Below are 115,343 nucleotides of genomic sequence, written 5' to 3'. Positions count from 1 at the left end.
GCGCATTCTTTTCGCATTCGGGGGAGTGCACGTTCAGCTTGGACTTTAGAGCGGAGTCGGACACGCGCGGACCTCGCGATGGATTTTGCGCAACGGGCGCCACGGCGCGCTTACGCTGCGGCCGAGCGCTCAGTATAAGGGGTAACGCCGCTTTGTGCGAGGCCGCGCCGGGCCCTGCGGCCGCGCAAGGGGAGAGGCCCTTTTTGTCGCGAAGGCGGTAGATATGGGGGCCGGTCCGGAGAAGGGAATGGCCTCGCTTGTTCTCCGTGCGGATTGCTGCTGGTGTTGTGGGATCTCGTATTTCGATCTATCGTTGTTTGCCGGCGCTATTTGCCGCCAAGTACCTCGCGCATTTTCGCCACGTCCAGTTCGCCCTCCCACCGGCTGACCACAATCGTGGCCACGCCGTTGCCGACGACGTTCGTCAAGGCCCGGCATTCGCTCATGAATTTGTCGACTCCCAGCAGAAGCGCCAGCGCTTGCACGGGTATTTCGGGGAAGACGCTGAGCACCGCCGCCACCTTCACGAAAGCTCCGCCGGGCACGCCCGCGCCTCCCGTCGACGCAATCATGGCGAAGAGCAGCACGCGCACCTCCTGCCCCAGCGTGAAATGCACGTTGGTGGCCTGCGCCAGGAAGAGCACCGCCAGGGTGATATAGATATTCGCTCCGTCGGTATTGAAGCTGTAGCCCATCGGAAACACCAGCCCCACAATCGAGCGCGGCGCGCCCAGGCGCTCCAGCTTCTGGAGCATGTCCGGAATCACGGTTTCCGACGAGCTGGTGCCCAGCACGATCAGGAGCTCGTCCTTGATGTAGGCGAGAAAACGGAAGAGCGAAAAGCCCGCCAGGTACGCGATGCTCCCGAGAATGAGCACGACGAAGATCACACTGGTGAGATAAAAAGTTCCAATCAGCTTGGCGAGATTGGAGAGCGCGGCGAGGTCGTAACGGCCGACGGTGAAGGCCATGGCTCCAAATGCGCCAATGGGCGCCAGTTGCACGATCATGCGGATGATGCCGAAACACACTTTGCTGGCCACGCTGACCGCGCGCGTCACCCGGGCGCTGCCCTCTCCCAGGCGCGAAATGGCGAAGCCGCAGAGGATGGCGATCAGCACCACCTGTAGAACATTGTCGTGAACGAAGGCATCCAGAAACGTTGCGGGAATGATTTCCAGCAGCCGGGCGAGGAGTCCGGCATCCTTGGCGCGGCTGGCGTGGCTGACGTACGCGGCCACTGATTTGGCGTCGAGCGATGCCGGATTGATGTTCAATCCCCGGCCCGGCTGCCCCGCTTGCGCCACCAGCATGCCGATGAGCAGCGCCGACACGGACACCACTTCGAAATAAACCAGCGTCTTCAAGCCCACGCGCCCGACCTTCTTCATGTCGGTCATGGACCCGATGCCCTGCACCAGCACGCAGAAGATCACCGGCCCGATCATCATTTTGATGAGCGCGATGAAACCGTCGCCCAGCGGTTTGAGGGCTATGCCTGCTTGGGGGAAGAAGTGCCCGGCGAAGATGCCCAGGGCGATCGCCACCAGGACCTGCACGTAAAGGTCTCTGTACCAGGGGCGGCGGGTCACGGCTATGCTTTTTCGTTTCTCTTTTGCGCGAGAAATGCGGAAAGTTCACCGGCTTGGGTCTGCAGCGTGCGCAGCCAGCGTTGCCCGCCGAAGATGAATCCTGTCCAGTACCCGATCTCCACGATCTGCGGCTCGCTGAATTCGGCGTGCAGCCGCTGCCACAGGGCATCGTCCGCTCTCTCCGGAGCCCACATGATGGCGTCGGCATAGCTCAAGGCGAGTTTTTCGCGCGCCGTAAACCGCTCGGACTCTTCGTACTTATGCACTTCCGACATCCGGTCTTCTTTGTTCCGCGCACCCTGCGCGGATCCCTGGTTCATTCAATAATTGCAGGACATGCTGATGGCGATGTAGGCCCGCAGCAGTTCCTTGAGCTCCCACTCCACGGTGCCCTTGTCTTTCTTGAACAGCATGTCAAAGGTCGTGGTGAATGAACGCATCACGTCCGGCTGATGCGCGCGAATGGCCTGATTCTCCGGCCCGGGTCGTCCGGCCTTGATCGAGGCCTCGAGCCACTGGCGTATTTGCGGGTCGGCAATCGTCTCTGGAGCCACATAGCTGATGCGGGCCATTGAAGTCTCCTTATCCAAGCGCAAGCAAGGCGCAGTGATCATACCATAATACGGTATGCCGGGGGCTCTCCACTCCCGTTTGTTCCGCGGTCAGAAAGCCGCCCTGCTTTCCGAAATCACGCCAAAAGAGAGGTCCTCTTTTCCGCGCGTGCTTGTGCTGGGAAGGAGCCGCCGCATACGAGTGCGGCTTACGCCTGTTGCCCGTGGCGCTTGTGGATGAAGGCCACGATGTCCTGCGTGGAGGTGCCGGGGAGGAAAATCTCTGCGATGCCTGCCTTCTTGAGCGCGGCAATGTCCGCTTCCGGGATAATCCCGCCGACCAGCACGGTCACATCCGGCATGCCCTTTTCGCGCAGCAGGTTCAGCAGTTGCGGGCAGATCGTATTGTGCGCCCCGGACAGAATCGACAGGCCGATGACGTCCACGTCCTCCTGCACCGCCGCCGAAGCGATCATCTCCGGCGTCTGCCGCAAGCCGGTGTAGATTACTTCCATGCCCGCATCGCGCAACGCCCGCGCGATCACTTTGGCGCCGCGGTCATGCCCATCCAGCCCCGGCTTGGCAATCAACACTCGAATCTTCTTCTCAGGCATAAGGGTTGTGTTCCCGGAACGTCCTTGGATTTGTCAGACTTAGGTGATTGCGACTTCCTCGTAGGTGCCGAAGACGGCGCGCATGGCGTCGCAGATCTCCCCAAGCGTCGCATACGCCTTCACCGCGTCGTAGAGGAAGGGCATCAGGTTGTCTTTGCCCTCGGCGGCCTTGCGCAGCGCGCCCAGCCGCCGGGCCACTTCGTCGTTGGACCGCTCCGCGCGCAGCTTGCTCAGGCGTTCCGCCTGGCGGTGCGCCACGGTCTCGTCAATCTGCAGAATCTCCAGCGGCTTTTCGTCGGCCACGTAGTCGTTGACCCCGACCATGATCTTTTCCTTGTGGTCCACGGCCATCTGGTAGCGGTAGGAAGCCTCGGCTATCTCGCGCTGCGGATAGCTGCGCTCGATCGCCGCCACCATCCCGCCCATGGCGTCGATCTTGTGGATGTAGTCCCACGCGGCGCGCTCGATCTCGTTGGTCAGCGTCTCCACGAAATACGAGCCGCCCAGCGGATCCACCGTATTGGTCACCCCGGTCTCGTGGGCGATGATCTGCTGCGTGCGCAGCGCGATCGTGGCCGCGAACTCCGTGGGCAACGCCCAGGCTTCGTCCAGCGAGTTGGTATGCAGCGACTGCGTTCCGCCCAGCACCGCGGCCAGCGCCTGGATCGCCGTGCGCACCACGTTGTTGTACGGCTGCTGCGCCGTCAGCGAGCATCCCGCCGTCTGCGTGTGGAAGCGCAGCGCCCACGACCGCGCGCCCTTCGCGCCGTAGCGCTCGACCATGGCCTTGTGCCAGATGCGCCGCGCCGCGCGGTACTTGGCGATCTCTTCGAAGAAATCGCTGTGCGCGTTGAAGAAAAATGACAGCTGCGGCCCGAACTCGTCCACGTTCAGCCCGCGGCGCAGCGCGTATTCCACGTACTCCATGCCGTCGCGCAGCGTGAACGCCAGCTCCTGGATGGCCGTCGATCCCGCCTCGCGGATGTGATACCCGCTGATGGAGATGGTGTTGAACTTCGGCGTGTTCTTCACCCCGAATTCGAACGTGTCGATCACCAGCCGCATCGAGGGTTCCGGCGGGTAGATGTACTCCTTCTGCGCGATGTATTCCTTCAGAATGTCGTTCTGGATCGTTCCGGAGATCTTCTTCCAGTCCGCACCCTGCTTTTCCGCCACCGCCAGGTACATGGCCCAGATAATCGCCGCGGGCGAATTGATGGTCATCGACGTGGTTACATCGGCCAGCGGAATCTTGTCGAAGAGCACTTCCATGTCCGCCAGGGAAGAGATGGCCACGCCGCACTTGCCGACTTCGCCCTCCGCAAGAGCATGATCGGAGTCGTATCCCATCAGGGTCGGCAGGTCGAACGCCGTGGACAGGCCCGTCTGTCCCTGCGCGAGCAGGTAGCGGAAGCGCTGGTTGGTGTCCTCGGCGGTGCCGAACCCTGCAAACTGCCGCATGGTCCACAGCCGCCCGCGGTGCATTGTCGAATGAATGCCCCGCGTGTACGGCGGTTCGCCGGGCAAGCCCAGGTCGCGGTCGGCGTCGAAGCCGGGAAGATCGGCCGGAGTGTACAGGCGGCGGATCGGATAGCCTGAGATGGTCGTGAATTCCGGCAGCCGCTCCGGGCTCTTCTCCAGGGTGGGCCGCAGCGTGTTTTCTTCCCATGCGCGCTCTTTGGCCGAGGGTTCGCGGTGCGCGGAGGAAGCCTCGGAGGCGGCTACAGTCTGCGTGAGTCCCTTGTCCTGTTCAGCCATGGTGCGGCACTCCCGGGGCGCAAAAATTCAAACAACCGGTTGAATTATGCGGACCTACTGTATGGTAGTCGAAAGCGCTGCCGAGGACAAGCGCAGGTGCTGCAAATATCGGCGACAGACGGCGCGCTTGCCGCGGACGTTGACCGCTTTGCGGTCACCCGTGACGTCGACCGCTTTGCGGTCCCCCGTGACGTCGACCGCTTCGCGGTCCCCCGGAAAGGGAAATGGCCGCGCGGCGCTCTGCCGCGCAGAAAAAAGCCGGTCCCTGCACCGCCGCGGGACCGGCCGGGCAAGCACACGGATGCCGCGGCGCTAATTGCCCTTCGAAGTGCCCACTACCTCGCCGTGCAGCGTTCCCGGGATCAGCGTTTCCCGCTCCACCTCGCCGCTCTTGGCGTCGGCCAGCGTCACGCGGTTCACGTCCAGCGTCCGTCCCAGAGCCCGCTCGTAATCCGCCTTGGCCTTGACCAGGTCCACCAGCGCGCGCAGTTCGTTGCCCTGCGCCGTGGTCAGGTCGCGCTGCGTCTGAATCACCAGAAATACCGTCGATGCCCCCAGCTGGTACTTCTTCTGCTCGGCGTCAAACGTCTGTTCCTGCAGCACCCGCGCCTTCACCGCCGCCTCCACCCGCGCCCGGTCCTGTTCCAGCGCGATGTACGCGTTGCGCACGTCCAGCAGCGCCGCATTCTTGAGCTGCTGCACTTGTGCCTCGAGCTGTCTCTGCGCCAGCAGCGCGCGCTGATTGTCCGCTTGCGCCTGCCGGTTGCGCAGGGGAATGGTCAGGCTGAACTGCACCGCGTAGTCCGGAAACTGATTGTGGAACACCTGGCTCATCGCCCCGCCCAGCCCGTCTTTCGCCAGGCCCGTGACATTCGGCACGCTCTGCGGCAGATAAATCGGAATGGGCGCATTGCTGGCGTCGAGCACGGTGACCGGCAATCCGCTGGCGTCCACCACCGGCGTGCCCGCCACTACCGACGGCGTCCCCAGAAGGGCGGAATTGCCCGCCAGCCCCACCGTGCCGTACTGCGCGCTGACGGACGCCACGGGTAACAGCGCATTGCGCGTCGCCCGCACGCTGATGTCCGCGTTCTTCAGGTTGTAGTCCTGCTGCCGCAGGTCCGGCCGGTTGGCAAACGCCTCTCTCAGTGCTTCCGCAAACGTCGGCGCCTCGATCTGCTCCGGCTTGGCCGGCAGATCCGTGGGGATGATTTCCACGTCTATCAGTTTCGCATCCAGCGGATTCTTGGAAATGGCGTTTTTCAGCGCCTGCTGCTGTTGCAGCAGCACCGTCTGGGCCACGATCAGGTTTTGCCGGTTGGTCGCCACCTCGGATTCCGCGCGCACCACGTCGATCGGCGCCATCGTGCCGATCTCCACCTGCTTCTTGTTGTCGGAATAGAGCTTCTCCGCGACCCCCACCGCGCGCTCCTGCACCTTCACGTTCTCCCGCGCGTACACCAGCTCCCAGTAGGTGTTGATCGTCCCCGTGATCGTGGTGATGGCCTGCTGCTCGAACTGCAGGTCCGCGATCTTGCGGTTGTTCTTGGCGATGCGGATGTTGCGCGTGTTCGGCAGCAGCCCGAAGCCGTTCAGCAGTTCCTGCTGAATGGAAACAAACAGCGAACTCTGCACCGACGGATTGAACAGCGCCGCCGGAGAGCTGGTCGAGCTTCGCGTATTGTTCCAGGAAACCCCCAGGCCCGTGCCCGTCCAGAAGCCCTGCGAATATTGCATGTTGTACTGCGCCGTGTGCGTCTTCAGGCTGGTCAGCGCCGCTGTGCCGGTCCCCGCCGTGAAGGGGTTGTTCACGGGCGTGGTGCGGTCGTCATACGCGATTGTCGACGTCAGGGTCGGATCGAAATTCAGCGGGGGAATCGAGCCCAGCGACGTCGCCGTTCCCGTGCCCGAAAGTCCCCGGCCCGTACCGCCTCCCAGCGTGCGCAGGATGTCCGTGTCCGCGATCCACGGGTTGTAGCGCTGCACCACGATGTCCAGGTTGTTTTCCAGCGCCAATTCGATCGTCTCCCGCAGGCTGATCTCGAGCTTCCCGTCGTGGATCAACTGCTCCAGCCGCAGCGAATTCTCCAGGTTCGGCGGCTCCAGCTTGATTGGCCGATAGGGATTGATGAGGTTGGGGAACGCCCGCGGCGCGCGCGAAAAATTGTGCGTGGAGAGCTGCAGCGAGAGCGGCGTCGCGCCGGGCGTGGTCTTTGCCGCCGGCGTGCCGGGCTGCTGCGCCGCGCCGGGCGCGGTCTTTACCGCCGGCGTGCCGGGCTGCTGCGCCGCTTCCTGTGCAAATAGCGGAGTGCCCGGGCCGGCGCCCAGCACCAGTGCCAGCCAAGCCGCGAATAGCGAACGAGCGAACGACATTCTCATTGTGATCCTCACCCCTCGGTATCCCGTACCCGCAGTTAGACGCAAGACTCTCAAATCAGTGGAACGTTGGCGAAAGGGAATTTGTTTCATCAAATCGCCACATCGCAGCATTCTTTCGAGGCGCGCCGCACCCCGCGGCACCCGCTGAGTCTAGCAGGGGGCCTCTTTCTTGACAACGCGCCGGACCACGACTAGGCTGCTGAGGCTTCGTGATTTACTGCACTTTTCCGGGTGATGGACGGCATGGACTCTGGCGAGCAATTCCTCAAGCTTTTCGAATCCGCAGGGGCCATCCGCCGCGGCCATTTCGAGCTTTCCAGCGGTCTGCACAGCGCCATGTACGTGCAGTGCGCCCTGGTGCTGCAGTATCCCCGTTACGCGGAGCGCCTGGGCGCGGCCCTGGCGACCTGCTTCGCGCAGGACCGCGTCGAAGCTGTCGTCTCCCCGGCCATGGGCGGCGTCATCATCGGCCAAGAGGTGGCCCGTGCTCTTCCCGCCCCTCCGGGCGACTCCGGTGGCGGCACTCCCGCGCTGTTCGTCGAGCGCGATGCCGGCGGCTCCATGTCCCTGCGCCGCGGCTTTAGCCTCAACCCCGGCCAGCGCGTCCTGGTCGTCGAAGACGTCTGGACCACCGGCGGCTCCACCCTCGAAACCATCCGTGTGGTGCAAGAGGCCGGCGGCGTGGTCGTGGCCGTGGGCGCGCTCATCGACCGCAGCGGCGGCAAGATCGCCTTTCCCGTTCCAGCGCGCGCCCTGCTCGGCCTGACCATTGACAGCTACCAGCCCGCCGCCTGCCCCCTCTGCCGCGAGGGCCGCCCCGCCGTCAAACCCGGCAGCCGCTTCGTCCGCGCCGGGCGCTGAGGCCCCGCGCCGTGCTCACCGCATGCGCTACTTCAAGCTGACCATCGCCTACGACGGCACCGGCTTTCACGGCTGGCAAAACCAGCCCCACAAGCCCACCCTTCAGGGCGCCATCACCGAGGTTCTCAACCGTCTCACCCTGGAGCGCATCGCCCTCCACGGCGCGGGGCGCACCGATGCCGGCGTCCACGCTCTCGGACAGGTGGCGCACTTCGAGACCCGCTCCAGCCTGGGCGCCGCCGAGTTCCAGCGCGCCTGCAACGCCCTCCTCCCCCCAGTCATTCGCATCGTCGCTGCCGAAGAAGTCGGCCCGGCTTTCCACGCCCGCTATGACGCCATCGGCAAGACCTACCGCTACCGCATTTACCGCGGCCGCGTCGTCCCGCCTACCCACTGGCGCTACGTCCTGCACTATCCCTTTCCGCTCGACGAAGCGCGCATGGCCGAGGCCGCTGTCCGCTACGTCGGCATCCACGATTTCGCGTCCTTCGCCGCCTCCACCGGTTCCGAGGAGGACGACCGCGAGCGCGAGACCTTGCGCGAAATCTTTTCCGCCGAACTGAAGCGTGCCGCTGACCCCGAAGAGCTGCACTTCACCGTGCGCGGGAAATCCTTCCTCCGCTACATGGTTCGCAAGATGGCCGGAACCCTGCTCGATATTGGCCGCGGCAAACTCCAGCTCGCGGACATCGACCGCCTCTACGAGTTGCGCGACCGCTCCAAGTCCGGGCCCACCGTTCCCCCGCAGGGCCTGTGGATGGTCGAAGTCGCCTATCCCGAGCCCTGGCGTATTACGGGCCCCGCATCTGTGTCTTGAGCCCCGTTTTCGGTTAGAATCCCGCCCATGGCTGCCCCTGCGATTCCGGCGGAGCTTTTGGACTCCTTAAACCCCGCCACCGGCGAAGTTGCCGGGCAGTTTGTGAAGACCCCGGCCGCGCTCCTGCCCGGCCTCTTCGGACACGCCCGCGCAGCGCAGTCCGTCTGGGCCCAGCGCCCCATTGCCGAGCGCTGCGCGTTCCTCAAGGAATTCGCCGCGCAACTCTTCGCCCAGCGCGCCGCGCTCGCCGCTCTCGTCGTCCGCGAAACCGGCAAGCCCCGCGTCGAAGCCCTGTTCGCCGACCTCTTCGTCTCCCTCGATACCGCGAACTACTACGCCGCCAACGCCCCCGCCATGCTGCGCTCCGAATCCGTCGCCCACCACAGCCTCGCCGCCAAGGCCAAATCCGGCCGCCTCGAGTTCGAGCCCTACGGCGTTCTCGGCATTGTCAGCTCCTGGAATTACCCCCTGGCCATTCCCATCGGGCAGATCATTCCCGCCGTCGCCGCCGGCAACGCCGTCGTCTGCAAGACCAGCGAGTTCACTCCCGCCTGTGGCCAGGCCATCGCCGGCCTCTTCCGCGACTCCGGTTTTCCCGACGGCGTCGTCAGCATCGTCCAGGGCGGCGGGGAAGTGGGCCAGGCGCTCATCGCCGCCGGCCCGGACAAAGTCATCTTCACCGGCAGCGTGGCCACTGGCCGCCGCGTGGCTGAGGCCTGCGCCACGCGTCTCATTCCCTCCGTGTTGGAGCTGGGCGGCAAGGATGCCATGCTCGTCCTCGCCGATGCCGATTTGGACATCGCCGCCAGCGGTGCCGTCTGGGGCGGCTTCACCAATTGCGGTCAGGTCTGCCTCTCCGTCGAGCGCATTTTCGTGGAACAGTCCGTCAGCGAAGAGTTCGCCCGCCTCTGCGCCGAAAAAGCCCGCCGCCTGCGCCTCGGCCCGGGGAGCGACCCGGACACCGATGTCGGCCCGCTCATCCGCGCGCAGCACGTCCAGCGCGTCCACGACCTGGTCCAGGACGCCGTAGACCGCGGCGCACGCCTCCTCGCCGGCGGCCGCCCCCGCCCCGATCTCGGCCCCTGCTTCTACGAGCCCACCGTCCTCCTGGATGCCGACGCCACGATGCGCGTCTTTCAGGAAGAGACCTTCGGCCCCATCCTGGCCATTCAGGCCGTGCGCGACGCCGGCGAAGCCGTGGCCCGCGCCAACGACTCGCCCTTCGCCCTTGCCGCCAGTGTCTGGACCGCCGATGCCCGCCGTGGCCGCGAGATCGCCCGCCGCCTCCGCGCCGGCGCGGTCATGGTCAACGACGTCATCAGCGGCTTCGCCATTGCTGAGGCCCCGCACGGCGGCTGCGGCGCCAGCGGCTGGGGCCGCACGCACTCCCGCTACGGCCTGCTCGAAATGGTGCGCCTGAAATATGTGGACACGGACCTGCTCCCCGGCCGCGCCAAGCCCTGGTGGTATCGTTATGGCGCGGATCTGGAGCGCGCCGCCGACGCTTTCTTGCAATTTCAGTTTGGCCGCGGTGTTGCCGTGCGCCTGCGTCACGCTCGTGCTGCGCTCAAAACCATGTTCCGCAACCACGGCATGTAGCTGGTAGCGAGCGCTGGTTTTGCGTTTGTCATTCTGAGTCCCGGTTGTTTTTACCGGGACGATCGAAGATTCCGACTCCTGTCGGAAAGAATCTCAATCGGCAGAGTTTGCAAAGCTTTAAATATCGGTGCATTGTTCAGGGAGGCACGCACATGGCGGAAGAACCCAAGGGAGAAGCAGGCGCTCCGGAAACTGCGGGCGCCTCGGGCGGCGCAGCGGTCGCCAGCGCCCCCAAGCTCAAAACCCGCAAACCCAAGCAGCGTGCCTGCGACGAAAAGGACGCCAAGGGCAAGCTCTGCAACGGGCACCTCAAGCGCTGGTACGATTACCCCCAGGAGATCGCCGCACTGATCGGCCCGGCGGCCGAAATTTATCGCTGCGAATTCTGTAAGACGCTCTACCGTCCCGATCCTGCGCAGCAGCCCCATAGTTACACTCTGCGCTATTGAGAGTTTCTAAGAGCTCCTATTCCCGTCGTTCCGAGCGCAGCGATCGAAGATTCCGACCCGGTCGGAAGGAATCTCTCTTGGGAAAGGGCAGGCAAAAGCAGGGCACTGGAGGATCCAGCAATGCCGCAAAATGATCTGTCCCGGGAAGACCTGATCTACGATTGGAATACCGTCGTCCCGCCGGCCATCCCGCCCGGCACGCGCGTCCTCCTCAACGATGAAACCCTGCGCGACGGCCTGCAGAACCCCTCCGTCCACGACCCCAGCATCGCGGAAAAAATCGAAATCCTGCACCTCATGGAAGCCCTCGGCCTCGACGCCGTGAACATCGGCCTCCCCGGCGCCGGGCCCCGCGCCGTCGAGCACACCGAAGCCCTGGCCCGCGAGATCGCCACCAACCGCATGCGCATCCGCCCCAACTGCGCCGCGCGCACCCTCGAAAATGACATCCGCCCCATCGCCGAAATCTCCCAGCGCGTGGGCATCGCCCTCGAAGCCGCCACCTTCCTCGGTTCCAGCCCCATCCGCCGCCTGGTTGAAGACTGGACCGTCGATCACCTCCAGCGCACCACCGAAAAAGCCGTGCGCTTCGCCGTAGCCGAAGGCTTGCCCTCCATGTACGTCACCGAAGACACCATGCGCACCGATCCCGGCACGGTCAAGCGCCTCTACGGGACCGCTATTTCCTGCGGCGCGCGCGCCATCGTTCTTTGCGACACCGTCGGCCACGCTACTCCCCAGGGCGCCTACAATCTCGTCAAGTTCGCCGTCGAGGAAATCGTCAAGCCTTCCGGCGAAGCGATCCGCGTGGACTGGCACGGCCATTGCGACCGTGGCCTGGCCATCGCCAATTCGCTCGCCGCCGTTGCAGCCGGCGCGCAGCAGGTCCACGCCGCCGCCAACTCCCTCGGCGAGCGCGTCGGCAATACCCCCATGGAGCTGATGCTTGTCAATCTCCGCCTCATGGGCCTCATCGACCGCGACCTCTCCCGCCTCAAGGAGTACTGCGAGAAAGTCGCCCGCGCCACGCATACCACCATCCCCCCGAACTATCCCGTCGTCGGCCGCGACGCTTTCCGCACCGCCACCGGCGTTCACGCTGCGGCCATCGTCAAGGCCTACCGCAAGAACGATCCAATGCTCGCCGACTCCATCTACAGCGGCGTTCCCGCGCATCTCTTCGGCCTCGACCAGGTTGTCGAAATCGGCCCTATGAGCGGCAAGTCCAACGTCCTGTTCTGGCTCGAGAAGCACCACATCCCGGCCGGCGACGACCTGGTCAACCGCATCTTCGACGCCGCCAAGCAGTCGCCGCGGGTCTTGACCGACGGCGAGATCCTGGCTCTGTGCTCCGAAACGGCCCGCAATTGAAACCTCCGGCACGCAGAACCGGTTCCGCGTTGGCCACCCGCCCCGCAACTGCGGTCGTGAAACGCACCATTCTTTGGGTTATTCTCTTCGCTATGCCGGCTCGCACCGCTCCTCTCAACCGGGGTGCCGCCTCCGCTTCGGCGGAGTCGCTCGCCCTGCAATCGCACATCCGCGCGGCCCTCGACTGGTTTGTCCCCAATCTCTCCTGGATCAATGAGGAGCAGGCGCGCATCACCGCCGTTGCCGCGCCGCCCTTCCAGGAGGCCGGGCGTGCTGCCGCAATGAAGGCCGCGCTTTCCGCTGCCGGATTGCAGGTGCACATCGATCCCGCCGGTAACGTCATCGGCGAGCTGCGCGGCTCGAGCGAGCGCGAGCTGGTCATGCTCTCCGCGCATCTCGACACGGTCTTTCCTCCCGGCACCGACGTCCGCGTGCGCCGTGAGAAATCCCGCCTGCTGGCTCCTGGCATCTCCGACAACGGCACGGGGCTCGCCGCGCTGGTGGCCCTCGCCCGCGCCCTGCATGGCGCCCACGTGCGCCCGCAGCGCACCATTCTCTTTGTCGCCAACGTTGGGGAAGAAGGCGAAGGCAATCTCCGCGGCATGCGCGCCCTCGTGGACGCCTACCCCGGGCGCCTCAAAGCCGTCCTCGTCCTGGATGGCGCCGGCACCGAGCACGTCAGCACCAAGGCCCTGGCTTCCCGTCGCATCGAAGTCGCCGTCACCGGCCCGGGCGGCCACAGTTGGTCGGATTTCGGCCTCCCCAATCCCATCAACGCTCTCATCCGCGGCTCCGTGCGCTTCATCAACACTCGCGTCCCCGGGAGCCCCCGCACCACCTTCAACCTCGGTGAAATCCAGGGCGGCACCTCCGTCAACTCCATTCCCCACGAGGCCCGGCTGAAAGTGGACATCCGCTCCGAGAGCGAGGAAGAAATCGTGCGTCTGGAAGTGGCCCTGCGCGAGTGCATTGCCGCCGGCATTCGCGACGAACTGCAGGCCGCCACACGCCCCGGCAAGCTCGACTGGAAACTGAACGTGCTCGGCAGCCGCCCGGGCGGCGAAGCCCGCCCGGATTCGCCCCTGCTCGCCGCTCTGCGCTCCGCCGACGAGTTCCTCGGCAATGAATCGCGCATCGAGCGCTCCTCCACCGACGCCAACATTCCGCTCTCCGAAGGCATTGACGCCATTTCCATCGGCGCCGGCGGCTCCGGCGGCGGCGCGCATTCCCTGCAGGAATGGTACGACCCGGACGCGCGCGAACTCGGCCTCAAGCGCGCCCTCCTGACGCTCCTCGGCGTTTCCGGCGTGGCCCCGGAGAAAACGAAGTGAAGCCTGCCGCCCTCTCGCTGTGTCTCGGCGCCGCGCTCCTCGCGCCGGTTGCGTGGGCGCAGAGCGCGCCGCAAGTCACCACGAAATCCGCCCCAAGCGCTCCCCAGACTGTCGTCTATCGCAACGCACGCATCTACACCAACAATCCCGGGCATCCTTGGGCCGAAGCCCTCGTCGTCCGCGGCGAATTCATCCTCGGCGTCATCGGCGAAAGCGGCGTCGCGCAGTGGACGGAGCAGGGAACTCCCGTCATTGATCTCCACGGCGCTTTCGTCCTCCCCGGCTTCAACGACGCGCACGTCCATCTCGGCGGCGCCGGCGCCGATCTCCTCCACGTCCAGCTCAACGGCGTAGCCTCCGTTCCGGAGTTGCAGCGCCGCATCCGCGAAGCCGCCGCCGCGCGCAAACCCGGCGAATGGATCGTCGGCAGCGGCTGGGACCACACCCTCTGGCCAGAAAAGCGTTTTCCCACGCGCCAGCAGCTCGATGCCGCCGCTCCCGGCAATCCCGTCCTGCTGACTCACGTCTCCGGCCATGTCGCCGCCGCCAATTCTCTGGCCCTGCAACTCGCCGGCGTCAGCAAAGCCACGCCGAATCCGGCAGGGGGCGAAGTCGAGCGTGACGCCGCAGGCGACCTCACCGGCATGCTCAAGGAAGACACGGCGATGGCCCTCGTCGAAAAGAAAATCCCGCCGCCCACGCCCGCGCAGCGCCGTAAGGGCATCGAACTGGCCCTTGCCGATGCCGCCAAAAATGGCGTCACTTCCGTCCAGGACAATTCCGCCTGGGAAGATTTTCTCGTCTACCGCGACCTGCAGAAAGATGGCCGTCTCACCGCGCGCATCACCGAGTGGCTGCCGTTCCAGGCGCCGCTCGAGCGCCTCGAAGCCATGCGCCGCGAAGGAGGCACCACCGACTCCTGGCTGCGCACCGGCGCCCTCAAGATGGTCACGGACGGCGCGCTTGGCTCGCGCACCGCCGCTATGCTCGCTCCCTACTCCGACGAACCCGGCAGCCGCGGCATCTTCATCCTGGAACCGGATGAATTGCGCAAACTGGCCATCGAGCGCGACCGCGCCGGCTTCCAGCTCGCCTTCCACGCCATTGGTGACTGTGCCAACCGCATCGCTCTGGATGTCTTCGAGGCCGTCGCCAAAGCTAACGGCCCGCGCGACCGCCGCGACCGCATCGAGCACGCCCAGGTCGTCGCCCTCGAGGACATTCCCCGCTTCGGCCAGCTCTCCGTCATCGCCTCCATGCAGCCCTCGCACGAAACCACCGACATGCGCTGGGCCGAACAGCGCGTCGGCCCCGGCCGTGCCAAAGGCGCCTACGCCTGGGCCAGCCTGCAGAAGTCCGGCGCGCGCCTAGCCTTCGGCACCGATTATGACGTCGAGCCCCTCAGCCCTCTGCGCGGTCTCTACGCCTGCGTCACCCGCGAACTCCCCGGTGGCGGCCCCGCAGGTGGTTGGCAGCCGCAGGAGAAAATTTCGCTCGCCGATTGCATCCGTGCTTACACCACTGGGTCCTCCTACGCGGAATTTGCGGAAGGGAAGAAGGGCGAACTCAAAGAGGGCGAAGACGCCGATTTCGTCGTTCTTTCCGGCGACCTGACCAGGATCCCGCCCTCTGAATACACAAAAGTCCGTGTACTGCGCACCGTGGTCGGCGGCCGCACGGTCTACCAGGCGCAGTAGCTGCGCGGTTTCCCGGTCAATCCGCGAACGTTTCGGCATGCAGGTCATCTCCCGGCCTGCTTTCCTGCAGCGCAGAGTTGCCTTGGCTTTCCGCAGCTTCTACACTTGCTTGCCGTCATCTTCGTGTTTGGAATGGTTGCGTTTCCGTGGCCCTCACTCAGCGTCTCAAAGCCGATCTCTCTCTCGCACTGACCACCTTTCTCTGGGGCGTGACCTTCGTCGTCGTCAAAGATTCGGTTTCCCACGCCTCCGTTTTTCTTTTTCTTACTCTGCGCTTCGGCCTGGCGGCGCTCATCTTGGCGCTGCTGCAACGCAAGGCGCTGCGCAAACTCCGCCGCGAAGAACTCCTCGCCGGCGTGTGGCTCGGCCTGTTCATGTTCGGCGGATATGCCTTTCAGACCTTCGGCCTGGTCTTCACCACGCCCACCAAGTCGAGCTTCGTCACCGGCTCCAGCGTGGTCCTTGTGCCCCTGCTTCTGGCGCTCTTCTGGCGCGGCCGCCTGCACTTCTGGGAGTACGCCGGAGCGCTGGCCGCGATCGGCGGTCTCTACTTTCTGACTGTGCCTGGGGGCCACGTCTCCCGGCTGAATCTCGGCGATCTGCTGACACTTGTTGGCGCCATGCTCTACGCTTTCCACATCATCCTGGTGGGGCGGTACGCGCGCACCCACCCGCATGCCTCTCTCTGCTTCCTGCAGGTCGCGGCGACGGCGCTGCTGTCCACGGGAGCGTGCGTGTTCGCCGCCGCCACCAGCTGGCAGCGCCCGCGCTTCGACGCCAGCTGGCAACTCTATGCCGGAATCGGGGTCACCGCCGTGTTCGCTACGGCCGTGGCCTTCACGATCCAGCTGTGGGCGCAGCGCTACACTTCACCGAGCCACGCGGCGGTGCTCTTCACGCTGGAACCGGTGTTTGCGGCGGGCACCTCGTATCTGCTTCTGGGCGAACGGCTCGGCGGGCGGGCGCTGCTGGGCGCGGGGCTGGTGATGGCGGGAATTTTAGTGGCCGAACTGAAAGGCCCGGCGCCGGCGGCGGCGGAGTCTGCCGAGCCGGCTGCGGGTGCGGCTTGAACGGGGCCGGGAATTAACGGCCGTTGGAGGAGTACTTCACGTCCACGGGCTCGAACATGGTGGCGGTGGCGGCGTGCGATTTTTCGTAGGCGGTAATGCTGGTTTCGTGCTGCAGCGTGGTGCCGATGTCGTCGAGGCCCTTCAGCAGGACTTCCTTGCGTGACGCCGGGATCTCGAACTTGCAGCACAAGCCGTGTTTGTCGGTGATGGTCTGCTTGGGCAGGTCCACAGTGAGCGTGTAGCCCTCTTCTTTTTCCGTGCGTTTGAAGATCTCCTCGACCTGCTCTTCGGAGAGAATCGCCGGGAGGATGCCGTTCTTGAAGCAGTTGTTGTAGAAAATGTCGGCGAAGCTCGGCGCGAGGATCACGCGGAAGCCGTAGTCCTTCACGCCCCAGGGAGCGTGCTCGCGGCTGGAGCCGCAACCGAAGTTGGCGCGGGCCAGCAGGATGGAGGCGCCCTTATAGCGCGGGAAGTTCAGCACGAATTGCGGATTGGGCTTTTCGCCGGGGAGATAGCGCCAGTCGTAGAAAAGGATGCGGCCAAAGCCCTCGCGGGTGAGGGCCTTCAGGAATTGCTTGGGCACCATCTGGTCGGTGTCCACGTTGACGCGGTCGAGCGGGGCGACCAGGCCGGCGTGTGTGGTGAAGGGTTGCATGGGTTCGCTAGCTCCTCAGATTCTTTCTCCTCGAGCGGGAGAAGAAGAGAGATTCCTTCCGACCGGGTCGGAATCTTCCATCGCTTCGCTCGGAATGACGGAAAAAAGCAAAAGCAAAACCAAAACCAAAAGCCAAGAATGCCGGGCTAAAGCCCGGCGTCTACATGCGTGACCGCGAAGCGGTCAACAAAATGCTCACTCCACGTGGGCGACGTCGAATTCGCGGACGTCGACGAAGTGGCCGGCGATGGCCGCGGCGGCGGCCATGACCGGGCTGACCAGGTGCGTGCGCCCATCCTTGCCCTGGCGGCCTTCGAAGTTGCGGTTGGAGGTGCTGGCCGAGCGCTCGTGCGGCGGGAGCACGTCGGCGTTCATGCCGATGCACATGCTGCATCCTGCGTCGCGCCACTCGAAGCCGGCCTCGCGGAAAACCTTGTCCAGGCCTTCCTTCTCGGCGGCAGCCTTGATACCCCGCGAGCCGGGCACGATCAGCGCCTGCTTGATGGTCCTGGCCACGTGCTTGCCGGCGACAAGATGGGCCGCGGCGCGCAGATCGTCCAGGCGGGCGTTGGTGCACGAGCCGATGAAGACGCGATCCACCGGGATATCCACGATGGGCGTGCCGGGTTTCAGACCCATGTACTTCAGCGCGCTCTCCGTAGCTTTCTGGTCGTTGGGATCGGCGAAGGATCCGGGATCGGGCACGCGGCCGTTCACCGCGGTGACCATGCCGGGATTGGTGCCCCAGGTGACCTGCGGAGCGAGAGAACCGGCCTGCAGTTCGAGGGTGGCGTCGAATTTTGCGCCGTCGTCGGTATTGAGCAGTTTCCAGCGCTCGACCGCTTCCTGAAAGGCTTTGCCGCGGGGAACGAAGGGCCGGCCTTCCATGTACGCGAAGGTGGTGTCGTCCGGGGCGACCATGCCGGCGCGCGCGCCGCCTTCGATGGTCATATTGCAGACGGTCATGCGCCCGTCCATGGAGAGGCCGCGGATGGCTTCGCCGCCGTATTCGGCGACGTGGCCGTTGCCGCCGCTGATGCCCATCCTGCCGATGATGGCCAGGATGATGTCCTTGGCGGTGACGCCCTTGGGGCGCTTGCCGTGCACCAGGATGCGCATGGTCCTGGAACGGCCCTGCACCAGGCACTGGGTGGCGAGGACGTGTTCGACCTCGCTGGTGCCGATGCCGAAGGCCAGCGTGCCGAAGGCGCCATGCGTCGAGGTGTGGCTGTCGCCGCAGACGATGGTCTGCCCCGGCTGGGTGATGCCCAACTCGGGGCCGATGATGTGCACGATGCCCTGATTGCGGCTATTCATGTCGAACAGGCGTACGCCGGATTCCCGGCAGTTCTTTTCGAGGGCGTCGAACTGTTTGATGGCGTCCTGGTCGAGGATCGGCAGGGTGCGGTCGGTCGTCGGCACCGAGTGATCCATCACCGCGAAAGTGAGGTCGGGGCGGCGGACTTTGCGGCCCTCGGCGCGAAGCCCGGCGAAGGCCTGCGGGGAAGTGCCTTCGTGGATCAGGTGGCGGTCAATGTAGAGGAGCGCGGGCTGGCCGGGCTCTTCGTAGACAACGTGGTTATCCCAGATTTTCTCGTAGAGTGTTTTTGGTGGCATGGCTGTCATTTCGATTTTAGCACCGGCGAAATGGAAGTCCAAATCGCGGCGCAGCGGCGGGAAATCGCCGCTAGTTCGTTCTCTTGGCGGCCTCCAGCATGGCTTTGCGGCGGCCGGCGACGAACTTGGAAACCTGCGCGAAGCGCTCGCGGCTGGCCTTGGTGCTCATGATCACTTTTTCGATGTTGGCGAACATGGTGGGGTTCTGGGATTTCTCGCGCAGCTCCTTCAGGAAAGGCTGGACCTTGGCGAAGAGGAAGAACATCTCGCCGGAGAAGGAGGGATCGAAGAAGAGGGTTTCGTTGAGCGCGCCATTGAGCACAAGAGAAGAGGCCAGGCTCCAGTAGCCGCCTACCTGGCGCAGCCAGTTGTTCTCCTGGGTGCCGAGGGTGTTGCCGTGCTTCATGTAGTCCTCGGCGGTTTCCGGCCAGAATTCGACCAGCCACCAATTGCGGGCCTTGCGCAATTCGGATTCGCGGCGCAGATCGTAGAGCTGAAGAATCAGTTGGGCGTCGGCGGCTGTGGGCTTCTTGGGCATGGAGCTCTCCTCGGAACGATTTTGGGTAATGCGTTGGTGTCGTGCGGGGGGCATTGTACACCGAGGAGGGGGGAGAGTCGAAAGGGGCAAGGAAGGTGAGTGGGGAGTCGTGGCTGGTGCAAGGGAGACCCTGCGGGTCGCAATGCGCGCTCCGGGTTCGGAACCGATCGGATGCGAAGAGAGGTCCTTCGGCTCCCTGCGGTCGCTCAGGACTGGCATCCTCATCGGATGCCAGGTTAACAATAAGACCCCCACCCCCCGTGGTTTTGTGTAAGTGCGGATTCCAAAGGAGTTTAAGTCCTGAAAATTGGAACTGCAGATTCTGCGGGGGTTACAGGCGGGAATCTTGGAACTGCGGATTCTACAAGAGTTGCGTTGCGGAAAGGGGAGCGAAAAAGGCCGCGGGTAATTTCCGGGGAAGTTTCGAATGGCGGGCTGACGTAACACGAAAAAGGATAGCAGAACATTAACTCGATTTCAATGAATTACTGAATAGTATTCGAATGGCTGTGGAAAGTTGGTCGAATCAGCCCTGCCCCCCCGATCGGGATAGCACGCGAATTTTCGGGAGAACCCGCTAGGGGCGGAACTGGGCCATGGTGGTGTTGTAGGCGCGGGTCACCAGCTCGTCGAGGGGGCGGGAGCGCAGCTCTTTGTTGAGGACCTCGACGCCGATGGGGCCGCGGTAGCCGGCCTTCGAGACAGCATCGAGGAAGCCGGGGATGTCGAATTCGCCTTCGCCGCAGAGTCTGCGGTGATTGACGGTGTCTTCGACGAGGTCCCAGGGAGCGGTGAAGGTGCCGTCATTGAGTTCGACGGCGAAAAAATATTCCATGGGAAAACTGGAGATTTTTTCGTAGGGAATGCCGAGTTTTGCGACGTGCCACATGTCGAAGATGATACCGCCGTTTTTTGCGCCGGCGCCCTTGAGCATGGTCAAGGCGTCCTCGAGGGTATCGATCATGGCGAAGGGCATGAGTTCGTAGACGATCCGGGCGCCGTGCTCGGCGGCGTCCTTGCAGAGAGCGGCGAAAGATTCGATCACCTGGGGCATGGGAGTTGTCTTGTGCTCGAAGTCGCCGACTTTAATGTGGCGCGCGCCGAGAACCTCGGACACGGTCAGCAGCTTTCTCTTGCGGATGTCGGACAGCCGCTTCATTTCGCCCTTGAGGAACCAGTCGGCGAGAAATTCGACCTCGATGTGCTTCATGCCGTTGTCGTCGAGGATGCGCTTCATATCCTGGAGGGTGTATTTCTGGAGGACATGATCGAGGTCGGAATGCCAGAGGCCGAAACCCTTAAAGCCGACTTTGGCGGCGGCTTCGACGCGGTCCTTGAAGTCGAAGTCGCTGTATTCGTGATCGGTATGCGGCTGAGCGCCGCCGGCCAGCGTCCAATAGGTAACGATCAACTCGACATTTTTCGCCATCGTGTGTACCCCATTCGTATGCGAGGAAGCGAAATGCAGCACGAAACAGATTTATTCTACGCCGATGCGGCGGGCACGTCCTTGAGCTCGACGGTGAGCAGGCGGACCTCGGAATTCCCGATGTTTTCGACGGAGTGAGGCGGCAGCGGCCCCAGGAACTCGACGAAGGGTGTTTGCTTCGGAGGGCCGGCCTGGCGGGAATCGAAGAGCACCTTGCCGTCGGCGTCGCGACGAATGAAATCGCTGGTGCTCTGCACATAGATCACGCTTGTCCATTTGTGCGTGTGCACGGGCACGAAATCACCCGGCTTGATGAGCACTTCGAGATAGCGCACATGGTCGTTCTCGAACAGGCGGCGGTGGAAGGCGGGAGCGGCGACCAGGGCATCGAGGTCATCGGGCCACGGCCAGGTCTGCGATTGCATACGCTTTGTCTCCCTAGTCAGAACTTCCTCCAGAAACCAGAAGGGCAGCTTACCGGAGGCCGACCTTTATACCAAGTTTGGGGAATGGATGGGCAGGAATTGTCTGGCTGGCGTGCGATATCCGTTCAGCGGGGCCGCGAGCGCGAACGAAAAGTATTGCGGCGGGCACCGAGGCGGTAGAGAAGGAGGGCGAAGAGGTTGGCGCCGAGGAGGACCGCCACAGTTTTGGTGGTGTAGGCGGATTGGTTGGCCACGGGGATGATGGGAAAGGCGGAGAGGAGCACGAAGAGGAGAGTGAGGAGGAGGCCGGAAACGGAGGCGATGCGGAGCCAGAAGGCGGGGCGGATGCCCGTGGATTTGGGAGCGAAGAGGGGAATGGCGAAAAGGGCGAGGTAGGCGATGCCGTAGAAGGCGAAGCCCCAGATCTGGAGAAGCTCGAAGGCTTCCTGTTCGCCAACGCCGGTGAGGACAGCGATGCTGGCGGCGAGGGTGACGGCGCCGAGAAGGAGGATGCAGTTGACGGGGGTGCGGTACCTGGCGTGGAGGCGGGTGAACCATGGGGGCAGGAGATGGTCCCATCCGGCGACCATGGGGAGGCGGGCGTTGGCGGCGAAATTGAGGCTGAAGCTGGAAAGGTAGTTGGTGAGGAGAAGGAGGATGGCGACCGGGACGATGATGCGTGCGAAGCCGAGGCCCTGGAAGGCACGGCTGAGGGCCTGCGGGATGGGGCCGATGACGTTGATGGCGTCCGGGGAAACGAAGGCGAGGATGGCGCTGGTGCCGAAGATATAGAGAAGGGCGATAAGCGGGGCAGTGAAGAAAATGGCGCGGGTGAGGTGGCGGACCGGGTTGCGGGATTCGCCGGCAAAGATGGCGGCGTATTCGAAGCCGCAGAGAGCGCCGAAGGTCATCTTGCTGAAGACGCTGAGGCTGAAGAGAGTGAGGGGCGGAGCGGCGAGGCGCAGGGGATGGTAGGCGGAGAGCGTGCCGCGCCAGACGTGAAGAAACGGGAGCAGGGCCAGCAAGGTAATCGTGAGGACGGTGAGGAAACTGCCGGCGTTGGTGACCCATTTGCCGATGCGCAGGCCGAGAAGGGCGACGAACATGAGCGCAGCGATGATGGTGACGGAGGCGGCGAGGACGAGCCATTTGTTGGCGGCCACGGCGGCGGCATCGGCGCCGAGGGCATAGGCGGCGTAGGTAACGGAGACGAGGCCGATGGAGGCGACGTAGAGGACGACGTAAAACCAGAGATTGCAGGCGACGAGGAAGCCGATGGCGTCGTTGAAGGCGAGGCGGGCCCATTCGTAAAGGCCGCCTTCAAGGGGCATGAGTTGATTGAGATGAGTGACGACGAGGGCCTGGGGAATGAAAAAGAGGGCGATGGCGAGGATCCAGAGAACGACGTGAGAAGGGCCGGCTTTGACGGCGGTGCCGAAGAAGTCCGGAATGACGACGAGGAGGATGGAGGCGAGGATGAGGTCGGCGAAGCCGAGCTCTTTGCGCAGGACGGCGCTGCGGGATTGGGCTTGTGCTTCGGCGGCGGCAAGTGGCGTGGGCAATGGCGTGTGCGCGTCGTAGCCGGAAAAAGCGGGGGTAGTTTGCGATGGGGAGCGGGGAGGGTCAATGGTTTTCTGGGGCGGGAGAAAGAAGGGAATCAACGCAGAGACACAGAGGGCGCAGAGAAGAGGGGGGAGTTGCCGAGCGGAAGAGGTGGGCGGACGTGGAGCGGCGGGAGGGGCAAGCCCCGCCCCTACACGGGAAGCTGGGGTTAGCCGCCGGCGATGGAGGGCACGAGCATGAGGCGATCGCCGTCTTTTGCGGGGCAGGATTCGCCGCCGAGGAAGCGGATATCTTCTTCGTTGAGGTAGACGTTGAGGAACTGGCGAATCTGGCCTTTTTCGTCGCGAATGTGGCGGGCGAGGGCGGGATAGCGGGCGGTGAGCTGATCGAGGACGCCGGCGACGGTCGCGGGGGTACATTCGACCTTGGCGGTGTCGCCGGTGAAGCGGCGGAAGGCGGTGGGGATTTCGATGGTAACGGGCATTGGTTCAGGCTCCTTGGTCAATTCCAGAAAGGCATTTCAAAGTTGAATGTCGAAAAAGAGCGAAGAGAAGAGAGATTCCTCGACTCCGGGCCGACAAAAACCATCGGCCCTCCGCCCGGAATGACAGTTTTTGCATGACGGCCCATGTATGACGCCATCTATTTGGTTGCGGCGGAGGCGAGGCGGCCTTCGAGGTAGGCTTCGAAGGCGTCCAGGCGCGGGGCGATGGCTTCGGTTACGGGAAATTCTCCGGTGAGGGCGTCGGTGGTCTTGAGGCCGTTGCCGGTGATGCACAGAACGGTGGTGCCGCCCTTGGGGATGCGGCCCTGGCGGACAAGTTTTTCGGCGGCGGCGACGGTGACGCCGCCGGCGGTCTCGGTGAAGATGCCTTCGGTTTCGCCGAGTTTGCGGATGCCGGCGACGATTTCAGGATCACTGGCGTCTTCGGCCCAGCCGCCGCTTTCGCGCATGCACTTCATGGCGTAAGGGCCGTCGGCGGGATTGCCGATGGCGAGGGAGCGGGCGATGGTGTTGGGCTTCTGGGGCTCGAAGCGCTCGAGCTGGCGCTTGACGGCGGTGGAGATGGGCGAGCAGCCGGTGGCCTGCGCGCCGAAAAAGCGCACGGGCCGGGCTTCGACCCAGCCGAGCTCGATGAGCTCGCGGAAAGCCTTGGCGATTTTAGTGATGAGCGAGCCGCCGGCCATGGGGACGACGACGTTGTCGGGGAGACGCCAGCCGAGCTGCTCGGCGATTTCGTAGCCGACGGTCTTGGAACCTTCGGCGTAGTAGGGGCGGAGGTTGACGTTGACCAGGCCCCAGCGGAACTTTTCGGCGATCTGGGAGCAGAGGCGGCTGACGTGGTCGTAGTTGCCGGCGATGCGGGCAACCTTGGCGCCGTAGATGGAAGTGCCGAGGACTTTGGCGGCTTCGAGGTCGGAGGGGATGAAGATCCAGGCGTCCAGGCCTTCGCGGACGGCTTGCGCGGCGACGGAGTTGGCGAGGTTGCCGGTGGAGGAGCAGCCAACGACCTGGAAGCCGAAGCGCTTGGCGGCGGAAAGAGCGACGGCGACGACGCGATCCTTGAAGGAGAGGGTGGGGAAACAGACGGCGTCGTTCTTGATGTACAGGCCGGCGCCGAGGCCCCAGTCCCTGGCGAGGCGGGGCGCGGGCAGCAGCGGGGTGCCACCGACGGGGAGCGCGGGGATCCGGCCTTCGGGCAGCGGGAGCAGTTCGGCATAACGCCAGATGTTGCCGGGGCGCGCGGCGAGCTGGTCGCGGCGCAGGGAGCTGCGAATGGCGTTGTAGTCGTAGGTCACTTCGAGCGGAGAGAAGCACTCTTCGCAGAACGAACGGGGGGCGTTGCCCCACAGCTTGCCGCATTCGCGGCAGCGCAATTCATAGAGCTCGGGCATGCTGCACTCCAGGAGCGACACGGGCGCAAGAAGCGGCGCGGGTGGCGCGGTCAAGTCACGTGAATAAGGTTCAGGGCAGCGCAGAGGGGGAAATGAAAAACCCTCCGTGCCAAAGAGTGCTCGGAGGGCTCACAGAAAATCTTCTGGGAAACTCTACCAGCTCTTTAGCAGTTTTTTACGTGGAGCAAGTTGCCCTAAATCGCCACGTGTGGCTGATGTTGCAGCCGGAATAAGTTTGCCGAAGGAGCGGAAAGCTGTCAAGGAGAATCAAGAGGAGGGAAGATAAGAGTCAACAAGCTAAAGAGGATATAAAGAAAAATGGGCCGGGAGTAAAATTGTTTGACAACATAAATGGGGTAAGGTGCGTCAAAGAAAGAAGGCAGAGGCAATTGCCTCCGGTGCACCCTGGCAAACAGGCCAGTTTCTTCCTGCGCACGCGGAATGTGTACGGCGCGGGGAAGAGGGAGCACGGTGCTATAATTTTAAACGCGGATAAAGAGGAGCTCGAGACATGGGTTACCAGGTGCGGGAATTGATGGATTGGGCGCGGCGGCGGAAGCCGCTGGCGGCATTTTTTCTGAGCATGACGCTGGCGATCGGGATCATGATCGGGACGCTGGTGTCGGGGCGCGTGTCGGCCATGCGCAGCTTCGGCCTGATGAACGCGGCGCCTCTGGCGGTGCCGGATCCGGTGCAGATGTCCAATTCGTTTTCGGGGATTGTGAACAGGGTCGAGCCTGCAGTGGTGAATATCTCAACGACGCAGGTGCTGGAGCGCCGGCGCGGGCAGGGGCAGCGCCGCCAGCCGGCGCCGGACGGGCAGCAAGATCCGTTCCAGGACTTTTTCGACCGCTTCTTTGACGGGCGACCGGACGGTCCGCCGGCGGCGGAGCGCAGCCTGGGCTCCGGGGTGATCGTGGACAAACGCGGGTTCATCCTGACGAACAATCACGTGATCGAGCAGGCCACCAAGATCCAGGTGCAGCTCAACGGGGAGACGACGAAATACACGGCCAAGGTCATCGGCACGGATGAAGAGACGGACCTGGCGGTGATCAAGATTGAGGCGGGCAAGGACTTGCCGGTGGCGCAACTGGGCAATTCGGACGGGGTGCAGGTGGGCGACTGGGCGCTGGCGATCGGCAGCCCGTTCGGGCTGCAGGCGACAGTGACCGCGGGAATCATCAGCGCGAAGGACCGCGCGGGAGTGGGGCGGCAGTTCCAGCGTTTTCTGCAGACGGACGCGGCGATCAACCCGGGAAACTCGGGCGGGCCGCTGGTGGACCTGGCGGGACAGATTATCGGGATCAATACGGCGATCATGACGGGGAGCCGGGGATATGAAGGAGTGGGCTTCGCGCTGCCGTCGAATACGGCGCGAACAGTGTACAACCAGATCGTGGCGCAGGGCCGCGTGACGCGGGGATCGATCGGGGTGAGCTTCCAGGAAGACCTGGGGACGAATGCGATAACGCTGAAGGAACTGGGCGCGCCGTATGGCGTGGTGATCATGGGCGTGGAGCCGGGCAGCCCGGCGGAGAAGGCGGGGCTGAAGGGCGGCGACGTGATTACGAGCATTGACGGGAAACCGGTGAAGAATGGGAACGACCTGGTGAACCCCATCGCGCTGGCGACGATTGGGAGCAAGGTGAAGGTGACGTACGTCCGCGACCGGGCGCAGAAGGAGACCAGCGTGGTGGTCGAAGACCGCACGAAGGTGTTTCCCGATCGCGCGGGGCGCGCCGGAGACCAGCCGGGAGAGAGCGTTCCGGCGGAATTCGGGCTGCGGGTGGAGGAATTCACGCCGGCGCGCGCCAGCCGCGCGGGGATCGAGTTCACCAAGGGCGTGCTGGTGACCGGGGTGGAACCGGCGAGCTTCGGGGAGGACCTGGGGTTCGCGGCCGGGGATCTCATCACGGAGATCAACCACGAAGCGGTGAGCAGCGTGACGGATTACCGCACGGTGGTGGGGAAGCTGAAGCCCGGGCAAAGCGTGGTGTTCCGAGTGCTGCGGCGGCAGGATGCCGACCGGATGCTGACGGTGTTTCTGCCGGGAGTTGTTCCGGCGGACAATCAGCAATAAGCGGACGGCAATAAACGGGTCGAGGGAAGAATCAGATGCCGAGCAGAACCCTAAGGCGAGTGGTGCTGGCGTTACTGGCAGCAGCTGCGTTGTTGGTTCCGGCCGCGGAGGGCACCCCGGCGCAAAAGGCGCGCAAGACGGGCGCGTCCGCGAGGCGCGTCAAGGCCGTGGCGGGGAAGGCCAAGGTCCGCAAGCGGCATGGCCGGCGTGAGCGCGGGCAGAAAGCGCCGGCGCCGGAGCGGATCAGGGAGATCCAGGAGGCGCTGGCAAAAGACGGCTCGTACAGCGGGGCGCCGACTGGAAAGTGGGATGCGGCGACCAGTGAAGCGATGCGGCGGTTCCAAGCGGCGCACGGCCTGACCCCCACAGGGAAGCTAGAGGCGCTTAGCCTGCAGAAGCTGGGGCTGGGCTCGGAAGTGGCCGGGGTGGCGGCACCCATGCCGCCGGCGACGGGCGTTTCCTCTACTTCGACCGCGCTTCCAGAGGGAAACGATCCGCAGCGCTGATGGTGCGCACTTGGCGATAGATCTTCTTCCTTCTCTGAAGTAAGAGCGCGGCAGCGAATATTCTTCAGGCCAATCCCGGCAGATTTGTCCTAATAATCCGGAAAAAATATTCTACAGAGCATCGGGCCGTCGGGTTACTCGGGGCGCGCCCATCCAGGAAGTCCGCCAGAGCGGCGCAGATCGTCCTCCAGGTCGGAAAGGTCCTGCTTCAAGCGCAAGATATCCTTCTTTTTCTCCTCGATCAGAGTGGCGCGTTCATTGATTTCCTTGCGGGTGTATTGCTCGCGGAGGGCCTTATTGGGATCGTCGTAGTACTGCTTCTGCAGGCGAGCCCATTCGCGCTGAAGGACGTCGAGTTCCTTTTCGGCGGTGCGGAGTTTGGCGTAGGCTTGCGCGAAGCGGGAGCGCCAATATTTTTCGGGATTCTCCTGCTGGGCTTTGCGCTGCTCGGCAGCGGCTTTCTCCAGGGCTTCGGGCGTTTGCGCGGCTGCGGAAGGGGCAGCGGGCGGCGGGGCAGTTTCCAGCTCGCGGAGAGCGGCGCGGATCTCTCCGGAGGAAACGCCTTGGCGACGCGCCTCTTCCTCGAGATCATCGATCTGGCGCTGGGTTTTGAGCCGGCGTGCTTCCAGAATTTCGATGGTGGCTTCGGGAGTTATTCCCACATTCTCCGTCTCGAGGGCGATACCTCCGCCGGTCCCTTTTGCCGTCTTCCTGGATTCGCGGGCGGAGCGCAGCTGGCTTTCGATATCGACGAGGCTGAGAGCGAGGGGAAGTTCCTGCTGCGCATACCAGCGCGGGTCCTGCTCCTTGGGCGGGGCCTCTTGCGCGGATGGCGCTGGCTGGTCCTGCGGATGCGTCGAGAGCAGCAGCGGGGAATATGGAAACAGGAGTACAGCTACGAGCAGGGCATGGATGTACATCACGCCCTCCTTTTTTAACGAGACGAGTGTACACGGAAAAAGGGCGGGGCGTCATGAGGAATGAAGGGGCAGAAAGAAAAGCAGGCGTGCGAAGCCCAAGCTTCGCACGCCTGCTGGGATTGCGTTTCACGGCTTGCGCTTGGCGCCGAAAAAGTGCGGCGGGGGGCGCAAGGAAAAGAGATAAGAGGTTAATTCTCCATCTGGATTTGCAGGACTTCGCCGGGGAGCCGGACCATGGTGGAGCGATTGGGCCGGGGAGCGGAGTCGCTGACATGGGTGACCGCGGAGCGGTCAGCATTATGTGTGACCGCAGAGCGGTCAACGGCGAGCGGCGCGCGATCCTGGCTGAAAGAGCGGGAGCTGTCCGAGTGTTCCGCCTGGAGGCGCTCCATTTTGATGCCGAGAGTGCGCTCGAGCTGGAAGATTTCGGAGCGTTGTTCGCGGGCGAAGAGGGTGGAAGCGACGCCGTGGCCGCCGTTACGGCCGGTGCGGCCGACGCGGTGGATGAAGTCCTCGGCGATGGCGGGCAGGTCGTAATTGATGACGTGCACGATGTCCTGGACGTGAATGCCGCGAGAAGCCAAGTCGGTGGCGACGAGGACGCGGAAGCGGCCCTTCTGGAATCCGGCCAGGGCGGCGGTGCGCTGGGACTGCGAGCGGTCGCCGTGAATCATGGTGGCGGTGAAGCCATCGCTGTTGAGGCGCCTGGCGATGCGGTCCGCGCCGCGCTTGGTGCGGGCGAAGACCAGGCAGCGGCCGGTTTCCTTGGCCAGCAGGCGCTGCAGGAGCTCGGGCTTGCGGTCCACGGAAACTTCAAAGGCCTGGATGCGCACGTTTTCCGAGGGCTTGAGGGTGGAACCGAAGGCCAGGCGCACCGGGCTCTTCATGTAGTCCTTGACGAGATGGACGACGGAGGCTTCCAGGGTCGCGGAGAAGCACATGGTCTGGCGTTCCGTGGGCAGGATGGAGGCGATGCGGCGAATCGCCGGGATAAAGCCCATGTCCAGCATGCGGTCGGCTTCGTCGAGGACGAGAATCTTGAGGCCGCGGAAATGGATGAGGCCGCGGTCGATGTAATCTTCCAGACGGCCGGGGGTGGCCACGACCAGGCGCGCGCCGTTGCGCAATGTGCGGAGCTGGTCTCCTTCGGAAAGGCCGCCGACGACCAGAGCTGCGGGGGAAAGCTGCTTGCCGCGCAGGGCGTTGAACTGCTCGACAACCTGCATGGCCAGCTCGCGCGTGGGCACGAGGACCAGAGCGGCGATGCCCGGGGTGTTGTGTTTCAGGAGGTTTTCCATCACCGGAATCAGAAAGGCCAGCGTTTTGCCGGTGCCGGTCTGAGCGGTGGCGAGAACGTCTTTGCCGGCCAGAGCCTGCGGGATGGTGGCATCCTGCACGGGCGTGGGAGTGACAAAGCGAGCCGCGGTGAGGCGCTCCTTGGTGTAATCGGAAATCTGTAGATCTGTAAAACTTAGCATTCGAGTTTTGCTTTCTTGCTGGTGAGAGCGGCCGCGGCGCGCACACAACATTCGTGCGGCTCAACGGTCTGCAAGGCCAGTCTTCGTTTAAATTACGCTGAAAACGAACGGAGGGAACTGAAGGCGGGTATTCTCAGATCAGCGAGACAACCAGAGGGACCGCACAACACAACCGAGCTATTAAGCGCAAAAGGAGTATACCACGCAATTTGACGCTTGTGGCAAGCGATTGTAGAATTTTGTTTCCACGCGGTAGCTGCCCGCGTTCGAGCCCGCAAAGGACCAGCAAGCAAGACCGAGGAAAAATTTCAGGAGGAAGTATGGCTACGGCAGGTGCGCCCAGGGTTCATAAAAATTTCATCGACGGGGAGTGGGTGGATGCGCGGGGCGGGAAAGCGTACGAAAACCGCAACCCGGCCAACACGGATGAACTGGTGGGGATGTTTCCATCCTCGACGGAAGAGGATGTGAACGCGGCGGTGGACGCGGCGAAGGAAGCGTACAAGAAGTGGCGGCTGGTGCCGGCGCCGAAGCGCGCGGAAATGCTGTTCCGCGCGGCGGAACTGCTGGTGCAGCGCAAGGAACAGTATTCGAAGGATATGACGCGGGAGATGGGCAAGGTCCTGGCGGAGACGCGCGGCGACGTCCAGGAAGCGATCGATATGACGTATTACATGGCGGGGGAGGGGAGGCGGCTGTTCGGGCAGACGACGCCATCGGAGCTGCCGAATAAATTTGCGATGAGCCTGCGGCAGCCGATCGGGGTGTGCGGGTTGATCACGCCGTGGAATTTTCCGATGGCCATCCCGTCGTGGAAGATGATGCCGGCGCTGATCTGCGGGAACACCGTGGTGCTGAAGCCGGGAGAGGATACGCCGCTGTCGTCATATCACCTGCTGGAGACGCTGACGGAAGCGGGGGTGCCGCGGGGGGTGGTGAACCTGGTGAGCGGAGACGGGCCGAATGCCGGGGCGCCGCTGACGAAACACGCCGACGTGCCGGTGATCAGCTTTACGGGGTCGTGCGCGACGGGGCGGCGGATCGCGGAAGCGTGCGCGCCGGAGTTCAAGCACTACAGCCTGGAGATGGGCGGGAAGAACATCATCATCGTGATGGACGACGCCAACCTGGACCTGGCAGTGGACGGAGCGATCTGGGGCGGGTTCGGGACGACGGGGCAGCGCTGCACGGCGGCGAGCCGCGTGGCGGTGCACAAGGCGGTGTACCCGGAGTTCATGGAGCGGTTTGTGGAGCGGGCCAAGGCCTTGAAGGCGGGCAACGGGCTGGAAAGCGGCACGGACATGGGGCCGTGCATCAACGAGCGGCAACTGAAGAAGGTGATGGAGTATGTGGAGATCGGGAAGAACGAAGGAGCCAAGCTGCTGACCGGCGGGAAGCGGCTGGAAGGCGGAGCGTATGCCAAGGGCTGGTTCCACGAAGCGACGATCTTCGGGGACTGCCACCCGCAGATGCGCATCGCGCAGGAAGAGATCTTCGGGCCGGTGGTGTCGGTGATGCCGATCGGGAGCCTGGACGAGGCGCTGGAGGTGGCCAATGGCGTGATCTATGGGCTGTCGGCGTCGATCTACACGCGCAACGTCAACCGGGCGTTTACCGCGACGCGGGATCTCTACACCGGAATCGTGTATATCAACGCACCGACGATCGGTGCGGAGACGCACCTGCCGTTCGGGGGCACGAAGCAGACCGGCAACGGGCACCGCGAGGCAGCGATTGCGGCGATCGACTTCTTTACGGAGTGGAAGACGGTGTACGTGGATTACTCGGACCGGCTGCAGCGGGCGCAGATCGATAACGCCTGAGCGCGGGGGCGAAAGGCGCGTTGACTGGGCTGGAACGGCTCTCTAGAATGAAATTAGCAGCCGGGACGGCTGCTGCTATGCGCAATCCAGCTCTCCACGAACGACGTAACCGGCAGATTCTGGCGGATATCGTCCGGACGTACATCGAAACGGGCGAGCCGGTATCGTCGCGCGCCATTTCCAAGCGCTTCGAAGAGGCGCTGAGCACCGCCACGATTCGCAACATTATGGCCGATCTGGAAGACGCGGGGCTGCTCTACCAGCCGCACACGTCGGCGGGGCGGGTGCCGACGGCGTCGGCGTACCGGTTTTTTGCGCAGGAGATCGCGCTGCAGGCCACGCTGACCGTAGCGGACCGCGACTGGATCCACCGCGAGCTGGCCGGGGCGGGCACAGCGGCGGAGATCACGGAACGTGCGGGGCACGTGCTGGCGGAAGTGTCCAACGGGCTGGGGATCATCATCTCGCCGCCGCTGGGGAAGACCGTTCTGGAGCACGCGCGGATGTGGCTGCTGCCGGACGGGCGCGTGGTGGTGGTACTGATCTCGCCGGGGGGAATTACGCGGGACAAAATCCTGCGGACGCAGCGCCCCTTCACGCAGGCGGAGCTGGATGCGACCTCGGAGTTTCTGAACCGGCACTATTCGGGGTGGACGCTGGAGGCGATCCGCGGGGACCTGCTGCAGAAGGTGGCGGGGGACCGCGAACAGTACGACAGCATCTTCCGCAGCGCGCTGACGCTGTGCGACCCGGTGATGCTGGGGGACGAACCTTCGCGGCAGGTGCACGTGGAGGGAGCGGCGCAGATCGTGTCCTCGACGGAATTTACCGACCAGGCGCAACTGCGCGAGCTACTGGCGGCGATCGAGGAGAAGCACCGGCTGATCAGCGTGCTGAACGCCTGCATCGACACGCCCGAGCCGGTGCACGTGCAGATCGGGGTGAAGGAGATTTCGCAGTCCGGCGAGAACCTGGCGCTGATCAGCGCGCCGTATCTGCGCAACGACGAAGTACAGGGCTCGCTGGGAGTGATCGGGCCGACGCGGATGCACTACGAGCGGGCGGTGACGGCGGTGGCCTACGTGGCGCAGCTGTTTAGCGAAGCCCTGGACAAGATCTGAAGCCATTCCCGAAGAGAATCAGGAGATGTTCGACCGTGTCTGAAAAGGGCGGTAAGAGAAATGTGGACAAGAGCGGGGCCGAGGAGCTGGAACAGTCCTCGGAAGCCCGGGCAGTGGCCGCGGATTCGGCGCGCATCGATGCCGACGTGAGCAAGCTGGCTGCTGACCTGGACGAGCTGCGGCAAATGCTGCAGCGGCGGCAGGCGGATTTCGACAACTACCGCAAGCGGATCGAGAAGGAGCGCAGCGAGGACGCGCGGCGCACCACGGCGCGGGTCATTGAAGGGATCATCCCCATCCTGGACGGCTTCGAGCAGGCGCTGGCGGCGCACAAGGAGCCGGCGTATGAGGGCTACCGCAAGGGCTTTGAGCTGATCTACAAGCAGCTTCTGGAGAACCTGGGCAAACTGGGAGTGGAGCGCGTCGATCCGGCCGGCACGCCGTTCGATCCGCACGCGCACCAGGCGATGGACCGCACCGAGACTTCGGAGCACGCAGAGGGAACGATCCTGCAGGTGTTTCAGCCGGGCTACGTGTTTCATGGGCGGGTGCTGCGGCCGGCGCTGGTGCGTGTAGCGGTGCACGCGGATCCGGCATCCAAAGACCAGGTCAACTAGGGAGCGAACAGGAACTTATTATGCCCAAGGGAGTGCAACGGGATCTGTACGAGGTGCTGGGCGTGGGGCGCACCGCGGCGGTGGACGAGATCAAGTCGGCGTACCGCAAAGCGGCGCTGAAGTGGCACCCGGACCGCAACCCGGACAAGAAACAGGAAGCCGAAGAACGCTTCCGCGAGGCGACCGAGGCCTACAGCGTGTTGAGCGACGCGCACAAGCGCGATCTCTACGACCGCTACGGTCACGCGGGGCTTGCCGGGGTGAGCGGGGAGACGGACTTCAGCAACACGATCTATCAGGATTTCCACGACATCTTCGGGGACTTTTTCGGGTTCGAGGATTTTTTCTCGACGGGGCGGCGCGGGCGGGGACGGGTGCAGCGCGGAGCGGATCTGCGCTACGACATGTCGCTGACGTTTGAAGAAGCGGCTGCCGGGGTGAACACCAAGATCAAAGTGCCGCGGCTGGAGTTCTGCGAGGTGTGCAACGGCACGGGCGCGAAGGCGGGCACGGGCGTGGTGGCGTGCCAGACGTGCGGCGGGCGCGGGCAGGTGGTGCACCAGCAGGGCATGTTCATGATTTCGCGGACGTGCCCGGCGTGCCACGGAGCGGGGCAGATCGTGCGCGAGCGCTGCCCGGACTGCCGGGGGCAGGGGCGCATCGAGCGCGAGCGGACGATCGAACTGCGCGTGCCGCCCGGGGTGGACAGCGGGACGCGGCTGCGGGTGACCGGAGAAGGCGAGCCGGGGCCGAGCGGGGGTCCGGCAGGCGACCTGTACGTGGTGCTGGAAGTGAAGGAGCACAAGTTCTTTGAACGGCGCGGGGCGGATCTCTACTGCACGATTCCGGTGAGCATCGCGCAGGCGGCGATGGGCACGGAGTTGGTCGTGCCGGGGCTCAGCGGAAACGAAAAGCTGAAAATTCCGGAGGGCACGCAGAGCGGGACAGTGTTTCGTCTGAAAGGGAAGGGCCTGCCGGACCCCCACGGCGGGGGCAAGGGCGACCTCTACTATCACGTGCGCGTGATTACGCCGACGAAGCTGACGCGGGAACAGCGGAAGCTGCTGGAGCAGCTGGGGGCGACGCTGAATCTGGAGAACCAGCCGGCGGAACGCAACTCCTCGATGTTCGAGAAGATGAAGGATATTTTCGGGTAGGGCTGCGGCGTGAAGACCGGGCCCTCGGTCCGCTGGAAACGGCCTCTCGTTTATTGTGGAACCCCCGTGTTCTGAAGAGGGCGGCTACAGGAAGTTTCCCTACCTGCGGTAGAATCCACGCGTGCGCAGACGATTCTTTGTGGAGCAATTTGGAGCCGGGAAGTGCGTGCTCGAGGGCGAGACGGCGCATCATCTCGGGCGGGTGTTGCGCGCGCAGCCGGGGCAGTTGTACGAGCTGAGCGACGGCGAGCGGGTGTGGCTGGGCCGGATCGAGAGCGCGGGGAAGGAGCGCATCGAGTTCGCGCTGGTGGAAGAGTTGCCGGCGGAGCAGCCGGAAGTGCGGCTGACGCTGCTGCTGGCGGTGGTGAAATTTGACGCGTTCGAGTGGGCGCTGGAGAAGGCTACGGAGCTGGGGGTTGGCACGATTGTGGCGCTAAGCGCCGCGCGGAGCGAGAAGGCGCTGCTGGCGGCGGCGCCAAAGCGCGCCGAGCGGTGGCAGCGAATAGTTGTGGAGGCCGCGCAGCAGTCGCGAAGACTGCGGTCGCCTCGTCTGAAAGAGCTGGCGCGGCCGCAAAGCGCGTTTGCGGCATACGGCGAGGGCGTGCGGGTGCTGCTCTCCGAACGGCGGGAAGCGCCGCCGCTGCGGCGAGTGCTGGAGCCGGCGGTGAGCCGGGAAGCGACATTTGCGGTGGGCCCGGAGGGGGGCTGGACCGCGGAAGAGTTTGCCGCGGCGGAAAAATGCGGGTTCACGCAGGTCTCGCTGGGGCGGCAGATATTGCGGACGGAGACGGCGGTGGTGGCGGGGCTGGCGGCGCTCAATTATGCGCTTGGCGAACGGTAGGCTCTGTTCTAGGATGACGGCCATGCACCGCGTGTTCTTCTTTTTACTGGCAGTTAGTTTGCTTGCTGGAAGCGCAGGGGCGCAGGACCGTCCGTTGCGCACGGTGGATACCGAGACGGTGGCACCGGGAACGCTGCGCGCCGAGGTGGGCTTCGACTTTCTGCAGGACGCGGATTTTCCGCTGTCCGGACTTTCCGGCGATCTGACGTCGGTGGGCGTGATCAATTTCCGCATGGGCGTGGGGAAGATCGCGGAAGTGCAGCTTGAGGGCGCGATCCAAAACTTTCTCGATGTGAAGTCGCAGGGGGCCTCGTTCGTGCCGGCGCTCACGCTTACCGGGCCGAACTCCACGCACGACTCCGGCGATTACGTGCTGTCGACGAAGGTGCGCATTCTGCCGGAACGCGGGAAGCGGCCCTCGCTGGCCGTTAAGTTCGGCTTCATCCTTCCGAATTCCAACCAGGCGCGGGGCATCGGAACGAATACGACCAACGTATTCGCGCTGGTGGCGCTGGAGAAGCACATTTACAAGCTCAAGCTGTTCGGAAACGCCGGGCTGGAGATCCTGCAGGCGCCGACGGCGCTCTTCTCGCAGAACGATGTACTGATGTACGGCGGGGCGTTCAGCTATCCGGTGCACCGGAAGGTGAACGTGGTGGGGGAAGTGAACGGGCTGTACTCCTCGCGGAAGATCAATGCCGCGCTCGTGGGAACGAACAGCACGGGGCAGGCGCGCTTGGGGCTGCAGATTCTGGCCGGGGGCTTTACGTGGGACTTCGCGGGGGTCGCCGGGCTGCAGGCGCACGATCCGAAAACCGGGTTCACGTTCGGGGTGAGCCGGGAGATTCGTCTTTTCGACTACGAGCGCATCCACTGACAACCAGACCAGCCCCGGCGCACTGCGCGGGTACGCGCAAGTGAGTGGCGCGATGCGCGGCGGCCGTGTTATAAATATATGATACACACCACACATGCAAAACGGAGACGAGAGAGAACTGAACACGCCACCGGCGGGTGAACGGCCGGCTACGGCAAGTGTTCCCCCGGGATCGTTCCGGCAAGAGGTGCGCGCGTGGACGCGTGACCTGCTCCTGGCCATCGGATTGGCCCTGGTCATCATCGTATTTCTCTACCAGCCGGTGAAGGTGGAAGGCACGAGCATGGCCCCGCTGCTTTCCGATCAAGAGCGGATCTTCATCAACAAGTTTGTGTACCGGTTTGAAGCCATCGAGCGCGGCGACGTGGTGGTCTTCTGGTATCCGCTAGACCGGTCGAAGTCGTTCATCAAGCGGATCATCGCCCTGCCGGGGGAAACGGTGGAAATCCGCCAGGGGCGGGTCTTCGTGAACGGCCGGCTGATCGACGAACCGTACGTGCCGCCACAGTTTGAGGATTTCAGCGACTTCGGGCCGATGCGCGTTCCGAGCGACCAGTATTTCGTAATGGGCGATCATCGCATCAGCTCGAACGATTCACGCATTTTCGGCCCGGTGGCCCACCGCTACATTTACGGGCGGGCGGTTTTCGCATACTGGCCGTTCGAGCACTTTGGGACACTGTCGCAGGCGAATGCGCAGGACAAATGACCACCGAGGGAGGCAGATCTGACCGAGATTCAGCACCGGCCCGCCATTCTGGTCCTGGAAGACGGGCGCGTCTTTAACGGCCGCGCGGCAGGCGCGCTAACGCGCCGCGGCGGCGAAGTCGTTTTCAATACCAGCCTCACCGGATACCAGGAAGTATTCACCGACCCCAGCTACACGGGGCAGATCGTGTGTTTCACCTATCCGCACATCGGCAACGTAGGCGCGAACCTGGACGACGAGGAGGCGCCGCGGCCGTATATCGAAGCGCTGATCGTGCGAGAGTTTTCCGCGGTTACTTCCAACTGGCGCAGTGTGGAGAGCGCGCAGCTGTACCTGAACCGCCACAAGATTCCCGTGATCTGGGACCTGGATACGCGCGCGCTGGTGCGGCATCTGCGCACGGTCGGGGCGCTGCGGGGCATGGTGGCCACCGACGGCACGCCGGCCGAACAGTGCATCGCCGAGGCGCGGCAGCTCCCCAGCATGGCCGGGCAGGAACTGGCCGGGCGGGTGACCTGCGGGGAAGCCTACGCCTGGGATAAGGGTTCGATCGATCTAGCCACCTCGCCCTGGAGCGAGCAGATGGGGGAGGCTGGCGCGCAGGGGGAGATGCGGCGTTTCCGCGTGGTGGCCTACGATTACGGCATCAAGCAGAACATTCTGCGGCTGCTGGTGGATCATCAGTGCGAAGTGCGCGTGGTTCCCGCGAAGACGTCCGCGGAGGACGTGCTGGCACTCAAGCCGGACGGGGTCTTTCTTTCGAACGGACCGGGTGATCCCGAGCCGGTAACCTACGCGGTGGACAATATCCGCAAGCTGGCGGGGCGCGTGCCGATGTTCGGGATTTGCCTGGGGCACCAGCTGTGCGGGCTGGCGCTGGGCGGGAAAACGTTCAAGCTGAAGTTCGGGCACCACGGGTCGAACCATCCGGTGAAGAATCTGCTTACGCAAAAAGTGGAGATCACGGCGCAGAACCACGGGTTCGCGGTGGATCCGGAGTCGCTGCCGGCGAAAGACGTGCAGATCACGCACGTCAACCTGAACGACCAGACCAACGAGGGGATGCGGCACCGCAAACTGCCGCTCTTCAGCGTGCAGTACCACCCCGAGGCGTCGCCGGGGCCGCACGATTCGCGCTATCTCTTCACGCAATTCACGGAGATGATGAAGGAGTTCCGGCCGGCGGGCCGCTAGCGCCCCCGCGGAAAACGCTCACAACGCCTCTATGCCCAAACGGACGGACATCAAGAAGATACTGATCATCGGCTCGGGGCCGATCATCATCGGCCAGGCCTGCGAATTCGACTATTCCGGGGTGCAGGCGTGCAAGGCGCTGCGCGCGGAAGGGTACGAGGTGGTGCTGGTCAACTCGAATCCGGCGACGATCATGACCGATCCGGAATTCGCGTCGCGCACGTACATCGAGCCGCTGACCAAGGAATATCTCGAGGAGATCATCATCCGGGAGAAGCCGGACGCGATTCTGCCGACGGTCGGGGGACAGACGGGGCTGAATCTGGCCGTGGAACTGGCGGAGAGCGGGATTCTCGAAAAGCACAAAGTGGAGATGATCGGCGCGACGCTGCGCGCGATCAAGGTGGCGGAAGACCGGCTGTGGTTCAAGGACGCCTGCCGGAAGCTGGGTCTGGACGTGCCGGCTTCGGCGCTGGTGAATAACGCGCAGGATGCGCTGCGGCTGTGCGACCAGCTGGGCTTTCCGCTGGTGATCCGGCCGTCGTTTACGCTGGGCGGGTCGGGCGGATCCATCGCCTACAACAAGGAAGAGTTCGGGGACGCCATCGCGCACGCGCTGGACATGAGCCCGGTGCACGAGGCGCTGGTCGAGGAGTCCGTGCTGGGCTGGAAGGAGTACGAGCTCGAAGTGATGCGCGATTTCCGCGACAACTTCGTGGTCATCTGCGGCATCGAGAATTTCGATCCCATGGGCGTGCACACGGGCGACTCCATCACCGTGGCGCCGGCGCAGACGCTGACGGACAAGGAATACCAGCGGATGCGGGACGCCGCGGCGGCGATTATCCGCGAGGTGGGAGTGGAGACGGGCGGGTCGAACATCCAGTTCGCCGTCAACCCGGAAAACGGGCGGATGATCGTGATCGAAATGAACCCGCGGGTTTCGCGCAGCTCGGCGCTGGCCAGCAAGGCCACGGGGTTCCCGATCGCCAAGATCGCGGCGCGGCTGGCGGTGGGGATGACGCTGGACGAAATATCCAACGACATCACCAAGAAGACGCCGGCGTGCTTCGAGCCGACGATTGACTATGTGGTGGTGAAGATACCGAAGTGGCAGTTCGAAAAGTTTGCCGGGGCGGATTCGACGCTGGGCACGCAGATGAAATCGGTGGGCGAGGTGATGGCCATCGGGCGCACGTTCAAGGAGGCGCTGCAGAAGGGCATCCGCTCGCTCGAGCCGAGCACGCCGTGGCGGGCGCCGGCGGAGACTCCGGAGTCGCTGCTGCGGGAGAAGCTGGCTACGCCGCGGCCGGACCGCATCCACTGGCTGCTGGTGGCGCTGGAGCGCGGGCTTCCGGCGAGCGAAATCTGCGACCTGACGAAGATCGATCCCTGGTTCATCCACCAACTGGAAGAGATCGTGGCCATGAGCCGGCGCGCGGCGTCGGTGACGGTGGAAACGGCGTCGCGGGAGCTGCTGCGCGAAGTGAAGCGCTACGGGATGAGCGACGAGCAGCTGGCGCAGATCTGGAAGACGACGCCGGCGGCGGTGCGGCTGCAGCGGGCGCGGTGGAACGTCACGCCGGTGTTCAAGCGCGTGGACACCTGCGCGGCGGAGTTCGAATCGTACACGCCGTACCTGTATTCGACGTACGAGGACGAGGACGAATCCGATCCGCAGAACCGCGCGAAGATCATGATTCTGGGCAGCGGACCGAACCGTATCGGGCAGGGCATCGAGTTCGATTACTGCTGCTGCCACGCCTCGTTTGCGCTGCATGAAGACGGCTACGAATCGATCATGGTCAACTGCAACCCGGAGACGGTGTCGACGGATTACGACAGTTCGGACCGGTTGTACTTCGAGCCGCTGACGCTCGAGGATGTGCTGGCGATTGTGGAGCGGGAGAAGCCGCAGGGCGTGATCGTGCAGTTCGGCGGGCAAACGCCGCTGAACCTGGCGCTGGAACTGAAGCGCAACGGCGTGCCCATCGTGGGCACCGCGCCGGAATCCATCGATTTGGCGGAAGACCGGCGGCGGTTCGGGCGGCTGCTGGACGAGCTGAAGATACCGCAGCCGCGCAACGGCACGGCGCTGATACCGGAGGAAGCGGCGCGGGTGGCGGGAGAGATCGGACTGCCGGTGCTGGTGCGGCCGAGCTACGTGCTGGGCGGGCGGGCGATGGTCATCGCCTACGACGTTAACACGGTGCAGGAATACGTGGCGCAGGCGGCGCTGATGGGGCCGGCCAAGCCGGTGCTGATCGACCAGTTTCTGGAGGAAGCGACGGAAGTGGACGTGGACGCGCTGGCGGATGGAACGGACGTGGTCATTGGCGGGATCATGGAGCACATCGAGGAGGCCGGGGTACACTCCGGGGATTCCTCGTGCGTGCTGCCGCCGGTCAGCCTCACGCCGGCGGTGCTGGACACCATCCGCGATTACACGCGGCGGCTGGCCATGGCCCTGAAGGTGGTGGGGCTGATGAACGTGCAGTACGCGATCCAGCGCGACACGGTGTACGTGCTGGAAGTGAACCCGCGGGCGTCGCGCACCGTGCCGTACGTGAGCAAGGCCACCGGCGTGCCGCTGGCGAAGGTAGCGGCGCGGCTGATGGTGGGCAAGAAACTGGCGGACATGAAACTGCCAATGGTGACCACGAACGGAGTGGCGGAAATTGCCGTGCACGACTTCTACTCCGTGAAATCGCCGGTGTTTCCGTTCAACAAGTTCCGCGGGGTGGACACGATTCTGGGGCCCGAGATGCGCTCGACGGGCGAGGTGATGGGAATTTCGAGCACGTTCGGACAGGCCTTCGCCAAGGCGCAGCTTGCCGCGGGGCAGCGGCTGCCGCGCAAGGGCACGGTGTTCCTCAGCGTGAATGACCGGGACAAGCGGCACGTCGGCGCGCTAGGCAAGGAACTGGCCTCGCTGGGCTTCCGGCTGCTGGCCACGCGAGGCACGGCCACGGCGCTGCAGGCCGCGGGCGTCGCCGCGGAGGCCATCTTCAAGGTCAACGAAGGGCGGCCGAACATCGTGGACCTGATCAAGACCAGCAAGGTCGACCTGGTCATCAACACGCCGCTGGGCCGGGAATCGTTCTACGACGAGAAATCGATTCGCCGGGCCGCGATTCGCTACAACATTCCGTGCATCACGACGCTGGCCGCGGCGCACGCCGCCGCGCGGGGCATCCGCGCGCTGCTCGAACAAGGCAGCGAGGTAGCCGCGCTGCAGGAGCTGCATCGCCGGGAAGTTCGCGCGCCGGGCGGCACGACGGCGGGGGCGTGAGCATGGCCATCGATTTTTCCGGAATCTTTCCGCCATTGACGACGCCTTTTGCCGCCGACGGCTCGGTGGCAGTCGCCGACCTGAAGCACAACGTCGGGCTGTACAACAAGACCGCTCTCGCCGGCTACGTCGTTCTCGGCTCGACCGGAGAGGCGGTGCTGCTCTCGCGCGCGGAGGCGGACGCCGTGCTGGCCGCGGTGAAGGAAGCGGCCGCGCCGGGCAAGCTGCTCATCGCCGGCACCGGAGCAGAATCCACCGCGGAGACGATTGCGCGCACGCGCCGGGCCGCGGAACTCGGCTATCAAGCCGCGCTGGTCAAGACGCCCTACTATTACAAGCCGCAATACAAGCCGGAGGTCCTGATCGCGCACTTCCGGCGGGTGGCGGACGCTTCGCCCATTCCCGTGCTGCTCTATTCCGTGCCGCAGTTTACCGGGGTGGCGCTAGAGGCGGCGGAGGTGGCGGCGCTGGCGGCGCATGCGAATATTGCGGGGCTCAAGGAAAGCTCCGGGAACGTGCAGCGGGTCGGGGAGATCCTGGCCATGGCGCCAAAGGAGTTTCAGACGCTGACAGGCTCGGCCTCCACGCTCTATCCCGCGCTAATGCTCGGAGCGCGGGGCGGAATCCTGGCGCTGGCCGACGTGGTACCGGAGCTGTGCCTGGAGATTTTTGAGGCAGCGCGCAGCGGGAAGCACGAGCGGGCGCGACAGTTGCAGGAGTCGGTGCTGCCGGCATCGAAGCTGGTGGTGGCGCAGTATGGCCCGGCCGGAGTGAAGTGCGCGATGGACGCCCGCGGCTACCGCGGCGGAGCCCCGCGCGAGCCGCTGGCGCCGCTCGCGGCCGAGCAGCGCGCGCAGATCGAGGCCGTTGTGCGGGGTTTGTAAGCGCCTGCGCGAACCGTAGATTCCGGCGGCACGAAGTGATTTGCCGGGACCGAATGCGCCGGGTATCATCGATGGGTGTGACCGCGAAGCGGTCAACGAATAGCCGATGCGCTGTCATGCCATCCCTTTCCGCCGGTTGCCGCACGCGTCTAAGCTGTTCCTCGCCTATCTCGAGAAATTTTCCCGCGTCGCTCCATTTTATGCCCATCCCCCGAAGCTGCCGGCCGTTCTGCGCGTAGCGCGCAAGCTGAAATTTCCCGCGGAACGTCGGCGCGAGGTCGCGGGCGTGCTGCGCGAACAGAATGCGGTGTTTGGCTGCGGCGCGGCGACGCAGCGGCAGCTCGAGCAACTGGAGAAGGGCGCGGTGGCCGTGGTTACGGGGCAGCAGGTGGGGCTCTTCTCCGGTCCGGCGTACGCCGTGTACAAGGCGTTGACGGCGGTGGCGGTGGCCGAGGAGCTGACCCGCGCGGGCGTGCGCGCCGTTCCGGTCTTCTGGCTGGCCACCGAGGATCACGACCTGGACGAAGTGCGCTCCACGCATTTTTACCGGCAGGGGCATCTCGCGTCGTTCGAGCTTCCTGGGACATCAGAAGCGCCACGCCCCGTGGGGCGCATCGCGCTGGGCGCGGAGGTGGAGGCGCTGGTGCGCCAGGCCGCGGAGCAACTCGAAGGTCCGGAAGCGCCGCGCCTGGCGGAGATCCTGCGCGCCTGCTACCAGCGCGGAGAAACTTACGGTGGCGCGTTCGGCAGGCTCTTCGCGCGGCTGTTCGAAGAGCAGGGGCTGATCCTGCTGGATCCGCTGGATGGGCGGCTGCACCGCATCGCGGCGCCGATCTACCGGAGAGCGGTAGCGGAGAGCGCGGCGCTGCGCGAGAAGCTTCTGGAGCGGGGGCGCGAACTGGACCGCGCGGGCTATGCCGCGCAGGTCAAGGTTACGGCGCGCAGTACGCTGCTCTTCAGCCTGGCCGGCGGCGCACGGCGGGCTCTCACGGAGAACGGCGGGAAGTTTCTGGCGGGGGAAACGCCAGTTTCGCGGGAGGAACTGCTGCAGGCGGCCGACGACGGGGCGGAATCGCTCAGCGCGAATGCGCTGCTGCGGCCGGTGGTGCAGGATTTCCTGCTGCCGACGGCGGCCTACATCGGGGGGCCTGGCGAGATTGCTTACTACGCGCAAGCGGACGTGGTTTACGAGCATCTCCTGGGGCGCATGCCGGTGATTCTGCCACGGGCGGACTTCACGCTGGTGGATGCCAAGGCGGGGAAACTCCTGAAGCGCTACGGATTCACCGTGGAGGATCTCTGGAAAGGGAAACAAGAGGTACGGCGGCGCATGGAACTGCGCGCGGTTCCGCCCTCGCTGGCGAAGGATTTTACGCGCAGCGCCAAAGAGGTGGAGCAGGCGCTGGAGCGGTTGCGGCGGCCGCTCGGGAAGCTCGATCCGACGCTGGACGGAGCGCTGGAACGCGCCCGCCAGGCGGCCACGTTTCACCTCGAAAAACTCCAGCGCAAGGCCGGAAGGGCCCGCGACGCCCGCGAAGGCGTTCTTTCCGCGCATGCCGAGTACCTGCACGCGCTGCTGTTTCCGCACAAGGCCCCGGCGGCGCGTACGCTTTCTTTCCTGCCGTTTCTGGCGAAATGGGGGCCGGAAGCGCTGGACGAACTGAAGCGGCTCTCAAGCAGCAAGAAGCTGGGCGCGCACCAGATCCTTTTTCTCGACTGAGGTTGCGAGGAAGGAGCCCCGATGATCACCCTGCGCGTGAAGACCACGCGGCGAATGCAGCTTGTGGACATCACCGCCGAGGTGCAGAAGGCGGTGAAGGAGTCCGGGGTAGGCGCGGGAGTCTGCTACCTGTACGTGCCGCATACCACGGCGGGAATCGCGATCAACGAGCATGCCGATCCGGACGTGGCCAGCGACGTGGAAGCGGCGCTCGCGCGCCTGGTCCCGCATCAGGGGCCGTACCGGCACAGCGAAGGGAATTCCGATGCGCACATCAGAGCGGTACTGACGGGCACGAGCCAGGTGGTGTTCCTGGAAGGGGGCAGGCTGGCGCTCGGGCGCTGGCAGGGGATCTTCTTCTGCGAGTTTGACGGGCCGCGCGAGCGCAGTCTGTGGATCAAGATCGTGGCGGATGCGCGCTGAAGCGGGGCGGGAGCGCCGGCGCTCCGGGAACGAACACCTCGCCGGTTTGTGTTACAGTTTTTCCAGCATATGCAGCTCGGCGTTTACATCCAGGTGCCGTTCTGCCAGACGAAGTGCACGTACTGCAACTTCCATACGGGAGTGGTGTCCCCGGCGCGCTTCCAGCCGTATATAGACGCCGTTGCACGCGAAATACGCGGGCACCGGATGCTGTACGAGGAGGCCGGACTGGTCCGGCCGGAAGCCTTGACGGATGCCGTGGTGGACACACTGTATATCGGCGGGGGAACGCCTAGCCTGCTGGATCCCGGCGAGCTGCAGCGCCTGGTGGAGGCTGTTGGAGAAACGTTTGCCCCGGAACTGCGCGAGGTCACGCTGGAAGCCGACCCGGAAACGATCGAGGAGGCCAAGGCGCGGGCCTGGGTGCGGATGGGAATCAACCGCATCAGCTTCGGGCTGCAATCGTTTTCCGACCGGGAACTGACCGCCGTGGGACGCATGCATCGCCGCGCCGACGTCTTCCGCGCGGTGCCCATCCTGCGCGAGGCTGGAATCGGGAATATCAGCTTCGATTTGATCGCCGGACTGCCGCACCAAACCGGGGAGAGTTGGGGCGCCAGCATCGCGGAGTTGCTCGCGCTGTCCCCCGAGCACGTCTCCATCTACATGTTGGAGATTGACGAAGGCAGCCGGCTGGGCAAAGAAATTCTCAGCGACGGGACGCGCTACAGCGCCGCAGCGGTGCCCGGCGACGATGCCGTCGTGGAGTTTTACGAGTATGCCTGCGGCGCGCTGGCGGCGGCCGGCTATCACCACTACGAAATCTCCAATTGGGCCAAGCCCGGCTTGGAGTCGCTGCACAACCTCAAGTACTGGCGGCGCGAGGCGTATCTTGGCTTCGGGGCCGGAGCGCATTCGTTTTCCGGGGCGGAGCGCTGGGGCAATGAGCCCGATGCCGCGGCCTATGTGCGCGCCATGGATGCCGGGCGGCTGCAGGTCGCGGAGCGCGAAACGCTGACAAGCGAGCGGGCCCTCGAGGAAGAGCTGTTTCTCGGCCTGCGGCAGCTTGACGGAATTGATTTGGAACAGATCGAAGCCCGCTACGGGGTGCAACTGGCGAAACGCTTCGAGGGGCTGGCCGCGGGCGGATTCGTTGAGCAAGACGGGCCGCGGGTGCGGCTGGCGCCTGCGCGCCTGAGCGTTTCGAACGAAGTATTCGTCGAGCTGCTGCGCTGACATGCGAAATTTTCCAAGAAAGGTTCATTCCAAGTGACTGCACACGATTCCCGTACGGATCTGAAGGCTGCTTCCGCGCCCGGCGGCGTGGTGGACCTGCGCAGCGACACGGTAACGCGGCCGACCGCGGAGATGCGCCGGGCCATGGCAGAGGCGGAGGTCGGGGACGATGTCTACGGGGAAGACCCAACGGTCAACCGGCTGGAGCAGCGCGCCGCCGCGATTTTCGGAAAGGATGCGGCGGTGTTTGTGCCTACGGGGTGCATGGGCAACCTGATTGCGATCAAGGTCTGGACGCACCACGGCAACGAAGTGGTGTGCGACGAGCGGAGTCACGTGAACCTGTATGAGCTGGCGTCGATGTCGGCGATCGCCGGCTGTATGCCGCGGATTGCGCGAGGCGAGGACGGCATCCTCTCGTGGAAGGCCATCGAGGCGGTGATCCGGCCGAAGATTTATTACGATTCGCAGACGGCGCTGGTGTGCCTGGAAAATACGCACAACATGGCCGGGGGGACGCTGTACCCGACAAAGGCAGTGGAAGAGATCTGCGGGCAGGCGCATGCGGCCGGGCTGAAAGTGCATCTGGACGGGGCGCGAGTGTTCAACGCGGCGGTGGCGCTGGGGGAGAGCGTGGCGCAGATGACGCGCGCGGCGGACTCCGTGATGTTCTGTCTGTCGAAGGGGCTGGGCGCGCCGGTGGGGTCGATGCTCGTGGGCTCGCGGGGGTTCATCGAGAAAGCGCGGATCTACCGCAAGATGCTGGGCGGGGGAATGCGCCAGGCGGGCGTGCTGGCGGCCGCGGGGCTGATTGCGCTGGAAAAATCGCCCTTGCGCCTGCACGAAGACCACGCCAACGCGCGGCTGCTCGCGGAGGGCATCGCCGCCATTCCGAGCCTGAGCCTGGACCCGGGCAAGGTACGGACGAATATCTTAATTTTCGGCTGCGAGAAGACCGGGAAGACGGCGGTGGAGCTGTGCGAAGCCCTGCAGCAGCAGGGAATCTGGGCGCAGGATACGGCGCTGCATTCGGTGCGCTTCGTGACGCACTGCGACGTGAACCGCGCCGGCTGCGAGCGGGCGCTCGCCGTGCTGCGCAGCCTCCTGAAAACCCAATAGCTATTCCGGCGCATGCGGCATCGCCAGAGGTGTGAAATGTGGTATAAATAAAACTTTGGGTGGGTATATTAAAAACAGATAGGACCAAAGACGCCATGGACTTCACGTTTACCGAGGAACAGCAGCAGCTCCGCCGCAGCGTGCGCGAATTTGCCGAAGGGGAGATCGCGCCGCACGTCATGGAGTGGGACGAGGCCTCGCGCTTTCCGCACGAGATCATTCCCAAGCTGGCGGAGATGGGGCTGCTGGGGATCATCTTCCCGGAACAGTATGGCGGGGCGGGGTTGGGCTACGTGGAATATGCCACGGCCATCGAGGAGCTTTCCCGGGTGGACGGGTCGGTCGGGTTGACGGTGGCGGCGCACAATTCGCTGTGCAGCAACCATATCTACAGGTTTGCCAGCGAGGGGCAGAAACAAAAGTATCTGGTACCGCTGGCGCAGGGGAAAAAGATCGGGGCGTGGTCGCTGACCGAGCCGGAAGCAGGGTCGGACGCCGGAGGCACGCGCACGACGGCGGTGCGCAGCGGGACGGAGTGGGTGCTGAACGGCGCTAAGACGTTCACCACCAACGGGCACTACGGGGACGTGTGCGTGGCCATGGCGGTGACGGACAAGTCCAGGGAGTCGCACGGGATATCGGCGTTCATCCTGGAAAAGGGCATGCCCGGGTTCAAGCCGGGAAAGAAGGAAAACAAACTGGGAATGCGCGCCAGCGATACCTCCGAGGTGATCTTCAGCGACTGCCGGGTGCCGCAGGAGAATCTGCTGGGGCAGGAGGGGCAAGGGTTCGTGAACAGCCTGCAGATCCTGGACGGCGGGCGGATCTCCATCGCGGCGCTGGCGCTGGGCATGGCGCAAGGGGCGCTGGAGGCGGCTACGCGTTACGCGAAACAGAGGAAGCAGTTCGGCAAGGCGATCAGCGAGTTTCAGGCCATCCAGTTCAAGCTGGCGGACATGGCCACGGAGGTCGAGGCGGCGCGCCTGCTGGTGTATCAGGCGGCGTGGCTGGCGGACCAGAAGAGCGCGCGTTTTACGAAGGAATCGAGCATGGCCAAGCTGTTCGCCAGCGAGGTGGCGGTGCGTGTGGCCAACGAGTGCGTGCAGATCCATGGGGGTTACGGCTTCATCAAGGACTACCCCGCGGAGAAGTACTACCGCGACGTGAAGCTGTGCACCATCGGCGAAGGCACCAGCGAAATTCAAAAACTAGTCATTGCCCGGCAGCTACTCGGCAAGAAATAATAGGGGTATGCACGTTTGCACCCGAAGTCTGCAGCAGGAGCGGCATGCCTCTGACCGTTGACGCGGTAGAAAAGTGGGCCGAAGAGGTCCGCGGCGGCAGCGTGCGCGCTGTTTCGCGCGCGATTTCCGCAATTGAAAACCACGAGCCCGACGCCGAGGAGCTGCTTCGCCGGCTGTTTCCCGCGACCGGCGGGGCCTATCTTACCGGGGTGACCGGAGCGCCGGGCACCGGCAAGAGCACACTGGTGGACCGGCTGGCGGCGTACTACCGCAAGCGGCAGGAGCAGGTGGGCGTTATCGCGGTGGATCCCACCAGCCCCTTCACCGGCGGGGCGATTCTCGGCGACCGCATCCGCATGCAGGGGCACGCCGGCGATTCCGGCATGTTCATCCGCTCCATGGCCACGCGCGGGTTTCTGGGCGGGCTGGCGCGTACGACGGCGGAAGTGGCGCTGCTGCTGGACGCCGCGGGCAAGAAGCAGATCCTGATCGAGACCGTAGGGGTGGGCCAGGACGAAGTGGACATTGTGCGGCTGGCCGATTGCGTGCTGGTGGTGATGGTGCCGGGTCTCGGCGACGACATTCAGAACATGAAGGCCGGGCTGATGGAGATCGGGGACATTTTCGTCTTGAACAAGGCCGACCGGGAAGGCGCGGAGCGGCTGGAGCAACAGCTGCTGGCGATGCTTGCGCTGGTAATGCCGCGCGACAGCTGGCACCCGCCGGTGGTGCGCACGGTGGCCACCGAAAATAAAGGCGTGGACGAGCTGGCCGAAACCATCGTGCGCTTCCGCGCGCATTTCGATTCCAGCCAGGAGCGCCTCCGCAAGCGCGCCGAACACTGGAAGCAGCGGCTGATCGAGATGCTGGGGTCGCGGCTGCTGGAACGCGCGCTGCGCGGAGCGGGAGGCGAAGCGCGCCTGACCGAACTGGCCCGGGAAGTGGCCGAGCGCAAGATCGATCCCTTCGCCGCGGTCAGCGAAATCCTCTCGCGAAGCGGGCTGGGGTCCTGACTACCACGCACATGCGCATTGGCGACATCGAAGTAAGCATCCTGAATGCAGGCACGTTCTACCTCGACGGTGGAGCGATGTTCGGCGTGGTCCCGAAGACGTTATGGGAGCGCAAGGCGCCTGCGGACAGCCGCAACCGCATCCGCCTGGGAATGAACGCTCTGCTGCTGCGCGTCGCGGGGAAGACCGTGGTGGTGGAAACCGGCGCGGGGGGCAATTGGGACGCCAAGAACCGCGACATCTACGGCCTCGCGGAGGCCGATCCGCTGCCGGAAGAGCTGGCCCGCGCGGGGGTGCGCGCTGGCGAGGTGGATCTCGTCATCAATACGCATCTGCATTTCGACCACGCGGGCGGGAACACGCGGCTCGAAAACGGGCGGATCGTTGCGGCGTTTCCCAACGCGCGCTACGTCGTGCAGCGCTCCGAACTGGAGCATGCGCAGCACCCCACGGAGCGCGACCGCGCCAGCTATTTCCCGGAGAACTTCGCAGCGATTACGGAAGCGAGGCAGTGGTGGCTGGTGGACGGCGAGGCGGAGATTCTTCCCGGCGTGTCGGTGCACCTCATTCCCGGGCACAACCTGCAGATTCAGGGCGTGCTGATTTCCGGCGGGGGAAAGAGCGCGTTCTTCGTTGCCGACCTCATTCCGACGCGGCACCATGTTCCGCTGCCGTGGATCATGGCCTACGACCTCTATCCCATGATCACGCTGGAAACCAAGCGAAAGTGGATTGCGCGGATGGTGCGTGAGGACGCGGTAATCCTGTTCGGGCACGATCCGGACATGCCCGCGGCGCAGCTTCGGGAACGCGACGGAAAAATCGTAGTCGAGCCGGTGGACGCGAACCAGTAGAATCCAGGAGACGGAAACATGGCCAAGAAGGGCGCCAAGAGGAAAGCCGGCAGCAGGCCGCGCGCGGAGATCGGCATCATCGGCGGGAGCGGACTTTATGCCATGGGCGGGCTGGGCGAAGCGCGCGAGGTGCGCGTGAAGACGCCGTTCGGCGATCCCTCGGACGCCATCATCGCCGGGACGCTGGAAGGGAAGCGGGTGGCGTTTCTGGCGCGGCACGCGCGCGGGCACCGCATCCTGCCGGGGGAGATCAACTACCGCGCGAACATTTACGCCCTGAAGCTGCTGGGAGTACAGCGCATCCTCTCCGTGAGCGCGGTGGGCTCGCTGCAGGAAGAGCTCCGCCCGCTGGACTTCGTGATTCCTGACCAGTTCGTGGACCGCACCAAGGGGCGGATTTCCACGTTTTTCGGCAGCGGCCTGGTGGGGCACGTCAGCTTCGACAAGCCGGTCTGCGCGCAGCTTTCCGGGATTCTTGGCGAGGCCTGCGGCCGCGCCGGGGTAAAGTCGCACCGCGGCGGCACGTACATCTGCATGGAAGGGCCGCAGTTTTCGACGACCGCGGAATCGCACATGCACCGCAAGCTGGGCTTCCAGGTGATCGGGATGACCAACGTCACCGAAGCGAAGCTCGCGCGGGAGGCCGAGATCTGCTACGCGACGGTGGCCATGATCACCGATTACGACTGCTGGCACCCGGAGCACGAGACGGTGACGCTGGCGCAGATCCTCGAGAACCTGAACAAGAACGCGGAAAACGCGCAGCGGGTGATTCGCGAAGCGGTCCGCGCGGTTCCCGAGGAGCGGAGCTGCAAGTGCGGGTCGGCGCTGAAGCATGCTCTGGTGACCGATCCGAAGGTTGTGCCGGCCGCAACGAAGAAACGGCTCGCGGCTATTGTCGGAAAGTATCTTTCTTAGGAGACGCTTGTGTCGCTACTGGTTGTAGGTTCCGTGGCCTTTGATGCGCTGGAAAGCCCGTACGGGAAGGTGGACCGCGCGCTGGGCGGGGCGGCCACGTATTTCGCCGTGGCTGCCAGCTTTTTCACCCCGGTGAATCTTGTCGGCATTGTGGGCGACGATTTCACGGAGAAGGATGCGCAGGTGTTCCGCGGGCGGCGCATCGACCTGGAAGGGCTGGAGCGCGCCTCCGGGAAGACGTTTTTCTGGGCGGGGCGCTATTCGGAGAATCTGAACGAGCGCGTCACGCTCACCACCGACCTGAATGTTTTCGCCGAGTTCAAGCCGCGGCTGCCGGAGAAGTACCGGGCCGCGCGCCACGTCTTCCTGGCCAACATCGCGCCGGAGCTGCAGCGCTCGGTGCTGCAGCAGGTGAAGAAGCGGCCGAAACTCGCGGCGCTGGACACCATGAACTACTGGATCGCGGGGAGCAACGCGGAGCTGCGGGAAACGCTGCGGCACGTGGACATTCTGATGATCAACGACTCGGAGACGCGCGAGCTTTCGAACGAGCACAACCTGCTGCGCGCCGCGAAGCACATCTTCAAGATGGGCCCTTCGACGCTGATCGTGAAGCGCGGGGAATACGGGGCCATGATGGTGGACAAGACGGGGGTATTCTGCGTGCCGGCGTTTCCGCTGGAAGAGCCGCACGATCCCACCGGAGCGGGAGACAGCTTTGCCGGCGGCTTTATGGGCTATCTGGCCGGTGCGGACAAGCATGGCGATGCGGAATTGCGCCGGGCCATGGTGTACGGCTCGGTGCTGGGGAGCTTCGCGGTCGAACGCTTCGGGCTGGAGCGGCTGCGTACGCTCAAGCGCGCGGAGATTAACGCTCGCGCACGGCACTTTGCGAAATTGACGCACTTCAAGCTCTAAGGGGGTTAAAATCCCGTTCGATCCAGTCCGCGAGCGGAACGCGGTGGTGGGGGCGGATAGATCTCTGGGAACATGCTGACGACCAGCACGATTCTGCTGCGTTTAACCTTCGCCGCGCTGCTCGGCGCGGCCATCGGCGTGGAGCGCGACCTGCGCAAGCGCCCCGCGGGGATCCGCACGAGCGCGTTCGTCTGCCTGGCTTCGGCGCTTTTCACGATTCTTTCTGTGGTGATCGCGCAGCGCTTTGGCGACCCTTCCCCGACGCGGATCGTTTCGAACCTGGTGCAGGGCATCGGTTTTCTGGGCGCGGGCGCCATCCTGCGGGAGCGCGGCGGGGTCACCGGGCTGACCACCGCGGCTACCATTTTCGTCGAGGCGGCCATCGGTATGGCGGCGGGCGCGGGGTTCTATGCCGTGGCGGGTTTTTCCGCGGGCCTGGTTCTCTTCGGTCTCGTGGTTATGGCCTGGGCGGCGGAGCGCCTGAATTTGAAGGTGCGCGTCATGGTCTTCCGCTTCACCACCAGCCATGCGGAAAGCGTAGCCGCCGAGCTACAGCAATTCCTAGCCGAGATCAGGGTGCCGATGCAGCGCTTCCGGGTTTCCATGGCGGGCGCGACTTCGGTGGTGGAGTTCGAAGCGGACGTTACCTATCGCCAGCAGCAAGCAATTCTGACGCGGCTGGACCGCCCCGGCATTATCAGCGAGGTGGTGCCCATCGAGAGCCATCACGAATGAGTGCGCACCAGCCCCATGGTTTTTCGAGCCTGTCCTCCGTAATTCCCCGCAAACCACATGGTCTGCGCCCGGGAGCGCGTGTGGCTGTTGTCGCTCCGGCTTCTCCCGCCGACCCCCGGAAAATAGAGGCTGGCACCGCAGAACTGCAGCGCCTCGGATTTTCTGTGCTGCCCGGGGCGGCGCGCGCATCCGAGGGCTACTTTGCCGCCCCTGCTGCGGAGCGCCGGAAGGAGTTCCTCGGGGCGCTGGCCGATCCTGCCGCGGATGCGCTGATCGCCCTGCGTGGCGGCTACGGCTCGAACTATCTGCTGGGCAGCCGCGATGCGGACACGTTGCCCCCGGCAAAGGCACTGGTCGGCTACAGCGATCTCACCACGCTGCAGATTTTTCTCTGGCAGCGCCTGGGCTGGGTCTCGTTTTACGGGCCGATGCTGGCTGCGGGATTCGATGCCGGAGCGGGGAAACCGGGCGGGTACGACGAAGCGTCGTTCCTGCGGGCCACCGGGGAGACGCGTTCCGGCTGGCCACTCGAATTGCAGGGCGAATGCCTGGAGGCCGGCGAAGCGCAGGGCCGTCTGCTGGGGGGCTGCCTGACGCTGCTGGAAGCCACCATTGGCACGCCGTGGCAGTTCAACGCCAGCGGGGCGATCCTGGTGCTGGAAGACCGGGCGATGAAGCCGTATCAGGTGGACCGCGTGCTCATGCACCTGGTGCAAGCCGGCGTCCTGGCGGGGATCCAGGGGATTGTGCTGGGCGATTTTCCGGAGTGCGCGCCGCCGGTGGCGGGTAGCCCGACGGTGCGCGATGTGTGCCGGCGCATTCTCGGCGGGCATGGCCTGCCGGTTGTTTACGGCGCGCCGGTGGGGCACACGGCGCGGGCGATGCTGACGCTGCCGCTGGGCGTCGAGGCACGGTTGGTGGCCCATGGCGCCGGGACACTGGAGATTCTCGAGCCGGCGGTGGTCTGAGCGGCCGGGTGGGAACGGGGCGATGAGCGCGACGCTATTGAAAGCTGGACAGCACGTCCATTTGCTGGGCATCGGCGGATCGGCCATGGCTCCGGTGGCGGGGATGCTGCGCGAAGCGGGGTTCCGGGTCACGGGGTCGGATACCGGGGTATATCCGCCGGCTTCGACGCTGCTGGAAACGCTGGGCATCTCCTATTTTTCTTCCTTCGACCCCGCGCATCTCGTGCCCGCGCCGGATCTGGTCGTGGTGGGCAACGTGATTGCCCGCGGCAATGCCGAGCTCGAGGAAGTCCTGGACCGCAAGCTGCGCTACTGCTCGATGCCGCAAATACTCGAGGACGTGTTTCTGCCGGGGCATCACTCCATCGTGGTCAGCGGGACGCACGGGAAAACGACCACCACGGCCATGCTGGCCTGGATCTTTCACGTCGCCGGCAAGCGCCCGGATTTTCTGGTCGGCGGGGTAGCCGAAAATTTCGGCAAGAGTTACGGCCTCGGCGGCGGCGAAGAGTTCATCCTCGAGGGCGACGAATACGAAACCGCGTTTTTTGACCGCGGGCCGAAATTCTTTCATTACCACCCGGACACGCTGGTGCTGACGTCGCTGGAATTCGACCACGCGGACATCTATGCGGACTTTACGGCCTACGAGCTGGCCTTCCGCAGGCTGGTGAATCTGGTGCCGCGCAGCGGGCGCGTGGTGCACTGGGGCGACACGGAAGAGTCCGGCCCTGCGATCCGGGCCGCGGCGGAAAAGGCGTTCTGCGCGGTGGAGACGTATGGGTTCCATGAAGGCAACGACTGGCTGGCGGGCGACGTGGTCGTCGAAGGCGAATACACTCGCTTTCGCGTGGCGCACCGCGGCAGAGAATTCGGCGCGTTTTCGCTGGCGGCCAGTGGACGGCACAACGTCCTGAATGCACTGGCCGCGATCGCCGTGGCGCAGATCCGGGGCATCTCCGCGGAATCGCTGGCAGAGGCGCTGGCCAGCTTCCGCAGCGTGCGGCGGCGCATGGACGTGAAGGGCGAGGCCGGCGGCATCCTGGTGGTGGACGATTTCGCGCATCATCCCACGGCGGTGCGCGCGACGATCGAAGCCGCGCGTCTGCGCTGGCCCGGCCGGCGTGTCTGGGCGCTGCTCGAACCGCGCTCCAATTCCATGCGCAGGCGCGTCTTCCAGGAGGCGCTGCCGCAGTCGCTGGCTCTCGCCGACCGCGTGGTCCTCGGCGGGGTCTTCCGCGCACAGCAGCTTAACGATACGGAGCGGCTCTCCCCGGAAAGCGTGGCGGAAAGCGTGCGGCAGCTCGGGCGCGACGCGCGGCTAATCGCGGACTCCGCGGCCATCGCCGAGTTCATCGCCGGGGAAGCCCGGCCGGGCGACCTGCTGCTGGTCATGTCCAACGGCAGTTTCGACGGCCTGTGCGACAAGCTCCTTAAGCGCCTCGCCGCCCTTCCGCAGCGGCCCGCGGATACGATCCGTCCGTGAGTTGCCCGCGGCGGCCAGCAATTCTCGCGCTGTCGCTGGTGTTGGCGGCGCTGTTTCTCCCGGGTTTAGCGCCGGGCGCGTCGGCGACGATCCGTTATTCCATCTCGCTCGATCATCCAGAACGGCATCTTTTCCTGGTAGAAATGCAGATTCCGGACGTAGCCGGCGGCGTGACGGTGCAGATACCGGCATGGAACACGCTCTACCAGATACGCGACTTCAGCAGCCATGTCCGCCAGGTGACGGCATCCGCGGGCGGTCAGGATCTGCGGATCGACAAGGTCGACAAGCAGACCTGGCGCATTGCCGGGAGCGGCACAATTTCGGTGCGCTACTCCGTCTACTGGGATGAGGCCGGGCCCTTCGCAACGCAACTCAGTGCTGAGCATGCCTTTGTGAATCTCGCCATGGTCCTTTTCTATGTGCCGGAGCGCCGCGGCGAGGATGTGCGCCTTTCTCTGGTGTGCCTGCCGGATGGCTGGCGGGTTGCCTCCGCGCTCTCGCCCCTGGCGAACAAGGCCGGTGATGAACACGGCGCCGAGTTTGCCGCTTCCGGCTACGACGCGCTGGTAGATGCGCCGATCGAGGCGGGAACGTTCCAGGAGTTCACGCTGCGGGAGATTTCGCCGCCCATCCGCGTGGTGATCCACGGTGACAACTGGGACCGCAAGGAAGTGCAGTCCGCCCTGGAACGCATCTGCCGCTACGAGAATTCGCTGATGCAGGGCGCGCCATATGCAAGCTACACGTTTCTCTTGCACATCGGGAAGGCCGCGGGTGGTGCCGAGAGCGGTATGGAGCATGCCAATTCCACGGCCATCGCCGTTTCGTCGGCGGACTATCTGGAAAGAGTTGCGGCGCACGAATTTTTTCATCTCTGGAACGTCAAGCGCATCCGTCCGTCTTCGCTTGATCCGGTGGACTACACGAAGGAGCAATACACGCGGGCGCTGTGGTTTGCCGAGGGCGTGACCAGCACCTACGGCTCCTACACGCTGCTGCGCAGCGGGCTGTGGAGCAAGGAGCAGTTCTACGCCGATCTGGGGTATCAGATCACCGACCTAGAAGCGCGCCCCGCCAACCGTTGGCAGAGCGCCGAGCAATCCAGCCTGGACGCCTGGCTGGAGAAATATCCGCTGTACAACGGCGGCGACTCCAGCGTCTCCTACTACACCAAGGGGCAGATTCTCGGGGTGCTGCTGGATGTGCTGATCCGCGACCGCACGGACAACACTGCCAGCCTGGACGACGTTCTCCGCGAAATGAATATCGAATTTGCGAAGAAGAAAAGGACGTATCGCGACAGCCTGGACATCCGGCTGGCCGCCGAGCGCGTGGCCGGAGGATCGTTCGAAGAGTTTTTCCGCCGCTACGTTTCCGGAGCCGATCCTCTTCCCTATGCGCAGATCCTGGGACTTGCCGGGCTGGAAGTCCGGGAGCGGCGGAGCAGCCGCGCGGCGCTGGGCTTTGCCGTGGAACGCAACTTCGAGGGGCAACTGCGCGTGACCGGCCCGCTCTCCGAGCGTGCGGCTGCCGCGGGGCTGCGCGAAGGCGACGTGATCCTGCAGTGGAACGAAGGCGCGGCACCACGGAAGCTCGAGCGCTGGGTGCGCGAGCGGAAACCCGGGGAGAAGCTGCGCCTCCGCCTGCGCCACGAAGAAGCCGAGGGCGAGGCCCGGGAGATCGCGCTGGAGGTTCCGCTGGAGGAGCACGTCGAGGCCGGGTGGCAGGTTGGCGAAGCACGTTCGCACACGGAGAAGGCTGGGCGTATCCTTGCGGGTCTGCTGCGCGGCGTTACGCAATCCCGCGCTGAGGCGGCGGCTCCGTAATTTACCGAAATTCAAAAATTGAAATTCGAAATTCGAGTTCGTTTAAGGTGCACAGGGAGGGGTGAAGTTGGAATTGCGTTTTCGTCTTGGATTCCTGCGCATAAGCTTGTGCTTGACCTGCACGAGAACTTTCGCCAAAGTCTAAACCTGTGTATGCGTGACCGCAAAGCGGTCAAATCAAGTGTGACCGCAAAGCGGTCAAATCAAGTGTGACCGCAAAGCGGTCAACCGATGCTGCGAAGCCTGTTCCTAATCTGTTTTCTCACCATCTATATCCTCCTGGTAGGGCCGCCGCTTCTGGTCTATTCCCTGATGGTGGGGAACGCCATTTTGCTGTATCGCGCTGGGCTGGGCGGGGTGCTGTTTGCGGTGCGCGCCGTGGGGGTAAAGATCCGCGTGGAAGGTCTGGAAAATGTGCCTTCTGGCGCCTGCCTGTTTGTAGCCAACCACACGAGTTCGGCCGATGCACCGGCGGTGGTCGGGGCCATTCCGCGGCAGGTGGCCATTCTCTTGAAGGAGTCGCTATTCCGGTATCCGATTGTGGGGCAGGCGTTCCGTCTGGCTAAATTTGTTGCGGTGAACAGGAGCAACCGCGAAGCTGCGATCAGCAGCGTAGAGCGTGCTACGCAGGGACTGCGCGCGGGAACGTCGTTCCTGATCTATCCGGAGGGAACGCGCAGCCTGGACGGGCGGTTACAGGCGTTCAAGAAGGGCGCGGTGGTCATGGCTATCAAAGCCGGGGTGCCCATCGTGCCGGTGGCCTGCGCGGGAGCGCACCGCATCATGGAGAAGCGCTCGCTGGTCATCCATCCCGGGGAAATTGTGGTGCGGTTCTGTCCGCCGATTGACACCTCGCGCTTCACCGTGGAGCAGCGCGACGAGCTGAACTCGATTGTTCGCGGCGCGCTCGCGGCGGGCCTTCCGCCGGACCAGCGCCCGCTCGATGTGCCGGCGGAGCCGCTGCCCGAAAACGGCAATTCCATCATCTAGCGGAAAAAGTGCCCCCGCGTCAGGGCTCGGCAGGCGGTGTCGAGGCGGGGCGGCGGGCGAGTGTTTCGCGCACCAGTTCTTCGAGCTCGCGCACGCGGCGTTGCAGCTCCGGCAGGCGGTTCAACGCCGCGGTGGCCTTCAGCCACTGCTTATTTTCCACGGCGGGATAGCCAGAATAAACGCTCTTTGGGGGGATGTCGTGGGGCACCCCGCTCTGCGCGGTGACGATGGTGCCGTCGCCAATGGTCAGATGCCCGGCGGAGCCGACCCTCCCGGCCAAAATGCAGTTATTGCCGACCTTCGTGGAGCCGGCAAGACCGACATGGCCGCAAAGCATGACGTTTTGGCCGAGCTGCGAGGCGTGTCCAACAACGACCAGATCATCCAGCTTGGAGCCGCGGCCGATGCGCGTCTCGCCGATCGTGGCGCGGTCCACGCAGGAATTGGCCTGGACCTCCACGTCGTCTTCGAGAACCGCGGGGCCGGCCTGGGCCATCTTGTACCATGTGCCGTCAGCCTGACGGGCGTAGCCGAAGCCGTCGCCGCCGATGACCGCGCCGTTCTGCAGGATGACGCGGTGGCCCAAGCGGCAGAATTCGCGCACGACCACCTGGGAGTGGGCGAAGAAATCGTCGCCGATCTGCGCGCCGCGATAGATGGTCACGAAACTGTGCAGGACGGCGTTCTTGCCGATGACCGCGCCGTCGTCCACGTAGCAGTACGGTCCGATGTGCGCGCCGGCGCCGATGCGCGCGCTGGCCGCCACGACCGCCGTTGGATGGATGCCCGGGGCGTAGCGCGGCGGCTGGAAGAACAGCTCGATGGCGTGGGCAAAGGCCAGGTAAGGATTCGCCGTGCGCAGGGCCGCCAGCGGCGGCAGCCCGGCGCCGCGCTTCAGAGCAACGCCTTCCTCGACCAGGACCGCCGAAGCCCGGGTGGAGCGCAACAGCGGAAAATACTTGCGGTTGGCCAGGAAGGTCAGTTGGCCGGGCGCGGCGTACTCGAGCCCGGCGACGCCCGTGATCTCCGCGGCGGGATCGCCCTCAAGGCGGCAGTCCAGCTTCTGGGCCACTTCGGAAAGCTTCAGGGAGGCAATGTTCATGAGCACTACTCCTCGAAAACTCTGCGAGTCTCGCACACCGCGAGCAGGGAAGTACAGATGGGCGCGAGCAGCGCGGGGAAAGCCAGCGCGCAGGGGCCGCGCGGTGCTACTCGTTGAACAGCCGGGGCTGCGCGGCGGTTGCAGCAGCGGCGGGCTTGCGGCGGGCGATGCCCACGACGCCTAGTACCGTCAACTCGCTGAGCGCCGTGCGCGGCACAAAGATGCGGTCGGTTCCGCCGTGAATGTCCGGGGGCGTGATCTGCACGCCACGATCGAGTAGCGCCAGAAGGTCATTGGGTACCACTCCTTCCAGGGCTTCGCCGTCCGGAAAACGCAGGCGCACCCAGAGGCCGTCCAGCTTGGGACGGCTGAGAAAGGTCTTGCGTTCCAGCGCGAAATGAGCGGAAAAATCTCGCACAAAGTAGACGCAGCGCACGCGATCGAGGGGAATAGCCTGGTGCTCACCCTCGGGGGTGAGGAGGTCAAGTGGTTCCGGCGACCCGAGGCGGGCCGGGTTAAGGTAGCCGCGCAAGGAGCGTTTGTCCACGAGGACGACGATCACCTTTTTGTGCGTGGAAGCTGGAGAGCTGGTCTTCAAGTTACCCCGATTTGCAGCTAGGGATACCCAAGTTGCCAATTCGCGGCGAGTATGTTATGTTAAGCTCCGATTTCTGTCAACTCATTGTTTTTGCAGGGGTTAGGCCGGGGGAGCCGCCCGTTGACCGAGAAAAAGCAGATCCTCAAGTCCGCTTCAATCATCACCCTGGTCACTATCGTTAGCCGCATTCTCGGCTATCTGCGTGACCAGCGCATCGTGCTTCTTCTCGGAACCACGCTGGCCGCCGATTCCTTCGTCCTCGCCTATCGTATCCCCAACTTGTTTCGGCGCCTGGTCGGTGAGGGCTCGATGACCGCTTCGGTCATCCCCGTCTTCACGACCTACATGCGGGAAAAGACCAAAGAGGAGGTTTGGGATTTTGCCAATCGCCTGTTTTGGACCTTGGCGCTGGTCCTGGCGATCATCACCGTCTTGGGTATGGTCTTCTCTCCCACGGTGGTCCATACCTTTACTGCATCCTCTGACAAAAGCGTGCATTGGGATGAAGCGGTGACCTTGAATCGGATCATCTTTCCCTACTTGTTTTTCATCGGGCTGGCTGCGCTGGCCATGGGCATCCTCAATTGCTTCAATATTTTCGGCCTGCCAGCAGCCACGCCGATCTTCCTGAATCTTTCCATCATCTTATTTTCAGTGGGGGCGGTGTGGAGATACTTCAAGGAGCCGGCCATATCGCTCGCCGTAGGAGTGCTGGTCGGCGGGGCACTGCAGTTTCTGGTCCAGATACCGAGATTGGTGCAGAAGGGAATGACATTTAATTTCGGGATATCGTTCTCGGACCCGGGGATTCGCAATGTGGCGCGGCTGATGCTGCCGCGCTTTTTCGGAATCGGCATCGCGCAGATCAATTTTTTCGTGGATACATACTTTGCGAACGCGGCCAAGATGCCGCGCGGAAGCCTGACCGCGCTGTACGTGGCCGACCGAGTCATGGAGCTGGTGCTGGGCGGCTATGCGATTGCCGTGGCCACGGCGATCTTGCCGATGATGTCGCACCAGGCGGCGGCGAAGGACTATGATTCTCTGAAAAAGACGCTGACGTTTTCCGTGCGCATCGTGGCGTTCATCACCGTGCCCGCGGCGCTGGGGTTGATGATTCTGCGCGAGCCGATCATTCGCGTGCTCTTCCAGCACGGGCAGTTCGTCGCGGAATCGACGCGATTGACGGCGCGGGCGCTGCTCTATTACGCCGTGGGATTACCCGCGCTGGCCTCCGTAAAGCTGGTGGTGCCGGCATTTTATTCCACGCGGGACACCAAGACGCCCGTGGTGGTGGCTTCGATTTCCCTGGTCATCAACATCATCCTGAACATCGTGTTCCTGGAGTTTTTCTTCAAGCGCGTGCAGAATGGCGGTCCTGCGCTGGCCACGGCCCTTGCCTGTTTCTTCGATTTCTTCGCCCTGTTCATTATTTTCCGCCTGCGCCACGGGACCATGGGTACGCTGAAAGTTCTGGCGTCCTTTGTGAAAATCTCCCTGTGCGCCGGGATCATGGCCGTGGGCTGCTGGTTCGGGGTGCATTACACCGCCTTCACAGTGCACTCCCCTTTCGGGCTCCAGGTTCTGGTGTTAGCGGGGATGGTCTCCGGGGCGACAGTGTTGTATCTGGCCTTGGCGTGGCTGTTCCGCTGCCATGAAATCGAAGAGGTTTATGGCATCGCCGTGCGGCGGCGCGGCGCTGCGGAAAGCAATTATTTGGAATCGTGATGGAACTCAGCGCGGCTATTTCGGCGTTTCTCACGCACGTGCGGGTCGAAAAGGGCCTCTCGGCGAACACCGTGTCGGCCTACCGCCGCGACCTGCTGAAGTTTCAGGAGTTTGCGCTGAAGCGCAAGCTGACGCTGGAACAGGCCGGACGCGACGATCTGGTCGATTTCCTAGCCGGGCTGTACCGCCTAAAGCTGGAGAGCCGCACCGTGGCGCGCCACCTGGTGACGTTGCGGAATTTCTTCCGCTTCGCGCAGTCCCAGGATTACATTGCCACGGATCCCTCCGCGAACCTCGAATCGCCGAAAATCCGGCGCTCGCTGCCAGGCTATTTGCGTCTGGAGGAGGTCGAGCGCCTGCTCGAACAGCCAGACGCCAGAACCCCCCTGGGATTGCGCGACCGCGCCATGCTCGAGGTGCTTTACTCCACGGGGCTGCGCGTTTCCGAGCTGATCGGGCTGCGTATCCTGGACCTCGACGCCAGGGTGGGCTGCGTGCGCTGCATCGGCAAGGGAGACAAGGAGCGCATCGTGCCGGTGGGGAAGAAGGCGCTGGCCATGGTGGACCGGTACCTGCGCGAAGCCCGGCCGCTGCTGCTGCGGAAAAATCGGCCGGTCGGGGGCCCTGCGCCGCTCTTCGTGAACCGGCGCGGCGGGAAGCTCAGCCGCGTGGGCGTGTGGAAAATTCTTTCGGCTTACGGACGGCGTGCGGGCCTGCGTGTTCCGCTGACGCCGCACATGCTGCGGCACAGTTTCGCCACGCATCTACTGGAGCGCGGCGCCGATCTACGCTCGGTGCAGCTCATGCTGGGACATGCCGATATCTCGACGACGCAGATCTATACGCACGTGGTCGAAGAGCGCCTGAAGCAAATTTACAAGGCGCACCATCCGCGCGCCTAGAGGGGCGCGAAGCACGGACCCTGGGGAGATTGATTGGGGGCACGGCAGCGCTGTGCCGGAGACCCCGGAGGCGAGGAGAGCAATGCCCGATTACATGTTCTTGCTGGAAAGCCGGCTCTTGCCGGAGCAGCGCGCGGCAATGCTGCGCGTGCAGGAGCTGGCCGCCGCTTTAGGCTGCAACGTTTACCTGACGGGCGGCACGGTACGCGATCTGATCACCGGGGCGACGCTCCGGGATCTCGACTTTACGGTCGAGGGCAATCCGCTGAAGATGGCGCGGGAGCTGGAGAAGGGAGGCGCCCAGATTGTTCACGAAGACGAGCGGATGCGCCACGTCGAACTGCTCTTCTCCGGCGACTGCGAGGGGAGCCTCTCCGCGGCGCGCGACGACTATTACGTGCGCCCCGGCACGCGTCCGGAATATCGTTGGTCCACGATCATGGAGGACCTGCGCCGCCGCGACTTTTCCCTCAACGCCATCGCCATCTCTCTGAATCCGGCTTCGCGCGGGCTTTTGCTGGACCCGGCGAACGGACTCTCGGACATCGAGCGCGGCGAGATTCGGGCCCTGACTATCCACTCTTTCACCAACCAGCCGGTGCGCCTGCTGCGCGCGTTGCGCTATGCGGCGCGCATGGGTTTCAAACTTGAGCAGCGCACGCAGGAGTGGTTCGCCCTGGCGCTGGAACGCGATCTGCACCACTCCATCACTCCGGAGGACGCCGGCGAGGAACTGCGAGCCGTCGCCCGCGAGGAACGACCCACATCCGTCCTGAAAACCTGGGAAACGCACGGAATCCTCGAAGCCATCCATCCCCATCTGGCGAAACGCCATCCCGATTACGAGGCCATTGCGCGCCTCTCCCGGGTCCGTGAGGATCTCTTCAACGCTGGGCTGCGTCCGCGGCTGGCCAACCCCATGCTCCTGGCGATTCTGGGACGGCTGAGATCGCGCGAGCAGCACGCGCTGCTGGCCAAGGTGGGCTTCCGGCAGACAGAAGTCACGGCCTCGCTGGGGCTCGAAGGCACGGCTCGGCGCGTACAGAAGGAATTAGCGGGGCGCAAGTGCCACGCCCCGGTGGACGCCTACCACTTTCTCGAAAAGGTTCCCCTCGAGCAGATCGCCTATCTGATGGCCGAGTCCTCGAACTCCAAGGCGCTCTCCAAGATTCGCGCGTATCTGCAGAAGTGGCGGCCGCTGCGCGCCGCGCTTCCTTCGGCGGTGGCGGAACTTGAGGCCATCGGCATGCCGCGCGGCCCCAAATTTGATGCCGTCATCGAGCAGTTCTTCGCCCTGCAGCTGACCGGCCGCGGCAAGACGCCGGAGGATCGCGTCAAGGTGCTGCGCAAGCTTTCGGGCATCAAGGAAGCGCCGAAAAAGGAAGAGAAGAGAAAGAAAATGGGCAAGGCTCTGGTAAAAAGCCATGCGCCGGTGCCGGCGTTGAAATCCCATGCGAAGGCTGCGACGCCGCCGGCCAAGCCGGCCGGAAAGACGGCAGGGAAGAAGGCGCCCGCAACAGCGAAAAAGCCAAAGCCGGCGAAAAAGCACAGCGGGCACAAGTAAGGAAATCTGCGGCCGCGGAGCGCGCCCGTTATCCACAGCGCGGGGTCGCAAAACAGGGAGGAGCGATTTAGAATCGAAAGCTATGGGTCAACCGCAGTTCGTCCATCTTCACGTGCACACGGATTTCAGCCTGCTCGACGGCGCTTGCCAGATCTCCGAGTTGCTGGAGGAAACAGCGAAGCGTTCCGTGCCCGCGGTGGCCGTTACGGATCACGGGAATCTCTTCGCCGCCGCCAATTTTTACAACGAAGCGGGCAAGCACGGCGTGAAACCGATCATCGGCTGCGAGGTCTATGTAGCGAAGGGCAGCCGGCATGAGCGCGGCGAGAAGAACAGTTCGGGGGATGCGCAGACCCGTGGCGAGGCCGAACCCGGGATGCGCGGCAGCAATCACCTGCTGCTGCTGTGTGAATCGAACGAGGGCTACCAAAACCTGATCCAGCTGGTTTCCGCTGGCTTCCTCGAGGGTTTCTACTACAAGCCGCGCATCGACTACGAACTGCTCGCCAAGCATAGCCGCGGACTCATCGCACTCTCCGCCTGCCTGCGCGGCGCGGTAACCGAAGCGGTGATGGAGGAGCGCTACAAGGAAGGGCTGGCCAACGCCCACCGCCTGCAGGAGATTTTCGGCAAGGGCAATTTCTTCCTGGAGATTCAAGACCAGGGCCTGGAGGTGGAAACGAGCGTCAACCGCGACCTGCTGCGGCTCTCCAAGGATTCCGGCATTCCGCTGATCGCCACCAACGATTGCCACTACCTGCATCACGACGATGCGCACGCGCAGGAGGTCCTGCTGTGCATTCAGACGGGCAAGACCATGAGCGATGCGCACCGCATGAAGTTCGCCACCGACCAGTTCTATTACAAGACGGCGGAAGAGATGGCCCGCGTCTTCGCCGAGCTGCCCGAGGCGCTGAGCCGCACACTGGACGTGGCCGAGCGCTGCAATGTCAAAATCGCAAAGATCGCCGATCCGTTTCCGGCCTTTCAGGTGCCCGCGAGCGACACCCCGGACAGCTATTTCGAAAAGGTCGTACGCCAGGGCTTTGCCGCGCGCGTTCCGGCGCTCGAGAAGATTTCCAAGCAGGGCGCGCTGCGCCACCCCCTCGAGGAATATGAGCGGCGGCTGACCAGCGAAATCGAGATGATCAAGAAGATGAAGTTTGCAGGCTACTTCCTGATCGTCTGGGACTTCATCCACTACGCGCGGGGCCAGGAGGTGCCCGTGGGCCCGGGGCGCGGCTCGGCGGCCGGGAGCCTGGTGAGCTACGCGCTGCGCATTACGGACGTGGACCCGCTGCAGTACGATTTGCTGTTCGAGCGCTTCCTGAATCCTGAGCGCGTCTCCATGCCGGATATCGACATAGACTTCTGCATGCGGCGGCGCGGAGAGGTGATCGATTACGTCACGCGGAAGTACGGGCGGGAGAACGTGGCGCAGATCATCACCTTCGGGACCATGGCCGCCAAGGCCGCGATCAAGGACGTCGGGCGGGCCATGGACATCCCTTACGGAGACGTGGACCGCGTGGCTAAGCTGGTGCCCAACGAGCTGAAGATCACGCTGGAGAGCGCACTGGAGCAATCCGCGCAGTTGCGCTCGGCGGTCGAGAGCGACGAGCGCATGAAGGAGCTGATGGCGGTGGCGCAGCGCCTCGAGGGCCTCTCGCGGCATGCTTCCACACACGCCGCCGGCGTGGTCATCTCTCCGCGGCCGCTCACCGACATCGTCCCCGTCTACAAGACGAACCGCGACGAAATCACCACGCAGTACGACATGAACGCGCTCGAGCGCGTCGGCCTGCTGAAGATGGATTTCCTCGGACTGACCACGCTCACCGTGCTGCACGACGCGGTGCGCATGGTGGAGCAGAACCGGGGCGTCCAGCTGGACATCGACGCGCTGGTTCTGGATGACGCGGACACCTACAAGCTCTTCGCGCGCGGGGAAACCACGGCCATCTTCCAGTTCGAATCCCACGGCATGCGCGACATTCTGCGCCGTTACCAGCCCGCGCGCATCGAGGACCTGACGGCGCTGAACGCCCTCTACCGTCCCGGCCCCATCCAGGGCGGCATGATCGACGACTTCATCAACCGCAAGCAGGGGAAGACGCGCGTGACCTTCGAGCTGCCGCAGCTCAAGGAGATCCTCGAGGAGACCTACGGCGTCATCCTGTACCAGGAACAGGTGATGCAGATCGCCAACCGCCTTGCCGGCTTCTCGCTCGGCGAAGCGGACATCCTGCGCCGGGCCATGGGCAAGAAGAAAAAAGAAGAGATGGCGGCGCAACGGGCAAAGTTCATGGGCGGTTGCCGCGCCAACAAGATCCCGGAGAAAAAAGCCGAGCGCATATTTGATTTGATGGCCGAATTCGCGGGCTACGGTTTCAATAAATCGCACTCCTGCGCCTACGCCCTGCTGGCCTACCAGATCGCCTATCTCAAGACGCACTACCCGGTCGAGTTCATGGCCGCGCTGCTGACCTCGGAAACCGGGAACACCGAAAAGGTGGTGAAGTACATCAACGAAGCGCGTGGCATGGGCATCACCGTGCTGCCCCCGGACATCAACGAGAGCGATCTGTACTTCACTCCCGTGGGCGAGGCTGTGCGCTTCGGCCTGGCGGCCATCAAGAACGTCGGGGAGAACAGCGCGCGCGCCATCCGCGACACGGTGATCCGGCAGGGCGCGTTTCGCAGTCTTTACGATTTCTGCGAACGCATCGATTCGCGCGTCTTGAACAAGCGCGTCTTCGAGAGCCTCATCAAGTCCGGGGCCATGGATTCGCTGGGGCCGCGGGAGCAACTCCTGGCTTCCGTGGACGATGCGCTCAGCGCGCTCCAGCGTGCCGCGCGGCTGCGCGAATCCGGGCAACACGGCCTCTTCGGGGGCGCGGCGGCGCCGGCTGCTGCGCCGCTGGAACTGCGCGACGCCCCGCTGTGGAGCGAAGAGGAGCGGCTGGCCAGCGAGTACGCGATGCTGGGCTTCTACGTTTCTGGCCACCCGCTGGAAAAATACGCCGCGCGGCTGCAGGAACTGAAAGTCGTGCCGCTGGAAGCGGTCGAGCAGCATCGCAATCGCGCGGAGATTACCGTGGCGGGGTTGATCGTGGGCACGCGCCCGATGCGCTCGAAAAAAGGGCAGCGGTGGGGTATCTTCACCCTGCAGGACATGACCGGCGTCCAGGAGTTGCTGGTGTTTCCGGAAAGCTTTGCGCGCCTGGAAACCGTGCTGAAGGCCGGGACGCCGCTGCTGTTGAAGGCCCGCGTGCAGGTAGAAGAGGCCGGGACGCGGCTTTCGCTGCTGGAGGCTCGGCCGCTGGCCGGGCTGGGGGAGCGCCAGCCGGCGCAGATGCGCCTGCGGCTGGACCTGGCGCAGCTGAGCGAAAGGTCGCTCGAAAGCCTGCAGCAGTTGTTCGCGAGCAACCCGGGCTCCTGTGTGGTCGTCTTTGAGCTGCGCTCGCCGGACGGCTCCGTGGCCACCCTGCAGGTGCCGCAACGCGTCCGCCCGGCGCAGGAACTGCTTGAGGCGGTCAGCGAACTGTGCGGCGCGGACGCCATCGAGCTTGTGAGTGGAAGCGCCGCGGCGTGAGGGGACAGGGCACACCAGAAGGGAAGCGAGGCACGACGTTGGAACCAGCGAAGCCGCAGAGCGAACGGGAAAAAGAGATCGAACGGCTCGAAAAGGATGTCGAAGAGCTGCGCCGCCTGGCGCCCAACAGCGCGGGCGACACGGAGATCGAGCGCCTGAAGCGCGAAGTCTCCGAACTGAAGAATGAGTTCTATTCGCACCTGGGGCCGTGGCAGCGCGCGCAACTCGCCCGGCACCCGCAGCGTCCCTACACGCAGGATTTTATCCGGCTGCTGTTCACGGAGTTTACGGAGTTGCATGGCGACCGCGCGTATGGCGACGACAAGGCTATCGTGGCGGGCTTCGCCAAGTATCACGGGCGGGCCATCGCGGTCGTCGGCCACCAGAAGGGCCGCGACACCAAGCAGCGCGTGCTGCACAACTTCGGCCAGCCCAAGCCCGAGGGTTACCGCAAGGCGCTGCGGGTCATGCAACTGGCCGCCAAGTTTCAGCGCCCGGTTTTCTGCTTCGTGGATACGCAGGGGGCCTCGCCGGGGATTGACGCCGAAGAGCGCGGCCAGGCGGAAGCCATTGCGCGCAACCTGCGGGAGATGGCGCGGCTGCCCGTGCCCATTCTGGTGACCGTGACCGGCGAGGGCGGTTCCGGCGGCGCCCTGGCCATCGCCGTGGGCGATCGCGTGAACATTCTGGAGAACGGGTTCTATTCCGTGATTTCGCCGGAGGGCTGCGCGGCCATCATGTGGCGCGATTCCAGCAAGGCGGAGATCGCGGCCGAGGCGCTGAAAATCACCGCGAAGGACCTGAAAGAGATGGGCATTGTGGACGAGATCGTGCCCGAACCCGAAGGCGGCGCGCATACCGACCACGAAGCGGCGGCGCAGTTTCTGGACACCGTGCTGGAGCGGCAGCTGGCCCTATTGAGCGGGCTTGGGCCCGCGGACCTGGTCCGTAAGCGCTACGACAAATTCCGCAAGATGGGCCAGTTCTTCGACCTGCACGGCTGAGCGCATCGCGCACGGCGGCAGGGAAGAGCGGCTTGCAGAACCTCCGGGGATGCCTCTGTTTTTCTGCCCGTGTGGAGTGCAGAGGACTTTGAGCGCTTGGGATCTGCGGCCACGCTCGATGCGGAACTAAGAGGCTGCCGAGGATGGGCAGCGAGGGCACAGGGAATTGAGAAATTCGGAAGATATTCGGGATGCCGTGCGGAAGGCGTATTCCGTCGCGGCTGAGAATCCGCTGGGGAAGCATGCGTTTCCGGTGGGCCGCGCGTTCGCGGAAAGCGTGGGTTACCCGCAGGAGTTACTGGCGGGACTGCCAGGGGTTGTGGTCGAGGCGTTTACCGGGGTTTCCAATGTTTCCGTGCGCGCCGAGATACCGGAGGGCGCGGCGGTTCTGGATGTGGGATGCGGGGCGGGGTTGGACGCTCTGGTGGCCGCCCGGCGCGCGGGACCAACGGGAAGAGTAATCGGTGTGGATTTCAGCCGTTCGATGCTGAGCCTGGCGCGGCGGGCCGCGGAGGAAGCCGGGCTCTCCCGGGTTCTGTTCTGCGAGGCGGCGGCGGAGAACCTGCCGCTCCGGGACGCTTCCATCGACGTGGCGCTGGTCAACGGCATCTTCAACTTGAATCCGGCGCGAGAGGCCATCTTCCGTGAACTGGCGCGCGTGCTGCGTCCCGGCGGGGCCCTCTATGCTGCGGAACTGGTCCTCTCCGAGCCTTTGCCCGCCGAAGTGTGCGCCAGCGAAAGCAACTGGTTTGCCTGAATCGCCGGAGCCAAGGAAGGCGGCGCTTTCCTCGCGGAATTTCTGGCGGCGAACTTCGCGCAGGCGAGGATTCTTCGCCAGATGCGCAATGCACGGACCAAACATCCGCTGGTGCTGGCCGCGGAAGTGCTGGCGGTGCGCTAAAGCGCCGACGCGGGATTCAGGGAGGCGTGGCGCAGCCAGGCTCCCCTGGGGGTGGACCGCGCTTACTGCGCGGCGGGCTTCTGCGGCGCGGCTTCGGGCTCTAGGGCCGATTTGACCGCAGCAGGAATCTTGTCCGCGTTGGCCAGCAGCAAGCTGACCTGCCACAACTGAATATCGGTCAGGTGGCTCTTGAATCCTGGCATGCCCGTCATACGGATGCCGTTGCGGGCCTTGATGTAGGTCTCAAAGGCCGGATCGTCCGTCACGCCCATGCCGCGAAACAACTGCGGCGGCGACGGATACATCCCTTCAGCGATAGCCGTTTTCGGCTGTCCGGGCAAGCCGTGGCAGACCGCGCAGTTCTGCTTGTAAACCTGCGCACCCGCCAGATAGTTCTTTTCATCGGCGGGCACGGCCGGCTCCTGCGGCTTCTGTTTTTCGATGTAGGCGTGCAGCGCAATGTTCGCCAGCTTCTTTTCGAAGGGCATCGGCGGGTCGGTCACGGCCACGGGCGCGCGCCCGGTAGCGAAGTAAAATCCCACTCCCGCTGCGACCAGCAGAACTCCCAGCACAATACCCACCAGGGTTTTGAACATGTCTCCGTATCCTCGCCGCTTCCTGGATAGGCCCGCCGGCCTTCCACGCTGTCTGTCAATTCCAGGACGATAGTGTACGGTTTTCGATTACATCTTGCACGAGCAAAAAGCCGGGAGCGGAGACCACGCCCGTGCTGGCTCGCAGCGTGTTGCGGTGGACCGGCGCGAACCAGCCCCCGTGGCTGATAGGCAACGGTGCCCGTGAGGAAAGTTGTCTGCGCTGCGAAGGGGGCTTACGCTTATCTGGCAGCGCAGAAAGCAATCATTCCGCCGGTCCGGGGGGATCGCAAGCGGCGCGAGGGCTGCAGCAGCATACCCGCGAGCCGGTTCGGAGAGGGGCCTCATCGTCATGTCGGATCCATTCCGTCCATACGAAAAATTAGTTGAAATTACCATCCTGGGAAAAAAGTTTCAGGTTCCCGAACGCAACTCCGTCCTGCGCTGCTTCCAGTACATCAGCCCGGAGACGATTCCTTACGGGCGGTTCTGCTGGAATCAGGATTGCCAGTTCTGCCGGGTTACCTGCCAGCTCCCGGACGAGGATGAGCCGCGCGAAATGCTGAGCTGCAAATTCATCGTCATGCCCGGAATGGAGATCACCGAGCTGAGCCAGGAGCTGAAGTGGTGCTTGCGCGCGAAGCTCCCCGCGGATGAGCCGGTTTCCCGCTGAGCCTGCGCGTTTGGCCGGAACTTTCGTCTGATTTCGGCGCCCGCCCCCAGCGCGCGCCTTTTTGTTGGTCTGCTACCTCCCGGGTTCCGCGACGAAATTCCCGTGGCTGTGTGGATTCCCCGTCCGCGTTGCGTCTGCCGCGGCCTTCCATTACGATGGAGTTCCTGCATGAATTCTCTGAAAACATTGCTTTGCGACGGTTGCGGCCAGCCGGCCTCCCCGGAACATCTGGCGGCGCGATTGTGGCGGCTGGAATGGGCCACGCGCTTCCGCCCGGTGCATATCGGGGTGCTTTTTCTCGGCGCGGCTTCGCCGGCGGCGGCGGGTGACTATCTGTATGCAGGCGCGGGGGACAATGCGCAGGAGGCGACGGCGGGCGCGCTGAACGGCGAGGGGCGTCATCTTCTTTCGGCCACCGGTTTGCTGGCCATGGCTCAGGGCCAGGCCAGCGGCCGCGCCGCGGCCCTCACGGAATTCCAGCATCGCGGCTATTTCCTGGCACATGTACTCGAATGCCCCAGCGGAGTAAGCGACGAAGCGGGCAGGGCCGCGATGGAGAACCAGTTGCCCCTGGTGCTGGCCCGGATACGGCGTTCGTTGCGCCCCAAGCGGATTGCCGTGATCGCGCAGAGCCTGGATGCCCTGCTGGCGCGCTTTGCGGCGGGCGAACTGGGCGCGGCATTGCTGTTGGATGACGGCAAAGCCTTCGCGCTGGATGCCGCGGACCCCGCAGCGGCCATCACCCGGCTGCGGGAAGAGTTGGCGGAGAACACCAGTGGGACACGCTAAACGGCCTGGGCTGGACAAGCCTTCGACTGTATGTGGTAGGATAGTCTCGTAGTTAGAAGACGCGAGGAGTTCTCTCATGCAGAATCGAGCGAAGTTCGGCGTCGGCATCGGGATCATCGTCGTATCCCTCGGCTGGCTTGGCTGGCTGGGTGCCCGCGAGAGCAAGACCTACTACCACACCATCGCAGAGTTGCAGACCCTCCAGGGATCGGCGCGCACGCAACGCATGCGCGTCGGCGGTACCGTGGCGCCCGGCTCGATCCGTAAGCTCTCGGGCCGCGTCGATTTTGTCCTGGACGGGGAAGGGAAGGCGATGGCGGTCAGCTATGTCGGCAGCGATCCTTTACCGGACACGTTTGTCGACAATTCCCAGGCGCTCGTTGAAGGAAGGCCCGCTCCCGATGGGCGTTTCGTCGCAGAGCGCGTTCAGGCCAAATGCGCCTCCAAGTATGAGGCGGCGCCGGGCTCCGGCGGGGCTCCCTCCAAGGCGGGCTCGAGCAGTATGTAAGCTGGCGGTCCGGAACTGGACAGGTCGGGGTGACTCGTGGATCTATTCGGCTCATTTGCACTGCTTCTCGCTTTTGTGTGTGCGGGCTACGCCTTTGTGGGTGGCATCGCGGCGATCCTGACGCGCCATCCATTGCTCATCAAGAGCGTGCGCCAGGCAGGCGTGGCCGCTTGCGGGCTGATCTTTGTGGCCACGGGCAGCCTCGTGTATCTGTTCTTTTCCGATAATTTTTCTATCGCCTACGTCGTCGCGCACAGCAATCGCGACCTCTCTACCTTTTACAAGTTCGCCGCGCTGTGGGCCGGCCAGGAAGGCTCGCTGCTCTTCTGGAGCTTCCTCCTGGCAATCTACGTAATCTCCGTGCTGATCGCCTACCGCGGCAAACACCTGGAACTGATGCCTTATGTCAGTGTGATCCTGGCCGGCGTGCAGATCTTCTTCCTGACGATGAATAACTTCGTGGCCAATCCCTTCCGCTTGCTGGGCACGCCGGGACCGAACGGCGTTTGGAACATCATCACGCGCGCCGACGGCAACGGCCTGACACCCCTGCTGCAGTACCCGGAGATGGTCATCCACCCGCCGAACCTGTATTCCGGCTATACCGGCTTCACCATCCCTTTCGCCTTTGCGCTGGCGGCGCTCCTGGCGCGTTATCCGGGTGAAAAATGGATTCACCTGACGCGCAAGTGGACGATGATCGCCTGGTGCTTCCAGACGCTGGGGATTCTGCTCGGCGCGCACTGGGCCTACGCGGTGTTGGGCTGGGGCGGCTACTGGGCCTGGGACCCGGTGGAAAACGCCTCGCTGCTGCCCTGGCTGAGCGGCACGGCCTTCCTGCACTCGGTAATGATGCAGGAGAAGCGCGGCATGATGAAGGTGTGGAACGTGTGGCTGGTCTTCATCACGTTCCTGCTCTGCATTCTGGGCACGTTCCTGACGCGCAGCGGAGTGGTCAGCTCGGTGCACGCCTTCGCGCAATCCAGCATCGGCACCTGGTTCGTCAGTTTTCTGGCGGTGGTGCTGCTGGTCTGTCTGGCGGCCTATCTCTGGAACCGCGACTACCTGAAGAGCGAGAATCAGCTCGATTCCATCGTCTCCCGGGAATCCAGCTTCCTCTTCAACAACCTGATCCTCCTGGTGGCCTGCATCGCCGTCCTGGCGGGCACGCTCTTCCCGGTGCTCTCGGAATGGGTTCAGGGATCGAAAATCAGTGTGGGTGCGCCGTTCTTTAATAAGGTCAACATTCCTATCGGCCTGCTGCTGCTGTTCCTGACCGGAGTGGGGCCGCTGCTGGCCTGGCGCAAGACCTCGGCGGAGAGCCTGCGGCGCAATTTCGGCCTGCCAACGATCCTCGGGCTGGTGGCGGGGGTGGTGGCTGTGGCGCTGGGGGTTCGCGAGTATTACGCGGTGATCTGCCTGATCCTGTGCGTGTTTGTGACCTGGACCATCGTCCTGGAGTTCTTCCGCGGGGCGCGGGTGCTCCGCGCGCGCACCGGCGCTTCCTGGGTCACCTCGCTGGCCGACTTGACGCTGCGCAATACGCGCCGCTACGGCGGCTACATCGTGCATTTCGGCATGGTGCTGATCTTCGTGGGGCTGGCTGGCGCGGCCTTCAACCGGGATACGCAGAAGGAGATGACCTTCGGCTCGAGCATGCAGATCGGGCCGTATAACCTCCTGCTGCAGAGCATGGATTCCAAGCCGGAGAAGAACTACACCGCGGAACGCATGATCGTGGAAGTCATGAAGGGCAACCGCCCGCTCATGATGCTCTACCCCGAGCGGCGGTTGTTCACGACCAACGAACAGTCGGGCACCATGGTGGCCATTTACTCCACGATTCGCGAGGATCTCTACGTCGTTTACGCCGGGCGCAGCCCGGAGACCAACCTTCCGGTGATCCACGCTTACCTGAACCCGCTGGTGAAGTGGATCTGGTTCGGCGGCGTGATCGTGGTGATCGGAACGATTGTCGCGCTCTTCCCGAACTACCGGCCGGTGCTGGCGCTCTCCGCGGCTGGCGAGCGCGCGGCAGTGCCCGGTCTTTCCGGCGCCGTACCGAATTCCGTGAACTTGACCCGGGGCCATGACTAAACTCCGCATCCCGCTCCTGATTGCGGCGTTGTGCGCGGCGGCGGCCGTGCCGCTGCTTGTTCTTCCCGCTGGGGCGCAGCAGAGCGACCGCGCCAAGCAGGTGGGGGGCAAGTTTTTGTGCATGTGCGGGTGCAGCCAGATCCTGACGCAGTGCAACCACGTGGGCTGCACGGTTTCCGCCTCGATGCTGAAAAAACTGGACCAGCAAATCGCGCGCGGCGATTCCGACGACCTGATCATCCAAACGTTCGTGCAGGAGTTCGGCACCGCCGTTTTTGCGGAGCCGCCGAAGAAGGGTTTCAGCCGCGTGGCCTGGTTTATTCCCGGCGTCACGCTGGGGCTGGGCCTGGCGCTGGTGATCGTGGTCATTCGCCGTTGGCGGCTGCGGCCGGTCGCGGTTCCCGCGGGAGCCGCCGGCGGGAAGGCCGTTGCGCCCGAACTGCTTGAGCGCGCGCGGCAGCGTGCCGACCGGGAAACGGAGGATTAACGCATGGCGCCCCTGGGTTTCGTGCAAGTGACCACAGCATCCCTGGCCGGCGCGGACACCGCCGTACTCCTGGCGTGCCTGGCGCTGGCTACGGCCATGCTGCTTTTTATCTTCTGGGTGAGCTACGAGCCCTCTGATTTCACGCCGCTGCGCTCGCGTCTGGACCAACTGCTCGAGCGTCGCGACGCCATCTACGACAATCTGCGCGACTTGAAATTCGAATACCGCGCCGGAAAATACGCGGAAGGGGACTTCGAAGGCATGAAAACGGCGCTCGAGAATGAAGCCGCGCTGGTGCTCGCGGAGATTGATGAAGAGACGGCGCAGGACCTGACGCGCAGCCCTGGATCGCGGCCGCGCCGCGCGCCCGCCGGGCGGGGTGCGCAGTGAAGCTCCGCGGCTTTCTGGTCTGCAGCGCGGCCATTTTTTGTTTTCTGTGCGCGGGTGCGGCGCGGGCCGCCACGCTGCGTGGCACGGTGAAGAACGCCACCACCGGCGCCCCGGGCGCCGGCGTGGAAGTTCTGCTGCTGCAGTTGCAGGGCGGCATGGAAGAGGTTGCGCACACCAAGAGCGACGCGCAGGGAGCGTTTACCTTCGACCATCCGTCGGTCGGCGTGCAGCCCATGCTGGTCCGCGCCGTCTATCGCGGCGTGTACTTTCACCAGGCCGTGCCCCCGGGCCGCAATGTCGTCGAGGTCGAAGTCTTCGAACCCACCCGCGACGCCAAGACGCTCAGCTACCCCACGCGCGTGGTGATCTTCCAGCCCAACGGGGCCTCCCTGCTGGTCGGTGAAGAGTACACCGTGCAGAACAATTCCAAGCCGCCACAAGCCTACTTCCGCGCCGACGGCAGCTTCGAGGTGCAGCTCCCGGAAAAGGCCGAGCTGCAGCAGATCTCCGCGTGGGGCCCTTCGGCCATGCCCGTGGTGCAGGCCACCATCGACCGCGGCAAGAATAAGTACGCCATCGCCTATGCCTTCCGCCCCGGCGAGAACGGGGTGCGGCTCTCTTATCAGCTGCCGTATGCGGACAATCGCGCCACCGTGCGGCTGCCCGCCGTATATCCAGGGGACCGCCTGTTGCTGGTCGCGCCGCCGGGGGTGGAGGTGCGCGCCGAAGGATTGCAGGCCGCGGGTAGCGAACAGGGAATGAACGTGTACACGGGCGACACCTTGGCGCCGGGCAAGGCGATGGAAATCGCGGTATCCGGCGTAAGTTCGGCGCCGCCTGCCCCCGCGGGTGGCGGCCAGGAGTCTGGCATGCCCGGTGCAGCGCCGGACGGCAACGTGCCCGTGCAGATGATCCCCGGGAGACTGGACGTGCTGAAATGGCCGTTGGTCGCCGGCTTCGCGGCACTCTTCGGGCTGGGCGCAATTTTCCTGGTGCGCAAACCGGTGCCCGCGGGAATGCCCGTGGAGTTCGCGGAGGGAGAGCCCGCGCGCGGTAAAAAACGCGCCAAGGAAGCACGCCTCGCGCAGGCGGTTCCTGCCGAAGCCCCTGCAGCCACGAGCGTGGCCGAGGTGCACTCCAGCGTGGCGACCAATCTCGAAGCGCTGAAGGACAGCCTGTTCCGCCTGGAATTGCGCCGCCAGGCCGGCACGATCTCCGAGGAAGAGTACGCTCGGGAACGCGCGCGAACCGAAAAAATCCTGCGCGACATTGTCCGCGGGTGAGACGTGGAGAAGAGCCGCCTCCGCCCAATTCGCAAACTGCACATCGAGGAAGCCGCGTGACTGCCGCCGTCTCCCCTCTCGGGCTGCGTTGCAGCAATCTGGAAAAACGCTTTGGTAATTTCGTGGCCCTGCGCCGGCTGAACCTGGAAGTCTTTCCCGGCGAAGCCGTGGCCCTCGCCGGACATAACGGCTCGGGGAAGACCACGTTGCTGCGCCTGGCCGCCGGTCTCACGCGTCCCACCGCCGGCGCATTGCACATCGGCCAGGGAGAACACACCGCCGCGGAGAGCCGTGCGCACATCGGTTTCGTGGCCCACCAGACGATGCTCTATGACGAGCTCTCGGCCGAAGAAAATCTTTTTCTTTTCGCGAACCTGCAGGGAATCCCCGGAGCCGCGGAACGCGTCAGCGCGCTGCTCGCCGAAGTGGGCCTGGCCGAACGCCGCACCTCGCTGGTGCGCACCTTTTCCCGCGGCATGCGCCAGCGCCTGACCATCGCGCGCGCCCTGCTGCACCGGCCCTCGCTGCTTCTCTTTGACGAGCCCGGGACGGGTCTCGACGCTCCTGGCGTCATCTGGCTCGCGGCCACGCTGGCCCGGTTGCGCGACACCGGCTGCACCATTGTGATGAGCCTGCACGGCCAGGCCGAGTTGGCCGCCGTAGCCACGCGTGCCATCCGCCTGCAGGCCGGCGCGGTGGCCGCGGATTCGGCATCGGGCGAGCCGATCGAGGCGGTACTGCGCGTGACGGAGTCCTGAGGGCCATGGCGCTGCTGCATACAACGGGCATTCTGCTGGGCAAAGAACTGCGCACTGAGCTGCGCTCGCGCGAGCTCATTACCACCACCGTTGTCTTCATCCTGCTGGTCGTGGTCCTGTTCAGTTTTACCTTCGATCCCACGTCCTCTGAATCGCGGCGCTTCGGCCCGGGACTGCTGTGGATAGCGTTTCTCTTCGCGGCTTCGCTCATGCTCCAGCCGTGTTTCCTGCGCGAACAGATGAACGACACGCTGAGCGCTCTGCGCATGTCCGCCCCCGATCCGTTCGCCATCTTTCTCGCCAAGCTGGCGGCGAATACGATCTTCCTGCTGCTGACGGAGCTGCTCATGCTCCCCATCTTCTCGGTGCTCTATAACGTGCCGATCCTCAAAGTCTTTCCCTCGCTGCTGTTGGTGCTTTTTGCGGGCAGCGCGGGCATTTGCGTAACCGGCACGGCGGTGGCCGCCATTTCCGCGCAGGCGCGCATGCGCGAACTGCTGCTTCCGCTGCTGCTGCTGCCGCTCCTCACGCCCGTGCTCATCGCCAGCACGGAAGCCACCGCGGCATTGCTGGCCGAAGCGCCGGCGCTGCGCCTGGACTGGGTGGGATTTCTCGCGGCGTTTGACATCGTCTTTTTGACGGCGTTGTGGCTTTTCGGGGAATATCTGCTGGAGGAGTGATTCGATGCCGGAAAATACGCAAGGCGAAAGGAGCGACAGACCATGAAGAAAGCATTCGCGGCGTTCCTGGTAGTAGTACTGCTCGGCATTGCGGCCTACGCTTCGCTGTTCGTCGCGCCCACGGAGCGCACCATGGGCGATATCCAGCGCATCTTCTATCTGCACATGCCCAGCGCGGTCGTGGCCTTCTGCGCCTTTCTCATCACTTTCGTGGCCAATCTGCTCTATGTCTTCCGGCGCCAGGAACGCTGGGATTGGTTGGGCGTTTCCGCGGCGGAAGTGGGCCTGGCGTTTATCTCCGTGGTGCTGATCACCGGTCCGATCTGGGCGCACCCGGTGTGGGGCATCTGGTGGACTTGGGACGCGCGGCTCACCTCCACGTTCGTCCTCTGGCTGCTGTACGTCTCCTACCTGCTGCTGCGCACCCTGGTGGAGGACCCGCATCGCCGCGCGCTGCTGAGCGCGGTTTACGGCATTTTCGCTTTTCTTGACGTGCCCCTGGTGCACATGTCCATCCGCTGGTGGCGGACGCAGCACCCGCAGCCGGTGTTGATGGGCGGACCGGGGACGGGCTTGGCGCCGGAGATGAAGCGGGTCCTGCTGATCTCCTTCATCGCCCTGGTTAGCCTGATGATCTTTCTGGTGCGGGAACGGTATGAACTGGAAGCCCTGCGCGCGCAAGTGGACGTGCTACGGCGGGAAGGGGAGGCAGCGTGAAAAATCTCGACAGTGTGTTCGCGGCGTATCTGATCGGCTGGGCCATCTTCTTCGGCTATTACCTGACGGTGGGGCGGCGCGTGTCGGCGCTGCGCGAGGACCTGGAGCGGTTAAAGAGTTCGCTGAAAAGTGGGAGATAGCGTGGCGGGGAAGAAACGCGTGGGGATTGTCCTGTTTCAGCTCGGCGGGCCGGATTCGCTGGAGTCCGTTCAGCCGTTTCTGCTGAATCTTTTCCTCGATCCGGACATCATCCCGCTCGGCCCGCTGAATTTCCTGCGCGGGCCGCTGGCCCGGCTCATCGCCTCGCGGCGCTCCAAGCCGGTGGCCGGGCGCTACGCACAGATCGGCGGGCGCTCGCCGATCCGCGAGCTCACCGAGCGCCAGCGCGACGCTCTGGTCGCGGCCCTTGCTCCGCACATGGATCCCGTCGCGGTGATCGCCATGCGCTACTGGCATCCGCTCACGGAAGAGGCGGTGGAGACGCTGCGCCAGGCCGGTCCGCTCGATCAGATCGTGCTCCTCCCGCTCTATCCGCATTATTCCTACGCCACCACGTTGAGCAGCCTGAAGGAGTGGCATCGCGTGACCCGCTTGGCGCAGGGCGGCCCGCCTGAGAAGATCGTCGCGCAGTTCTACAACCACCCGCTGTACATCAAGGCGCTGGTGGAGCGCATCGGCTCCGTGTTGCGGCAATTCCCGGAAAGCGGCCGGGTGCAACTGCTCTTCAGCGCTCATGGCCTGCCCATGAGCCTGGTGGAGAATGGCGATCCGTACCCGCACCAGGTGCAGGAGACGGTGCGCCTGGTGTGCGAGGGCGGCGCGGCGCAATACCCCGGCTGGCCGAAAGCGCACCTGCTCTGCTATCAGAGCAAGGTCGGCCCGGCGAAATGGCTGCAGCCCTCGCTCCTGGAAACGATTGACCGGATGGGGCACGAAGGCGTGCGCGAGATGCTCGTCGTTCCGATTTCCTTTGTAACCGAGCACATCGAGACGCTGCACGAGATCAATATCGAAGCGCGCGCCGAAGCGAAAAAGGCGGGGATCGACACCTTCCGCATGATGCCCGCTGTCGGCGATTCGCCGCACTTTATCGCCGCGCTGGCCGACCTGGTCTTGCACGCCAGCGGGATGCGCTGAGGCGCTGTACTTGCACGCAGGAACCTGGTACGAGAGGGAGAGAATGTTTCGGATGAACGTTCGTCTTTGCACCGCGCTGGCCTGCGTGACGACGCTCCTATGGATGCTGGCCGGCTGCCAAAAGAAAGAAGCAGCACAACAGAACACCCCGGGAGCGGCCGCCGCACAGCCGGCTGCAGCGCCTGTGGATCCGGCCACGGCCGGTTCCATCCGCGGCAGCGTGCGTCTCGACGGCCCCATTCCGCAGCCCCGCTCTTTGAATATGACCACGGATCCGGCCTGTACCGCCGCGCATCCGGCGGGCTTCGCCAGCCAGGAAGTGGTCGCGGACCGGAGTGGCAACCTGGCCAACGTGGTCGTATATGTGAAGGAAGGTCTGGGCAACCGCGCTTTCGCGGCGCCGAAGACGCCCGTGGAGATCATCCAGGAGGGCTGTCTGTACAGCCCGCACGTTGTCGCGCTCATGACCGGCCAGGCCCTGCTGGTCCGCAACGCCGACAAGACCCTGCATAACGTGCACTCCGCCGCGAAAAACAACCGCGAGTGGAACCGCTCCCAGGCTCCTGGTGCACCGGACATTGAAGAAGTTTTTGCACGCGAAGAGCTGGCCATCGCCATGAAGTGCAATGTCCACCCGTGGATGAAGAGCTACGTCGCCGTCTTTGCGCATCCCTACTTCGCTGTGAGCGGCGCCGACGGCAGCTTTGAAATCAAGAATCTGCCGGCGGGCACCTATACCGTCGAGGCCTGGCACGAAAAGTACGGCGCCCTGCGCCAGACGGTGACCCTGGGCGCGAAAGAAGCCAAAAGCCTCTCCTTTACCTTCCAGTCCGCCGCGGGAGGGAACTGAGCCCCCGGCCGGGAATTGCTGCCAGGGGCTGGCATTCCCCGTCCCTTGGGCTATAATGACCCGCCGTGGCAAACCACATGTTGCCCCGATACCATGCCGGCTTGCATCGCTACGCGATCTTCGTGGCCGTGTGCACCTTTCTGCTGCTGATCGCCGGGGCCCTGGTGACCTCCAACGACGCCGCGCTTTCCGTTCCGGATTGGCCGCTCTCCTACGGCACGCTCACGCCGCCCATGGTCGGGGGCATCGTCTACGAGCACAGCCACCGCGTGATCGCCGCCGTGGTCGGCTTGTTCACCATCATTCTCGCGGTCTGGACGTGGAGGACCGAGGAGCGCCGCTGGCTGCGCTGGCTGAGCCTGGCCGCGCTCGGCGCGGTCATCGCCCAGGGCATTCTTGGCGGCTTGACGGTCAAGCTCAACCTGCACTACGGCATGCCCGTGGCGCATGCCTGCCTGGCGCAAATCTTTTTCGGCACCGTTGTGGGCATCGCCCTGTTCACCAGCCGGTGGTGGATTTCCACTCAGGGGCAACTCACGGACAGCGGATCACCCTCGGTGCACAGGCTGGCACTGTTCAATGCCGGCGTCATCTTTGTGCAGGTGATTTTCGGCGCGGGCTTCCGCCACCGGGACATTCTTATCTGGCCGCACATCGTGGGGGCCTTCGCGGTGATGGCGACAGTGACCTGGACCGCGATTGTGCTGCGCCGGCGCTTCGGCGCTTCACGGGAGATTTCCCGTGTGCGCCTGCTGCTGCACTCGATCTTCGGCGTGCAGTTTATCCTGGGACTGGCGGCGTGGTGGTCGCGGCTGACCACCGCGGATGCCCCGCAGCCCATGCTGCGCATGATCGTTCTCACGGTTACGCATACCGTCGCCGGGGCGCTGATGTTTGCCTGCGCGGTCGTGGTGGTCCTGCTCTGCTACCGGCTCGTGCCGCGGGGCGGGGAAGCGCTCGAGGCACGCCGGACCGAGGCCGCCTTTTCATGAGCACTGTTAGCAGCACCGAACTGACGCTGGGCTCGCGCGCCAGCGCCTACCTGGCCCTGACCAAGCCTGACGTCTCTTTCCTCGTGGTGATGACCACGGCGGCGGGCTACTACATGGGAGTTCGCGGCCGGGTGGACTGGCTGCACCTGGTGCACGCCGTCTTCGGCACCACGCTCATCGCCGCCGGCACCGCCGCGCTCAATCACTACATCGAGCGCGACTCCGACGCGCAGATGCGCCGCACCGCTTCCCGCCCGCTGCCCAGCGGTGTGCTGGAGCCCGCCGAAGCCCTGGTCTTCGGCGTTTCCCTGGCTGTGGTTGGCGCTGCGGACCTGTGGATCACCGCCGGGCTCCTCGGCTGCGCCCTGGGCGTTATCACCTGTCTCAGCTACCTGCTGGCCTACACCCCGCTCAAAAAGCGCACCGTTTGGGCCACCTTCATCGGCGCCATTCCCGGCGCCATCCCCCCGATGATCGGCTGGGCCGCGGCCACCGGACATCTCGAGCGCGGCGCCTGGTTGCTCTTCGCCATTCTCTTTCTCTGGCAGTTCCCGCACTTCCATGCCATCGCCTGGATCTACCGCGAGGACTACGCGCGCGCCGGGATCCTCATGCTGCCGGTGGTGGACCGCGATGGCACACGCACCTTTCGCCAGATTCTTCTGGCGGCTTCGGCGCTGGTCGCTGTCAGCCTGTTGCCTGCGGTGATCGGATTGGCCGGGTTGCGCTATTTCTCGGGCGCGCTGGTTCTCAGCGCGGCGCTGGTGCAGGTTTGCCTGTGGGCCTCCGCGGTGCGCTCCAACCAGCGCGCCAAGTGGCTCATGCACGCCACGGTGCTGCATATCCCCGTGCTGCTCGGGCTGATGCTCTACGACAAGCTGCCCCGGTAAGCCCGCTCCGCGCAGAACGCGCAGCGCATCCCAAGGAAACGGAGAGCACCCCCCCCCAGCCCATGTTCTCGCACGCGGCCTTCAACGCCACTCTCAACGGCACCAGCGCCGTACTGCTTGTCACCGGCTACGGCTGCATCCGCCGGCGCCTGGTCCTGGCGCACAAACTGTGCATGGGCTCGGCCTTTTGCGTCTCCACGGCCTTCTTGGTCTCCTATCTTGTTTACCACGCGCGCGTCGGCAGCGTGCATTTCCAGGGGCAGGGGGCGATTCGCCCGTTTTACTTCGTGCTGCTGATCACGCACACGGTGCTGGCTGCGCTGGTGCCGCCGATGGCGATTCTGACCATGCAGCGCGCCTGGAAGGGGCAGATCGAACGCCATCGCGACATCGCCCGCTGGACGCTGCCCATCTGGCTCTACGTCTCCGTCAGTGGCGTCCTCGTCTACCTCCTCCTCTATCGTTTCTACGCGGCGCACAGCGCTTGAATTGCCGCATAGCGCGCGTGCCGGTTCCGCGCCCTCATTGATGCGGCAGAGAAACGGCGCGTAGACGGCAAGCAGAGGAACCAAGAGTTCGGATAGGGCAGGGCAGGAACGCTCCGGGGAGCGGGGAATCAAGGAGCGGACAATGCCGCGATCACCGCGTCGGTAAACTCATTCGTGCCGGAGGTCCCGCCGACGTCACGGGTGGTATGCTTGGCCTCACGGTAGACTGTTTCGAGCGCTTTTTCGATGCGTCGCGCGGCGGGCGATTCCCCCAAATAGTCGAGCATCAGGATGCTGCTCAGCAGGAGCGCCGTGGGATTGGCCAGGCCCTTGCCCGCGATGTCCGGCGCGGTGCCGTGCACCGCTTCGAACATGGCCGCCTTGTCGCCCCAATTGGCGCTGGGCACCACGCCCAGTCCGCCGACCAGTCCCGCCCCCAGGTCGCTCACCACGTCACCATAGAGGTTGGGCAGGAGCAACATGTCGAACTGCTGGGGATTGAGCACCAGTTGCATGCAGGTGTTGTCCACGATCATCTCGCGGTATTCGATCTCCGGATAGCCCTGGGCGATATTGCGGATCGAGCGCAGGAACAGCCCGTCGGAGAGCTTCATGATGTTGGCTTTGTGAATGGCGTGAATCTTTTTGCGGCCGTGCTTGCGCGCGTAGTCAAAGGCAAATTTCGCGATGCGCGTGGAGGCCCGCTCGGTGATGATCTTCAGGCTCTCGACCACGCCGGGCACGACTTCATGCTCCAGCCCGGAATAGAGATCCTCGGTGTTCTCGCGGACGATGACCAGGTCCACGTTTTCGAAGCGCGATTTCACTCCGGGCAGGTTGCGCACCGGGCGCAGGTTGGCATAGAGGTCCAGGGTTTTGCGCAGCGCCACGTTGATGCTGGGCGCGCCGCCGGCGATGGCCGTGGTCATGGGCCCTTTCAAGGCCACCCCGTTTCGGCGCACGGACTCCAGCGCCGCTTCCTGCAGCAGGGGGCCTTTTTCTTCGTACTGCGCACCGCGCGCTTCAAACTCTTCCCAGTCAATCTTCACGCCCGCGGCTTCCAGAATGCGTCGCGTCGCCGCGGCCACTTCTGGGCCGATGCCTTCACCGGGAATCAAAGTCACTTTATGGCTCATTTATCTATTTTATGCGAATGCCCGGAAGATGTCGAAACCGGTGATACGCCGCGTTTCCGGTAACAACACGAGTTGCGGAAAGGGGCTGCGCAGCAGCAGGCAATTTTGTTATACTTTAAAAGTAAGGAATCTCGCAGGAGCGCCTGCGACCGGAGGAGAGTAAATTCCATGATCAACCTGACGACAGTCGCGGCCGGCAAGGTCAAAGAAATCATGAGCATGCAGAACCCAGCGCCGACGGCCCTGCGTGTCGCGGTCGTGGGCGGTGGCTGCTCAGGCTTCCAGTACCACATGGCTTTCGAAACCCAGACTAATGAGACCGACCACGTGCTGGAATTCGACGGGCTCAAGGTCCTCGTTGACCAGATGAGCTCGATGTACCTCGATGGCGTCGAAATCGACTACATCGAAACGCTCGAGGGTGCGGGGTTCAAGTTCAACAACCCCAACGTGAAGAGCACCTGCGGCTGCGGCAGCTCCTTTAGCGCCTGAAGCGGCGGCGGCCTCGCGGCTTGACCGCTGCGCGCGCCTGTTATTTCCGGACCCGCGGATTTCCCTCCGCGGGTTTTTTTTGCGCTGGCACTCCCGTAACATGCGGCGCGGCCAGGGTTTGCAATCCGGGGTGGGCATCCGTATCCTAAAGGCCAAACATGAAAATCGCCCTCGCTCAATTCAATCCCACGGTCGGGGACTTCGCTGGCAATTCCGCGCGCATCCTGAGCCTGGCGGAGCAGGCCAAACAGCGCGGCGCCGATCTGGCCGTTTTCTCCGAGCTGTGCGTGTGCGGGTATCTCCCCCAGGATCTCCTCGAGCGCCCGGCCTTCATCGAGCGCAACCTGCGCACCCTGGACGCCCTGGCCGCCCAGCTGACCCTCCCGGCAATCGTTGGCTTCGTCGGCCGCGTTGACCAGTCCACGGGAAAAGCCATTGCCAATAAGGCGGCGCTTCTCAGCGGCGGCCACATCGTTTTCGAGCAGAGCAAGATGTTGCTGCCCACCTACGACGTTTTCGACGAGTCGCGCTACTTTCAGCCCGCCGAGCGGCAATCCGTCTTTTCCTTGGGCGGCGCCAATCTCGGCATTACCATCTGCGAGGACGCCTGGAACGACAAGAATTTCTGGGCCAAGCCGCTCTACGCGCGCGACCCCATTGCCGAACTCGTCCGGCAGGGAACCAGCATCATCATCAACATCTCCGCCTCCCCCTACACTATCGACAAACGTGCGCTGCGCCGCGATATGCTCTGCGCGCTGGCCCGGAACCACGGCCGGGCTCTGATTTACGTCAACCAGGTCGGCGGAAACGACACCCTGATCTTCGACGGCGGCAGCATGGCCATTACCTCCGGCGGCAAGATTGCCGCGCAGGCCAGCGCGTTTGAGGAAGACATGGTGCTTTTCGATACCGCCACCGGGCAGGGCGAGATTCACGCGCAGCCCCCGGGCGAGCTCGAATATGCCTATCGCGCCCTGATCACCGGGACCCGCGACTACGTGCGCAAGTGCGGCTTTCGCAAAGTCCTCATCGGCCTCAGCGGGGGTATCGACTCTGCCGTCGTTGCTGCCCTTGCCGTGGAAGCCGTGGGCCGTGAAAACGTTCTCGGCGTCTCCATGCCCAGCCCGTTTTCCTCCGAAGGCAGCCGCACCGACGCCAAAAAGCTCGCCGAAAATCTCGGCATCGAGTTGCTCACCCTGCCCATTACCGAGGTCTTCGAAGCTTACGGCAAGGCCCTGCGCCCGGCCTTCGGCGACCGCCCCATGGATGTCACCGAGGAAAACATCCAGGCGCGCATCCGCGGTAATTTCCTCATGGCCCTCTCCAACAAGTTCGGCTTGCTGGTCCTGAGCACCGGCAACAAGTCCGAACTGGCCGTTGGCTATTGCACGCTGTACGGCGACATGGCCGGCGGCCTCGCCATCATCTCCGACGTGCCGAAGTTGATGGTTTACGAGCTGGCCAATTTCATCAACCGCGAAAGGGAACTGATCCCCCGGACGACCATTGAGAAACCGCCTTCCGCCGAGTTGCGCCCCAATCAGACCGATCTGGACAGCCTCCCGCCCTACGACGTCCTCGACCGCATCCTGAAAGCCTATATAGAGGATGTGCGCGGCCCGGAAGAGATTGCCGCGCACTACGGCTTCGACCTGGCGCTGGTCCGCGACATCGCTCTGCGCGTGGACCGCGCCGAATACAAGCGCAAACAGGCCGCCCCGGGTCTGAAAATCACTTCGCGGGCCTTCGGCTTCGGACGTCCGTTCCCAATTGCCCAGAAATTTATTCCTTAGAGACTGGAGAATTCCACCGTGATTCGTTTCCGCTCGGCATTCCTTGCACTCCTCCTGCTGGTCGCAGGACTTTCCACGCAGGCGCAGCAGGCCGCTCCGGGGAGCATCCCGGCGTCGTCCAGTGGTGCAGACGCCGCTCTCCGGAAGAAGATCGACGACTATCTGCGCCACCTCTATGCCTGGGGTCCCGAGGTCAAGCTCACCGTGGCGCCGCTGAAGGAAACCGGCGTGCCGGGAATGCTGGAGACCACCGCGGACCTCGAACTGGGCGACCAGAAGGAGTCCGCAAAGCTCTTCGTGAGCCGCGACGGAAAATATCTCTTCCGCGGCGAGCTCACGGACATGAGTCGGGACCCCCTCGCCGAGACTCGGGCCAAACTCAAGCTCGACAACGCACCCGCCACCGGCGACCCCCAGGCCGCCATCACCCTGGTCGAATTCGCCGACTTTCAGTGCCCGGTCTGCAAACAGCTTCACGACGTCATGCGAACCGTCCTGCCCAGATATCCTCAGGTCCGGCTGGTCTTCAAGGATTTCCCGCTCTCCAATATCCATCCCTGGGCGCGCTCCGCTGCTATCGCCGCGCGCTGCGCATTCCAGCAGGACCCAAAGGCCTTCTGGATCTTCTATGACCGGATCTACGACGACCAGCAGGTCATCTCCGCGGAGAACGCCTGGAACAAGATGATCGACTATGCAGGGGACGCCGGGCTGAACGCCGATGCCTTCAAGTCCTGTATGGCCAGCCCGGAAGCCGCTCAGGCCGTGGATGCCAGTTTCGAAAATGGACGGGAGATGGACGTGGCCAGCACGCCCACCGTCTTCGTCAATGGGCGCCGCCTGGTGGGAGCCGACGCTGCACAGCTCGAACAATACATCCGGTATGAACTGGAGCACCAAGCGGGGAAGGTAGCGGGCAAGAAGCCTTAAGCAGGGGATGGTTCACGGACCTGGCGCGGCTGTAGATTAAAGTTAGGCAGATTTCTTAGTTAACATAATATATCTTATAGGACATGCTGTCAAGCGCTATCTTTAGCTTTATTGGGGATTTCTGCGTCTACTCTCTTTCTCCTGCCACTTCCCCTGCTGAGCTTTCCTGAGCCGATGGCGCCAGCCTTCTCCGTTGGGCCTTTCCCACCTCTTGTCTGAGGACTAGAGATGATCAATGCGGCTGGCGTGGGGGGAGACGCCAGCCGCGCGTGGTATTCATCTTGTTGTCTGCATGTTGGGAAGCATGACGAGAGAATTCCCGCGTGGCGATTTATCACGCACATATGTGTGACCGCTTCGCGGTCACACATGGAAAGGATCTGCCTGCGGGTCTCTCAGGAGCAGGCCTCTTCCCCGGCCCCGGAGGCTCCCTAGGGTGGCTTGGCTGGGCTATCTTACGGCCTTCGCCGCTACGGCTCCGGCGGCGGCTCCCACGGCAAACCACTTGGCGGCGCGGGCCGTGCGGCGCCAGAATCCGCCTCCGCGGGCCAGCCGCAGGGCGGCATCGCGCTCCCGCGTCAGGGCTGCGGTCTTGGCGCGTTCATCGGCGAGATTGCCGCGGGCCCCGGCCAATTCAACCTGGCACGACTTGCAGTCCTGCACAAAATCGAAAAGCGGCTTGAGGTCCTCCACGGGGAGCTGTGCGGGGCGGTTGCTATCCGCCACGGCGGCACTCGGCGCACGGGATTCGCCCGCTGCCTGCGCCGGGGCACTCGGCTGTTTTTGGGCCGCCGTCCCTTCAGCCGCCAGGGTGATCGGCGCCGGCAGCGGCAGATCGCGCGGCAATTCGCGGACGATCTCCTGCGGCGTCTGCACGGCGCGCTTGCGTAGCGCAATCCGTCCCAGCGCCGCGTCCAGCTCGGCGTCGCGCTGGCGCTGCCGGGCGTCGGCCTCCTGCACCAGCTTGCGCGCCGCGGCGATCTCCTCGGTGAGTCGTGCCCGCTCCCGCCGCCAGGCAATCTCCTCGCGCACAAAGAAAGCGCCCAGCGCGCAGACCGCAAGAACGGCGAGCGCGCGTATCCACAAAGAAGTCATATTCACGATCGCGGCCAGGGAAGCCGCCTGCATTTTTCGCTGTTCAACGCTTCCACTCCGTAGCTCTCACGCGTAGCGGTTCTTCCGCGCCAGGACCGCCGCAGGATACCCGGCATTGGCCCCGCCATTCCAGGCCAGCAAACCGCGCTCGACATCGCCCCCGGCCGCAGCCAGCTTCTTCCGCAGGACCCGGCAACCCACGGCAATTCCCTGCCCGGGCGCGCACAGCTCGGTGAGGCAGGCCTCCGCAAATCCATTTTCCCGCGCCACCTGTCCCATGACCTGCATCAGGCCCCAGGAAAAGCCGCGCGCATAAGCTTCTGTCGCGGAGATTTTGTTGTTGGTATACATAGGCGCCACATATTTGACGAAGAACGCCGGCTCGTAGCGTATGGCCCAGGGGTTCCACGCGGACTCCTGCTCGATCACCGCGCAGACCAGCGCTGGGTCGAGCGCGTGCGCGGCGGCGAACTCACGTGCCAGGGCGACCAGATCTTCCGGAGGAGGAGTCATCATTGTGGCCGCAAAGCGGTCAACGCGTTGCGCTGTGACGCCAGCGGCGCGGCCGGCCGTTTACTTCCAGGAATTGCACCAGCGGCGGCTCTTCCAGGTAAATTCCCTGCTGCTCGGCGATCTGGCGCAGCGCGGAGTAGATGTGCGGAAGGTGATTGGTGGCGACATCGCGCACGAAGGTGCGCGCGATCTCATCGTCGCGCATGCGCCGGTGCAGCCAGCGCAGAAACACCACAGTTTGTACCAATAAGGACGCGGCTGTCAGGAATAGGCTGATCGGAATGTGCGGCATGGGCCCCCTGTGCCGTGGAGCGCGCCAAGCGGGGCGGTCACGCAGCCCCGGCGGTTCCGGAACTTTTCGACTCTTCAACTGTTCGACATTCTTGTTTTAGAAGAACATCCCCGGAACCGCGCCCAGGGTGTGGCCCAGCGAAGAGCCCAGCGCGGAGAAAAATCCGCCGCCGCTGCGCGAGGCATTGGCGCGTACATTCAGCAGATCGGCGGGAATGCCCAGCGAACGGCCCAGCAGGCTGGTGTCCACCCCGAAGAGGCCGGAGAGCCCCTGCAGGGCGTTCATGCGCCGGCGGTAGGCCTCGTTCGAGAAGGTCAGGTCGTTCTGCTGCGCCAGATTGGCCTCGTCCCTCCCGTGCTGCCGCGCCAACTCGTCGGCCAACTCGCCGAAGCCGGCGGAATTGCGCGTGCGCGCCAGGCGATTCTGCGCCGCCTGCTGCAGCGCGTCGAAGGCGCTGGCCAGCGCCCCCTGCGACTGCCCGGTAACCGCGGCCTTGTCCGCCGCGCTCAGCCCGGGATTCTGCAGAATGTCCTGATACTGCGGCAGGAGCAGGTTGCCGATCTGCGAGCGTTCGCCGAGAAACTGCTGGTTCAGCGCGTTGATGCGCGCGCGTTCCTGATCGCTGGCTTGCTGCGTCGCTGCTTGTGCGCCACGTCCCATGGAAGCCTCCGGAGGAAAGTTGAAGAGTCGAAAGTCGAAAGTCGAAAGCTTGAAGAATTGAAGAGCCTGGGGATTCCCCTCTAGCCCGCCGCTTCTGGCCGATTTGACGTTTTTACCATCTCACCTTTTTCATCGGTCAGCCGGCGACAATAGGGCGTCCAGGCGTCGTCGCGCACCCAGCCCAGCCGCGCCAGCCGCCGTCCGAATTTTCCGGCGATCGCCGGCGGCAGCCAGGCATGCACGTCCTCTAGCCCGCGCCGCCAGGCGTCGCCCTCCGTGGCGGCATGCAGCGCCAGCAGGCGCGTCCAGCGTTCCCGCGGCGTCCCCTCGCGCGGATCCAGCAGCAGATAGGCTTCCGCCGTCAGGCGCAGCAGCGCCGCCCCCACGATCCGTCCCTGGGTAGCGCTGGCGTGCCGCTGGCGATTTTCTTCCCCTGGAGCGCCCGGCGATTGGTTCCCGGGCTTTTCCGCCAGCACCAGCCGGGTCACAAACAGCGGATCGCCCAGGTCCGGGAACGGATAGGCAAAGCCTTGCGCCGCATGCAGGGCGCGCAGGGCCTCCAGGTCTTCCGGTTGGTATTCGCGGACGATCACGTGCGCCTGAAAACCGTGCTCACAGCAGCGACGGCCCGCGCAGCCGCCCGCTGCCGAGAATTCCAAAGCCATTTCCGCCGCGCACCACCCCTGGAGGCAACGTACCGCTCCCGGTCGAGGGCAGCGGCGCGGGCCCGGACGCCCCACCCCCGGTTACCGCGACCGGCGGATTCCCGTACGTTACAGATGCGGAAGGGTGTGACCCGATGTACTGGGAATAGCCACGCCAGTACAGCGTCTGATTGCCCAGCTGCACATAGAGGTTCCGCGAAGCGCCCAGGAAGTAGACGCGGGGCGCGGCAAAGGCCGGCGTGGTATCCGATTCGGCGAAGTAGAAAAGCCCCGGCCGCGCACCCGAGGGGTCGCTGATGGCCAGATCGAACCAGCCGTTGGCGGCCTGCACGGTCAGCGCGGCAATCGCCGGCGGCGCGGGTAGCGGCTGCCCGGGATCCAGCCCGGCGCGCTGGCCGGTGGCGTTCACCGCCGCCACGAGCTTGGTGAGCGTCTCGTAAAGATAGGGATCGCGTTCCTTGAGCGGCGCCAGTTGGGCAATCGTCAGCATGAGTACTTAACGTTTCTGCGAAGAAACTCCCCCACCGTTCGGTTCATTGACAAAAACGATTGGTTTTACGAAACTGCGCATGCTGTTGCCGGGGCTTCCCTGAGGCAATCGGCACTCCACAGTAAGTAGGGATGGGCAGATGGGGTCAAGAAAAGATTTCTTGTCCGAGCCACGCGCGGCTCGCCGTAGCCCTTCTGTGGCCGCGCCGACCGCTGCGCCCTCCTCTACCAACAAAATGGCGCCCGTAGGCCCGGCAGGGGGCTTCGGCAATCCCCTCAGTACCCCGCCCCGGCAGGCCTTGGCCGTCTTCTATATTTCCCAGCCCGGCAACCTTAGCCAGTGGCAGTGCGTCAGCCCGCAAATTGAAGACCTGACCGGGGTTCCCGCTAAAGAATGGCTCTCCACGCCCGATGTCTGGATCCAGCACGTCCATCCCGATGACCGGGCTTCCGCCTTGGAAGCCCGCCAGCAGATTCAGGAGTGCGGAGGCCATTATGAAATCGAATACCGCCTGGTAGCGCGGGACGGCAGTTCCCGCTGGATTCGCGAAGTCGCCAGCGTCAGCTGCGGCCTCGATGGCAAGCCGCAATTTGTCCAGGGGCTGCTGAGCGACATCAGCGAGCACAAGAAATCGGAACTGGCCCTGCACACGAGCGAAGAGCGCCATCGCTCCCTCATCGAGCGCCTGCCGGGCATCGCCTATATTGCCGAGGTCGGAGCTGTCGGGCGCTGGTATTACGTCAGCCCGCAGATCCGCGACTACCTCGACTATTCCCCCGAGGAATGGCTCGCGAACTCCGAAAGCTGGTATAAGCACGTCCATCCGGACGATCGTGAACGCGCGATCCTCGAGGAAGAGCGCTCCCGGCGAACTGGGCAACCCTTCTTGATCGAGTACCGCATCATCGCGGGCGACGGCCGGATCGTGTGGTTTCGCGACGAAGCCATGCTGCTGCCGGGCGGTGAAGTCGGCTCGCAGTCTCCCATCTTCTACGGCATCTTGTACGACATCACCGACCGCAAAAAGACCGAGGAGGCCTTGCGCGAGTCCGAATCGCGCTTGCGCCTGGCCCTGGAAGCCGCCCACCTGGGCATGTGGGAGGTGCGCCTGGAGACGAACACCCTTTTCTGGAATGACCTGCAATGCGCTTTCTACGGTCTGGAACCCAAGGACGCCCCGCGAACTCTCGAGGAGTTCTTTCCGCACGTCCACCCTGACGACCGCGAGCGCATCCGGCAGGCTCTGCACGCCTCCTCGGCCGGGGCCAAGGTGCCCTATGCCGTGGAGTTTCGCATTTGCAGGCCCGACGGCAGCGTGCGTTGGCTGGCCAGTAACGGCAGCGCCCTGCGCGATGCCAGTGGCAGAGTCCTGGCCATGCGCGGCATCACCCAGGACGTGACCGAGCGCCGCCACCTCGAGGAACAACTTCGCGGCGCCCAGAAGATGGAGGCCATCGGCCAGCTCGCCGGCGGCATCGCCCACGACTTCAATAATCTCCTGATGGTCATTCAAGGCCACATCGAGCTGCTGCTCGGCCGTCCGGCCATTGATCCGGGCGTGGCGCGCGATGCGGAAGCCATCCAGCGCGCCGCGGATCGCGCCGCGGCTATCACCCAGCAGCTTCTGGCCTTCAGCCGCAAACAGGTGCTGCAGCCGCGCGTGCTCGAACTCTGCTCCGTCGTCGCCGACATCTCCAGCTTGCTGCGCCGGCTTATCGGCGCCGAGGTGGACTTGCAACTGGCGCTTTCCCGCGCGCCCCTGTGGGTCAAGGCCGACGAAGGCCAGATCGAGCGCGTCGTCCTCAATCTGGTCGTCAACGCCCGCGATGCCATGCCCGGCGGCGGCACGGTCACGGTGGAAACCGAAAGCGTTCCCGCCGGCTCCGCGCTCCTGCACCGCTATCCGGACATTCCTTCCGGCGACTACGTCCGTCTCACCGTCCGTGACACTGGCATCGGCATGGACGCCGTGACCCAGGCGCGCATCTTCGAGCCCTTCTTCACCACCAAGCAGCTAGGCAAGGGCACCGGTCTGGGCCTGGCCACCGTCTACGGCATTGTTCAGCAAAGCGGCGGCTGGATTTCCGTGAACTCCGCCCTGGAGCAGGGCACTACTTTTGAAATCCTCCTGCCCGCCGTGCCCGCGCCCGGTTCCGAGAAGCGCGAAGCGCGTCCCGGCGCCGGCAGCCTTTGCGGCACGGAAACCATTCTCGTCGTGGACGATGAGGAAGGCGTGCGCGAGGTCGCCGTCGAATTCCTCACTGCCCGGGGCTACAACGTTCTCGCCGCCGAATCCGGTAAGCAGGCTCTCGAAATCGCCCGCAAGCAGCAAGGGCCGATTCACCTCGTGATCACCGACGCCGTCATGCCTGGCATGAACGGTCCGGCCATGGTGAAATGGCTCGGCGAAATTCGCTCCGGCTTCAAAGTCCTCTACATCTCCGGCTACGCCGATGAAGGCTCCATCCTCGATGAGGCCCTGGCCCGCGGCGACCATTTCCTCCAGAAGCCCTTCTTCCTCGAAGTCCTCGGCCGCACCGTCCGCTCCCTGCTCGACTGATTCCGGCCCGCCACCGCTAATTCCCTCCCCGCACCGGCGCCCAGGGATCCACGCGCACCGAGGGGATGAACTTTTGCAGCCGGAACCACGCCCCCGCCGCGCCCGTGCCCACCCGGAACGCCACCCGTTCCCCGCTCACATTGATCGGCAGCTCCAGGTCCCGCAGCGCCGGAGAGCTCAGCGCCAGCGGCTGCTGCGCCTGCGCCGCGCTCGCGGCGCCCACATACGCCGTCAGCGCCAGTGAACCCGCCCCCTCCACATACAGCGTCAGATACGTGAACAGCTTGCGGTGCGCTCCCAGATCCAATTGCTGCTCCACGGCGCGCTCCGGAAGGTAGTGCGTCATGTAGTAGCTGGCGATGGCCGCGCCGTCATCCGAAAGCTGCGTGTCGCTGAGCTGATAGACCTTGCCCGTGGCCCCGCCGCCGCCCACCCCCGGCGTGCCGCCGCCAAACGCCACTGCGGCCGTGCCATCCGCCCGCTGCAGCACCGCGCAGCAATTCGCCGCGATCGACCACGGCGACCACTTGCGCGTCTTGTCCGCCGCCGTCTTGCGTCCCGCGAATGTGATGTTCACCGGCGGGCGCGTGGCGATCTGGTCCGCGGTATCCAGGTCGCGGTAGTCCAGCAGCAGCACCTTGTTCGGCGAGGTCGCACTGCCGAACGGCGCCCCCACCAGGATGCGCCGTTCCTTGGTGTCCACCGTCACCCACAGCGTCTGCGCGTACTGCCAGTTGATGGTGTTCCACAGCGGCTGCACTTCCTGCGAAATCTTCACCGGCTCGCCGCCCGCAAAGAGATACAGCCCCGAGCGGTGCGCGATCACCACCCAGTCTTCGCCCAGGCCCACGCCGCGCACCGACGGCGTGCCCACCTTGCGCGACACCTCCGCGATCGACCACAACGCCGGCTCGTTCGTTCCGTCGTCCTGCGTCACGTACAGCGAATGCTCCTTCACGAAATAGAGCAGCTCGCGCAACTTGAACGCCGCGCGCACGGCCTGCCCGTTGTTTTCCGCCACGCTCAGGAACCCGTTCACTCCGTCGTAGCTTTCCGGGTCCTCGACGCGGCTGGCCCGCACCAGCGTCGCGTTCACCGGCTGCAGCGTCGGGTAGATCTCGATGCAATCGATGTAAAACTGGCCGAACTGGCTCGGTGTCCCGTCGGCGTAGATGCGCAGCGCGAGATCGCTGGGAATCGTCCCCAGCGGCGCCGTCAGCTGCGCCGTGTATTCCACGTAGCTGGTCGTGAGCTGCCCCGCCGTCAGTTGCAGCCCCGTGGTCGTAAGCGCCGCGCTGGCGCTGTAGAGATCCACGTGCAGCGTGCCCTGCGCGAGCGTCGCATTGCGCGCGCACCTAGCCCGCACCGTGTAGTCCGTGTTCCCCTGGATCAGCGGCGTTCCCAGTGCATCCTGCACCGCGCCCTGCGTGAGCAGCCCGCGCGTCGCCGTCGTCCCGTTGCCCACGATCGAATACGCCGCCCCCCATACCACGAAGCTCTGCTCGTCCGTGCCCCCCGGCGCGTAGACTACGTCCGGCGTCCACCCCAGCGGGTAGTGCGGGAACGCCGGCCCGGTGAAGCCTCCGTCGAAGCCCAGGTTCACCCAGTTGTTCATCTTGGTGCGTTCGCCCCACCAGAACAGCCGCTGCGCGTAGTCCAGCACCCCGGCGCAGGCCCCCAGTTCCACCAGCTTAAAGAGGTCGTCCACGTTCGTCCCGGCCAGCAGGATCGCGTCGGAGAAATCCACGGTCGCCGAGGTTGTGGTGTTATCGCCGATCACCAGGTTCCCGCTGAAGAGCGTCGCGCCGCTCCCGACGTAGAAGAAACTCGCCCCGCCGGCTCCGGTGAAGCACAAAATGCGCGCCGCCACGTTCGCCGGTCCAATCGGGATGTTCGTCACCACCACGCGCTTGCCGCCGCTCGCCGTCCAGCTCGTGGCTGGGCTCGGATGCGTCAGGTAGCCCTGCCGCGTCTTGAAGATCACGCTCACCTGATGCACGCCCGCGGCGATGCTGCCCGCCGCCGCCGCGCTTCCCCCGCCGGAAGCCGCCAGGCCGCCGCTCCCCGCGGTATAGGTAAAGTGCGTGGCGTCCGGTACGCCCGTGACCGCAAACGTCCCGTTGTACCCGGCCACGCCGATTCCTGACGTGGTCACCAGCTGCCCCACGGAAAATCCGTGCGCACTCGCCGTCTGGACCGTCGCCGTCGCCACCGCCGCCGTCCCGCTCCCGGAGGCCGCCAGCCCCGACACCCCCGCGATGTAGGTGAACTGTGTGCTGCTCGGCGCGGAGACCACCGCGAACGTTCCGTTGTAGCCCGCCACCAGCACTCCAGCGACCGTCACCGACTGCCCGGCCGTGAGCCCGTGCGCCGCCGTCGTCGTGATGGTCACCAGAAAGCCGTTCTGCGTCGCGCCATTGGGGCTGGCCGCGATAGCCACCGCCGCCGGCTGCGTCGCTCCGTTGGGACTCGCCGCGACGCTCACCACTACGTTTTCCTCCACCACCGAGGGTCCCGCTCCCGGCCCGCCCTGGCTCACGCGGTCCAGATTCGTGTCGTCGTACTGCCGCGGCAGGTCGTTGCCCGTGCGTCCGTCGCTGATCGCCAGGTACTCCCGCCCGAAAAGCGCCGTCGAATTCGCCTGGGCGTTTGCCGCCAGCCCGCTGGCAATGCCGGTCAGCGTCCCTGGCGTCGTCTCCTTGTACAGCACGCCGTTGGCGTCGAAGGCCAGCGTGCGCAGCGTGGCGTTCAGCGTCGCGTAGGTCTTCAAATAGTTGACCGTCGGATTTCCGGCGAGCGGCCCGAAGAGCGCCTGCAGCCCCGGCCGCGTCGCCACCCCGCCGCTGCTGAACACCACGTCCTGGCAATCGGGCGAAACCCCGTGCGGCAGGTCCGCCGGCGCCATATCCGTCACCAGCCCGCCAAATATCTCAATCGGTGCGTCGTATGATCCCGCTGTAGTCATAGGAATCCGTTAAAACTCGTCGTTGCAGGAGAACGGGGTACGCTTAAAAATACGGCCAGCTGCCTGCAAGACTCCTGGCAACTCTTTCCTTACTTCCCTTTTGGGGCCCTCGGTGTCTCCGTGGCTTTCTTCTCTTCCTCTGCGGCAACCAGCCCGAACTGCGCGGCCCGCGCCCGGTCCAGGATGGCTCCGCACCCGCGGCATACCGCCACGCCCGGCTTGATCTTCTCCGCGCACACCGGGCACTCCGCCAGGGGCTTGGGGTCGTACAGCCACGGCTTCTCCAGCCCCAGTTGCCGCGCCGCCCGCCGCTCCAGGTCCGTGATGAACATCGGATTGTGCGTGCGCTCCCATTCCAGGTCCGCCGCGCCCACCAGCCGCTCCTGGAACTCCTGCAGCCGCCGCCGCGCCCCGGCCAGCTCCGCCGCCGTGGGCGCTTCCCCGGCCGCCACGAACACGCCGTGGAAACTTCCCTCCCCGGAGTCGCCGTTCAGCTCCCGCGCCAGGTCTTCCGCGATCTCCCGCGCGGAGATCGTGTACTCCATCGTGCGCTTGTCGCCGAGATCGATCACCCCGCGCCCGCCGCGCACCGGAGTGATTGCGTACGGCTCCCCCGGCGCCGGCGAATGGATCTCCAGCGAGCCGAAATAGGTCCGGTGGCGCGGCGGCCATTTCTCCGGACAGATGTTCACCAGGCACACCACATCGCGCGTTGCTGCCATCACGATTGCTTCCTTTCCGTTCCAGCAGTGAAGTAACTCGAAGGGCCGAACCGCTCGCTTTACTGCATCTTGTACTGCACCGTCACGTTCACGTCCGCTGGGCTGGTCGTGCACCCCGCGGCGGCCGTGCTCACGGCGATGGTCAGGGCCGCCCCGCCCGCGTAATTCTGCGTGATTGCGCCGCTGCTGTTGGCGGCGGCGCTGAGGGTCACATTCACCGGAGTTGTGCCATCGGTCAGCCGCACCACGGCATTCGTCGTGCATCCTGCGGGAGCCGTTTTCGCCTGCGCCTCGACGCGCGTCACGGTAATGGCCTTGTCGAGGGTCCAGGTCGAGCCGGTCCATGTCGAGGTGAGCGCACCCGGAAGAAACACGTCTTGTTGACTCCTTGGGCTCGCGGTGAAAGATTCGCCGCTTAACGTGATTTTAGGGGTGTAGACCGCCGAGCCGGTCAAACTTACCGGCCCTCCTCCAGCAGCGCCGGGAGCCCCGGTACCGCAGGAAAAACTAAATGTGTCAGCAAACGATGTGGTGGTGAATTGCGGCCCGGCGCAGGGCGACTGGTTCACGCGGGTATAGCCGCCTCCGTTTGACCTGTAAAGGTTGTACCCGGAAGCTCCCGTGAGCGCGGTCCAACTTATGTTGATGGTCTGGTTGCCGCTGGAAGTCGTGCACCCGCTGGACGGAAGAGACAATAGCCCCTCGCCTCCATCCTGCCACACCGGACTAACCGCATACGTCCATGTACCTACCGGCACGGAGCCGCCAGCGGCGACCGCGCAGGTCGGTGCGGTCATGACTGCGCCATCCCAAAACAGCGTATTCCCCGCCGGAAAGTGCATTTGCTGGCGCATTTCGAGGGCGCCTAAAGTTGCAGGAACACCGGAAGAGATAAAAGGGCCGCCATTCATCATTTGCCCTTCGGTATTTATCAACACTTCCCGGTTCTGTCCCGCTGTAGCCGGAGTAACGGGAGAATTAAAGAACGTCAAATTGGGTATGAGATTACCGGTGACAAATCCCACTCCCGAAGCGGGGCCGGTCGAATTGACCACATGAATGCCGTACTGATTGCTCCAGTTGGCAACCACCGGTGTAGCGAAATCCGCCGGGGTGAAGCCCTCAAGATAGGTCTGGCCCTTTACGCCTGCTCCTGAAAACATGAGCGCCGGAGTGCGCAAGCTCTGCGTTTGAACGTATTTCATCTGTATGAAATTGACGCCGCCACTGGCTCCTGTGTAGTCCTGCGCGACTCCCCGGGCGACCAGCCAGCAGTTCTCGAACAGGAAATTCGCGCCTGCTGTGCCATCGCCGATGCGCTTGCGGAAAAGCGCACCGGGGGTGAGAGTAGACCCGGTGGCGGACGGTCCGCCCCCGGAGATCAGGGTGTTTCGGAACTTGAACGAGAAATCGCCGCGGGCGATAAAGCCCATCCCCATGTAATCGTTGAGCGAACTGCTGCTTACAATCGCGCAGGAGTCGCATGTGAAGTTCGTAGCGGTGTCCAGAAGAATCAAATTCTGCTGATTGCCCATGTCTCCGCTAAAGGAAACCGCATCGAAGTGAATGGTGCTGCGTCCCGTTGCGTAAAACATCGGGTTCCCGTTTCCTCGGACGAATTCTCCGGGGGAGAGAGCGAATGATGTTGCCGCCAGGGTGCCTCCACTGTGGCCGTTCCAGTACATCCCGCTGGGAATTTCGATGGTCTCGTTGACGATTAACGGACCCGCGGCCTGCACGGATACATTCCCAACAGGGAATGTCAGGTACGAGTTGATGATGTAATAGTTGAAGAAATCAGAGGGGAACCGCAGTATTCCCCGGCTGTTGTTGCTGCCGTTTAGGGCCGTAATTGCGGCCATGATTCCAGGGACGTCATCGAACAGAAATGTGGCTCCACTCACGGCGTTGGTCGCGGCGTTGGCAAGTGTCACGCTCGTCGTGCCCGCTCCGCTCACGATAGTCGTCGAAAGCCATTCGTTCGTCGCGGAAACGGGGGGCGTGGACGGCACCCAGGAAGGAAAAGTAGTTCCTCCATCCATCGTTGCGCCGTAATCGTCCCAAACTGCATCCAGCGCTTTTGAGACGCCGATGAGCGTCAACGAGCCTCCCGTGCGTCCGTAGATGTAGTACTTCCAGGCGTTCGGCACCGCCGTCCAGGTGAGGTGGTTGCAGACGTACCAGTGCAGCGTGCCGCCAGTCGCGGAAGTGGACGCTCCGGCGCGCGTGTCTTGTCCCTGCGTAAAGGCAAAGTGCGTTCCATCGGTGACAGCGGAAACGATAAAAAATCCGGTAAAGGTCACGTCCGAAGCGCCCGAAACATACACTACGGCTCCAACCGCCACCGCGCAGGTAGCCGCGCAGGTCACCGTGCTGGTGTTGTTCGACCGCGCGATGCTGGTGATGGAGACGGAGTTGTCGCCCAGCGCCGCGGCCCCGGTCGTGGCCGTGCCCACGGAACCTGCGGCGGTCACTCCGCCGTTCTTCGTCACCGCGACGATTTGATAGTTGTACGTTGTTGCGGCCGCTGCGGAACTGACGACCACGCCGATCCCCGTGGGTCCGGCATCCTGCGAGGGTGTGACCGTAGGCGCTCCGGGAGTCGTCAGCGTGTTCGTCGCCCCGGCCCCATAGACCACCAGGCCATCGCCATTTTGAAACGTGCTGGCGCCAGCCAGGGTTGCAGATGTAGACCCTGCTCCCATGGTCGCCGTGGTCTGCGGAATGCCTCCAGCAGCCACCGCCCGCGCCCCATAGCGCGTAACGTCAAACCACGGATCAGGCCCCTTGAACGCCGCTCCAGCATCGAAGTTCTGCTGCGCCGTCCAACTGTTCGTCGCGCCGGTGGACGCTCCTCCGCCCGACACCGGCCCTATCTCCGTCCCGCTGTCGTCCTTGTAGTACAGTCGCTTATCCGCGGTCTTCGTGTAGAGATTGACTGTGCCCGCGCTCGCCGCGCCCGGCGCCACGCCCTGATTCGCTAAATTCATCGTCCCGCCGGCCAGCGAACCCGCCACCGTGGCGTTCCCGTTCACCGTCAGGTTGCCGCCCAGGTTCAGCGAGAACGCGCTCATCGCTCCCGAGCTCGAGAGGCTGCTGAAGGACGGTGCCGTCGGATCGTTCGGCAGAATCACGTTGGGGATCTGCCGCGTGGTGATCCCCGGCCCGGAAATCTCGAGCATGTATTTCCCCGGCGCGGCGTAGAAGTAGTAGTTCCCCAGGCCGTCCGTGGTCGTCGGGTTGGCCAGTGCCTGCGTGAGGGCCGCGTCCGAATAGATCAGCGCCAGCGGCGTGCACGGCTGCCCCGACGCCGGCATGGCGCACACCCGTACCGTCGCACCCGCCAGCGGCAATCCGCGGGCATTCAGAACGATATCGTCCTTGCGCGAGCTCTGCGCCCGCGCCCCCGGCGCCAGCGGCCACAGCAGCAGCGTTATCGGCAGCCAAATCCAACGAAGCCTCATCGCGTTTTCCCTCGCATCTTGCGCTGATCCCGTCCGTGGCCCAGGCTTCAGCCTGTGCTCTTTTTCCTTATCCTGCCCGCACACGGCGCACGCTGCAATTGGTGCTACAGCAGCTTGCGCGCCGTGATCGAGAGCTGCACTACGTCCGTTGTGACGCTCGCCGGATACGCTCCCGCCGTAATTTCCGTCCCGCCGCCGTTGAACGCCTTCAGTTTCCAGTTGTTCAGCGCGCTCCCGGCCACGGCCACGTAGTAGCCCGCGTTCCCGTTCTGTGATTCCGCGAACGCCTGCACAATCTGCGTGCTCGGAATCTTGTCCGCCACCTGTGTGAAGTCCAGCGTGTCCCCGCCGGTCGCGTAATTCCCCGAAAAGGTCAGCGCCGCTATCGCGTACGCGAAGTTACTCGCGCTGCTGTCCACGTTCAAGGGGCTCAATGCAATCGTTATCGCCATCGTGTCCTCTCCAAAACAATTGTGTGGCGCCGCCCGGAATTTATCCCGGCCGGGTCGGGAGGGCGGCATCCTCGCGAACCAGGATGGCGGGCCAAAGCCCGCCGCTGCAGCTATTCCTAAAACGGTGTGTAACCCGACCGCGCCGAAAACGGCCGCCGCCGCCGCGCCGTCTGCTGCTCCCGCCGCACGGCCGCCGACACCAGGCTCTCGATCGCGTCGCTCGCCGCCGTGTCCCACTTCTCCGCCAGCGGTGTCCCGCGCGCCCAGGCCGCCAGCGCCGCCGTGCCGTAGGCGATCGCTTCCTGCGCGTTGCGCACCAGCACCGGCGACGTCGCATCCGCCAGGTCCGGGAACGACTTCAGGTAGCGGATGCGCACCTGGGTGTCCTGCGTTGCCCCCAGAAAATAGATCCCGTCGGCGCGCCACTCCCACACGCTCAGCGTCACGCCCTGGGCCCGCGACGGCAGCCCCCCGTGCCGCGAGAGGTCCACCATCTCCACAAAGTCGTCCGAGGACCCGTTCGCCCGCTCCCACAGCTTCAACGGTGCCAGCAGATCCGTCGGCAACTGATTGGGCGGCGCCGTCGCGTCGGTGATGGACACCTGCAGCGAGGGATCCGCGGCGCCGACCGCCGTCACCACCACCTGTACGTTGTCCGTGAGAAATCCGCCGGCCCCCGCGTTGGCCAGCTCGCGCTGCACCGCGCGATATGCCGAATTCGCATACGGCAGCAGCACGGCATCCGTAAACAGATTGCCCTGCGCGTCGTTCAGCAGCGCGCGCACCAGCGACGTAATCTGTCCCGCAGTGTTATAAGCCGATGATCCGACGACGGGCATGGTGTGTCCTTTGCCTCTTGTTTTGTTTGTTCCGCGAGCGGCCTATTCGCGGCCAGAGCCTGGAGCGGGGTCGCCAGTCACGAGTCACTCTTCCGGCAGCGGCGATTTCTGCAGATACGCCGCCACTCCGATCACCGCATTGATCAGCGCCGCCGCCGCTCCGATCCGCAGCGTCGCCCCGATCCCCGCCTGCAGATTGAAATGTTGCGGATCGATCCCCACCGCCGCAAACCCGGTCAGCGCCCCGCCCGACGCTCCGCTGATCGCTGCCGCCACTATTCCCCGCAGCCAGATCTGTAGTCGTGTCATGGTGTCCGGCACCCTGCCTGGTGTGGCGCGAAGCGCCAGCCCCGCGGCAATTGTTTTGCGTTACCCCGCAGGTCTTCGCCCTGCGCTACAGCACCGTTACAAACGGCTGCCTATGAAACGCCGGCCCCGCGTCATCCAGCAGGTCGTACGCCCACTCCCCGTACTCCCGCTCCTCGCGCCTCTCCCGTTCATACAGCGCCGCGCGCCGCAAGACCCGCGCCTGCCCCCGCGACCACTCGATCGCCTGCGCAATCCGCTCCGCCGCCGTCGCCGTCAGTTGCAGGAACTCGCCCCGCCGCCCTTCCAGCGTGAAGCAGTGCTCGTACTCACCCCGCGAAGGATACGGCCCCAGCGCCGGCACGCTGCGCCCGTCCGCAATCTCCGCCGTCTGCGCGTACCAGGCCCGCGGCGAGCCGTACACTTCCGGCGCCACCCAGCGCTCGATGTGCCAGCGGTTCACCGCCGGATACTTCGGCTCCTGCCGCAGCTCCACCACTTCCCGCAGCAGCGCGCCCGTCTGCGGATCGCGCTCCTCGAACTTTCCGCCAATCCACGCCAGCCGGTTCCAACCCCACACCGCCCGGTAATTGCCCCCGCCAAAGCGGTTCACGCCCCCGGCCAGCAATAGCCGCCGCGCCACCGTTTCCGGCGCCTCGTGCCTCTCGCGAAGAATGACAATCATGGGGAATGCCACAGAGACACGGAGTCACAGAAGAAAAAAGAAAGAAGGCCGGCTCTTCCCGGCCTTCTTTTTCGTGCCTTTTCTCTCCGTGTCTCTGTGCCTCTGTGGCTAATCCTTCTTAGTAGCCGCTCGGCCGTGCCAGCGTGTCGATGTACGCGCCGCTGCGCGGCGAGTCGCTCCACACCTGGAACGCCGTGTCGAAGTAGAAGATGTAGGACGCCGCGAGCCCGCCGCTCGCCCCGTAGATCGGAAACACCGTGTTGCCGTTGACCTCGAAGAAGTCGATGTCCTTCAGCACGGCGCGGCCCCAGTGCGACAGGTCGAGGAAATCCACGCGCGTCTGATCGGCGTTCACGCTGGACTTGATCGGGATCCCGCTCATCGTCTTGCGCCCGCTGAAGAGCAGATCCAGGTCGTTGCCGTCGCGTCCGCCGCCTTCCTTGATGATCTGGCTGACGGTGATCCCCAGGTTTTCCCAGGCGTGCTCCTGCTCCACCGCCATGTACGCGATGAGCTTGCCCAGATGGTTGATGCCCAGGGCCTTGCGCACCTTGTTGATGGCCAGGCGCACGTTGGCCGGCGTCAGCGCGGCGTTCCCGGCATTGACGCGCGGGGTCGCCAGTTGCACCGGATAGGTCGCGCGGTTCAGGTTCAGCCACGTCCCGGTCGTCGCGTTGTTCTGGTGATACTTGATGCCGAACAGCGACACCGGACTCGCCCCGCTCAGCCCGTCGTGCACCAGCACGTCGCCCACCACCAGCCCGCCCGGGTTGGCGTCCAGAGTGATCGTCTGCGTCGCGCTGATGGGGTCCGCCGCGGTCACGTTGGCCGTGCCGCGGTTGGTCGTCAGCGTCGTGTCGTACGCCTGGATCGTTTGTCCGACGTAGACCAGCGCGGCGCCGCTCGGCACGCTCATCGTCAGCGTGGTGCCGTTGATCGCGCTGACCGTGCCCAGCACGCCGTTCCCGCCCGTCTGCATCAGCTTGTCGAGGAACGCCCGGAACTGCTTCATCCCGTTCGCCACCTCGCGCTTCGCCGCGTTTTCCACCGCCCGCTCGCGGCCCGCCGTCGCGTACTCCACCAGCTTCGTGATTTCAATCGCGAAGCGGAAGAAGATCGGCGAGATCGTGGCCACGTCGTACTGCGTTCCGGAGCCGCGGCCCAGGTCGCCGCCGTCCGCGTTGTAGCTGCCCGCCTTGCCGCCGGGGTTCACCTGCAGCGGCAGGCGCATCGCGCGGTTGGAAACCTTCTCCACATCGCCGCGCTGTTGGATCATGGTAAGCAGAATGTCGTCGCGCTCGTAGAGCAGGGGCACCTTGTCGCGCACCTTCTCGAGCTGCAACGCGACGACGTTCGCGTTGTTCTGTGCTGGCATTCGTTTTTCTCCTTAGAATTGCTGCTGCACTCCCGAAGGGAATCCGCTGGGAATCCACAGAGACACTTCTACCGCTGTGTCCGTTGTGCCTCTGTGGCAAATTTTGTTTTTCTTGGGGACTACATCTCCAAAATCTGTTCGTCGCTCATCTTCCGGTAATCCACCCCGCGCGCTCGGGTCGCGCCAGCGTCCCGGTCGCGGCTGGGCCTCTCCGGGCTGCCGCGTAAACCCGCGGCCGTCTCCGCTGCGGCCCTGCTTCGGGAACTCGCCGGCGCCACATCCGTCCGCGCCGCAGCCGCATCCCCCCGCCCGCCCCGCGCGCGATGCGCCGCCAGTGCCGTCTGCGTCCACTCCTGGAGCACGCGCCGCGCCGCGCCCGGCACCAGCTGCCGCGCCCGCTCCCCGATCAACCGCACCACCTGCCCGCGCGCCTCTTCATCCAGCCGCGGCCCCTGGGCCCCCGCGCCGCCCAGCACCCGCGCCACTTGTTCGCCCAGTTGCCGGTCGCTCCGCAGTCCCGCCTCCACCTCTTCCCGGATCGCCGCGCTCAGCCGCTCCTGCACCGCTCCGCGCCCGGACGCGGTCGCGCCACGCACAGCTTCTCCCGGCCGCCCGGCATCTCCGCCTGTTTCGGCGTAGGGCAAGGCCCGCGCAATCGTGCGTGCAATCTCCCCGCCCACCTCGCGGTTCAACTCCTCGTTGGCCGCCCGTTCAAACGCCGCATACCGCGCCACCCCATCCTGGCTGGACCGATCCGCCGCGGGCGAATTTCGCATTTCGCTTTTCGAGTTTCGTCCTGCCTCAAGCCCGGGCCTGGCCGCGAGCCCGGCATCTTCCCGCTTTTCTCCGTGACTCTGTGCCGGCGCTTGCCCCGGCCCAGTCGGGGTGGCTTTCTGAAGAATTCTTACTCCCGCCGCCACCATCTCCCGGAACGCCGCCGGATCCTCCCGCAGCAGCGTCTGCGCCAGCTCCTCCCGCGCCGCCGCCGCTTCCTCCGGACGCCCGCCGCTCGCCCCGAAATACAAGCGGTCGAGCGTCTCCAGTTGCCGCGCCCGTTCCGCCGCCGCCCGCGCCTCTTCCGGCTTGGCAAACACTTCGTGGTACGCCGCCGCCTCCTGCTGGGCCTTCTGCGCCCCTTCCCAGAACGCGCGGGCTTCCGCGCCGCGCTCGGCATCGCTCATCGCCCTCTCGAGCCATTCGGGCGCTTGCCCCTTGTCTTGCTTCGCCGCAGGCGCTGGCTCGACAGCCGATGCTGCCCCGTCGGCCGTTCCTGTAGCGCGGGGCGTCAGCCCCGCGGCATTTTCCGCTCGCGCATTCCCTTCCCCGCGAACCGCAACACCCGCAGGGCTATCGCCCAGCGCTACACGCTCGCCGCGCCCCGCCCCCTCTTCCCGGCTCGCGTCTCCTTCCGGCTCCATCTCCAGGATCTGCTCATCGCTCATCGCGTACAGCACATCCCCCACGGCCGAATGCCCGTTCGTCCCCGCATCGCTCTGTGGATTCACGCTCATGATCATTGCTCATTCGCCTCGTTGAGCCCGCAAATCGTTCAGGCAATCCCCGGCCGCTGCGGCATGGCCCGCAGATGCGCTTCGGCATGCGCGCGCACGTTGGCAAACCCCGCCGGATTGGTCATCTTCGCAAGTGAGTGAACAGCAGTAGTCTCTTCGATCGGCGCACGGGCCACTAAAGTCGTCTTTAATAAGGGGATTCTTATTAAAGATACGCGCCGTTATCTTTAATTATGCCGTTTGTTACAAACCTATGCTAAAGTAAACTCTGCTATGAATCCTGCAGATTTCAAAGCAGATAGCCCTGGTCGATTGATTGCCATCCCCGAAGGTGGAATGGCATTTGTGCCCGCACCTATTCCTATCGACCTCCCGCTCAGCTCCGAAATCACGCAGCTTGCCGAGGAGGCAGGCCATGCGCTTGGTTTGCTCGAAGGCGTCACTCGTTCGCTCCCAAACTCGAAACTTCTCGTACGTCCATTATTGCGCCGCGAAGCCGAACTCTCCAGCCGCATAGAAGGAACGTATGCTTCTCAGAAAGAGTTGCTGCTGTTTGAAATCAACCCCACAGAAGCCAAGAACCCAGACGTAAAGGAAGTACAGAACTACGTCGATGCTCTAGAATATGGACTCAAACGTCTCCGCGATTTGCCTGTATGCCTCCGATTGATCAGCGAGTTGCATGCGCAACTCATGCGCGGTGTTCGCGGAGGGGATCGGCGGGCTGGCGAGTTCCGGCGTGTACAAAACTGGATTGGACGTCATGGCCGGTCAATCACAGAAGCGCGATTCGTGCCGCCACCTCCCGCGGAACTAGCTGCTTGTCTCGATGCATTTGAGAAGGTACTCCACGCAGAAAGCCCGCTGCCGTTCCTGGTTCGGCTTGCGCTGAGCCACTACCAATTTGAAGCAATTCACCCGTTCGAGGACGGCAATGGCCGCATCGGCCGTCTCCTGCTGCTCCTCTTGTTGTGCGAGAGGGGCATCCTCTCGCAACCCGTCCTCCAATTAAGTGCCCATTTTGAACGTAATCGAGCTGAATACTACGACCATCTCCTCGATATTAGTCAGTCGGGGGCATGGGAGTCTTGGATCACCTTTTTCCTGCGCGGTGTGGCACAGGAAGCAAAGGAAGCAACAGCACGATCGGAAAAACTCTTGAATCTTCGTCAGGAGTACCGTGACCAGTTGCAGGGCCCGCGAGCATCCGCTCACGCGCTAAAGCTAGTCGACTCCCTTTTCATGACACCTGCAGTGACAATTTCCGGGGCCGCGCAAATATTAAAAGTAACTTTTCCGAGTGCCCAAGCCACTGTCCAGAAACTCGTGGATGCCGGCATCCTGCATGAGATTACCGGCAAACCCCGTAATCGGGTTTATTTGGCCCCGCGCATCCTATCTATCGTGACCCACGGTCAAGCATCTGCTAAGCCGGAGTAATCGCTCGTACAAACCCATCTCTTAAGAACGGCTATCTCGCATCGCCCGCAGATGCGCCTCGGCGTGCGCGCGCACGTTGGCAAACCCCGCCGGATTGGTCATCTTCGCCGCCTGCCCCGCATCCGAATTCGCCCAGCGCTTGCACTCCTCGAATTCCGCCGCATGGTCGTCCAGCAGCTGATCCACAGGCACCGACGGCAGCAGCAGAAGCGGTGCCTGGTCACTCGTGACTGGCGCGCCCTGAGCAGTGTCGAAGGGCGGCTCGTGCAACCCACCCTCGGCCCCACCTGTAGGGGCGGGGCTTGCCCCGCCCGCCGCTGCGTCTTGGCTGGGCGCATCGCTCATGCCCGAATTTCGAGTTTCGTATTTCGAGCTTCGCGTGTACACCGGCACCACCATCGGCGCGCTCGAGAGCAGCTGCTGGATCTCCCGCAACTGCTTGTTCCGCGCGTCCTCTCCCGGCACCACCAGCTCCGTCAACCCCAGCACGTTCTTGATGTATCCGATATTCGCCGGTTCGGTCAGCGCCCGCTGGATCACCGGGTCGTTGATCCCAAAGAGCTGCTGCAGCACCCCGCGCTGCTGCGACTTCAGCCGCGGAAACGTTTCGTCCGCCTCCGGATGCACGCAGATGTTGCCCTTCAGCTCCGCCAGGCGGATCACCCGCGAATCGAACACGCCGTCCGGCCCCAGCAGCGGTATCTCCGCGTCCTCCGGGCGGTTCTTGCGGAAGCAATCCACCCCCAGGAGCATCACGTCGGCGTAAAACTGCTTCGTGCGCCGCCACACCAGCCCCAGCCGCCCCATGGCCTGGTCCCGCGCCATGGCATAGCCCGACGCCGTCTTCACACCCTCCATGTTTCCGCCAAACACCGCGGGAAACAGCCCCGTCAGAAATTGCGACACCGGACCGATCAGGTCCTGTTGGTGCCGCAGCATGTCCGGAGGCACCTGCGCCGGCGCCGGCTGGAAAAATCCCGCCGCCAACGGCTGTCCCGGCCGCGCGCGCGCCGGAAAATGCGCTGCCGGCTCGGCCACCTGGTTGGACAGCGCGTCGAAATCCAGCACTTGCGGATCGGCGTAGATCGGCGGGATGCCGTATTCATACGTCTCCGCCTGCATGTTGGAGAGCACGTTGTAGCGCTCCTGCACCTGCACCAGCGAATCGCCGACGCTCGGGCGGTTCTGCCCGTCGCCCGGCAGCGCGTGCAGCACGCGCCAGTGGTCGTCCATCGTTTCGTTGCGCGCTTCGCAATAGGCCTCGCCCGCAAACGCCACGTAGCAGCCGTCCGGGAACAGCGCCAGCAGCTCCGCGCGCACGTCTTCGTCCTCGATCGCGTAAAAGGCCCACGGCCGGATCCACGTGCGATCGAAGGTGATCAAATTCACCAGCGCGTCGCCCGGATGGATCGACGGCAGCCCCTGCGACACGCTCAGCCGCGACACCCGCGCGTACACGTCCTCGGAGCCCTGCGACGGCGAACTTTCGATCTTGTCCGCCGCGTGCGGATACGCCGCCTTCAGCTTCGCGCGATGCACCTCCGCCTGCCATTGCAGGTAGGGATACTCGTGCATCTCGTTGGCCCACACCGGCGTATTCAGCTCCAGCCCGCCGACGATCGAGATCACTTCCTGCCCGTTGGCCACCCGCCGCCGCCCCGCCACCCGCGGCACCGTCACCCGCTCCGCCCGCCGCAGATCTGCATCGGAAAGCTGCGCGCCACAATCCGGGCATTGCGCCTGTTCCCCGCTCTGCGCACCTTCCTGTGCGGCGAAATTTGAAACTCGAAATTCGCCATTCGACTCAGCTTCGCCGTCCTCGCCGCCCGAATCTCGATTTTCGAGTTTCGATTTTCCATTCTCCTTCCCGCACTGCGGGCACACGTACACATCCTCGCCCAGCGGAATCTCCACCGCCTCCAGCAGCTCTTCCTCGTGAAATCCGAAGCGCTGCCCGTCCGCCACGTAGCGCACGTACCCGCCCAGCTTTCCGTCGGTCCACAAGTGATAGCCGACCAGCGTCAGCAGGTGCTCCATGTGATTGTTCTGTTCGATCAGTTCGGCCACGTCGCTGGCCGCGCGCGCCGCCGAAATATCCTCGAGCGATTGCGCCGACTGCGGATAGAAGCGCACCCCCGGCACGTCCTGCGAAAGCACGGCGATGAACGACAGCCCGAAGCCCTGGTAAAAATTCGTGACGAACTGGTACCGCGGCATCTCCTCCAGCGCCCGGTCGTCGGAAGAGCGCGACTCGAACGGCAGATGCCAATTCATGTCGTTGGGGTTCCACCAGGCGTACTGCAGCCCCTGCCAGAACAGCCGCGCCTGGCGCATGCGCCGGATCTCGTGCCGCCGCGCCACCACGCCCTCTTCGCGGTACTGCCGCACCAGGTCGCGCAGCGCATTCACCAGCTCCGGCCGCAACTCCTCCAGCCGCTCGAAGTTCGGCCCCAGATCTTCTGTCGCGCCCGCTTTTAGGGGGGTATCTCTTGCGCCGTCGCCTTCTCTGTCATTCCGAGCGAGCGCGTCATTCGCGCGAGTCGAGGAATCCCGGCTTGCATCAAACGGATCCTCGGCACGATCCGTCATCACCCGCGCCTGGGCGGTTCCAGCGTGCCCCGCATTCCCATCCGCCGGCGCGATCGTGCCTCTCGCCTCAACTGTGTGGAACGGGTCCATAGATCCTCTCCTCCGCGCTCACCGCCGCATCGCCCGCCGTCCCGAAGGGATCAGGACGCGAACGGCGCGCTTCGGTCTCGCGCCACGCCTGGAGCTGGGGCCACGAGCGCTTGCGCAGCCGCGGCAACGCCTGCGGCTTCGGCGCCTCCGGAAACTCCACCGGCGGAAACCCCGCCGTCCCCAGCAGCGAATTCACCAGCGCCCGGTTCTCCGCCCGCAGCCGCTCCACGTCCTCTTCCAGCGCGCGAACATACCTCGACCGAACGATTTGTTTGAGCCAGTTGATCATGGAGTCCTGGTAGCACAGGCTTGAGCCTGTGCGTGGTGCTGCCTGGCAAATGCCAGAGCGAAACACAGCCGGAAGGCTGTGCTACCACCGCCGGGGAAACTTCGCCGGGCGGAACGCCTTGCGCGCCTCGCTCTCCAGCCGCTGAAAATGGATCGCCCGCGACGTCTGGTCCGTTGCCGTCACCTGCCGCGCAATCTGCTCCCCCAGCGGCATGCCCGTCACAAAATGCGGCCCCGCATCCGCCTGTAGGGGCACGGCACGCCGTGCCCGTCCGTCCCTATCGCCTATCGTCAACCCCGCCAGCCGCGCTCCCGACACCAGCCCGTACCGCGCCGCATCCGCCGCATCATCCCCATCCATCTTGCGGATGTCTTCGACCCGCCGGTCGTCGCGCACCAGCAGCGGCAAACACTCGATCAATCGCGCGCAATTCTCCGTGATCACCCACGCGTCGTTCTCCAGCAACTGGTACATCCATTGCCACCCGCCCACGCGGTCATCGTCGGCCGGCGCCGGCCGCGGCAGCCCGTTGCCCGCCAGCACCTCGCCCAACTGCTCCGCGATGGACGTCTCCGCCGTGCGGTGCGCAAACGCATCCGGCGAGAGAAACACCTCGCCGATCCGCTCCCGCCCGCTGCGCTCGGCAATCGCCTGCCCCAGCATCCGCGGCGACAATCCGTTCTGCACAAATTCCCTGTAGGTGACGATTCGCGCGCTGTCGGTTCCTGCGGCGGGAACGGCGCAATGCCAATACACCGCGCTGGGATGCTGAAATCCCCAGTCCACCGAGATCCACCGCGGCCACCAGGGCTCCAGCCGCAGCTCCTCCGGCCGCGCCGTGTGCCGTCCCACATCGAACACGTCGAAGTACTGCCCGGCAAAGACGTTCCAGTCGCCCGCCAGAAACGCCTGCCGCAGATGCTCCGGCAGCGCTTCCAGCGTCCGCCGGTAGGCCGCATCGTTCGCGTAGATGGGGTTGTCGTCCAGCCGCGCGCGGATGAAATCGTACTCTTCTGGGTCGTACAGCTCCGCCCGCTCGAATCCCGGCGGCGGCACGTGGTCCACCCACAGCGCCTTCACCCAGGCGTGCCCGATGTTCCCCGGATTCGTCGCCCCCGCCATGCACGGATAACTTCCCCGCACGGGACAGCGGTTGCGCGAAGTCAGAAACTGCCACTGCTTCAGGGTAAAATGCGTCAGCTCGTCGATCCCGATGAACAGAAACTCCGCGCCCTGGTACTGATAGACGTCATGTTCATTGCGGCAGTAGCCGAACCGCGTGGTCGACCCGTTGTGCCAGGTCACCACATGCTTCGATTCGTTGTAGCTGCGATACAGCGCCCGCGGCACGTCGCGCCGGAGATAGGCCAGCAGCGACGTCTCCAGCTCCGGATACGTCCGCCGCAGCAGCAGCGTGTCGCACCCCGGCGTCTCGTTGGCCTGCAGGATCGCTTCCCACAGCAGCGCCTTGGTCTTCCCCGGCCCCGCCGCGCCTCCAAAGAGCCGGTACTTCGCCGGCGAACAATGAAATTCGCGCTGCCGCGGGAACGGCTGGTAGTGCGCACTCACCCGCAGCGCCCCCGCCCGTCCCCGGCTTCGTCGTGTGGCCATTCCCTGTAGCGCAGGACCCAGCCCTGCGGCTTTTCTCTTCCAGCCGAACCGCCGCCAAACCCGCTCTGCAAGCCCTCTACTGCGCCCGCAGCTTCTTGCCCACCACGTACGCCGTGCCCCCTCCGAGCAGCGCCGCCGCCACCGGCCAGTGATGCAGACTCATTACCAGTCCCGCCACCACCGCCGCCACGCCCGCCAGTTGCGCAATCTCCCCGATGAACACCGTCTTCGCATTCGCCATCCCGCTTCTCCTTCCTTTCGCCGTCAGCCACTCCTCATTCTTCACGGCTGCACTCCCCGCTCGGCGGCGGCAACTCCAGCCTGACCGGCGCCGCCGGGGTCGCGCTGCGCGAGCACCCACGGCCTTTGGCAACGCGCTGGCCCTCGCCAGCCCTGTTCACGCAGAGTCCCAGCACCGCGCCGGCGATGGCCTCCCCATGCTTCCGGCAAAACAGGGACGGACCCTCCGCTTGGCGTGCACAGGGCGCCCATCCCTGCCGGGTACCTCCCAGCGGAGAGTAGGCCGCGCACATTTTCATGAGACTGTTCCAGCAGGCTGCTGCAAAATGCTGTTTGCATCCGGTTCTCCGCGGAGCGCGGAGATGCGCGCACGGCGCCGCATTTCTCGCCCCGCGCCTGCCCGCCACCCTTCGGGAATCACCCGTGACGAGTCACTCTCTGTGCGGCCGCGGCAGATCCAGCACCACCTGCGGCGCCTCGTCGCTCACTACCGCGCTTTTCCCAAACTTCATCTCCAGCATCCGCTCCCACGCCCGCTGCGCCACCTTCTCGTCCTCGCTGCGCAGCAATCGCGCGCCCACGTCCAGCGGATTTACCCGCGCGAACATGGCGTTGACGAACGCCGCGCCGTCCTGCATCCACGCCACCCCGGCGCTCGCTTCTGGAGCCGGCTCTTCCGGAACGCGCGGCTCGGCCCCATTCCTCCGGGGCAAAGCCACCTCAGCGTACGCCTCGCGGTCCGTGCGGGCCGCGGCGGAGGGCGCGGCCGTAACAACGGATGTTCCGCTAGCGTCGTCAGACGCAGCCTCGCCTCGAGGAATCGAGGGTGAGCCATGACCGTTGGTTGCGGTCCTGGCCTCGCCCCGACTGCTCGGGGCCTTGCCCCGGCTTGCCGGGGAGGAGCCGCGCGTCCGGGAGATGGGCGTCCTTCCGGAGCGCTTCGCGCGCTCCGGCGACATCGTTAAAGCCGGCGGCGCGCTCGCAGCGGCCGCCGCATTCAGAGGTGTCGATGCCGGTGGCATCGCGCATGAAGTCGATGCCCTGGGCATCGCGCTTGATTCGGTGCAGCCGTCGGCCTTGCCGCTCTTGCCGGCGCCTGCTGCCTGCTGCGCTTTTCCGTGTGCCCCGCTCATTCGTTTTCTCGGTGTCGCTGCCTCGGGCAGCGCACTTGAAGCCGATGCCCTCGGCATCGCCCCTGCTACCGCCTGGGTCTCACTGTGTCTCGCCTCGAGCGGGCTATTGAGTCCCGCTTCGAGCGGGCTATTGAATCGACACAGTGAAGCTCACGGGCGCCCCGGGCTTTACGGTGGCAGTAGCAGTTGCCGCGTTTGGGTTTGACTCCGTGCCGTCGGCCATCTGTGCCGTCGCGCCGAAAGTCCTCGACCCGGCCTTGAGTGTAAGCGCGGGGCTCGTTCCCGTGATGCCCGTTACCGGCCCCGTCGCGCCCGGCGGCGCCGCAATGCTGAAGAGCAGCACCGGTGTCGCGCCCGTCAGATCGTAGATGTTGAACTGCTTCACGCAGCCGGTCGTCACTGTCGCGCCGCACGCATTGTCCACCGTGAAGTCGTAATTGAGCGTCGCGGTAACCGTGTGCTGGCCGGGAACGGCAAAGGCCGCCACAACGCCGAACAGCAATCCCCCAATGAGCGCCATGATTCTCTTCATGTTTTCTCCTAGCGGCATCCCACGCCCATCAGGGCCATGGAATTCGCGCAGGGCGGCGCGCCGCCCGATGCTTTAAACGTGATAATTACAGCGGTCCAAGGCTGCGTGGAGGAGATCGTGGCGTTAGCCGAAATCGAACCCGCCGTGCTTTGTACCTGGTCCTCCAGGGCGCGCTCATTGCTTCCGGTGGCGGGAGAGCGCAAGGTATATCCGCTGCCCGCAGACCAAGTTATGCCCGCGCCGCCATCTTGCGTGAACAGGCCCACGATCAATTCTCCGCTGGCTGTCGTGGTCACGGATGGCGATGTAGGCGTCGTCGAGGCGCCAAATGTGCCGGCGGACTGATCGAGGACGCCCGAGGTGGCCGTTCCGCTATACTCGGCAATTTGAATCCAGGCCGCGCCCGAAGTAGAACTGCGGTTGCAGGTGACCGTCGGTTTTGTGCCACCGCCCGCCGTGACCACCGTATAGGCCGATTCCGTGCGCAATACCGTGCCATCCGTCACGGATGTATTCGTTAGAAGGGTGTAGGTGTTTCCTGCCGTATCCGTTACGGAATTCAGAGTCTGCGTCGTCCTTGCCCACAAGCAATGCACCACAAGCAAGTCATTCGCCGTGATATTTGCGGCTGTGAATGCAGTACTGGCGTTGCCCGACCCGCCGTTTCCGGCGCTGGCGTACTGCACGAAAGCGGGAGCGCTCCACGCGGAAGGGGCCATAAACAAAAAGACAACCAAGGCCCAAAGCGGCCAGCGCCTTAGAACTGTGTCCACGAGATCGTCCCCGATACCTGATTCGCCGCTGAAACGAGAATGCACACGTTGTCCGCCGCCGTGGCCGTGCGCATGATGGCCCCGACGCCGTTTCCCTGAGTAAGGCCGCCGTTCGCCGCGAAGTTCCAGCCAGTGGCCGCCGTGGTTCCACCCGCCATGCCCGCGATGCCCGTGGCGCACGTCGTGCCCGTTCCCTCGACCACCGCCACGTTCGTCGCCGCGCCCGCCACCAGGTTGATCGAGCAGACGTAGGTCTGCTTGCTTGCCGCGCCGGTGATGATCTGCGTGTTCGCCGTCAGGCTGATCGGCGTCCAGTGGTCGCAAACCGTGACGCCCGTGAGGTTGCCGCTCGCATTGCCGCCGAGATATGCGGCCTTCGCCGGAACCGCCGATCCGGTGTTGCCGTCCGCCGAATCCGTCGTCAGCCAAGGCGTGGTGTTCGCCGTATTGCCCGGCTGCACCGTCCACGTCCCCCCCTGATTCGCCGTAACCGTTCCGGAGACCGGCTGCGTCACGCCCGAGCCGTCCACCGGCAACCGCCCCGCCGCTGGCGTGTACTGCGCCAGATTCACCGCGCCGATGGTGTTTCCGCCGGTGGGGAGCGCGGGCAGACCGTCGGCGGTCACATGAATGGACCGCGCGGAAGCATCGCCGGTAGGCATGGAGTTCGTGCCGTCCGTCACCTTCACCGGCCACGCTCCGGCCAGCGCCCCCGCGGTGCCCTGGTTTCCCGTCACCGTGCCGCTGACCCCGAACGTTCCCGTCCCCGCGTTCGCCGTCACCGTGCCGGAGACCGGCTGCGTGGTCGTCCCTGTTGGGTCCGTGCGTAGGGGGTTGAACGCCGTGCCGATCTCCGTCCCGGAAGCGTTGCGCAGGTTCACATGCATCGCGCGGCTGCTGGTGATGCGCGCTGCCGCTGCGTTCCCGCTGGTCACCGCCGCCAGCGCATCGTTGAACACCCCGCCGATGTTCGATTCCGCGCTCGTTCCCGCGGTGAACCCCGTGTTATCCGTAAATCCCGCGCTCCCGGAACAGCCGCCCGTGCAATTCACATTCAGGCTGCTGCCCGTCAGTCCCGGCACGCTTCCGGCGATCTTGCCGATGTTCACATAAAGCATCCGGTCTGTTGTGGCGCGAATGGCGCCGGCATTGCCGCTGGTCAGGTTCGCCGCGGCGTCGTTGAACAGACCGGAAATGTTGGTGACGCCCGTCGCACCGGTCGTGAAGGCGCTATTGTCCGCAAACGACCCCGTTGCCGAGCAGCCCACGACGCAGCTCACCTTCAGCGCCGTGTTCGCGCTGTCGTACAGGCCTGGCGACACGCTCGCGCCGCCGATCTGGTTCAGATTGGTGTTGGCGCTGCTGCCCTGCTGCTGCAGTTGGGCCAGCAGAATGCCTGCCGGCACGCGCAACGCCAGCTCGCTTCCTTCCGCATCCCGCGCGCGCAGCGCCACCTCAGCCACCTCGGATCGAAGCGCGCGCTTCGGTGCAGGCCCACCCTGCGCCGCTGGCAGTACACAAAGCCTAACCATTACGCCCAGCACGGCCAGGAGCCACGCCCTGTGCATTCGCCGCTTCATGGGCGCAACCGCTTGTACCAGGGCGCTCGCGGCGGCAGCGCTTTTTCCGCCGCCTTCTGCCGGCCGCCCAGCTCGAGCAATCCCCGCAGCACGCCGAATTCCACGGCCTGCTGCTGTTCCGCGCTCGCCGGCACGAGTAGGACAATCTCCCGGTCGCCGTGCACCACGCCGCCCGGCCGGTCCACCACGACCGGCAGCTTCGAGAGCTGCGTGATGTGCTTCAAG

General features: G+C 64.5%; 106 protein-coding genes (1 of these 106 running past the window's edge). 61 read left to right on the top strand and 45 right to left on the bottom strand.

Going from position 1 to position 115,343, the window contains the following annotated elements; translation table 11 throughout:
- Window positions 1–326 precede the first annotated feature (326 nt).
- From dctA to LAN61_09760, 6 genes are all read right to left on the bottom strand, one after another.
- Window positions 327–1,598: a C4-dicarboxylate transporter DctA gene (gene dctA / locus LAN61_09785; GenBank protein MBZ5540797.1), complete on the bottom strand. Its 1,272-nt coding sequence runs from the start codon at window positions 1,596–1,598 to the stop codon at window positions 327–329.
- Window positions 1,595–1,867, bottom strand: coding sequence for a hypothetical protein (locus LAN61_09780; GenBank protein MBZ5540796.1), 273 nt, complete (start codon window positions 1,865–1,867; stop codon window positions 1,595–1,597). Before LAN61_09780 ends, dctA begins: the two co-directional genes overlap by 4 nt.
- A 45-nt stretch (window positions 1,868–1,912) precedes the next feature.
- Window positions 1,913–2,164 carry a hypothetical protein gene (locus LAN61_09775; GenBank protein ID MBZ5540795.1) on the bottom strand — a complete coding sequence of 84 codons (252 nt, stop codon included), beginning with the start codon at window positions 2,162–2,164 and terminating at the stop codon, window positions 1,913–1,915.
- A 188-nt stretch (window positions 2,165–2,352) separates the two neighbouring features.
- The gene (locus tag LAN61_09770; GenBank protein ID MBZ5540794.1) at window positions 2,353–2,757 is read right to left on the bottom strand and encodes a cobalamin B12-binding domain-containing protein; all 405 of its coding nucleotides are present in this window, start codon (window positions 2,755–2,757) and stop codon (window positions 2,353–2,355) included.
- A 39-nt stretch (window positions 2,758–2,796) separates the two neighbouring features.
- The gene (locus LAN61_09765) at window positions 2,797–4,515 is read right to left on the bottom strand and encodes a methylmalonyl-CoA mutase family protein (protein MBZ5540793.1); all 1,719 of its coding nucleotides are present in this window, start codon (window positions 4,513–4,515) and stop codon (window positions 2,797–2,799) included.
- Between the two features lie 312 nt (window positions 4,516–4,827).
- Window positions 4,828–6,888: a TolC family protein gene (locus LAN61_09760; GenBank protein MBZ5540792.1), complete on the bottom strand. Its 2,061-nt coding sequence runs from the start codon at window positions 6,886–6,888 to the stop codon at window positions 4,828–4,830.
- A gap of 249 nt (window positions 6,889–7,137) precedes the next feature.
- On the opposite strand from LAN61_09760, the gene pyrE reads away from it, so the two are divergent.
- From pyrE to LAN61_09720, 8 genes are all read left to right on the top strand, one after another.
- Complete coding sequence (gene pyrE, locus LAN61_09755) at window positions 7,138–7,755, top strand: orotate phosphoribosyltransferase (protein MBZ5540791.1); 618 nt, start codon at window positions 7,138–7,140, stop codon at window positions 7,753–7,755.
- A gap of 22 nt (window positions 7,756–7,777) precedes the next feature.
- The gene (gene truA, locus LAN61_09750; GenBank protein MBZ5540790.1) at window positions 7,778–8,572 is read left to right on the top strand and encodes a tRNA pseudouridine(38-40) synthase TruA; all 795 of its coding nucleotides are present in this window, start codon (window positions 7,778–7,780) and stop codon (window positions 8,570–8,572) included.
- A 27-nt stretch (window positions 8,573–8,599) separates the two neighbouring features.
- Entirely contained in the window at window positions 8,600–10,171 is a 1,572-nt protein-coding gene (locus LAN61_09745) for an aldehyde dehydrogenase family protein (protein MBZ5540789.1), read from the top strand.
- Window positions 10,172–10,323: 152 nt separating this feature from the next.
- Window positions 10,324–10,620: a hypothetical protein gene (locus LAN61_09740; protein MBZ5540788.1), complete on the top strand. Its 297-nt coding sequence runs from the start codon at window positions 10,324–10,326 to the stop codon at window positions 10,618–10,620.
- A gap of 120 nt (window positions 10,621–10,740) precedes the next feature.
- Window positions 10,741–11,991 (top strand): 2-isopropylmalate synthase, encoded by a 1,251-nt coding sequence (locus LAN61_09735; protein ID MBZ5540787.1) that lies wholly within the window; start codon window positions 10,741–10,743, stop codon window positions 11,989–11,991.
- Window positions 11,992–12,083: 92 nt separating this feature from the next.
- Entirely contained in the window at window positions 12,084–13,322 is a 1,239-nt protein-coding gene (locus LAN61_09730; protein MBZ5540786.1) for a M20/M25/M40 family metallo-hydrolase, read from the top strand.
- On the top strand, window positions 13,319–15,019 hold the full coding sequence (locus tag LAN61_09725; protein MBZ5540785.1) for an amidohydrolase family protein: 1,701 nt from the start codon (window positions 13,319–13,321) through the stop codon (window positions 15,017–15,019). Before LAN61_09730 ends, LAN61_09725 begins: the two co-directional genes overlap by 4 nt.
- 146 nt (window positions 15,020–15,165) lie before the next feature.
- Window positions 15,166–16,089 carry a DMT family transporter gene (locus LAN61_09720; GenBank protein ID MBZ5540784.1) on the top strand — a complete coding sequence of 308 codons (924 nt, stop codon included), beginning with the start codon at window positions 15,166–15,168 and terminating at the stop codon, window positions 16,087–16,089.
- Between the two features lie 13 nt (window positions 16,090–16,102).
- Here the strand turns inward: LAN61_09720 and leuD are convergent, their stop codons facing one another.
- The 8 genes from leuD to thrC form a co-directional block, all read right to left on the bottom strand.
- Window positions 16,103–16,744, bottom strand: coding sequence for a 3-isopropylmalate dehydratase small subunit (gene leuD, locus LAN61_09715; GenBank protein ID MBZ5540783.1), 642 nt, complete (start codon window positions 16,742–16,744; stop codon window positions 16,103–16,105).
- 195 nt (window positions 16,745–16,939) lie between these two features.
- Window positions 16,940–18,361 carry a 3-isopropylmalate dehydratase large subunit gene (leuC, locus tag LAN61_09710; GenBank protein ID MBZ5540782.1) on the bottom strand — a complete coding sequence of 474 codons (1,422 nt, stop codon included), beginning with the start codon at window positions 18,359–18,361 and terminating at the stop codon, window positions 16,940–16,942.
- A gap of 70 nt (window positions 18,362–18,431) precedes the next feature.
- Complete coding sequence (locus LAN61_09705; GenBank protein MBZ5540781.1) at window positions 18,432–18,899, bottom strand: hypothetical protein; 468 nt, start codon at window positions 18,897–18,899, stop codon at window positions 18,432–18,434.
- A 577-nt stretch (window positions 18,900–19,476) separates the two neighbouring features.
- Window positions 19,477–20,328 carry a sugar phosphate isomerase/epimerase gene (locus tag LAN61_09700; GenBank protein ID MBZ5540780.1) on the bottom strand — a complete coding sequence of 284 codons (852 nt, stop codon included), beginning with the start codon at window positions 20,326–20,328 and terminating at the stop codon, window positions 19,477–19,479.
- 56 nt (window positions 20,329–20,384) lie between these two features.
- The gene (locus LAN61_09695) at window positions 20,385–20,753 is read right to left on the bottom strand and encodes a hypothetical protein (protein MBZ5540779.1); all 369 of its coding nucleotides are present in this window, start codon (window positions 20,751–20,753) and stop codon (window positions 20,385–20,387) included.
- A 125-nt stretch (window positions 20,754–20,878) separates the two neighbouring features.
- On the bottom strand, window positions 20,879–22,315 hold the full coding sequence (locus LAN61_09690) for an APC family permease (GenBank protein MBZ5540778.1): 1,437 nt from the start codon (window positions 22,313–22,315) through the stop codon (window positions 20,879–20,881).
- Between the two features lie 209 nt (window positions 22,316–22,524).
- Window positions 22,525–22,800: a MoaD/ThiS family protein gene (locus LAN61_09685; GenBank protein MBZ5540777.1), complete on the bottom strand. Its 276-nt coding sequence runs from the start codon at window positions 22,798–22,800 to the stop codon at window positions 22,525–22,527.
- Window positions 22,801–22,958: 158 nt separating this feature from the next.
- Window positions 22,959–24,212 (bottom strand): threonine synthase, encoded by a 1,254-nt coding sequence (thrC, locus tag LAN61_09680; protein ID MBZ5540776.1) that lies wholly within the window; start codon window positions 24,210–24,212, stop codon window positions 22,959–22,961.
- Window positions 24,213–24,723: 511 nt separating this feature from the next.
- Here thrC and LAN61_09675 point away from each other — a divergent pair.
- Together LAN61_09675 and LAN61_09670 are read left to right on the top strand one after the other, a co-directional pair.
- Window positions 24,724–26,295, top strand: coding sequence for a Do family serine endopeptidase (locus LAN61_09675; GenBank protein ID MBZ5540775.1), 1,572 nt, complete (start codon window positions 24,724–24,726; stop codon window positions 26,293–26,295).
- Window positions 26,296–26,330: 35 nt separating this feature from the next.
- Entirely contained in the window at window positions 26,331–26,801 is a 471-nt protein-coding gene (locus tag LAN61_09670) for a peptidoglycan-binding protein (protein MBZ5540774.1), read from the top strand.
- A gap of 134 nt (window positions 26,802–26,935) precedes the next feature.
- Here LAN61_09670 and LAN61_09665 read toward each other — a convergent pair whose 3' ends face one another.
- On the bottom strand, window positions 26,936–27,721 hold the full coding sequence (locus tag LAN61_09665) for a hypothetical protein (GenBank protein ID MBZ5540773.1): 786 nt from the start codon (window positions 27,719–27,721) through the stop codon (window positions 26,936–26,938).
- A gap of 188 nt (window positions 27,722–27,909) precedes the next feature.
- Window positions 27,910–29,199 (bottom strand): DEAD/DEAH box helicase, encoded by a 1,290-nt coding sequence (locus LAN61_09660; GenBank protein ID MBZ5540772.1) that lies wholly within the window; start codon window positions 29,197–29,199, stop codon window positions 27,910–27,912.
- Between the two features lie 320 nt (window positions 29,200–29,519).
- Between LAN61_09660 and LAN61_09655 the strand changes: the two genes are divergently transcribed.
- From LAN61_09655 to LAN61_09540, 24 genes are all read left to right on the top strand, one after another.
- The gene (locus LAN61_09655) at window positions 29,520–31,022 is read left to right on the top strand and encodes an aldehyde dehydrogenase family protein (GenBank protein MBZ5540771.1); all 1,503 of its coding nucleotides are present in this window, start codon (window positions 29,520–29,522) and stop codon (window positions 31,020–31,022) included.
- A gap of 77 nt (window positions 31,023–31,099) precedes the next feature.
- Window positions 31,100–32,143 (top strand): heat-inducible transcriptional repressor HrcA, encoded by a 1,044-nt coding sequence (hrcA, locus tag LAN61_09650; GenBank protein MBZ5540770.1) that lies wholly within the window; start codon window positions 31,100–31,102, stop codon window positions 32,141–32,143.
- A 35-nt stretch (window positions 32,144–32,178) separates the two neighbouring features.
- The gene (gene grpE / locus LAN61_09645; protein MBZ5540769.1) at window positions 32,179–32,760 is read left to right on the top strand and encodes a nucleotide exchange factor GrpE; all 582 of its coding nucleotides are present in this window, start codon (window positions 32,179–32,181) and stop codon (window positions 32,758–32,760) included.
- Window positions 32,761–32,780: 20 nt separating this feature from the next.
- Entirely contained in the window at window positions 32,781–33,917 is a 1,137-nt protein-coding gene (gene dnaJ, locus LAN61_09640; GenBank protein MBZ5540768.1) for a molecular chaperone DnaJ, read from the top strand.
- Window positions 33,918–34,038: 121 nt separating this feature from the next.
- Window positions 34,039–34,758: a 16S rRNA (uracil(1498)-N(3))-methyltransferase gene (locus LAN61_09635; GenBank protein MBZ5540767.1), complete on the top strand. Its 720-nt coding sequence runs from the start codon at window positions 34,039–34,041 to the stop codon at window positions 34,756–34,758.
- Window positions 34,759–34,816: 58 nt separating this feature from the next.
- Entirely contained in the window at window positions 34,817–35,635 is an 819-nt protein-coding gene (locus tag LAN61_09630) for a hypothetical protein (GenBank protein MBZ5540766.1), read from the top strand.
- Window positions 35,636–35,729: 94 nt separating this feature from the next.
- The gene (gene lepB, locus LAN61_09625; protein MBZ5540765.1) at window positions 35,730–36,344 is read left to right on the top strand and encodes a signal peptidase I; all 615 of its coding nucleotides are present in this window, start codon (window positions 35,730–35,732) and stop codon (window positions 36,342–36,344) included.
- A gap of 27 nt (window positions 36,345–36,371) precedes the next feature.
- Window positions 36,372–37,538 (top strand): glutamine-hydrolyzing carbamoyl-phosphate synthase small subunit, encoded by a 1,167-nt coding sequence (gene carA / locus LAN61_09620; protein MBZ5540764.1) that lies wholly within the window; start codon window positions 36,372–36,374, stop codon window positions 37,536–37,538.
- A 31-nt stretch (window positions 37,539–37,569) separates the two neighbouring features.
- A complete protein-coding gene (gene carB, locus LAN61_09615; GenBank protein ID MBZ5540763.1) occupies window positions 37,570–40,830 on the top strand; it encodes a carbamoyl-phosphate synthase large subunit in 3,261 nt (1,086 codons plus the stop codon).
- Window positions 40,827–41,714: a dihydrodipicolinate synthase family protein gene (locus LAN61_09610; GenBank protein MBZ5540762.1), complete on the top strand. Its 888-nt coding sequence runs from the start codon at window positions 40,827–40,829 to the stop codon at window positions 41,712–41,714. Before carB ends, LAN61_09610 begins: the two co-directional genes overlap by 4 nt.
- A 106-nt stretch (window positions 41,715–41,820) precedes the next feature.
- Window positions 41,821–43,434: a bacillithiol biosynthesis cysteine-adding enzyme BshC gene (bshC, locus tag LAN61_09605; GenBank protein MBZ5540761.1), complete on the top strand. Its 1,614-nt coding sequence runs from the start codon at window positions 41,821–41,823 to the stop codon at window positions 43,432–43,434.
- 21 nt (window positions 43,435–43,455) lie between these two features.
- Complete coding sequence (locus LAN61_09600) at window positions 43,456–43,857, top strand: secondary thiamine-phosphate synthase enzyme YjbQ (GenBank protein ID MBZ5540760.1); 402 nt, start codon at window positions 43,456–43,458, stop codon at window positions 43,855–43,857.
- 69 nt (window positions 43,858–43,926) lie between these two features.
- Entirely contained in the window at window positions 43,927–45,093 is a 1,167-nt protein-coding gene (gene hemW, locus LAN61_09595) for a radical SAM family heme chaperone HemW (GenBank protein MBZ5540759.1), read from the top strand.
- 87 nt (window positions 45,094–45,180) lie between these two features.
- Window positions 45,181–46,212, top strand: coding sequence for an aminotransferase class I/II-fold pyridoxal phosphate-dependent enzyme (locus tag LAN61_09590; protein MBZ5540758.1), 1,032 nt, complete (start codon window positions 45,181–45,183; stop codon window positions 46,210–46,212).
- 95 nt (window positions 46,213–46,307) lie between these two features.
- Window positions 46,308–47,456, top strand: a complete 1,149-nt coding sequence (locus LAN61_09585; protein MBZ5540757.1) for an acyl-CoA dehydrogenase — start codon at window positions 46,308–46,310, stop codon at window positions 47,454–47,456.
- 44 nt (window positions 47,457–47,500) lie between these two features.
- Window positions 47,501–48,469: a methylmalonyl Co-A mutase-associated GTPase MeaB gene (gene meaB, locus LAN61_09580; protein MBZ5540756.1), complete on the top strand. Its 969-nt coding sequence runs from the start codon at window positions 47,501–47,503 to the stop codon at window positions 48,467–48,469.
- Window positions 48,470–48,480: 11 nt separating this feature from the next.
- Window positions 48,481–49,323: an MBL fold metallo-hydrolase gene (locus LAN61_09575; protein MBZ5540755.1), complete on the top strand. Its 843-nt coding sequence runs from the start codon at window positions 48,481–48,483 to the stop codon at window positions 49,321–49,323.
- A gap of 18 nt (window positions 49,324–49,341) precedes the next feature.
- On the top strand, window positions 49,342–50,241 hold the full coding sequence (gene mtnP, locus LAN61_09570) for an S-methyl-5'-thioadenosine phosphorylase (protein ID MBZ5540754.1): 900 nt from the start codon (window positions 49,342–49,344) through the stop codon (window positions 50,239–50,241).
- Window positions 50,242–50,250: 9 nt separating this feature from the next.
- Window positions 50,251–51,159 (top strand): sugar kinase, encoded by a 909-nt coding sequence (locus LAN61_09565; protein MBZ5540753.1) that lies wholly within the window; start codon window positions 50,251–50,253, stop codon window positions 51,157–51,159.
- A 72-nt stretch (window positions 51,160–51,231) separates the two neighbouring features.
- Window positions 51,232–51,894, top strand: a complete 663-nt coding sequence (locus tag LAN61_09560; GenBank protein ID MBZ5540752.1) for an MgtC/SapB family protein — start codon at window positions 51,232–51,234, stop codon at window positions 51,892–51,894.
- 80 nt (window positions 51,895–51,974) lie between these two features.
- On the top strand, window positions 51,975–52,862 hold the full coding sequence (locus LAN61_09555; GenBank protein ID MBZ5540751.1) for an LD-carboxypeptidase: 888 nt from the start codon (window positions 51,975–51,977) through the stop codon (window positions 52,860–52,862).
- Window positions 52,863–52,884: 22 nt separating this feature from the next.
- Entirely contained in the window at window positions 52,885–54,348 is a 1,464-nt protein-coding gene (gene mpl, locus LAN61_09550; GenBank protein MBZ5540750.1) for a UDP-N-acetylmuramate:L-alanyl-gamma-D-glutamyl-meso-diaminopimelate ligase, read from the top strand.
- Window positions 54,345–56,177: a hypothetical protein gene (locus tag LAN61_09545; GenBank protein MBZ5540749.1), complete on the top strand. Its 1,833-nt coding sequence runs from the start codon at window positions 54,345–54,347 to the stop codon at window positions 56,175–56,177. Before mpl ends, LAN61_09545 begins: the two co-directional genes overlap by 4 nt.
- A 231-nt stretch (window positions 56,178–56,408) precedes the next feature.
- Window positions 56,409–57,167: a 1-acylglycerol-3-phosphate O-acyltransferase gene (locus tag LAN61_09540; GenBank protein ID MBZ5540748.1), complete on the top strand. Its 759-nt coding sequence runs from the start codon at window positions 56,409–56,411 to the stop codon at window positions 57,165–57,167.
- Between the two features lie 19 nt (window positions 57,168–57,186).
- Here LAN61_09540 and lpxD read toward each other — a convergent pair whose 3' ends face one another.
- Together lpxD and LAN61_09530 are read right to left on the bottom strand one after the other, a co-directional pair.
- On the bottom strand, window positions 57,187–58,254 hold the full coding sequence (gene lpxD, locus LAN61_09535) for a UDP-3-O-(3-hydroxymyristoyl)glucosamine N-acyltransferase (protein MBZ5540747.1): 1,068 nt from the start codon (window positions 58,252–58,254) through the stop codon (window positions 57,187–57,189).
- A gap of 121 nt (window positions 58,255–58,375) precedes the next feature.
- Complete coding sequence (locus tag LAN61_09530) at window positions 58,376–58,867, bottom strand: hypothetical protein (protein ID MBZ5540746.1); 492 nt, start codon at window positions 58,865–58,867, stop codon at window positions 58,376–58,378.
- A 120-nt stretch (window positions 58,868–58,987) separates the two neighbouring features.
- On the opposite strand from LAN61_09530, the gene murJ reads away from it, so the two are divergent.
- From murJ to LAN61_09500, 6 genes are all read left to right on the top strand, one after another.
- Window positions 58,988–60,595, top strand: a complete 1,608-nt coding sequence (murJ, locus tag LAN61_09525) for a murein biosynthesis integral membrane protein MurJ (GenBank protein ID MBZ5540745.1) — start codon at window positions 58,988–58,990, stop codon at window positions 60,593–60,595.
- Window positions 60,595–61,497: a site-specific tyrosine recombinase XerD gene (xerD, locus tag LAN61_09520; protein ID MBZ5540744.1), complete on the top strand. Its 903-nt coding sequence runs from the start codon at window positions 60,595–60,597 to the stop codon at window positions 61,495–61,497. The genes murJ and xerD overlap by 1 nt, the downstream gene beginning before the upstream one ends.
- Window positions 61,498–61,579: 82 nt before the next feature.
- On the top strand, window positions 61,580–63,061 hold the full coding sequence (locus tag LAN61_09515) for a hypothetical protein (GenBank protein ID MBZ5540743.1): 1,482 nt from the start codon (window positions 61,580–61,582) through the stop codon (window positions 63,059–63,061).
- An 82-nt stretch (window positions 63,062–63,143) separates the two neighbouring features.
- Window positions 63,144–66,656, top strand: coding sequence for a DNA polymerase III subunit alpha (dnaE, locus tag LAN61_09510; protein ID MBZ5540742.1), 3,513 nt, complete (start codon window positions 63,144–63,146; stop codon window positions 66,654–66,656).
- Window positions 66,657–66,694: 38 nt separating this feature from the next.
- Window positions 66,695–67,660, top strand: coding sequence for an acetyl-CoA carboxylase carboxyltransferase subunit alpha (locus tag LAN61_09505; GenBank protein MBZ5540741.1), 966 nt, complete (start codon window positions 66,695–66,697; stop codon window positions 67,658–67,660).
- A gap of 196 nt (window positions 67,661–67,856) precedes the next feature.
- Window positions 67,857–68,417, top strand: a complete 561-nt coding sequence (locus LAN61_09500; GenBank protein ID MBZ5540740.1) for a methyltransferase domain-containing protein — start codon at window positions 67,857–67,859, stop codon at window positions 68,415–68,417.
- 206 nt (window positions 68,418–68,623) lie between these two features.
- Here the strand turns inward: LAN61_09500 and LAN61_09495 are convergent, their stop codons facing one another.
- Window positions 68,624–69,157: a cytochrome c gene (locus LAN61_09495; GenBank protein MBZ5540739.1), complete on the bottom strand. Its 534-nt coding sequence runs from the start codon at window positions 69,155–69,157 to the stop codon at window positions 68,624–68,626.
- A 349-nt stretch (window positions 69,158–69,506) separates the two neighbouring features.
- Here LAN61_09495 and LAN61_09490 point away from each other — a divergent pair, with 349 nt between their 5' ends.
- The 16 genes from LAN61_09490 (at window position 69,507) to LAN61_09415 (ending at window position 81,893) form a co-directional block, all read left to right on the top strand.
- A complete protein-coding gene (locus LAN61_09490) occupies window positions 69,507–69,827 on the top strand; it encodes a hypothetical protein (protein ID MBZ5540738.1) in 321 nt (106 codons plus the stop codon).
- Between the two features lie 168 nt (window positions 69,828–69,995).
- A complete protein-coding gene (locus LAN61_09485) occupies window positions 69,996–70,616 on the top strand; it encodes a hypothetical protein (protein MBZ5540737.1) in 621 nt (206 codons plus the stop codon).
- Window positions 70,617–70,692: 76 nt separating this feature from the next.
- Entirely contained in the window at window positions 70,693–71,124 is a 432-nt protein-coding gene (locus LAN61_09480; protein ID MBZ5540736.1) for a cytochrome c maturation protein CcmE, read from the top strand.
- A gap of 36 nt (window positions 71,125–71,160) precedes the next feature.
- On the top strand, window positions 71,161–73,221 hold the full coding sequence (locus tag LAN61_09475) for a heme lyase CcmF/NrfE family subunit (GenBank protein MBZ5540735.1): 2,061 nt from the start codon (window positions 71,161–71,163) through the stop codon (window positions 73,219–73,221).
- The gene (locus LAN61_09470; protein ID MBZ5540734.1) at window positions 73,214–73,708 is read left to right on the top strand and encodes a cytochrome c-type biogenesis protein CcmH; all 495 of its coding nucleotides are present in this window, start codon (window positions 73,214–73,216) and stop codon (window positions 73,706–73,708) included. The genes LAN61_09475 and LAN61_09470 overlap by 8 nt, the downstream gene beginning before the upstream one ends.
- Window positions 73,709–73,711: 3 nt before the next feature.
- Complete coding sequence (locus LAN61_09465) at window positions 73,712–74,098, top strand: hypothetical protein (protein MBZ5540733.1); 387 nt, start codon at window positions 73,712–73,714, stop codon at window positions 74,096–74,098.
- Window positions 74,095–75,381, top strand: a complete 1,287-nt coding sequence (locus LAN61_09460; GenBank protein ID MBZ5540732.1) for a carboxypeptidase-like regulatory domain-containing protein — start codon at window positions 74,095–74,097, stop codon at window positions 75,379–75,381. The genes LAN61_09465 and LAN61_09460 overlap by 4 nt, the downstream gene beginning before the upstream one ends.
- 56 nt (window positions 75,382–75,437) lie before the next feature.
- Window positions 75,438–76,139, top strand: coding sequence for an ABC transporter ATP-binding protein (locus LAN61_09455; GenBank protein ID MBZ5540731.1), 702 nt, complete (start codon window positions 75,438–75,440; stop codon window positions 76,137–76,139).
- Between the two features lie 5 nt (window positions 76,140–76,144).
- Window positions 76,145–76,819: a heme exporter protein CcmB gene (locus tag LAN61_09450; GenBank protein MBZ5540730.1), complete on the top strand. Its 675-nt coding sequence runs from the start codon at window positions 76,145–76,147 to the stop codon at window positions 76,817–76,819.
- 42 nt (window positions 76,820–76,861) lie between these two features.
- Window positions 76,862–77,536 carry a cytochrome c biogenesis protein CcsA gene (ccsA, locus tag LAN61_09445; GenBank protein MBZ5540729.1) on the top strand — a complete coding sequence of 225 codons (675 nt, stop codon included), beginning with the start codon at window positions 76,862–76,864 and terminating at the stop codon, window positions 77,534–77,536.
- Window positions 77,533–77,676 (top strand): hypothetical protein, encoded by a 144-nt coding sequence (locus LAN61_09440; protein MBZ5540728.1) that lies wholly within the window; start codon window positions 77,533–77,535, stop codon window positions 77,674–77,676. Before ccsA ends, LAN61_09440 begins: the two co-directional genes overlap by 4 nt.
- A 19-nt stretch (window positions 77,677–77,695) precedes the next feature.
- Window positions 77,696–78,673, top strand: a complete 978-nt coding sequence (hemH, locus tag LAN61_09435; protein MBZ5540727.1) for a ferrochelatase — start codon at window positions 77,696–77,698, stop codon at window positions 78,671–78,673.
- A 52-nt stretch (window positions 78,674–78,725) separates the two neighbouring features.
- Entirely contained in the window at window positions 78,726–79,523 is a 798-nt protein-coding gene (locus LAN61_09430) for a carboxypeptidase regulatory-like domain-containing protein (protein MBZ5540726.1), read from the top strand.
- 77 nt (window positions 79,524–79,600) lie between these two features.
- A complete protein-coding gene (locus tag LAN61_09425) occupies window positions 79,601–80,515 on the top strand; it encodes a COX15/CtaA family protein (protein ID MBZ5540725.1) in 915 nt (304 codons plus the stop codon).
- The gene (cyoE, locus tag LAN61_09420; GenBank protein MBZ5540724.1) at window positions 80,512–81,405 is read left to right on the top strand and encodes a heme o synthase; all 894 of its coding nucleotides are present in this window, start codon (window positions 80,512–80,514) and stop codon (window positions 81,403–81,405) included. Before LAN61_09425 ends, cyoE begins: the two co-directional genes overlap by 4 nt.
- A 62-nt stretch (window positions 81,406–81,467) precedes the next feature.
- Window positions 81,468–81,893, top strand: a complete 426-nt coding sequence (locus tag LAN61_09415; protein MBZ5540723.1) for a DUF420 domain-containing protein — start codon at window positions 81,468–81,470, stop codon at window positions 81,891–81,893.
- 128 nt (window positions 81,894–82,021) lie between these two features.
- On the opposite strand, the gene LAN61_09410 is transcribed toward LAN61_09415, so the two are convergent.
- On the bottom strand, window positions 82,022–83,029 hold the full coding sequence (locus LAN61_09410) for an isocitrate dehydrogenase (NAD(+)) (protein ID MBZ5540722.1): 1,008 nt from the start codon (window positions 83,027–83,029) through the stop codon (window positions 82,022–82,024).
- 168 nt (window positions 83,030–83,197) lie between these two features.
- On the opposite strand from LAN61_09410, the gene erpA reads away from it, so the two are divergent.
- From erpA to LAN61_09395, 3 genes are all read left to right on the top strand, one after another.
- Window positions 83,198–83,521, top strand: a complete 324-nt coding sequence (gene erpA, locus LAN61_09405) for an iron-sulfur cluster insertion protein ErpA (protein MBZ5540721.1) — start codon at window positions 83,198–83,200, stop codon at window positions 83,519–83,521.
- A gap of 158 nt (window positions 83,522–83,679) precedes the next feature.
- On the top strand, window positions 83,680–85,317 hold the full coding sequence (locus LAN61_09400) for an NAD+ synthase (protein MBZ5540720.1): 1,638 nt from the start codon (window positions 83,680–83,682) through the stop codon (window positions 85,315–85,317).
- Window positions 85,318–85,335: 18 nt separating this feature from the next.
- Window positions 85,336–86,247 (top strand): thioredoxin domain-containing protein, encoded by a 912-nt coding sequence (locus LAN61_09395; GenBank protein MBZ5540719.1) that lies wholly within the window; start codon window positions 85,336–85,338, stop codon window positions 86,245–86,247.
- Window positions 86,248–86,697: 450 nt separating this feature from the next.
- Here LAN61_09395 and LAN61_09390 read toward each other — a convergent pair whose 3' ends face one another.
- From LAN61_09390 to LAN61_09365, 6 genes are all read right to left on the bottom strand, one after another.
- Window positions 86,698–87,375 carry a hypothetical protein gene (locus LAN61_09390; GenBank protein ID MBZ5540718.1) on the bottom strand — a complete coding sequence of 226 codons (678 nt, stop codon included), beginning with the start codon at window positions 87,373–87,375 and terminating at the stop codon, window positions 86,698–86,700.
- A 33-nt stretch (window positions 87,376–87,408) separates the two neighbouring features.
- Window positions 87,409–87,858 (bottom strand): lytic transglycosylase domain-containing protein, encoded by a 450-nt coding sequence (locus LAN61_09385; protein ID MBZ5540717.1) that lies wholly within the window; start codon window positions 87,856–87,858, stop codon window positions 87,409–87,411.
- A 16-nt stretch (window positions 87,859–87,874) separates the two neighbouring features.
- Window positions 87,875–88,147 carry a hypothetical protein gene (locus LAN61_09380; protein MBZ5540716.1) on the bottom strand — a complete coding sequence of 91 codons (273 nt, stop codon included), beginning with the start codon at window positions 88,145–88,147 and terminating at the stop codon, window positions 87,875–87,877.
- Between the two features lie 96 nt (window positions 88,148–88,243).
- A complete protein-coding gene (locus LAN61_09375; GenBank protein MBZ5540715.1) occupies window positions 88,244–88,807 on the bottom strand; it encodes a hypothetical protein in 564 nt (187 codons plus the stop codon).
- A gap of 80 nt (window positions 88,808–88,887) precedes the next feature.
- Entirely contained in the window at window positions 88,888–89,466 is a 579-nt protein-coding gene (locus tag LAN61_09370) for a hypothetical protein (protein ID MBZ5540714.1), read from the bottom strand.
- On the bottom strand, window positions 89,420–89,962 hold the full coding sequence (locus LAN61_09365) for a hypothetical protein (protein ID MBZ5540713.1): 543 nt from the start codon (window positions 89,960–89,962) through the stop codon (window positions 89,420–89,422). The genes LAN61_09370 and LAN61_09365 overlap by 47 nt, the downstream gene beginning before the upstream one ends.
- Before the next feature lie 235 nt (window positions 89,963–90,197).
- Here LAN61_09365 and LAN61_09360 point away from each other — a divergent pair, with 235 nt between their 5' ends.
- Window positions 90,198–92,522: a PAS domain-containing protein gene (locus tag LAN61_09360; GenBank protein ID MBZ5540712.1), complete on the top strand. Its 2,325-nt coding sequence runs from the start codon at window positions 90,198–90,200 to the stop codon at window positions 92,520–92,522.
- 16 nt (window positions 92,523–92,538) lie between these two features.
- On the opposite strand, the gene LAN61_09355 is transcribed toward LAN61_09360, so the two are convergent.
- The 10 genes from LAN61_09355 to LAN61_09310 form a co-directional block, all read right to left on the bottom strand.
- Entirely contained in the window at window positions 92,539–95,487 is a 2,949-nt protein-coding gene (locus LAN61_09355) for a hypothetical protein (protein ID MBZ5540711.1), read from the bottom strand.
- Window positions 95,488–95,576: 89 nt separating this feature from the next.
- Window positions 95,577–96,212: a hypothetical protein gene (locus tag LAN61_09350; protein MBZ5540710.1), complete on the bottom strand. Its 636-nt coding sequence runs from the start codon at window positions 96,210–96,212 to the stop codon at window positions 95,577–95,579.
- 56 nt (window positions 96,213–96,268) lie between these two features.
- Window positions 96,269–99,673 carry a hypothetical protein gene (locus LAN61_09345; GenBank protein MBZ5540709.1) on the bottom strand — a complete coding sequence of 1,135 codons (3,405 nt, stop codon included), beginning with the start codon at window positions 99,671–99,673 and terminating at the stop codon, window positions 96,269–96,271.
- Window positions 99,674–99,777: 104 nt separating this feature from the next.
- A complete protein-coding gene (locus tag LAN61_09340; GenBank protein MBZ5540708.1) occupies window positions 99,778–100,125 on the bottom strand; it encodes a hypothetical protein in 348 nt (115 codons plus the stop codon).
- Window positions 100,126–100,241: 116 nt separating this feature from the next.
- Entirely contained in the window at window positions 100,242–100,964 is a 723-nt protein-coding gene (locus LAN61_09335) for a hypothetical protein (protein MBZ5540707.1), read from the bottom strand.
- Between the two features lie 84 nt (window positions 100,965–101,048).
- Entirely contained in the window at window positions 101,049–101,273 is a 225-nt protein-coding gene (locus LAN61_09330; protein MBZ5540706.1) for a hypothetical protein, read from the bottom strand.
- 85 nt (window positions 101,274–101,358) lie between these two features.
- Window positions 101,359–101,955 carry a hypothetical protein gene (locus tag LAN61_09325; GenBank protein ID MBZ5540705.1) on the bottom strand — a complete coding sequence of 199 codons (597 nt, stop codon included), beginning with the start codon at window positions 101,953–101,955 and terminating at the stop codon, window positions 101,359–101,361.
- Window positions 101,956–102,073: 118 nt separating this feature from the next.
- Window positions 102,074–103,330 carry a hypothetical protein gene (locus LAN61_09320; GenBank protein ID MBZ5540704.1) on the bottom strand — a complete coding sequence of 419 codons (1,257 nt, stop codon included), beginning with the start codon at window positions 103,328–103,330 and terminating at the stop codon, window positions 102,074–102,076.
- Window positions 103,331–103,449: 119 nt separating this feature from the next.
- On the bottom strand, window positions 103,450–104,841 hold the full coding sequence (locus LAN61_09315) for a hypothetical protein (protein ID MBZ5540703.1): 1,392 nt from the start codon (window positions 104,839–104,841) through the stop codon (window positions 103,450–103,452).
- A gap of 38 nt (window positions 104,842–104,879) precedes the next feature.
- Window positions 104,880–105,017 (bottom strand): hypothetical protein, encoded by a 138-nt coding sequence (locus LAN61_09310; GenBank protein MBZ5540702.1) that lies wholly within the window; start codon window positions 105,015–105,017, stop codon window positions 104,880–104,882.
- A gap of 97 nt (window positions 105,018–105,114) precedes the next feature.
- Between LAN61_09310 and LAN61_09305 the strand changes: the two genes are divergently transcribed.
- Window positions 105,115–106,281: a Fic family protein gene (locus LAN61_09305; protein MBZ5540701.1), complete on the top strand. Its 1,167-nt coding sequence runs from the start codon at window positions 105,115–105,117 to the stop codon at window positions 106,279–106,281.
- 21 nt (window positions 106,282–106,302) lie between these two features.
- Here the strand turns inward: LAN61_09305 and LAN61_09300 are convergent, their stop codons facing one another.
- The 9 genes from LAN61_09300 to LAN61_09260 form a co-directional block, all read right to left on the bottom strand.
- On the bottom strand, window positions 106,303–108,960 hold the full coding sequence (locus tag LAN61_09300; protein MBZ5540700.1) for a hypothetical protein: 2,658 nt from the start codon (window positions 108,958–108,960) through the stop codon (window positions 106,303–106,305).
- The gene (locus LAN61_09295; protein MBZ5540699.1) at window positions 108,938–109,249 is read right to left on the bottom strand and encodes a hypothetical protein; all 312 of its coding nucleotides are present in this window, start codon (window positions 109,247–109,249) and stop codon (window positions 108,938–108,940) included. The genes LAN61_09300 and LAN61_09295 overlap by 23 nt, the downstream gene beginning before the upstream one ends.
- Window positions 109,250–109,330: 81 nt before the next feature.
- Entirely contained in the window at window positions 109,331–110,860 is a 1,530-nt protein-coding gene (locus tag LAN61_09290) for a terminase family protein (GenBank protein ID MBZ5540698.1), read from the bottom strand.
- Between the two features lie 76 nt (window positions 110,861–110,936).
- Window positions 110,937–111,101 (bottom strand): hypothetical protein, encoded by a 165-nt coding sequence (locus LAN61_09285; protein MBZ5540697.1) that lies wholly within the window; start codon window positions 111,099–111,101, stop codon window positions 110,937–110,939.
- A 430-nt stretch (window positions 111,102–111,531) separates the two neighbouring features.
- Window positions 111,532–111,813 carry a hypothetical protein gene (locus LAN61_09280; GenBank protein ID MBZ5540696.1) on the bottom strand — a complete coding sequence of 94 codons (282 nt, stop codon included), beginning with the start codon at window positions 111,811–111,813 and terminating at the stop codon, window positions 111,532–111,534.
- A 547-nt stretch (window positions 111,814–112,360) separates the two neighbouring features.
- Window positions 112,361–112,765 (bottom strand): hypothetical protein, encoded by a 405-nt coding sequence (locus tag LAN61_09275; GenBank protein ID MBZ5540695.1) that lies wholly within the window; start codon window positions 112,763–112,765, stop codon window positions 112,361–112,363.
- 8 nt (window positions 112,766–112,773) lie between these two features.
- The gene (locus tag LAN61_09270) at window positions 112,774–113,271 is read right to left on the bottom strand and encodes a hypothetical protein (GenBank protein ID MBZ5540694.1); all 498 of its coding nucleotides are present in this window, start codon (window positions 113,269–113,271) and stop codon (window positions 112,774–112,776) included.
- Window positions 113,272–113,522: 251 nt separating this feature from the next.
- On the bottom strand, window positions 113,523–115,001 hold the full coding sequence (locus tag LAN61_09265; protein ID MBZ5540693.1) for a hypothetical protein: 1,479 nt from the start codon (window positions 114,999–115,001) through the stop codon (window positions 113,523–113,525).
- 113 nt (window positions 115,002–115,114) lie between these two features.
- Window positions 115,115–115,343, bottom strand: partial view of a hypothetical protein gene (locus LAN61_09260; protein MBZ5540692.1) — the 3' portion only. Its footprint extends 206 nt past the window's final position; 229 of the gene's 435 nt are visible here — the last part of the coding sequence; its start codon lies off the right edge, out of view; its stop codon occupies window positions 115,115–115,117.

Source organism: Terriglobia bacterium (assembly GCA_020072785.1).
Classification (GTDB): Bacteria; Acidobacteriota; Terriglobia; order Acidiferrales; family UBA7541; genus Acidiferrum.
Note: the sequence above shows the minus strand (reverse complement) of the source record. Positions and strands in the feature narration are given on the sequence as shown.

Bases quoted from the DNA above. Each gene is read 5' to 3' on its own strand.
- LAN61_09780 (MBZ5540796.1), bottom strand. From the start codon at position 1,867: ATGTCGGAAGTGCATAAGTACGAAGAGTCCGAGCGGTTTACGGCGCGC.
- LAN61_09775 (MBZ5540795.1), bottom strand. From the start codon at position 2,164: ATGGCCCGCATCAGCTATGTGGCTCCAGAGACGATTGCCGACCCGCAA.
- LAN61_09770 (MBZ5540794.1), bottom strand. From the start codon at position 2,757: ATGCCTGAGAAGAAGATTCGAGTGTTGATTGCCAAGCCGGGGCTGGAT.
- LAN61_09765 (MBZ5540793.1), bottom strand. From the start codon at position 4,515: ATGGCTGAACAGGACAAGGGACTCACGCAGACTGTAGCCGCCTCCGAG.
- LAN61_09760 (MBZ5540792.1), bottom strand. From the start codon at position 6,888: ATGTCGTTCGCTCGTTCGCTATTCGCGGCTTGGCTGGCACTGGTGCTG.
- pyrE (MBZ5540791.1), top strand. From the start codon at position 7,138: ATGGACTCTGGCGAGCAATTCCTCAAGCTTTTCGAATCCGCAGGGGCC.
- truA (MBZ5540790.1), top strand. From the start codon at position 7,778: ATGCGCTACTTCAAGCTGACCATCGCCTACGACGGCACCGGCTTTCAC.
- LAN61_09745 (MBZ5540789.1), top strand. From the start codon at position 8,600: ATGGCTGCCCCTGCGATTCCGGCGGAGCTTTTGGACTCCTTAAACCCC.
- LAN61_09740 (MBZ5540788.1), top strand. From the start codon at position 10,324: ATGGCGGAAGAACCCAAGGGAGAAGCAGGCGCTCCGGAAACTGCGGGC.
- LAN61_09735 (MBZ5540787.1), top strand. From the start codon at position 10,741: ATGCCGCAAAATGATCTGTCCCGGGAAGACCTGATCTACGATTGGAAT.
- LAN61_09730 (MBZ5540786.1), top strand. From the start codon at position 12,084: ATGCCGGCTCGCACCGCTCCTCTCAACCGGGGTGCCGCCTCCGCTTCG.
- leuD (MBZ5540783.1), bottom strand. From the start codon at position 16,744: ATGCAACCCTTCACCACACACGCCGGCCTGGTCGCCCCGCTCGACCGC.
- leuC (MBZ5540782.1), bottom strand. From the start codon at position 18,361: ATGCCACCAAAAACACTCTACGAGAAAATCTGGGATAACCACGTTGTC.
- LAN61_09705 (MBZ5540781.1), bottom strand. From the start codon at position 18,899: ATGCCCAAGAAGCCCACAGCCGCCGACGCCCAACTGATTCTTCAGCTC.
- LAN61_09700 (MBZ5540780.1), bottom strand. From the start codon at position 20,328: ATGGCGAAAAATGTCGAGTTGATCGTTACCTATTGGACGCTGGCCGGC.
- LAN61_09695 (MBZ5540779.1), bottom strand. From the start codon at position 20,753: ATGCAATCGCAGACCTGGCCGTGGCCCGATGACCTCGATGCCCTGGTC.
- LAN61_09685 (MBZ5540777.1), bottom strand. From the start codon at position 22,800: ATGCCCGTTACCATCGAAATCCCCACCGCCTTCCGCCGCTTCACCGGC.
- thrC (MBZ5540776.1), bottom strand. From the start codon at position 24,212: ATGCCCGAGCTCTATGAATTGCGCTGCCGCGAATGCGGCAAGCTGTGG.
- LAN61_09675 (MBZ5540775.1), top strand. From the start codon at position 24,724: ATGGGTTACCAGGTGCGGGAATTGATGGATTGGGCGCGGCGGCGGAAG.
- LAN61_09670 (MBZ5540774.1), top strand. From the start codon at position 26,331: ATGCCGAGCAGAACCCTAAGGCGAGTGGTGCTGGCGTTACTGGCAGCA.
- LAN61_09665 (MBZ5540773.1), bottom strand. From the start codon at position 27,721: ATGTACATCCATGCCCTGCTCGTAGCTGTACTCCTGTTTCCATATTCC.
- LAN61_09660 (MBZ5540772.1), bottom strand. From the start codon at position 29,199: ATGCTAAGTTTTACAGATCTACAGATTTCCGATTACACCAAGGAGCGC.
- LAN61_09655 (MBZ5540771.1), top strand. From the start codon at position 29,520: ATGGCTACGGCAGGTGCGCCCAGGGTTCATAAAAATTTCATCGACGGG.
- hrcA (MBZ5540770.1), top strand. From the start codon at position 31,100: ATGCGCAATCCAGCTCTCCACGAACGACGTAACCGGCAGATTCTGGCG.
- dnaJ (MBZ5540768.1), top strand. From the start codon at position 32,781: ATGCCCAAGGGAGTGCAACGGGATCTGTACGAGGTGCTGGGCGTGGGG.
- lepB (MBZ5540765.1), top strand. From the start codon at position 35,730: ATGCAAAACGGAGACGAGAGAGAACTGAACACGCCACCGGCGGGTGAA.
- carB (MBZ5540763.1), top strand. From the start codon at position 37,570: ATGCCCAAACGGACGGACATCAAGAAGATACTGATCATCGGCTCGGGG.
- bshC (MBZ5540761.1), top strand. From the start codon at position 41,821: ATGCGCTGTCATGCCATCCCTTTCCGCCGGTTGCCGCACGCGTCTAAG.
- LAN61_09600 (MBZ5540760.1), top strand. From the start codon at position 43,456: ATGATCACCCTGCGCGTGAAGACCACGCGGCGAATGCAGCTTGTGGAC.
- hemW (MBZ5540759.1), top strand. From the start codon at position 43,927: ATGCAGCTCGGCGTTTACATCCAGGTGCCGTTCTGCCAGACGAAGTGC.
- LAN61_09585 (MBZ5540757.1), top strand. From the start codon at position 46,308: ATGGACTTCACGTTTACCGAGGAACAGCAGCAGCTCCGCCGCAGCGTG.
- meaB (MBZ5540756.1), top strand. From the start codon at position 47,501: ATGCCTCTGACCGTTGACGCGGTAGAAAAGTGGGCCGAAGAGGTCCGC.
- LAN61_09575 (MBZ5540755.1), top strand. From the start codon at position 48,481: ATGCGCATTGGCGACATCGAAGTAAGCATCCTGAATGCAGGCACGTTC.
- mtnP (MBZ5540754.1), top strand. From the start codon at position 49,342: ATGGCCAAGAAGGGCGCCAAGAGGAAAGCCGGCAGCAGGCCGCGCGCG.
- LAN61_09560 (MBZ5540752.1), top strand. From the start codon at position 51,232: ATGCTGACGACCAGCACGATTCTGCTGCGTTTAACCTTCGCCGCGCTG.
- mpl (MBZ5540750.1), top strand. From the start codon at position 52,885: ATGAGCGCGACGCTATTGAAAGCTGGACAGCACGTCCATTTGCTGGGC.
- LAN61_09540 (MBZ5540748.1), top strand. From the start codon at position 56,409: ATGCTGCGAAGCCTGTTCCTAATCTGTTTTCTCACCATCTATATCCTC.
- xerD (MBZ5540744.1), top strand. From the start codon at position 60,595: ATGGAACTCAGCGCGGCTATTTCGGCGTTTCTCACGCACGTGCGGGTC.
- LAN61_09515 (MBZ5540743.1), top strand. From the start codon at position 61,580: ATGCCCGATTACATGTTCTTGCTGGAAAGCCGGCTCTTGCCGGAGCAG.
- dnaE (MBZ5540742.1), top strand. From the start codon at position 63,144: ATGGGTCAACCGCAGTTCGTCCATCTTCACGTGCACACGGATTTCAGC.
- LAN61_09495 (MBZ5540739.1), bottom strand. From the start codon at position 69,157: ATGTTCAAAACCCTGGTGGGTATTGTGCTGGGAGTTCTGCTGGTCGCA.
- LAN61_09490 (MBZ5540738.1), top strand. From the start codon at position 69,507: ATGTCGGATCCATTCCGTCCATACGAAAAATTAGTTGAAATTACCATC.
- LAN61_09485 (MBZ5540737.1), top strand. From the start codon at position 69,996: ATGAATTCTCTGAAAACATTGCTTTGCGACGGTTGCGGCCAGCCGGCC.
- LAN61_09480 (MBZ5540736.1), top strand. From the start codon at position 70,693: ATGCAGAATCGAGCGAAGTTCGGCGTCGGCATCGGGATCATCGTCGTA.
- LAN61_09470 (MBZ5540734.1), top strand. From the start codon at position 73,214: ATGACTAAACTCCGCATCCCGCTCCTGATTGCGGCGTTGTGCGCGGCG.
- LAN61_09465 (MBZ5540733.1), top strand. From the start codon at position 73,712: ATGGCGCCCCTGGGTTTCGTGCAAGTGACCACAGCATCCCTGGCCGGC.
- LAN61_09450 (MBZ5540730.1), top strand. From the start codon at position 76,145: ATGGCGCTGCTGCATACAACGGGCATTCTGCTGGGCAAAGAACTGCGC.
- ccsA (MBZ5540729.1), top strand. From the start codon at position 76,862: ATGAAGAAAGCATTCGCGGCGTTCCTGGTAGTAGTACTGCTCGGCATT.
- LAN61_09430 (MBZ5540726.1), top strand. From the start codon at position 78,726: ATGAACGTTCGTCTTTGCACCGCGCTGGCCTGCGTGACGACGCTCCTA.
- LAN61_09425 (MBZ5540725.1), top strand. From the start codon at position 79,601: ATGTTGCCCCGATACCATGCCGGCTTGCATCGCTACGCGATCTTCGTG.
- cyoE (MBZ5540724.1), top strand. From the start codon at position 80,512: ATGAGCACTGTTAGCAGCACCGAACTGACGCTGGGCTCGCGCGCCAGC.
- LAN61_09415 (MBZ5540723.1), top strand. From the start codon at position 81,468: ATGTTCTCGCACGCGGCCTTCAACGCCACTCTCAACGGCACCAGCGCC.
- LAN61_09410 (MBZ5540722.1), bottom strand. From the start codon at position 83,029: ATGAGCCATAAAGTGACTTTGATTCCCGGTGAAGGCATCGGCCCAGAA.
- erpA (MBZ5540721.1), top strand. From the start codon at position 83,198: ATGATCAACCTGACGACAGTCGCGGCCGGCAAGGTCAAAGAAATCATG.
- LAN61_09400 (MBZ5540720.1), top strand. From the start codon at position 83,680: ATGAAAATCGCCCTCGCTCAATTCAATCCCACGGTCGGGGACTTCGCT.
- LAN61_09390 (MBZ5540718.1), bottom strand. From the start codon at position 87,375: ATGCAGGCGGCTTCCCTGGCCGCGATCGTGAATATGACTTCTTTGTGG.
- LAN61_09385 (MBZ5540717.1), bottom strand. From the start codon at position 87,858: ATGATGACTCCTCCTCCGGAAGATCTGGTCGCCCTGGCACGTGAGTTC.
- LAN61_09380 (MBZ5540716.1), bottom strand. From the start codon at position 88,147: ATGCCGCACATTCCGATCAGCCTATTCCTGACAGCCGCGTCCTTATTG.
- LAN61_09375 (MBZ5540715.1), bottom strand. From the start codon at position 88,807: ATGGGACGTGGCGCACAAGCAGCGACGCAGCAAGCCAGCGATCAGGAA.
- LAN61_09365 (MBZ5540713.1), bottom strand. From the start codon at position 89,962: ATGCTGACGATTGCCCAACTGGCGCCGCTCAAGGAACGCGATCCCTAT.
- LAN61_09360 (MBZ5540712.1), top strand. From the start codon at position 90,198: ATGGCGCCCGTAGGCCCGGCAGGGGGCTTCGGCAATCCCCTCAGTACC.
- LAN61_09355 (MBZ5540711.1), bottom strand. From the start codon at position 95,487: ATGACTACAGCGGGATCATACGACGCACCGATTGAGATATTTGGCGGG.
- LAN61_09345 (MBZ5540709.1), bottom strand. From the start codon at position 99,673: ATGAGGCTTCGTTGGATTTGGCTGCCGATAACGCTGCTGCTGTGGCCG.
- LAN61_09340 (MBZ5540708.1), bottom strand. From the start codon at position 100,125: ATGGCGATAACGATTGCATTGAGCCCCTTGAACGTGGACAGCAGCGCG.
- LAN61_09335 (MBZ5540707.1), bottom strand. From the start codon at position 100,964: ATGCCCGTCGTCGGATCATCGGCTTATAACACTGCGGGACAGATTACG.
- LAN61_09330 (MBZ5540706.1), bottom strand. From the start codon at position 101,273: ATGACACGACTACAGATCTGGCTGCGGGGAATAGTGGCGGCAGCGATC.
- LAN61_09325 (MBZ5540705.1), bottom strand. From the start codon at position 101,955: ATGATTGTCATTCTTCGCGAGAGGCACGAGGCGCCGGAAACGGTGGCG.
- LAN61_09320 (MBZ5540704.1), bottom strand. From the start codon at position 103,330: ATGCCAGCACAGAACAACGCGAACGTCGTCGCGTTGCAGCTCGAGAAG.
- LAN61_09315 (MBZ5540703.1), bottom strand. From the start codon at position 104,841: ATGAGCGTGAATCCACAGAGCGATGCGGGGACGAACGGGCATTCGGCC.
- LAN61_09305 (MBZ5540701.1), top strand. From the start codon at position 105,115: ATGAATCCTGCAGATTTCAAAGCAGATAGCCCTGGTCGATTGATTGCC.
- LAN61_09300 (MBZ5540700.1), bottom strand. From the start codon at position 108,960: ATGGACCCGTTCCACACAGTTGAGGCGAGAGGCACGATCGCGCCGGCG.
- LAN61_09295 (MBZ5540699.1), bottom strand. From the start codon at position 109,249: ATGATCAACTGGCTCAAACAAATCGTTCGGTCGAGGTATGTTCGCGCG.
- LAN61_09290 (MBZ5540698.1), bottom strand. From the start codon at position 110,860: ATGGCCACACGACGAAGCCGGGGACGGGCGGGGGCGCTGCGGGTGAGT.
- LAN61_09285 (MBZ5540697.1), bottom strand. From the start codon at position 111,101: ATGGCGAATGCGAAGACGGTGTTCATCGGGGAGATTGCGCAACTGGCG.
- LAN61_09275 (MBZ5540695.1), bottom strand. From the start codon at position 112,765: ATGAAGAGAATCATGGCGCTCATTGGGGGATTGCTGTTCGGCGTTGTG.